Below are 96,451 nucleotides of genomic sequence, written 5' to 3' on the forward strand. Positions count from 1 at the left end.
CGGGAGGTGTTCGAGGGCGCCCTGCACGACCCGGACGCGCTGGCCGGACTGCTGGGCGACTTCGACGAGGAGGTCGACGGCGACGCCGAGGAGCTGGGGTACGCGGCCGACGAGGCGTACGAGCAGCTCACCGGCACGGTGGCGGCCGACCTCGGCATCCCGCCCGCGCCCGCGGAACCGGCGGGCACCCCGGTCGACCTGGAGAACGAGGCGCTGCTCGCCGAGCTCTACCCGAGGCTCTGGGAGCGTTTCAAGGGCTGAGGGGCGGAGGTGGTGGGGGTGTGTGCCGTGGCGGGCGTGCGCGACGTGGCGGGCGTGCGCGTGGCTCGCGGTGTCACCGCGGTGGGTGCCCGGCCCTGGAGGCGGGCCGCGGTCTCCCTGATCTCGGGCAGCCGGGCGGTGAGTGCGGCGCCGGGGCAGCTGGTCATGAAGCCGTCGTTGTGACCGGCGACGGCGGGCAGGGCGACGGCGGTGCCCGCGCGGAAGCGGCTGTGCCCGTTGCTGGAGACCAGCCGCACCCGCTCGCGCGGATCGATGTCGGCCAGGCCCAGTTTCCAGGCGGCGAGGGCCGCGATGGCATCGGTCATGGCGCGCGGCACCGGCACGCCCGCGGTGAAGGTGCCGATCGCGGCGATCCCGGCGGTGCGGTGGTTGAAGCCCTGTGCGTGGGCGCCGACGACGGCCCGGTCGGTGCCGCCCGCCCGGCCCTCGTAGATGGTGCCGCAGCGGTCGACGAGGAAGTTGTAGCCGATGTCGTCCCACTTCCGGGCGCCGGTCTGCCCGGCGTAGAGGCGGCGGATGATCTCGGGGGTGTCCGCGCACCTGTAGCCGTTGGGCGAGTCGGTGTGGTGCACGAAGACGGCGATCACCTTGTCGTCGTAGCGCGGCGGCGGCTGGGTGTGCCCGGCGGCGGTGCCGGTCAGCCAGGCGGAGCGCGGCACGATCAGGGGCCGGCCGGCGAGGTGGGTGCTCCTGGTCCCGGGCGCGGCGGAGTTCAGGTCGAGGGCCGCGGGCCGGTCCAGCGGGATCCGGGCGGGCCGCTGCACGCCGTGCGCGCACAGGGCGAGCGCGAGTACGGCCATCAGGCCGGGCAGGGAGCCCAGCAGCACCAGCAGCGGGCCGGGGAGCCGCCCCGGCCGGGGTGACCGGGACCGCCGGAGCAGCCGTGCCGGCCGCGGCAGCCGAGCGGTGAGCGAGCCGCGGGTCCCCCTGGCTCTTCGGACGACGGACATGGTCCCACTCTCGGACCGATCACCCCTGCCCGCGATGTGCGCTGTGCCACCTGGCGGAACCAACGTCCCGGTCCGGGACGTTTCTGCGGTTACAGGCACACGTGGCCGGTTCGCCGTCGGCGCCCGATCATGTACCTGTGACCCCTCAACGGACCCGACCCGCCCGTGCGAGGGGTCCGAAGAGAAAGGCGGCTCCGTGGACCTGCTCGATCTGCTCCTGGTGCTGGTGATCCTCCTGTACGCCGCGTCCGGATACCGGCGCGGCCTGGTGGCGGGCTGTGTCTCGCTGGCCGGGTTCGTCGGCGGCGCGGTCGTCGGCGTGTGGGCGCTGCCGTGGGTGACCGGCCAGGTGGCACGCGGGACCGCGACGGCCACGGTGCTCGCGGTGCTGACCGTGCTGGTGCCGGCCGCGGTGGGCCATGAGCTGGCGGGCCGGCTCGCGCTACGGCTGCGCGGGGGCCTGGACAAGGGCCCGCTGCGCGTGGTGGACGGCGTCGGGGGCGCCGCGGCCAACGCGGCCGCGGTGCTGATCGTCGCCTGGGTGGCGGCGAGCGTGCTCAGCGCGGCCCCGTCGCCCGCGCTGACCACGGCGATCCGGGACTCCTCGCTGCTCGGCGCCGTGCAGCGGACGATGCCGGAGACCACGCCCGCCTGGTTCTCCCGGGCCACCTCCGCGCTCACCGACGCGGGGTTCCCGCAGGTCTTCAACCCGTTCGAGAACGAGTCGACGGCGCAGGTGCCGCGCCCCACCGGGGACAGCGTCACGGCGGCCGCGACGAACGCCGCCAAGGCGAGCACGGTCAAGATCGAGGGAGTCTCGGGCAGCGAGGGCCGGGAGGGCAGCGGGTTCGTGTTCGCACCGGGGCGGGTGATGACCAACGCGCATGTGGTGGCGGGCATCACCCGGCCGAGCGTGCGGGTGGGCGGGGTCGGCCCGGTGTACCCGGCCCGGGTGGTGCTCTTCGACCCGGACCGGGACGTGGCGGTGCTGTACGTGCCGGGGCTCGACGCGCCGGTGCTGCGCTTCGACACCGCCGCCTCGCGCGGGGACTCGGCAGTGGTGGCGGGCTACCCGCAGGACGGCAGCCTGAACCTCCAGGCGGCGACCGTGGGGAACCTCGTGCGGGCGACCGGGCAGAACATCTACAGCGACGGCGCGGTCACCCGGGAGATCTACTCGATCCGCTCGACGGTCCGGCCGGGCAACTCCGGCGGGCCGCTGCTGACGCCGGACGGCCGGGTGTTCGGAGTGGTGTTCGCCCGCTCCACCTCGGACGCCGAGACGGGGTACGTGCTGACGGCGTCCGAGGTGGCGGCGGACGCCCGGCGGGCGGCCACGGCGACGGCGGCGGTGGACACGGGCGCGCTGGTGGGCTGAGCTCGCCCACGCGCGGGGCGGCCCGGTCACAGGGCGCGGCCCATGGAGATGTCGTCGACGTAGCCGCCGTCGAGGAGGAACTCGCCCGGCAGGACGCCCTCCACGGCGAAGCCCTCGGTCTCGTAGAGCCTCCTGGCCGGAGTGTTGTGGCCGAGCACGCGCAGGTTCAGCCGGCGCGCGCCGCGCGCACGGGCCTCGGCCACGGCGGCCCGGATCAGCGCCCGGCCCAGGCCCCGGCCGCGGGCCTCCTCGGCGACCACGAAGCCCTGGATCGTGAGGACGTGCGCGTGGGCGGGGAGCGGGATCATCTGGGCGAGGCGGACGTAGCCGGCGATGTGCCCGTCCAGTTCGGCGACGAGGAAGTCACCGGGGCGGTGGCGCTCGTCGAAGAGCGGCGGGTACGGCGGCTCGGGGCGGGGCGTCACCGCGTGCAGGGTGGACCAGGTGACCCGATCGAGGTGAGCGAGGGGCTCCTCGTCGGCGGGCGTCGCGGGGCGTATGCGCGGCTCGGGCATGGTGGTCACCCTAAGTCGGCGGGTCCCGGGGGCCCATGGGGTTTTTCTGCGCACGCTCCGGGCGCGCGCGGGCGCTTCACGGTGGCGCGCGAGGGCGGCGTGCGGCGTGCGGAACGGATGTGACCGAATGCGACCTCCATGCGACCGTGCCCTGTCGATGCGCGACTCCTTATGACCGATCGCGGCGCTGATACTCGACGCGAACTCGGGTATCCCTGAAGCCGGTTGGGGGCACAACGTCTCCACCGACCGCTCAGCGCAACCACAGGAGGGGCCTCGTGCTTGAGCCCGCGAACCAGGTGGACGTCGTCATCGTGGGGGCCGGAATCGCCGGACTCTCGGCGGCCCACCGGCTCACCAGCGCAGGAGTAACGACCGCAGTCCTGGAGGCCGCCTCCTGTGTCGGCGGCCGCATGGCGACGGAGAAGGTCGACGGTTTCCGGCTCGACCGTGTCGGACAGCTGCTGTCCACCGCGTATCCCGAACTCCGGCTGACGCCGGGGCTGGACTCCCTGGCCCTGCGGCCCTTCGCCCCGGGTGTGCTGCTGCACCGCGACGGGCGCACCCATCGGGCGGGCGCGCCGGCGAGCGGAGGAAGCGCGAGGGGCGCACTCCATGCGGTGCGCGCCCTGGCGAGCGCCCCCAGGGGCGCGGCGGCGCCGCCCGGGAGGGGCGGTGGCGCACCGGTGGGCGGCGCGATGGACCAGGCGCGGCTGGGCGCGGCGCTGAACCGGATCGCCGCGACTCCGGTCGCACGGCTCCTCGCCCGTCCGGAACTGCCCGCCGCCCAGGCCCTCGCGGCCCGGGGGGTGCCGGCCCGCACGGTCGAGGGGTTCCTGCGGCCGCTGCTCGCCGCGTTGCTGTGCGACCCGGAGCTGACGACGTCCAGCCGGTGTGCGGACCTCGCGCTGCGGGCGTTCGCGAGCGGACGGCTGTGCGTGCCGGAGGGCGGCGCGGACATGCTGCCCGAGCTGCTGGCGCGGACGCTGCCGCCGGGGACCGTGCACACCGGGGTGCGGGCCACGTCCGTGTCCACGACTTCGGTGATCACGGCGGAGCACGGGGAGATCCGCTGCCGTGCGCTGCTGCTGGCGACCGACGCGCGCGCGGCGGCGGAGCTGCTGCCGGGGCTCAGGGTGCCGGAGTTCCATCCGGTGACGGTGGTCCACCACACGACGGACGAACCGGCGGCCGCGTTCTCCACCGGTGCGTCGCTGCTGCTGGACGCGGACCGGGGCGGACCGGTGGCGCACACGTCGGTGCTCAGCAACGTGGACCCGAGCCGGGCGCCCGGCGGACGGGTGCTGATCTCCTCCACGGTCCTCGGCACCCCGCCCGAGGGTGTGGACACCGCGGTCCGTATCCACCTCTCCCGCCTGTACGGCATGTCCACGCGCCGCTGGGAGACGCTGGCCGTGCATCACACCCCCGAGGCGGTCCCGGTCATGCGCCCCCCGCACGACCTCCGCCGCCCGGTGCGCCTCCTGGCCGGCCTCTACGTCTGTGGCGACCACCGTGGCACCAGCACCCTCCAGGGCGCCCTCCACTCCGCCCACCGCGCCGCCAGGTCCGTCCTGTCGGACCTGGGCGTCACGGACTGCCTCCGCACCGCCGACCCGGCCCCGACGATGCCGAAGGCCGCCTGACGCCTCCGGCGGTGCCGGCCTCCGCGACTCGGAGTCCGGCACCGCCGCGTCCCCTCCGCCGGACCGTCCCCGCCGGACCGTCCCCGCCGAGCCGGCCGGGGCCGGTGTCAGTTCAGGGCCGCCACCTTCTCGTGGTAGGTCCTCGCCGGGGCCGCGTCCTTGTAGGGCTCCAGGCGGCGTTCGAAGTCGCGGATGTACTCGACGGCCCGGACGCTGCGCATGTCCGCGGCCTGGGTCGCGGCCTCCGTGGCCAGCGCGCACGCCTGGTCGAGTTCGCCGAGGCCGAGGCGGGCCGTGGCGAGGACGACCCGGCAGAAGAGCCGGCTGCGGGCGTACGCGGGGGCGCGCAACTGGAGCGAGCGCTCCGCGTGTTGCGCGGCCGCCCGGAACTGCTGGAGGTCCCGGTGGCAGTGCCCCAGCTCGTCCGCGAGCTGCGCCTCGTCGAAGAACCGTGCCCAGTAAGGCACTTCGTCCCCCGGCCGGGCCACCTCCAGCGCCCGCTCGGCCCGCACCAGCGCGGCCGTGCACGCCCGCACCTCCCCCAGCACCCCGTGCGCCCGCGCCTCCGCCGCGTGCAGCAGCGACTGCACGGCCGGCGGTCCCCCGGTGCCGATCCCCTGCTGGGCGACCCGCGCGAGCTGCACCGCCTCCCTGCCGTGCCCGAGATACACCGCCTGCCTGCTCATCGTGACCAGCACGAAGGAGCCGTACGGCCGGTCCCCGGCCGCCTGCGCGAGCCGCAGGGCCTGCACGAAGTACCGCTGGGCCAGCCCGTGCGCGGCGATGTCGTACGAGGTCCAGCCCGCGAGCCGGGTCAGGTCCGCGGCCGCCGAGAACAGCCGGCGCCCGGTCTGCTCGTCGTAACTGCCGCGCAGCATCGGCTCGCACTCGTGCTCCAGGTACCGCACCAGCGCCTGCCGCGCGTGCCCGCCGCCGAACCGGTCGTCCAGGGTGCGGAACAGCTCGCCCACCGAGCGCAGCGCGGCGATGTCGCCCCCGCCGACCCGGTGCCCGGGGATCCGCTCCAGGGGTACCCGGGGCCGGGGCCGCCCGACCGGTGTCCGCAGCACGCCCGGACGCCCCTGCGCGGGCACCCGGGGCGCCGGCTCCCGGGCCACCCGGTCGTCGGGCTTGCCGATCAGCCAGTCCCGGCTGGGCACGACGAGGCCCGCCGGGGTGAACGCGATCTTGCGCAGCTCGGCATGGCTGCCGGAGTCCTTGCGCCACAGGCCGCCGACGATGTCCACGGCCTCCTCCGGGGTGGCCGCGAACTCCAGCCCGGCGTAGACCGGCGCGCACGCGTCGAGGCCGAGGTCCTGGGCGGAGAGCCGGCGCCCGAGCCGGCGGGTGAACACCTCCGCGATCAGCGCGGGCGTCGTACCTCTCGGCTGCTGGCCGCGCAGCCAGCGGGTGACGGATGTCTTGTCGTATCTGAGGTCCAGCCCGTGTTCCAGGCCGAGCTGGTCGACGCGCCGGGCCAGACCCGCGTTGGAGAACCCCGCCTCTGCGATGAGCGCGGCGAGCTGGCGGTTGGGGGTGCGCTGCGCGGGTCGGTCCGTCATCTGTGGTGCGGTCTCCTGCCTCCGGGCGTCGTTACGTGCCGGGATTGCCTGTGAGCAGCCCTTTTGGCCTCATGAACGGCGTGAATGTAGCGGAGAGTGAGCAGCCGGTCGGATACTTCAGCTTTCATTCATCCGATCGTGTGAGGATTGCCCGCAGGGCTGACGCCCCGCGGACGGACGTACAGTGGCGTGGGCGCGTTATGTGCCTGACATCGCTAGGGAGGCGCTTGCCGTGAGTGAATTGCGGTTCGTCCGTATGGGGTTCGGCGCGGAGGCCGTCGACTACCAGGAGGCATGGGACGAGCAGCGCCGGGTGCACGCCGCCCGGTTCGCCGACGAGATCCCGGACACCCTGCTGCTCCTGGAGCACCCCCCGGTCTACACGGCGGGCCGGCGCACGGAGGACAGCGAGCGGCCGCTGGACGGCACGCCGGTGATCGACGTGGACCGCGGCGGCAAGATCACCTGGCACGGCCCGGGGCAGCTGGTGGGGTACCCGATCCAGAAGCTCCCGCGCCCGGTGGACGTGGTGGCGCACGTACGGCGCCTGGAGGAGGCCCTGATCCGCACGTGCGCGGAGTTCGGCCTGGAGACCACCCGCGTCGAGGGGCGCAGCGGTGTGTGGGTGCTCGGCGACCCCGTGGAGCAGCGGCCGGCGATCGGCGGCCTCTCCCTCGACTTCGACCCCCGGCTGACCGACGAGGAGTTCGACCCCCGTCTCAACGGCCCCGAGTACGCACCCTCCAACGCCGGCCAGCGCCGCGAGGACCGCAAGATCGCCCAGATCGGCATCCGGGTCGCCAAGGGCGTCACCATGCACGGCTTCTCGTTCAACGTCTGCCCCGACATGAAGTGGTTCGACCGCATCATCCCCTGCGGCATCCGCGACGCGGGCGTGGCCTCCCTCGCGGGCGAGCTGGGCCGGGACGTCACGATGGAGGAGGTGGTGCCGGTGGCCGAGAAGCACCTCCGGGAGGTCCTGGAGAACGCCGCCCCGAGGCCGCGGCCGATCGAGAAGGCGTCGGCCTGAGCATCCCCCGGACGGGAATGCGCCCTGCGGTCGTGAGGTTGGTCTCGTCGCCAGGGCATGCAGAGCACGGGCGTACCCTGGGGGACGCCGAAGAATCAAAGCTGAGGGAGCCGGTCGTGTCCGCAGTCGCACCCGACGGACGCAAATTGCTGCGCCTGGAGGTCCGCAACAGCCAGACCCCCATCGAGCGCAAGCCCGAGTGGATCAAGACCCGGGCGAAAATGGGCCCCGAGTACACCAAGATGCAGAACCTCGTGAAGAGCGAGGGCCTGCACACGGTCTGCCAGGAAGCCGGCTGCCCGAACATCTACGAGTGCTGGGAGGACCGCGAGGCCACCTTCCTCATCGGCGGCGACCAGTGCACCCGTCGCTGCGACTTCTGCCAGATCGACACGGGCAAGCCCGAGGCCCTGGACCGCGACGAGCCCCGCCGGGTGGGCGAGTCCGTGGTCACCATGGACCTCAACTACGCCACCATCACCGGCGTGGCCCGCGACGACCTGGCGGACGGCGGTGCCTGGCTGTACGCCGAGACCGTGCGCCAGATCCACCAGCAGACCGCGCAGCGCGCGAGCGGCCGTACGAAGGTCGAACTGCTCGCCCCGGACTTCAACGCGGTCCCCGAGCAGCTGGCCGAGGTCTTCGAGTCCCGCCCCGAGGTCTTCGCGCACAACGTCGAGACCGTGCCCCGGATCTTCAAGCGGATCCGCCCCGGCTTCCGCTACGAGCGGTCCCTGAAGGTCATCACGGACGCCCGCGACTTCGGCCTGGTCACCAAGTCCAACCTGATCCTCGGCATGGGCGAGACCCGTGAGGAGGTCAGCGAGGCGCTCCGGCAGCTGCACGAGGCCGGCTGCGAGCTGATCACCATCACCCAGTACCTGCGCCCCTCCGTGCGCCACCACCCCGTCGAGCGCTGGGTGAAGCCGCAGGAGTTCGTGGAGCTGAAGGAGGAGGCCGAGGAGCTCGGCTTCTCCGGTGTGATGTCCGGCCCGCTGGTGCGCTCCTCGTACCGCGCCGGCCGCCTGTACCGGATGGCGATCGAGAAGCGCGGGAGCTACGTCGCCGGCCAGGCGGTGTGAGCCCCTGCCGCCCCCGCGTGTGTGAATTCGCGCACGAGTGATTACCGGCCAGTAACGGCCGGTTCGGCGCGGTCCTGGCCGTCCTCCCTGATGGGGGCGCCCGTCAGGGCCGCGTCGGTGCTCCCGGGCCCCGCATCAGGGTTTCATCGGTGTTTGACCGCTCGGACACGCCCTGGTAACACCGATCAGTGACCCTGGAATCACGCCTCGTACACCACCCGCTCGCAGGGGGTATCTCGACCATGCAGGCCCCGCCGGTACGTGCCACCGCCATCCCCTCCTTCACCGACGCCCTCCGCGCCGTCGAGTCGCTGCTGATGAGCGGCGGCCAGCGCACCGCCCGCCGCAACGCCTGGACCTCGGTCCTGGAGGACCGCCGCCGGGCCAAGGACCGGGTGGAGGCGCAGCGCTTCTACGACCGGTCCGTGGACGGCTCGTAGCGTCGGCGCCCCCGCGGGCTCTGCCGTCGTCCGCGCTCCCGGGGCCACGTAGACTGCGTGCCATGGCGAGGAAGGAAACCGCGGCGGACGCCGCGAATGCCGGGCGACTGAAGCAGATCGCCCTGACGTACAAGATGACCCGCAAGGTCGACACCAAGATCGGCCTTGTGCTCGCGGCGGTCGGCCTCGGCACGCTCGCGGTGTTCCTCGTGATCGGCTTCTTGCTGGGCCACCCGGTGTACCTGGGCATCTTCGGTCTGCTGGTCGGCCTGCTGGGGGCGGCGGTCGTGTTCGGCCGCCGGGCCGAGCGGGCCGCCTTCGGTCAGATGGAGGGCCAGCCGGGCGCCGCGGCGGCGGTGCTGGACAACGTCGGCCGGGGCTGGACCACCACCCCCGCGGTGGCGATGAACCGCAGCCAGGACGTGGTGCACCGCGCGGTCGGCAAGGCCGGCATCGTGCTGGTCGCCGAGGGCAACCCGAACCGGGTCAAGAGCCTGCTGGCCGCCGAGAAGAAGAAGATGAACCGCATCGTCGCCGATGTGCCGGTGCACGACGTCATCGTGGGCAACGGCGAGGGCCAGGTCGAGCTGAAGAAGCTGCGCACCACCATGCTGAAGTTCCCGCGCGTGCTGACCGGCCCCCAGGTGACCGCCACCAACGACCGGCTGCGCGCGCTCGGCGACCTGATGAGCAACATGCCGGTGCCGAAGGGTCCGATGCCCAAGGGCATGCGGATGCCGAAGGGCGGCAAGAGCGGGCGCTAGTCCCGCGACCGAGTACGACGAGATGGGGGCGCCCGGTGTGACACCGGGCGCCCCCATCGTCGTACCGTTCGCCCCGGCGAGGGCTCAGACGCGGACCTCGACCGTCTTCGCCAGCCGGTCGTGCAGGCCGCGGCCGTCGCGGTCCCAGACCAGGGCCGGGATGGCGAGGCACAGCAGGGCGGTGCGCACCAGGGAGCGCAGCGGGTTGACGGTGCCGGTCTCCAGGGCCACGACCCGGATGCCGAACAGGCGCTTGCCCGGGGTGAAGCCGATGGTGCCGACCAGCACGGCGCTCATGACGAAGAAGACGCCGAGCGCCCAGTTGCCGGTGCTGCCCTGGTCGTAGCCATGCGTGATCAAGCTGTATGCGATCAGCAGGCACAGGGCCCAGTCGACCGCGATGGCCCCGAGCCGCCTGCCCGGCCGGGCCAGGGAGTTGGGTCCCTCCGCCGGAAGACCCAGCTGCTCGCCCCGGTGACCGAAGTCCGCGCCGGCGTCTTCCATGGCGGCGCGAGGGCCGGAGAGCCACGATCCGATTGCCTGCCTGTTGTCCACCCGACCACGGTACTGCGTCCCCATATGACCGGGGGACGCCGGGGTGTCCCGGGGCTACGGTGGAGGAGTGCCCGGTTAACTTCTGCGAAACAATCGGGTCACGCCGGAGAAATCACCCGTCCCTAGGGTCATGACGAGCGTGTGCCACCGCACTGGCCGCACGAACGATCTACCGCCCCGGCGAGGACGGTCGGGAGTAGGAGGAGCTGGATGTTCCAGAACGCCGACGAGGCCAAGAAGTTCATCGCGGACGAGGACGTCAAGTTCATCGACGTCCGGTTCTGCGACCTGCCGGGCATCATGCAGCACTTCACCGTGCCCGCCGAGGCGTTCGACCCGGACGAGGAGCTGGCCTTCGACGGATCTTCGATCCGCGGCTTCCAGGCCATCCACGAGTCCGACATGGCGCTGCGGGCGGACCTGTCCACGGCTCGTGTCGACCCGTTCCGCCGGGACAAGACGGTCAACATCAACTTCTTCATCCACGACCCGATCACGGGCGAGCAGTACTCCCGCGACCCGCGCAACGTGGCCCGCAAGGCGGAGGCATACCTCGCCTCGACCGGCATCGCGGACACCGCGTTCTTCGGCCCCGAGGCCGAGTTCTACGTGTTCGACTCGGTGCGCTTCCAGACCAGCGCGAACGAGTCCTTCTACCACATCGACTCCGAGGCGGGCGCCTGGAACACCGGTGCGGTGGAGGACAACCGCGGCTACAAGGTCCGCTACAAGGGCGGCTACTTCCCGGTCGCGCCGGTGGACCACTTCGCCGACCTGCGCGCCGAGATCTCCCTGGAGCTGGAGAAGTCCGGCCTGAAGGTGGAGCGCCAGCACCACGAGGTGGGCACGGCCGGCCAGGCGGAGATCAACTACAAGTTCAACACGCTGCTCGCCGCCGCCGACGACCTCCAGCTCTTCAAGTACATCGTGAAGAACGTGGCCTGGCGCAACGGCAAGACCGCGACCTTCATGCCGAAGCCGATCTTCGGTGACAACGGCTCGGGCATGCACGTGCACCAGTCGCTGTGGAGCAACGGCGACCCGCTGTTCTACGACGAGGCCGGGTACGCGGGCCTCTCGGACACCGCCCGCTACTACATCGGCGGCATCCTCAAGCACGCCCCGTCGCTGCTGGCCTTCACCAACCCGACGGTGAACTCGTACCACCGCCTGGTGCCGGGCTTCGAGGCGCCGATCAACCTGGTGTACTCGCAGCGCAACCGCTCCGCCGCGATGCGTATCCCGATCACCGGCTCCAACCCGAAGGCCAAGCGCGTCGAGTTCCGCGCGCCCGACTCCTCCGGCAACCCGTACCTCGCCTTCTCGGCCCTGCTCCTCGCGGGCCTGGACGGCATCAAGAACAAGATCGAGCCGGCCGAGCCGATCGACAAGGACCTCTACGAGCTGGCTCCCGAGGAGCACGCGAACGTCGCCCAGGTCCCGACCTCCCTCGGCGCCGTGCTCGACCGCCTGGAGGCCGACCACGAGTTCCTGCTCCAGGGCGACGTCTTCACGTCCGACCTGATCGAGACCTGGATCGACCTGAAGCGCACCCAGGAGATCGCCCCGCTGCAGCTGCGGCCGCACCCGCACGAGTTCGAGCTGTACTTCGACGTGTGATCCGCCCGTCACGCGGGGCCCGTCACGTGACGGGCCCCGCGTGAGCCGCACGCACCGGGGCCGCCTCCCGAGAGGGAGGCGGCCCCGGACGTGTGTCACGACCCTGGTGCGTCAGGGCACCACGACCACCACCACGGGCGAGTTGTAGCCGTAGCCGAAGCCGTTGTTGAAGCCGAAGAAGCCGCCTCGGTTGAAGCCGCGGTTGAAGTTGTTGAAGCCGAAGCAGTTACGGCCGTAGCAGCCACGGTTGGTGGCGACGTGGGTCTGGGTGGTCGCCGACGCGGAGCCGGCGGTGGCGACGGTGGCCCCGCCCGCCAGCAGAACGCCGACGGCGGACACCGCGGCGAGACGCCTCGCACGCTGTGCATTCATCGAACTGCCCTCCTTCCATTCCCCCGGCGCCGTTTCGGGCACCGGAAGATGGCCGCACCCGCGCCTTGGGCGGGACACGGTCGTGGGTGATGCCGCCTGGATTCAGGAAGCAGGGCTGACGTTCCCCTGGTCGACGGGGATGGCGCACGTCCGGCGCACCCTGCGGCGCGGCTCTGCTGAAAATGCTAGCGGCCGGATCAGCACCCGGCATCCGGACGCGAATCAGGCGTAAACGGGCTGCTCAGAGCACCTGTGCAACCTTTCGTACCGCTCAGGCTTCCTATTTCCGGGGGCTCCACGGGATCATGCCCCCGCAGCTGTCCGGACGAGAGAGGTTGAACGGGGAATGTCTGAACGGGACGACTGGGAGCCGGAGTTCGATCACCGCTGGGCGAACTCGGCTCCGCACAAGGAGCCATCCGCCCGCGCCCGGATGCTCGCCGCCCGCTGGAAGGAGAACCCTCCGGACCCGGTCCCCTTCCGCGCCGACCCGGAGCCCGCGGGGCCCCGCCGCTCGTCCTGGGTGTCCACCGCGGTGGTCCTCGGCTGCGTGGCCGCGGTGATCGTGCTCCTGGGGTACGCTCGGATACGGAACGGCTACTGACCGGTCACCCGGAGTCACCGGGGCCGCCGGCCGGCGAGCGGGGTCTGTCGGCCCCCTCGCCATACCGTGCCGCAGGTGCACACTGGACAGCGGGACGAAGGTGCCCGACTGCGGGGTGATGCAAGATGCAGAGCCGCTTTAGGAGCGACCGGCGACTGACCGTGCGGATGACGGTCACGATGTTTCTGCTCGGACTGCTGTACGTGGCGTTCATCGCCGCGCTGCTCGTACTGCTGAAGTCCTGGCTGCTGGTCGTGGTCCTGGTGGGCGCGATGTTCGTGGCCCAGTTCTGGTTCTCCGACCGGATCGCGATGTTCGCCATGCACGGGCGGGTCGTGGAGCGCGAGGAGTATCCCGAACTGCACGCGGTGGTGGACCGGCTGTGCGCGATCGCGGACATGCCGAAACCGACGGTCGCCGTGTCCGAGATGGACATGCCGAACGCGTTCGCGACCGGACGCAACCCCGATCACGCCGTGGTCTGCGTGACCACCGGGCTGCTGCGCCGGCTGGAGCCCGGCGAGCTGGAGGGCGTGCTCGCGCACGAGCTGTCGCACGTGGCGCACAAGGACGTCGCCGTGATCACCATCGCCTCCTTCCTCGGCGTGGTCGCGGGCCTGCTGGTGCGCTTCGCCTTCTACTCGCAGATCTTCGGCGGGGGGCGCAGGGACCAGAACACCGCCGTCGTCTTCGCGGGCGTGATGGGCGTCTCGGCGGCCGTGTACGCGATCAGCTTCCTGCTGATCCGGGCGCTGTCGCGGTACCGGGAGCTGGCCGCCGACCGCGCCGCCGCGCAGCTGACCGGGCGCCCCTCGGCGCTGGCCTCGGCGCTCACCAAGGTCACCGGGGACATCGCCCGGATCCCGACCAAGGACCTGCGCACCGCCCAGGCGTTCAACGCCTTCTACTTCACCCCGGCGACCGGCAAGGAGCCCGGCATCGAGCGGTTCTTCTCCACCCATCCGACGCTCCAGCAGCGGCTGGACCAGCTGGGCCGGATCTCGGCGGAGCTGGGCGAGACGACCGCACCGCCGGAGGAGGCCGACCGGGCATGAGTGGAGCGGCATCCTGGACATCACGGCAGAAGGCGGGCTGAGCGTTGGGGTTGCTGGACATCCTGCTGGGGCGTACCAAGCCCGTCGCCCCCGATCTCGACCGGCTCTTCGCGCTGCCCTCGGCCGCCATCACGCTCCAGGCCGCGATGGGCTTCGCGCCGACCGGCCGGGGCGCGGTGTGCTTCGCGACCGTGGAGGGCGCGGCCTTCGAGCAGACCCACCGGGAGGTGCAGGCGCTGCTGGACGCGGACGCGGAGCGTGCCGGGTCGCCGGTGGAACTGCGCCGGGACGACTACGGCTACTCGTGGCTGGTCTCCCGCCGCTCCCCCGACCAGCTGCCGCAGCTGGTCAACGATCTGCACGCGGTGAACAGCTCCCTGGAGATCAACGGCTTCGGCCCGCAGCTGCTGTGCTCGCTGGCCGGCTTCGCCGACGACTCGGGGCGCGCGCTCGCGCTCGTGTACCTCTACAAGCGGGGCACCTTCTACCCCTTCGCCCCGCTGGCCCAGGGCGGTGAGCGCCGGGACAACGCGCTGGAGCTCCAGGTGAGGTCCGTGCTCGCCGGCGACCTGCGGATCGAGCAGGACCTGTCCCGCTGGTTCCCGGTGTGGGGCGCCCCCGGTCTGTGATCCTTCCGGCGGGGCGGAGCCGCCGCACAGCGGGGCGGCGGCGCGCTCCGCCGGGTCGGGCCCGCGGCGCCGGGCGGTCCCGCGGGCGAAGTGCCCGGCGCCGCGGCGGATCAGCGGCTGTAGCGCATGAGCGCCCGCACCATGCGGCAGGTGGTGTCGGACGGCGGGCGCATGCCGATCGTCTCGGCGGTGCCCCGGATGGTGTCGTCGCGCGCCTGGTCCGGCAGGTAGACGCCGGAGTCGAGCAGGGCGATGGCCAGGCGCATGGCCTTCAGGCGCCGGTTGTGCGAGACGTACCACTCCCGGGGCCGGCCGGCCGGCAGGGGCCGCTTCGTGGTGGGCTCGTACGGCGAGTCGAAGAGCACGGGGTGCTTGGCGGTGGACTGGGTCGGCGACGGCTTCGGCTTGAGAGCGGCAGCGGGCACGGGCATCCTCCAGACGCGATCAGGGCACCGGCCGGCGAGCCCGGCGGCACCCTCGAACACTGCTTCTATTCTACGGCGGACCACTGACAAAAGGCCCTGGCCACAAGGGCTTTCGGGGCTCCCGGGACAGGGGTGGTGAACGGGTTCTCGCGTACCGTGTGCGCCATGGAGATCTGGATCAATCCGGCCTGTTCGAAGTGCCGCGGCGCGCTCGGCCTGCTCGACTCCGAGGGGGTCGGGTACACCGTGCGCCGCTATCTGGAGGACGTGCCGAGCGAGGACGAGATCAGGGCCGTGCTCGGGCGCCTCGGCCTGGAGCCGTGGGACATCACCCGGACCCAGGAGGCGGCCGCCGGGGAACTGGGGCTCAAGGACGGGGCACGGGACGAGGGTTCGCGGGAGCGGTGGATCCGGGCACTGGCCGAGCACCCGGAGCTGATCCAGCGGCCCATCATCACGGCGGACGACGGCACGGCGCTGGTCGCCCGGACGGAGGAGGCGGTTCGGGAGGCGATCGCGCGCGGGTCGACGTCGGGGTGACGGGGCGTCGTACGGCCGTCCGTCGAACCACGGGACGTCGTACGACCGTCCGCTGAACGTTTCGTACGGCAGCCCACGGCGGCTCAGCCCGACAGGAAGCTCGCCAGCCGGGAGGTCAGTTCCTCCGGCGCCGCCTGGGGCAGCGCGTGGTGGGAGACTCCCGGCAGCACGGCGGTCGTGACACGCGGCAGCAGTGCCTCGGCTCCTGCCACGACCCGGCCCGGGTCGTGCACCTTGCCGGCCCCGGCCGCGAGCAGCAGCACCGGCGTCGCGAGCGCGCGCAGCGCCCGCGGCGCCGGGCGCGGGCGGGTCACCGGCTTCGTGGCCGGGAATCCGGCACCGGCTTCCTGGAGCCGCAGCCACTCGGGGGTCCGGGCCGCCGCTCCCCCGGTCTCCCATTCCAGGAAGGCGCGGACCCGGCCCGGCGTGGGCCGCAGCAGCATCGGCAGGGCGTGCAGCAGATAACTCGGCCGGTACCCGGCGAAACACCCGGTCGGGTCCAGCAGGAACAGGCGGCGGACCCGGGCGGGGGCGTGCAGGGTGTACGACAGCGCGATCCAGGCGCCGTACGAGTGCCCGCCCATGTCGGCGCTGCCGATGCCGAGGCCGTCCAGGAGCGCGTCCAGCCAGCCGGTCAGACCGGCGAGCGTCCGGGGGTGCCGGCCGGGGGCGGGGGTGCTCAGGCCGGGGGCGCCGACGATGTCGGGGGCGTGGACCCGGTGGGTGCGGGCGAAGTCCGCGGCCTGGGCGTACCAGGAGACGGAGGTGGCTCCGCCGCCGCCCGGCAGCAGGAGCAGCGGGGGCGCGTCGCGCGGGCCGCAGGTGTTGACGCGGGTCTCGCCGCGGGGTGTGGGTACGGTGAGTGCCTCGCGGTCGCCGGGCCACTTCGCGAGGAGCCCGTCGTAGGCGCTCCGAAAGGCGTCGCTGTCGTAACCGGTCACCGGACGGCCCCCACTGTCTCGTCGGTCGGCATCACCCTACCGGCCGGATCCCCTGCGTGATCCGGGACACAAACCCCCAGGTAACACGGGGTTCACATACGGGCAATGGTCGGGAAACGGCCTGTTGGCAGTCTTCCGCGCAGATCGAGAGACGGCGCGCGGCGCCGCGCCGGCACCCGCGAGTGCGTCCGAACCACCCCGAAGGATGTGTCCCCCCGTGACCTTCAAGGCCGAGTACATCTGGATCGACGGCACCACGCCGACGGCCAAGCTCCGTTCCAAGACGAAGATCATCGCGGGCACTCCGGCCGGTCTCGACGCGCTTCCGCTGTGGGGCTTCGACGGCTCCTCCACCAACCAGGCCGAGGGCCACGCCTCGGACCGCGTGCTCAGGCCGGTCTTCACCTGCCCGGACCCGATCCGCGGCGGCGACGACGTGCTGGTGCTGTGCGAGGTCCTGAACACGGACATGACGCCGCACGCCTCCAACACCCGCGCCGAACTGGCCGAGGTGGCGGAGCGGTTCGCGGCTCAGGAGCCGGTCTTCGGCATCGAGCAGGAGTACACCTTCTTCGACGGCACCCGCCCGCTGGGCTTCCCCGAGGGCGGCTTCCCGGCCCCCCAGGGCGGCTACTACTGCGGTGTCGGCGCCGACGAGATCTTCGGCCGTGACGTCGTCGAGGCGCACCTCGACAACTGCCTGAAGGCCGGTCTCGGCATCTCCGGCATCAACGCCGAGGTCATGCCGGGCCAGTGGGAGTTCCAGGTCGGCCCGCTCGCCCCGCTGGAGGTCTCCGACCAGCTGTGGGTGGCCCGCTGGCTGCTGTACCGCACCGCCGAGGACTTCAGGATCTCCGCGACTCTCGACCCCAAGCCGGTCAAGGGCGACTGGAACGGCGCGGGCGCGCACACCAACTTCTCCACCAAGGCGATGCGCGAGGGCTACGACGCGATCATCACCGCCTGCGAGTCGCTGGGCGAGGGCTCCAAGCCGCTGGACCACGTCAAGAACTACGGCGCCGGCATCGACGAGCGGCTGACCGGTCTGCACGAGACCGCCCCGTGGGACGAGTTCTCCTACGGCGTCTCCGACCGCGGCGCCTCGGTGCGCATCCCGTGGCAGGTCGAGGTGGACGGCAAGGGCTACATCGAGGACCGCCGTCCGAACGCCAACGTCGACCCCTACCTGGTGACCCGTCTGATGGTGGACACCTGCTGCACGGCGCTGGAGAAGGCCGGTCAGGTCTGACCCGCCCCCGAGACCCTGACAGGGGCGCCCGCCGTTCGCGGCGGGCGCCCCTGCCGTATGCCGGGTGCGCCCCGGGACACCCCGGCCGGCCCTCGCGCACCCCCGTCCGTCCGTATGGCGAGACCGCGATCCGGCCGTCTGCGCGCCCACAACCCGCTGCTCAGGGGCCTGAATCCGGCTCCCGCCGCCACCACGGCACAGAGTTCTCGCCAATGCCGGCTCCAACCCGTGAGAGGACTCTCGTGCCCGGTGTGAGCCTCTGCTTCAATGGGCGCATGGCCAGCTTCCAGAAGATCACCGCGACGGGTCGCCACGACCTCGAGCCCTTCTGGCCCTCCCGCCAGCACCACGACTTCGACCGGGTGTGTCGTCGCGCGACGTCCGCGCGGGCCCTGTGAAGCCGTAACCCGGCCTCCGGCCAGCGCGGAACGACGTGCGTCCCGGCGCGCCCCGACCACGAGTCGCGGCCGCCGCCCCTCCCGGCGAACCTCTCGCGCGAAAGAGCTGACCTCCCATGGCGACCACCCGTTCCGTCTCCCCCGTCTCCGCCGCCTCCCCGGCCCCGTCCACGGCTCCCCCGAACGCCCCCGCCCGGCAGCGGCTGCGCGCCGTCGACCGGGACGAGGCGGTGGACGTCGCGGACTTCCTGCCGCCGGGCGCCACCTGGCTGCCGGCCCCGCAGCACACCCTGCCCGTCCTGCCCGGCCGCCCGCCGATGGTCGGCTATCTGGTGCTCGTCCCCGCCGACCAGCACCCGCCGTTCCCGCCGTTCGCGGGGCCGGACCAGCAGGGGCGGACGGGGCCCGCGGGCGGGGCCGGGCAGCCGCTCCCGCCCGCGAACCGGGCGGGAGCGGCGGACCCGGCCGTCCAGGCGGACCACGCCGGCCTGGCGACCGCTCCGGGCCCGGCGGCCCCCGGGCCGCTGGTGCGGATCGACTCCGGGCGCCGCACCGCCTGCGTCGACGGCCGCGAACTCGATCTGACCTACCTGGAGTTCGAACTGCTCGCGCACCTGGTGACGCATCCGCACCGGGTGCACACCCGCGACCAGCTGGTCACCACGGTGTGGGGGTACGGCCATGTCGGCGACGGCCGCACGGTCGACGTGCACATCGCCCGGCTGCGCCGCAAACTGGGCGCCGAGCACCGCCGGACCATCCAGACCGTGCGCCGGGTCGGCTACAAGTACGTCCCTCCGAACGGGCGTTGACCCCCAATTCCGCCCTCGGCGCAGACCCGTCCCGTCCGGCCGCCGACCGGGCAGACTGCCCGGCATGAGACTTCTGGTGCTGGGCGGAACGGAGTTCGTGGGGCGGGCCGTGGCCGAGGCGGCCCTCGGGCGCGGCTGGGAGGTGACCGTCTTCAACCGGGGACGGCACCAGTCCCCGCCCGGGGCGACGGTGCTGCGCGGTGACCGCACCGCGCCGGACGGCCTCGGCGCGCTCGCCCGGGGCGACTGGGACGCGGTGGTGGACACCTGGTCGGCGGCGCCCCGCGCGGTGCGGGAGGCGGCACGGCTGCTGCGGGGCCGCGCCGGCCGGTACGCGTACGTCTCCAGCCGCTCGGTGTACGCCTGGCCCTGGCCGCCCGGCGCCGGCGAGGACGCCCCGCTGGTCGAGGGCGCGGCGGCGGACGCCGGGCAGCGCGAGTACGCCCTGGACAAGCGGGGCGGCGAGCTGGCCGCGCTGGAGTCGTTCGGCACGGACGGCTCGCTGCTGGTGCGGGCCGGGCTGATCCTCGGGCCGTACGAGAACGTGGGCCGGCTGCCCTGGTGGCTGACCCGGATCGCCCGCGGAGGTCCCGTCCTCGCCCCCGGCCCGCGCGAGCTGCCGCTCCAGTACATCGACGCCCGCGACCTCGCGAACTGGCTTCTCGACGCCCTGGAGCGGGCGTCGAGCGGCCCGTACGACCTGGTGAGCCCGTCCGGACACACCACCATGGGCGCGTTCCTCGACGCCTGCCTCGCCGCCACCGGGGCGGACGCAGAGCTGTGCTGGGCCGACCCGCGGACGGTGCTGGACGCCGGGATCGAGCCGTGGACCGAGCTGCCGGTGTGGGTGCCGCCGGGCGGCGAGACGCACGACGCCGTCCACCGGTCCGACGTGTCACGGGCGCTCGCCACCGGCCTGACGTGCCGCCCGGTGGAGGAGACCGTCGCGGACACCTGGCGCTGGCTGACCGGGATCGGCGGCACCCCGCCCCAGCGGCCCGGCCGACGCGCCCCGGGAGTCGCCCCGGAGGTGGAGGCGAAGGCGCTGGCCGCGCTGCGCGACGGCGTCCCCGGAGCCGGTGGTGTACCTGGCACCACCCCCGAGGAGGGGGCCTCGGGCCAGTGACCCCCGCCGGCGGGTCGGGGAGACTCACCGTATGAACAGCGAAGACATGCGCGGCCGGGCCCGCCGGGCCCTGCTGGCCGCCGTACAGGGGCTGATGCTGGCCCTGATCACGATGCCCTTCGGCATGGCGTTCCTGGTGCTGACCCTGCTGTCCCTCGCCTTCATCCCGCTCGGCATCGGACTGCTCACGACTCCCCTGGTGCTGACCGGAGTCCGGGCGCTGGCGGACGTGCGCCGCAGGCTGGCGGCCGAGTGGTGCGGGGTGCGGATCCGGGCGGTGTACCGGCAGGTCCCGCGCGGCACCAACCCGTGGACACGCACCTTCACGATGCTGGGCGACCCCCAGACCTGGCGGGACGTGCGCTGGCTGCCGGTGGACTTCACGGCGGGCTTCGTCAGCGCCCTGCTCCCGGCGCTGCTGCTGTTCTACCCGGTCGAGGGGCTGATGCTGCCCTTCGGGCTGTGGCGGGCGTACACCGGGGGCGGCACCTACTGGTACGCGTTCGTCCCGGTCACCGGGGAGGCCACCGCCGTCGGCGCGGGCCTGCTCGCCCTCGTGATCCTGCGCGTCGCCCTGCGGTTCACCCCGAACCTGCTGACCGCGCACTTCCGGCTGGTGCGGGCGGTCCTGGACAACGGCGAGGGCGAACTCGTCGAGCGGGTGCGGGTGCTGACCGAGACGCGGCGGGACGCGGTGGACACCTCCGCCGCGGAACTGCGCCGCATCGAGCGGGACCTGCACGACGGCGCCCAGGCCCGTCTCGTCGCCATGGGCATGGACCTCGGCACCGTCGAGATGCTGCTCGACAAGGACCCGGCGCAGGCCCGGCAGCTGCTCGCGCGGGCCCGGCGCAACTCCGTGGACGCCCTGGAGGAGCTGCGCGACCTGGTGCGCGGCATCCATCCGCCGGTGCTCGCAGAACGCGGACTCGGCGACGCCGTGCGGGCGTTGGCGCTGCGGCTGCCGCTGCCCGCCGAGGTCGCGGTGGAGCTGCCGGGCCGCGTCGACGCGCCGGTCGAGTCGGCCGCCTACTTCGCGGTCGGCGAGGTGCTCACCAACGCGGCCAAGCACGCGGGCGCCGACCGGATCTGGGTGGATCTGCACCACACCGACGGCCTGCTGCGGATCACCGTCACCGACAACGGCGGGGGCGGCGCCCGCGTCGGGGCCGGCTCCGGGCTCGCCGGGATCGAGAAGCGGCTCGGTACATTCGACGGCGTCCTGGCCGTCAGCTCTCCCGCGGGCGGCCCCACCATGGTGACCATGGAGATCCCGTGCGTGTTGTCCTAGCCGAAGACCTCTTCCTGCTGCGCGACGGACTGGTCCGGCTGCTCGAAGCGTACGGCTTCGAGATCGCGGCGGCCGTCGAGTCCGGGCCCGAACTGACGCGGGCGCTGGCCGAGTCGAAACCGGACGTGGCGGTGGTCGACGTGCGGCTGCCGCCCACGCACACCGACGAGGGCCTCCAGTGCGCCCTGGCCGCCCGGCGGGCGCGTCCGGGGCTGCCGGTGCTGGTCCTCTCCCAGCACGTGGAGCAGTTGTACGCGCGGGAGCTGCTCGCGGACGGCGACGGCGGGATCGGGTACCTGCTCAAGGACCGGGTGTTCGACGCGGAGCAGTTCGTGGACGCCGTGCGGCGGGTCGCGGCGGGAGGCACGGCGATGGACCCGCAGGTCATCTCGCAGCTGCTGGCCCGCGGCTCGGCCGACGACCGGCCGCTCGGCAGGCTCACCCCGCGCGAGCGCGAGGTGCTGGAGCTGATGGCGCAGGGCCGGTCGAACGCGGGGATCGCCGCCCAACTGGTCGTCACCGAGCGGGCGGTGGCCAAGCACACCTCCAACATCTTCGGCAAGCTCGGCCTGGAGGTGTCGGACGACGACAACCGGCGGGTGCTCGCGGTGCTGGCGTACCTCGACAGCGGCCACCGGTGAGCTGCCCCGAACGCGGTGACTCCGGGGGCACTTGTGTGCGAGGGTGACACCGTGAACCAGGACTGGGAAGACCGTGTGGACGCCGCTTGGGCCGCCTTCGCCCGCGACGAGTTTCCCGAGGAGCGCGCGGCGGAGTTCCGCGCGCTGATCGACGGCCTCGTCGCCGAACTGCCCGACGGCAGTCCGCGGGTCCCCTTCGAGCGGGCCTGCGCCTTCGACTCGACCGGGCACTCGGACCGGGCCGTGCCGCTGTACCGGGAGGCGCTGGCGCGCGGCCTCGACGGCTACCGGGGGCGGCGGACCCGGATCCAGCTGGCGAGTTCCCTGCGCAACATCGGAGAGGCGGAGGAGGGCGTCAAGCTTCTCACCCCCGAACTGGAGGGGCCGAGCGACGAGTTGGACGACGCGGTGCGCGCGTGTCTCGCGCTGTGCCTGTCCAGCCTCGGCCGCGACCGCGAGGGCCTGTCCCTGGTGATCGAGGCGCTGGCCGCCCATATGCCGCGCTACCAGCGGTCGATGGCCAACTACGCGCGCGCACTGGTCGGTCCGGGAGCGTGAACCGGTCGCGTCGCCGGCACGCACGCGACGCTTGACGGTGACCAACCAAGGGCTCGCTCGTTTTCCCGGACGTGCAGTCACAGGATGTAGCCCACCGTCACGCACCCGCCCCCGCACCGGCCGACGCCGAGCGGGCCGAGGCCACGCTCGTCGAGCACTACCCACGGCTGGTCCGGCTCGCCTTCCTGGTGCTGCCGCCGGGCCTCGGCCGAGGGCGCCGGGTGCTGACCGCACACGCCCTCACCCAGCGCGCCCTGCCCCGGAGCCGCAAGCAGGCCGACCTGATCCCGGCCCAGCACTCGGGACGTACCCAGGCCCGCCGGGATCCCGCGGACCCGGCGGCGCGGGAGAGCGACCCGGGCTACGCCTATCTGCGCGAGCGGGTGCTGCGCGCCGCCCTCGCCGCCGCCCGCCCGCACCGGGGCCTGCCCCCGCTGCTCCCCCGCGTCTGGGGCCTGCGCCTGCTCCCGCGCTCCGGCGGCGCCGACGAACTCGCCCTGGACCAGCGGCTGTCGAAGCTGTCCGCGCCGGCCCGCGCCGCCTATGTGCTGCGCGGCCTGGACCGGCTGCCCGACCAGGACATCCGCGAGATCCTCGACGCGGCCGGGGTGGACGACCCGGGCGGCGCCCTCGCCATGGCGAACAGCGTGCCCGCCCAGCCCGGCCTGCTCTCCTCCCCCGAGTTCGACCCCTGTGCCCTGCAGGCCCGGCCCACCGATCTGCTGCGCCGCCGCCAGCACACCAGGGCCGCCCTCGGCGCCGCGGCCGCCCTCGCGGTGTGCGGGGCGCTGCTCGTGATGCCGCACTCCGGCCGGGGCCCGGACGGCGCCGCCGCTCCCGTCTACGCCGAGAACCCGGCCGCCCAGGCCGCCCTCGACCCGGCCGGGCTGACCCGGGTCCCCCCCACCGCCTGGCGCTCCGCGGCCCGCACCGACTTCTCGGCCTGGCCCGCGCGCGGCCCGCTCACCGGCGACAAGGAGCTGCTGCGCCGCGCCCTCGCGGTCTGGGCCCGCCCCGGGCAGAACGTCCGGGTCTCGGCCACCCCCGGCACCCAGACCGGCGGCCCCGCGGGCCCGCCCCAACTGCTGTACGCGGGGCAGGTCGACGCCGCCCGGGTGGTGATCCTCTACGACGGTCTGCGCATCGCCCGCTACGCGGAACCGGCCGACGGCACCCAGGGCGCCGCCCTGGACTTCGCCCGGGTGGACGGCGCGACCGGCGCCGAGGCGAGCGCCCTGGTGCTCGGCCGCGCCGACGGCAACGTGCAGTACCTGCTGGCCCCCTGGGTGAAGAAGGCGGCCACCCGGGACCTGCTGAAGCCCGCCTCGGCGCCCACCCCGCTCACGGTCACCGGCGGTGTCACCGCTCCGTTGACCAGCCCCGCCCTGGCGACCGGCAGCTGCACCTCGTGGACCGTGCTGCAGGTCTCCGGCGGCCTGGGCACCCAGCTCGCCACGGACCTCGGCGAGCTGGTCCCGGCCCACCTCACCGCGGGCCGCCCCGGCGCGCCCGGCGAGGCCGCGACCCCTGCGGGGCTCCAGGCGTGGGCGCCGTTCGCCTGCTCACTGGCCACCGAGCGCTCCTCGGGCGTGCGCAGCGTCAACGCCTGGGACTACGCGGAGCAGCCGCTGCCCGACGGCAGCGGAGCCGGCCAGTGGGCCTGCACCCGTGCCGAGACCTGGCGCGGCGACGGCACGGCGGCACTGGCCCAGTTCCGCACCCCCGGCTCGCGCTACGGCGCCGTCACGGCGAAGGGCACCGACACCACGGCGTGCGGTCCGCGCGATCCGCATGTGCTGGCCGGGGCGCTGTGGAAGTCCCGGGGCGGGCACTGGTACCTGCTGGCCGCGGGCTCCCCGGACACGGTGGCGATCCACGCGAGCGGCGGGATCACCGCGTCGGCGCCGGGCTCGCTGCTGATCTCGAAGGCCGCCAAGGGGGCGCAGGCGCAGCTGAAGGGCACCCTGGCGGGTGGCCGGGTGATCGACGGGCTGCACTGACGCCCGCAGGGGGGCGCTGCTGACATCACCGTAAACAACCCGTGCCAGAACCCTTCTCAGGGCGTCTACCCGTCAGTACATTGACGCCATGTCTAATACGCAGGCCCGGCCGGTGGAGTCCGAGCGCATCGCGCTCAAGGCCCGCAACGTGTCCTTCTCCTGGGAGGACACACCGCTGCACTGGGTGCCCGGGGATCCGTTCACCACGCACACCATCAATGTGCTGCACCTGCTGCTGCCGGCCGGCGAGCGCTGGTTCGTGCACGTGTACGAGCAGGCACTGCCGCTGATCGAGGACGACCGGCTGCGCGAGGACGTCATCGGGTTCATCGGGCAGGAGGCCATGCACTCCCAGTCCCATGACGAGGTGCTGCCGCACCTGCGCGAGCAGGGCCTGGACCCGACGCCGTACACCGCGCAGGTCGACTGGTTCTTCGAGAAGCTGCTCGGCGACCGCACCCTGCCGCCGGGTCGGGCGCGCCGCTGGTGGCTGCTCGAACGGGTGGCGCTCATCGCGGCCATCGAGCACTACACCGCGTTCCTCGGCGACTGGGTGCTCGGCGCGGCCGAGCTGGACCGGCGCGGCGCCGACCCCACCATGCTGGACCTGCTGCGCTGGCACGGCGCGGAGGAGGTCGAGCACCGCTCGGTCGCCTTCGACCTGTTCACGCATCTGGACGGCAGCTACCGGCGCCGGGCCCGCACCTGGGCGAGCGCGTTCTCGGCCCTGCTCTTCCTGTGGCAGCGCGGGGTCCGCTTCTTCATGGCGAACGACCCGACACTGACCGGCGCCAAGGCGTCCTTCAAGGACTTCTACGACCGCGGCCGGGCGGGCGTCCTGCCCGGCACCGGTGCCATGCTGCGCTCCATCCCCCGCTATCTCGGCCGGGACTACCACCCCTCGCACGAGTTCTCCACCGCCCAGGCCGTCGCCTATCTGTCCGCCTCCCCGGCCGCGCTCGCCGCGCGGCGGGCGGAGCGCTCCCCGAAGGGTGCCGCCTGATGCCCAAGCCGCTCACGGTCGCCCTGTTCGCGGGCGCCGCCCTGCTCACCCGGAGCGCGCTGCGCCGCCGTGTCCAGGTCTCGCCGCTGTGGCCGATGCCCGCCCTGGAGACGCCGGTCTCCGGCCGGCCGCGCTCCCGGACCCTGCGGCTGCTGCTCACCGCGCACGAGACGATCGCCGACGGCGTCGTACAACTGCGCCTGGAGGGTGCGGAGTTGCCACGCTGGACGCCGGGCGCGCATCTGGATCTGGTGCTGCCCTCGGGGCTGGTGCGGCAGTACTCGCTGTGCGGGGACCCCGAGGACACCTCCTCGTACACGGTCGCCACCCGGCTGGTCGAGGACGGGCGGGGCGGTTCGCGGGAGGTGCACGAGCGGCTGGCCGAGGGCATGGAGCTGGAGGTGCGCGGGCCGCGCAACCGGTTCCCGCTCGCCGAGGCGCGGTCGTACGTCTTCGTCGCCGGCGGGATCGGCATCACCCCGGTGCTGCCGATGCTGCGCGCGCTGCCGGAGGGCGCCGCGTGGCGGCTGCTGTACTGCGGACGCACGCGGGCCTCGATGCCCTTTCTGGACGAGGTGCGCGAGCTGGCCGGGGACCGGCTGACCCTCGTCGCGCGGGACGAGGACGGGCGGCCGGACCTGGACGCCCTGTTCGCGTCGGTGGCCCCGGGCACGGCGGTGTACTGCTGCGGTCCCGAGGGGCTGATGGAGGCGGTCGCGGAGCGGGTGCCGGAGGGGGCCGCGCTGCATCTGGAACGGTTCGCGCCGGGCGCCCCGGCGGACGGGGACGCCGCGTTCGAGGTGGAACTGCGGCGCAGCGGGCGCACGGTGGAGGTGCCGGCCGACTCCACGGTGCTGGCCGCCGTGCGCCGGGAGCTGCCGGGCACCGTCCACTCCTGTGAACAGGGCTTCTGCGGGACCTGCCGGCAGCGGGTGCTGGAGGGCGAGGTGGAGCACCGGGACGAGCTGCTCACGGACGCGGAGCGTGCCGACTCGATGCTGATCTGTGTGTCCCGGGCTCGGGGTGAACGCCTCGTGCTCGATCTGTGACGCAATGATGTGAACACCGGTTCGGGTCCGGACCGTTGGCGGCCGGATCCGCTCGGTAAGGTGTTCGTATGAGTACCGGGGTGCGCCGCAGGATGGGTGTCGAGGAGCGACGGCAGCAGCTGATCGGTGTCGCTCTCGACCTGTTCAGCCGCCGCTCGCCCGACGAGGTCTCCATCGACGACATAGCGGCGGCCGCGGGCATCTCGCGGCCGCTGGTGTACCACTACTTCCCGGGCAAACTCAGCCTGTACGAGGCCGCGTTGCGGCGCGCCTCGGAAGAGCTGAAGGCCCGCTTCACCGAGCCGCACGAAGGGCCGCTGGGCGACCGGCTGCTGCACGTGATGCACCGCTTCTTCGCCCATGTGGACGAGTACGGCCCCGGTTTCTCGGCCCTGATGCGCGGCGGCCCGGCCGTGTCCGCGACCGGCTCCCGGGAGAAGGAGCACGTCTCGACCACCAACGCGCTGATCGACGACGTACGGCAGTCCGCGTACGAGCAGATGCTGGCCCATCTCGGGATCGCCGAGGCGCCCCCGCGTCTGGAACTGGTCATCCGCTCCTGGATCTCGCTCGCCGAGTCCACCGCGCTGATCTGGCTGGACGGCCGCCGTATCCCGCGCGAGGAGCTGGAGCTCCAGCTGGTGCACGACTTCGCCGCCCTGGTCGCGGTGAGCGCGACCCGGGACGAGGGGATGGCGGACGTGCTGCGCGCCATTCTCAAGGACGAACCGGCCGACGGCCCCTTCGCGGAGCTCGTCGGCCGGCTCGCCTCCCTGGCCTCGTAAGGAGGCTAGGACCGGGTGAACACCGCAACGGTCCTGGCCGGCACCGTGAAGGTGCCCGTGGCCGCCGTGTAACCGGAGGTCTTCACCACCGGGTCCGCGCCGGACGCCTGCACCGGGTGCAGCCGGTACGCGGTCCCGGCCAGCGCGGAGACCGTCTGCTGCTGCGCCCGCGGGGTGGCGTTGAAGACGACGACCAGGTGACCGAGGGCCATGGTGATCACGCCCGGGGTCTCGTCCTTGCCGGACAGCGGGAAGGACAGCTCGCTCTGCACCTGGCCCGCCGTGCCGAGCGAGAACGCCCTCTCGGTCGTGCGGATCTTCAGCAGGTCCCGGTAGGCGGCCGAGGTGCCTTCGATCTGCGGGCAGCCGACCTTGATCGAGGTCAGCAGCGGGGCGGCGTACGGCCACTTGTCCTGGTTGTCGGCCGCCATGGGCAGGCCCCGGCCGAAGCCGTTGCCGTCGGCGCAGTTCCAGTGGATGGCGTTGAACCAGTCGCCGCTGTCGAAGGAGTTGCGGTCCAGCGACTTCGAGCGCAGCAGATCGGTGCCCGCCTGCGACAGCGACGGGCCCTGCGAGAGGGTGGCCGTGGCCATCGCCAGGACCTGCATCCGGGCCCGGTCGCCGGCGGACGTGCCCTTGGGCAGCTTGTACGCGAGCGCGTCGAACAGGGACTCGTTGTCGTGCGCGTCCACATAGGCGAGGGCGTCGCCGGGCGCGTCCGCGTATCCGGCGGGCGAGCCGTTGTAGTCGACCTCGGCGCCGGTGACCTCCTTGCCGCCGGTGTCCGTGAAGCGGTACCCGGCGAGGTTGCCGGACAGCCCGACCTTGATCAGGTCCTGGTAGTGCAGCAGCCGGGCCTTCTGCTCGGCCGGGGTGCCGTTCGCGGACGACCCGTTGGGGTCGGTGTACAGACCGGAGGCGAAGCCCTGGACGCCGGGGTCGGAGTCGAAGGGGCTGCCGCCGCGCACCGCGTCGCGGGCCCGGTCGGAGAAGGTGGCGATGCCGGTGCCGGCCATGTTCGCCTGTGTGGCCTGCACGAAGCGGGCGTTGTCGGCGACCTCGCCGAAGTTCCAGCCCTCGCCGTACAGGATGATCTTCTTGCCGTCGACACCGTCCTTCTTCAGGGTGAGCGCGTCGAGGGCCTTCCTGACCGCGAGGATGTTGGCCTTCGGATGGTGGCCCATGAGGTCGAAGCGGAACCCGTCGACCTTGTACTCCTTGGCCCAGGTGACGATCGAGTCCACGACCAGCTTGCCCATCATCGCGTTCTCGGGCGCGGTGTTGGCGCAGCAGGTGGAATTGGCCACCGAGCCGTCGGCGAGCAGCCGCTGGTAGTAGCCGGGCACGATCTTGTCCAGGACGGAGGTGTCCGCCTGCCCGCTCGCCGAGGTGTGGTTGTAGACGACGTCCATCACGACCCGCAGGCCGTCCTCGTTGATCCCCTGCACCATCTGCCGGAACTGCCTGGTCCGCGCGGTGCCGTCCGGGTCGGTGGCGTAGGAGCCCTCGGGGACGGTGAAGTGGTACGGGTCGTACCCCCAGTTGTAGGCGTCCTTCGCGGCGCTCTTCGCCACGCACGCCTGCTGCTGGTCGGAGTCGGCCGGGTAGGCGGCGAGGTCGCAGTCGGGGCGCTGCTGGTCGGCCTTCCTCTCGGGCACGGTGGCGAAGTCGAAGGCGGGCAGCAGATGCACGTACGACGTCCCGGACCTCGCCAGCTCCTTCAGGTGCCGGCTGCCGTCGCTGTTCCTGTCGGTGAAGGCGAGGTAGGTGCCCTGGTCCTTCGCCGGGACGGTCTTGTCCGCGACCGAGAAGTCCCGGACGTGCAGCTCCTGGATCTGCGCGTCCCGCAGCGGAACGGCCTTGGGCTTGCGCAGGGTGGACCAGCCGCTCGGGGCGAGCGACCTGTCGTCCAGGTCGGCGACGACGCTGCGCCCGGAGTCCGCGGTGAGGGCGACCGAGTAGGGGTCGGTGACCTTGTTGGTGACCAGCTGCCGGACGCTGGGCGCCCACACCTTGACCACGTACCGGTAGCTCTTGCCCTTCCAGGAAGCGGGCCCGGTGACCGACCAGACGCCGGTGGTGTCGTCGCGGTGCATGGGCCTGATCGCGCCGTCGATCTCCAGGGAGACGCTCTGGGCGGTGGGGGCCCACACGGAGAGGGTGGGCCTGCCGCGGTGGAAGACGGGGCCGAGCCGCGCCTTGGCGGCGGCCGGGTAGAGGTCGTCCAGGACGCCCGCGGTCTGCACACCGGTCGCGGCCGGCACGGCGCCGTTCGCGGTGCGCTGGGAGGCGATCAGCTGACCGGTGAGCGCCTCGCGCACCCGGCCGCGGTCACGCGGGTCCACGGACCAGGCCGTGTAGTCCTTCAGATAGGGGAACTTCGCCTTCTGGGCCTCCGTGAGGGTGGTCTTCTCCAGTCGCAGCCAGCGCTCGTCGTCGCTGGTCAGGACCCCGTCCTTGGCGGCGATGGAGCCGTCGTGGGAGTAGACCAGCTGGGTGGAGGCGGCGCCGTCGGCGCCGTCCCAGGCGACGGTGTCCTTGTCGATCCAGACCGCCTTGGAGGTGGTCAGGTCGAGGGCGGCGGCGCTGCCCGCGGGCTGCGGCAGCAGGTGCTTCTCCTGGCCGTTCAACAGCCACACCTCGTAGCCGTCGGACTTGAGGTCCAGGGACTGGTCGGCGGCGAGGTCCTTCTCGTCGCCCTTGTGGATGATGTAGCTGAGGCTGGTGGCACCCGCGGCGAGCGGGACCTCGAAGACCGCGCCATAGGCATCGGTCTTCACCGGCTTCAGCGGGGCCGACCAGTCGGTGGGGTCCGCGGCACCGGTCCAGACGTGCAGGCCCCAGCCGTCGTAGTCGCCGTCGGCGCGGTGGTAGTGGATCACCGCCTTGGTGGTGTCCGGCGCGGGGTACGACGACGGCCGCTGGGTCTGGACGTCGGCCTTGCCCTGCTGGACCCAGACCTCACCGGTCCTGGTGACGTCCACGCTCCGGTCGGAGTCCACGTCCTTGGTGCCGTTCTTGTCCACGACCAGGAAGCCCACGTTCGAGGCCCCCGGTTCGACCTTGACGTAGGCGAAGGCGCCCCAGGCGTCCCGGCCGGTGAAGGGGTGCCCGGCCGGCCAGGTGGTGGCCTCGCCGTCGGCGATGTCGCCCCAGGCGTACAGGCCCCAGTCGCCGTAGTCGCCGTCGGGGCGCTGGTAGTGGACGATCACGTAGTCGCGCGAGGAGGCGGTGGGCGGGGCGGGCGCGGGTACGGCGCCGGCGGTGCTGCGTGCCGTGGCGCTCGCGGTGTGCCCGGCGCTGTCGATCACGACCGCCTTGTAGCGCAGCGCGGTACCGGCCGGGACCTTGTCGCCGAGGGTCTGGGTGACCTGGTAGGGCGCGTGGTCGGCGGAGCCGAGGACCTGCCACCTGGCGTTGCCGATCTGGGCGGCGAAGACCACCCGGTTCAGCTGCCCGCCGGCGACGTCGGCGCCGAGGGTCACGGTGCCGGTGGCGCCGGCGGCCGGGGCGTCCAGGGTGAGCGTCGGCCTGGTGGCCGGCTTGTCGAGGGCGCCGGACGCCTTGTAGACGACGGCGGACTCGGCCGGGACGGTGACGTCGACCTTGCGCCCGCCGTCGGAACTGACGCTGTCCGTCGCGCCGTAGACGCCCCGGTACGACATCCCCGCCGAACCGGTCTCGAAAGTGGCCGACCTGGCCTCGCTCGCGTTGTTGAACGCGACGATGTACTCCTGGCCGCTCTTGGCGTCGGTGCGGGTGAACGCGTAGACCCCGGCGCCGTCGGCCACGTACCGCTCGCTCTGCACACCGTCGGTCAGGGCCGGGTTGGCCTTGCGCAGGGCGGAGAGAGCGGCGATCTGCCGGTACAGCGGCGCGCCCGTGTCGTAGGAGTCCTCGGCGTGGGTGCGGTCGGTGCCGATCTCGTCGTCGGCGAGGTAGGCCGGCACCTTGGAGGCGAACATGGTCTGGCGGGCCGCCTTGTCGCCGCCGGCCCCGGTGAAGCCCTGTTCGTCGCCGTAGTAGACGACCGGGTTGCCGCGGCTGAGGAACATCACCTCGTTGGCCAGCTCGTCCTTCCTCAGCAGCTCGGCGTCCGAGGCGTTCGGGTTGTCCTGCTTGAGGAAGTACCCGATGCGGCCCATGTCGTGGTTGCCGAGGAAGGTGACCTGCTCGTATGCGTTGGCCCGGTCGGTCGTGTACTTGTAGTCGTCACCGAGGACGCTCGCCAGCTTGCCGGCGCTCGCGCCCTGGGAGGCGTAGCCGCGGGCCGCTCCCTGGAAGGGGAAGTCGAGGGTGGCGTCGAGGCGGCCCCGGGTGACGTACGGGGCGGTGACCGAGGTGTCGGTGTCGTACGTCTCGCCGAACATGAAGAAGTTCTTCCGGCCGTGCGCCGCCGCGTAACGGTCGAGTGCGGTGGCCCACTGGGTCCAGAAGTCCAGGTCGACGTTCTTGGCGGTGTCGATGCGGAACCCGTCGACGGCGAAGTCCTTCACCCACCGCTCGTAGATCCGCTCCATGCCGTGCACGACCTCGGGACGCTCGGTCCACAGGTCGTCCAGGCCGTCGAAGTCGCCGTAGGTGCCGGACTCGCCGGCGAAGGTGGAGTCGCCCCGGTTGTGGTACATCGTCGGGTCGTTGAGCCAGGCCGGGACCTTGGACTCGTCGGTGACCCGCGGGGTGTACGGGAAGGAGGCGTCGGAGACGGCCGGGAACCCCTTGCCGCCGTCCGCGTAGTCGGCGTCGTCGAAGGGCTTGCCGTCCTTGGTGAGGTAGGGGTAGGCGCCCTTCGAACGGTAGTCGGAGGAGCCCTCCTTGTTCGTCACCACGTCCGCGGTGTGGTTGGTGATGACGTCGAAGAAGACCTTCATGCCCTTGGCGTGCGCCTCGGAGATGAGGTTCCTCAGGTCCTGGTTGGTACCGAAGTGCGGGTCGACCTGGGTGAAGTCGGTGATCCAGTAACCGTGGTACCCCGCCGAGGCGTTGGCGCCCGTGCCCTGCACCGGGATGTTCTTGAAGATCGGCGCCAGCCACAGGGCGGTGGTGCCGAGCCCCTTGATGTAGTCCAGCTTCCGGGTGACGCCCTTGAGGTCGCCGCCCTGGAAGAAGCCCTCGTCGGTGGGGTCGTATCCGGTCGTCATGCGCGAACCGGTGAGCCCGCCCCTGTCGTTGGACCTGTCGCCGTTGGCGAAGCGGTCCGGCATGACGAAGTAGAACTGCTCATGGGTGTCGCCGTGCCGGGCCGGCTGGGCCGCGAGGGCCGAGTCGGACGGGGGCGGGGGCGGTGTGGCGGCCTGCGCCGCGCGCGCGGCCAGTGGCTGCACGAGGGCGGCCGTGAGCGCGGCGACGGCGAGGGCCGCGGCTCTCCTGCGGTGGGTGGTGCGACGCCGCGTGGGCGTCGGCCATCTCGGTATCACAGGCATGAACTCCTTGCGATGGCGGCTCTGTCGGGTCCGACCCCACGCCGCGGCTCGGCTTCGGGGCCGGGCGCCCGCGTGACCGTATCCAACGCGAAAGGGTTGCAGCAAGAGTCATGAAACGGTCGGCAAGGAATTTCAAATACCTTGGCCCGCGCCACCCTTCGGGGTGGCGCGGGCCGGCTCCCGGTTCAGCAGGAGGACTTGCCGGCGTAGATCGCCAGCGCGGTGTTCGGGGCCACCGAGGCCGTGAACCAGCCGCTGCCGTTGACCGTCACCGTGGTGTTGTTCTGCACGTTGCAGTAGGTGCCGGCGGGCAGCGAGGTCTGGAAGGAGCGATCGGCCGTCGCGCCCTCGTGGTTGATGACCACATAGCCCTTGTCGCCGCGGCCGAAGGCGATCAGGTTGTCGCCGTCGTCCCACCAGTTGGAGACCGCCTGGCCGTGCGTGGTGTTGCGGAAGGCGACCATGGACTTGATCTCCGGCCAGGCGTGCTGGCACTTCCAGCCGTCCTGCCAGCAGGCGTTGACCTGGCCGTTGTCGGGCGGGCCCGCGTCGGCGTCGCTCCACTCGTAGCCGGAGTTGATGTCCGGGGAGCCGTAGGGCCAGGCCAGCATGAAGACGTTGGCCAGCGTGTAGTTGGCGCCGTCCTTGTAGTTCAGGGTGGCGCCGTTGCGCTCGGTGTCGTGGTTGTCCACGAAGACGCCGGCCACGTTGCCGGGCAGGTAGCCCCAGCCCTCGCCGAAGTTGTTCAGGTAGGCGAGCTTCTCGCTGTTGAAGACACGCTTGAGGTCGTAGGCGTAGCGGAACTCCTGGACGTCCCCGTTGCCCGTGTACTCGGTGGGCTGGACGGCCTCGCCCGCGCCGTAGATGACCTCCTGCTTCCAGTAGACGCCCGGGTCGGTCAGCCGGCTCTTGATGTTCGCCAGGTCCGCGGCGGCGATGTGCTTGGCCGCGTCGATGCGGAAGCCGTCGGCGCCGAGGGAGAGCAGGTCGTTCATGTACCCGGCGATGGTCGCGCGGACGTGCTCCGCGCCGGTGTCCAGGTCGGCCAGGCCCACGAGTTCGCAGTTCTGGACGTTCGAGCGGTCCTGGTAGTTGTCGATCGGCGTCCGGCAGGTGTGGAAGTCGGAGTCCGAGTACAGGCCCGGGTAGTCGTACTTGGTGTACTGCGTGCCGCCGGTGCCGGTGCCGCTGCCGGAGGTCATGTGGTTGATGACCGTGTCCACCACGACCTTCACGCCGGCGGCGTGACACGTGGAGATCATGTTCTTGAAGGTGGTCCGGTCTCCGAGCCGACCCGCGATCTTGTACGACACGGGCTGGTACGAGGTCCACCACTGGGAGCCCTGTATGTGCTCCTCGGGCGGCGAGACCTGCACATAGCCGTAGCCCGCGGGGCCCAGCGTGCTGGTGCACTCACGCGCCACCGAGGCGTAGTTCCACTCGAACAGGACGGCGGTGACGTCCTTGGCACCGGGCGCGGAGGCGTCGGCTGTCGTCGGGGTCATGACAAGGGCGGCGGCCGCGAGGGCGACCGCTCCGGAGAGCGTCTTGCGTACCATGTGGGGTTCCTTCGTCGCTGAAGGTGCTTTCTGCAAAGTTTCAGAAACCTTGCTGTGACGCAGATGTTAAAGGCCCGCTGCCGGAAAAGGCAGCGGGCCGTAGGGAAGTTGATGCAAGAAATTTCACACGGGGTGTCAGACCGCCGCGGTCCACCACACCGTGGTGTCGGCGGGCACCTTCGCCTCGCCGCCGGTCTCGGCCACCTCACCGCTCGCCAGCAGCACCCGGCCGTACGCCGGGGTCGTCACCGACTCGCCCGTGGTGTTGGCGACGCACACGAACTCGCCCCGGCGGAAGGCCAGGACGCCCTCGGGGGCGCGCAGCCACTCCAGCGCGTCCCCGGCGCCCAGGTCGGGCTGGGCGCGGCGGGCGGCGAGGGCGGCGCGGTACAGCTCCAGGGTGGAGCCCGCCGTCCCGGTCTGCGCCTGGACGCTCAGCTCGCCCCAGTTCTCCGGCTGCGGGAGCCAGCTGCCGCCGTCGCCGAAGCCGTACGACGATCCCGTGCGGGTCCACGGGATCGGCACCCGGCAGCCGTCGCGGAAGCCGTCCTGGCCCTCGCCGCGGAAGTACGCCGGGTCCTGGCGCACCTCGTCGGGCAGGTCCACGACGTCCGGGAGACCGAGCTCCTCGCCCTGGTAGAGGTAGGCCGAGCCGGGCAGCGCCAGCATCAGCAGGGTCGCGGCGCGGGCCCGGCGCAGGCCGAGTTCGCGGTCGCCGGCCGTGCGGATCTGGGTGCCGAGCCCCGCCGGGTTGGCGAAGCGGGTGGCGTGCCGGGTGACGTCGTGGTTGGACAGCACCCAGGTGGCCGGGGCGCCGACCGGGCGCATCGCCTCCAGGGTGACGTCGATGACCGCGCGCAGCTCCGCCGCGTCCCAGGCCGTCGACAGGTACTGGAAGTTGAACGCCTGGTGCAGCTCGTCCGGGCGGACGTAGTTGGCGGTGCGCTCGACGGTCGGGGTCCACGCCTCGGCCACGAAGATCCGCTCCGGGGGTCCCCCCGGCCGAAGGCTCGGGGCGTACTCGTCGAGGATGGTCCGCCACTGCCGGTAGATGGCGTGCACGCCGTCCTGGTCGAAGAACGGCATGACATCGTTGCCCAGCAGTTTCAGCTGTTCGGCCGAGCCGAGGTCGGGCAGGCCCTCGGCCTTGACCAGGCCGTGCGCCACGTCGATGCGGAAGCCGTCCACGCCCATGTCCAGCCAGAAGCGCAGGATGGAGCGGAACTCGTCGCCGACCGCCGGGTGCTCCCAGTTGAGGTCGGGCTGCTCGGGGGCGAAGAGGTGCAGGTACCACTCGCCGGGCGTGCCGTCGGGCTCGGTGACGCGGGTCCAGGCCGGGCCGCCGAAGATGGACTCCCAGTCGTTGGGCGGCAGTTCGCCGTCCGTGCCCTTGCCGGGGCGGAAGTGGTAGCGCTCCCGCAGCGGGGATCCGGGGCCCTCGGCGAGGGCGCGCTTGAACCACTCGTGCTGGTCGGAGGAGTGGTTGGGCACCAGGTCCACGATGATGCGCAGGCCGTGCTCGTGGGCTTCGCGGATCAGCGCGTCGGCGTCCAGCAGGGTGCCGAACATCGGGTCGACGGCACGGTAGTCGGCGACGTCGTAGCCGGCGTCGGCCTGCGGGGAGGCGTAGAAGGGGCTGAGCCACACCGCGTCGACGCCGAGGTCGCGCAGGTACGGCAGGCGGGAGCGTACGCCCGCCAGGTCACCCATGCCGTCGCCGTTGCCGTCGGCGAAGCTGCGCGGGTAGACCTGGTAGATGACCGCCTCCCGCCACCAGTCGCGGCGGTGGCCGGCGATGGTGGCGGTGGCGGAGTCGGTGGCCGGGGCGGCGATGTGCTGCTGGCTCATGGCTTCCTTGGTGGTGACGGAATTCGGGTCATGGCGCGTGGGGTCACGGACGCGTATGGCCCGTGTGGTACGGCGGCGGAGGCGGGCCGGGGGAACGGCGTGCGAGGCGGCCGCGGTGTCAGCGGGGTCGGATGGACACCGCGGCCGCCTACCCGCGCGTCGGGCGCGCGGGAGCCTCTTGTGCGTCGGGGGCGTCAGCCCTTGGTGCCGCCGGAGGTGAGACCGGTGACGAGGTTCTTCTGCACCAGGTAGAAGAACAGCGAGACGGGTATCGCGATCAGCACCGCGGTGGCGGCCATGTAGTTCCACTCGGCGTCGTGCTCGCTGACGAAGGTCTGGAGGCCGACGGAGAAGGTGTACTTGGAGTCGTCCAGCATGAAGGTGGTCGCGAAGGCCACCTCGGCGACGGCGGTGATGAAGTTGTAGAACGCGGCGACGGCCAGACCCGGCCGGGCCAGCGGCAGGATCAGCCGGAAGAAGGTGCCGAACGGCGTGAGTCCGTCCACCCGGCCCGCCTCGTCGATCTCGATCGGGATCGTGTCGAAGTAGCCCTTGAGCAGCCAGGCGCTGTACGGCACCGCGGTGGTGCAGTTGACGAGGATCAGCGCCCAGTAGGAGTCGATGAGGCCCAGGTCGCTGAAGATCTGGTACATCGGCACGATCAGGACGGCGATCGGGAACGCCTGGGTGAGCAGCAGGATCCACATCAGCTGCTTGTGGCCGGGGAAGCGCATCCGGGAGACGGCGTAGCCGGTGGTCGCGGCGAGCAGCACACCGACGACGGTGGTGCCGAGGGCCACGATCATCGTGGACTTGAACCAGCTGAAGAACTCCGTGTGCCGGAGCACGTAGCCGTAGTTGGCGAAGCTCATCTTCCCGGCGATGGCGCCCGGGTGCAGGTAGTCGTTCTTGTCCGGGCCGAGCGAGAGGTAGACCAGCCAGGCCACCGGGGCGACCGCGATCATGCTCGCGGCCATGAGGCCCGCGTGCAGCAGGACGGTGCCGAGGGGTCCGCGCTCGCCCGGCTGGCGGGCGCGCCCGGCGGGCTTCACGGCGGGGGCCGGCGCGCCGGCCTGCTTCTCGAGGGTGGTGGTGCTCATGGCGGCGGCTCCTGCGGCGTCAGACGGCGAGCTGGTCATTGCGCTTCAGCCAGCGGAAGTAGAAGGAGGTGAAGACGGTGACGATCGACAGCAGCAGTACGCCGTAGGCGGCGGACTGGGCGAAGTCGCGCGGCTGCTGGCCGAAGCCCAGGTAGTAGGCCCAGGTGACGAGGATCTGGGCGTCCGGGGCGCTGGTCGGGCCGAACAGCAGGAAGATGATGGCGAACTGGTTGAAGGTCCAGATGACGCCGAGCAGGACCACCGTGGAGCTGACCGAGCGCAGTCCGGGCAGGGTGACGTGCCGGAACCGCTGCCAGGAGTTGGCGCCGTCCATCTTCGCCGCCTCGTACAGGGTGGTGTCGATGGACTGGAGACCGCCGAGCAGCGAGAGCATCATGAACGGCACACCGCACCAGGTGTTGACCATGATGGCGGCGAAGCGCTGCCAGAAGGTGTCCTCCAGCCACTGCGGCTGCGGCAGGTGCAGCGCGTGCAGGATCTGGTTGATCGCGCCGGAGTCGGCGAGCATGATCCGCCAGGAGAAGACGGTGACGAAGGTGGGCACGGCCCACGGCAGGACGAGCAGCACCCGGTAGACGGTGCGGCCGCGCAGCTTCTGGTTCAGCATCAGCGCGAGGCCGAGGCCGAAGGTGTAGTGCAGGGTCACACAGGCGACCGTCCATACGATCGTCCAGATCACATGGGACCAGAAGCGGTCGTAGGACAGCGGGCCGAACAGGATGTTCTTGTAGTTGTCCAGACCGACGAACTTGTAGGTCGCGGCGATGTGGTTGACGCCGATGGTGCGCGCCGAGTTGAGGCTGTTGGCGTCGGTGAGCGTGATGTAGAAACCGCGCACGAGCGGGTAGCCGACGAGCACGGCGAGCACGATGACCACCGGGGCGATCATCGCGTAGGCGTACCAGTACTTCTGGAGGCTGTTCTTCATGCGCTGCCCCAGCCCTGGCCGAGGCACGCGGTCACCGCGGCTCTTGCCGGTCGCGCGGTCGATGGCGACTGTCATGGTTCGACACCTTCAAATGGTTCAAGGATGGCCGGGCACAGAGCGGTGGCCGCCGGCTGCCTCCTCGTGGGTGAGGCAGCCGGCGGCCGTCCGGGCTTACTTGCCGAAGTCGGGGACCAGCTTGCCGATGGCGGCACCGGCGTTGCTCAGGCCCTGGTCCAGCGACTCCTTGCCACTGGCGATCTTCGGCAGCTCGGTGTCGAGCGGCGCCCACAGCGAGCCGTACTCGGGCAGCGACGGCCGGGGCTGGGCGGCGGACAGCACGCGCTGGAAGCCGGCGGTGCCGGGGTCGGCCGTCACCTCGGCCGTGTAGGCGTCCGAGCGCGTCGGCAGGGTGGCGTTCTTCAGGGCGATGGTCTCCTGGGAGGAGGCCGAGGTCATGAAGTTGACGAACTTCAGGGCCGCCGCCTGGTGCGCCTTGTCGGAGCCGGCGTAGACCGCGAGGTTGTGGCCGCCGGTCGGGGCCTCCGCCTTGCCGGTGGAGCCGGCCGGGACGACCGCGACGCCCAGGTTGGTCTTGTCCTTGAAGGCGCTGCCCTTGTAGATGTTCGTGTTCTCCCAGGGGCCCTGGATGATCGCGGCGACCTTGCCGTTGGAGAACGCGTCCATGATGTGGGCGTAGGCGTCCGCGGTGGTGTCGGCCTTGTGCAGGCCCTTGCCGGAGAACAGGCTCAGCCAGGTGGCGTACGCCTTCTTGGCGGCCGGCGTGTCGATGGTGACCTTCTTGGCGGCGACGTCGACGGTGTCGGTGCCCTCGCCGTACAGGAACGGCTGGCCGTAGTAGCCCGCGGTGGAGCCCCAGTAGCCGTCCTGGCCGGTCTTGTCCTTGATCTTGGCCGCGTCGCTCTTCAGCTCGTCCCAGGTCTTGGGCGGCGTGCTGATGCCGGCCTTCTTGAACAGGTCCTTGTTGTAGACCAGGGCCAGGGTGTCGGTGACCAGCGGCACGCCGTAGGTCTTGCCCTGGTACTGCGCCTGCTTGATCAGGTTCGGCTCGAACTTGGCCTTGTCGGCGAGGGCCTCGGTGCCGTCCAGCGGCAGGAAGTAGCCCTTCTTGGCGAAGGCGGGGGTCCAGCCGACCTCGGAGCGCAGCACGTCCGGGGCGCCGGAGGCACCCGCGGCGGTGTCGAACTTGTTCTGCGCCTGGTCGAAGGGGACGTTGACGTACTTGACCTTGATGTTCTTGTTCGCAGCTTCGAACTTCTGAACGAGGGCCTTGTAGGTCGGTGCCTCATTCGTGGCGTTGGAGGTGTCCCACCAGGTGATGGTGACCGGCCCGTCCGACTTGCTGTCGCTGCTCCCGCCGCCACAGGCCGTCGCCGCGAGGGCGAGGGACGCCACCAGCGCGGAGGCCGCTATGCCACGCCGCATGAGTTCTCCTTGAGGGTTAAGCCCGAGTGATGCCGACTGCGCCGATGGGGGTGCCCCCGCTTGAGCGAAGCCGAGAGCGGGGGAGGCCGCCGGGCGTCTGGGAACGTAACAGCGATGTAAGCGTTGCGAAAGACCTTGCAGAAAAAAAGTGCAAGGGAACACGATGGTTACCCTGTCGTTACCGCTCAGCGGTCCGCAGGAACTTGTGCAAGACTCTGCAAGCTCTTGCCACGAACGAACTCAAAGGGAGCGCAATGAGGCAGCAACCCGCAGGAGGTCGTACGACCGCGCGCACCCGGCGCCCGAGCGGTGTGCAAGGCGAGAGACGACCGGTACAGTCCAGTGGCGTGACCACACGGCTTGCCGACATCGCAGCGCAGGCGGGGGTGAGCGAAGCGACCGTCAGCCGGGTCCTCAACGGGAAGCCGGGCGTCGCCGCCACCACCCGCCAGTCCGTGCTCGCCGCACTCGACGTGCTCGGCTACGAACGGCCGGTACGGCTGCGTCAGCGCAGCGAGGGTCTGGTCGGGCTCATCACGCCGGAGCTGGAGAACCCGATATTCCCTGCCCTGGCGCAGGTCATCGGCCAGGCGCTGACCCGCCAGGGCTACACCCCGGTGCTCGCCACCCAGACCCCGGGCGGCTCCACCGAGGACGAGCTGACCGAGATGCTGGTGGACCGCGGTGTCGCGGGCATCATCTACGTCTCCGGACTGCACGCCGACACCACCGCCGACATGCAGCGCTACGAGCGGCTGCGGGCGCAGGGGGTGCCCTTCGTGCTGGTGGACGGGTTCTCGCCGCAGGTGCAGGCGCCGTTCATCTCCCCCGACGACCGCGCCGCGATGACGCTCGCGGTCACCCACCTCGTCTCGCTCGGCCACACCCGGATCGGGCTCGCGCTCGGCCCGAAGCGGTTCGTGCCCGTGCAGCGCAAGATCGAGGGCTTCCTGCGGGCGATGCAGGACCAGTTGGGGCTCGGCGCCGAGATGGTGGAGACCGAGCTGGTGCAGCACTCGCTGTACACCCTGGAGGGCGGTCAGGCGGCCGCGACGGCGCTGATCGAGCGGGACTGCACCGCGGTGGTCTGCGCCAGCGACATGATGGCCCTCGGCGCCATACGGGCCGCCCGGCAGCGCGGCCTGGAGGTCCCGCGGGACGTGTCCGTGGTCGGTTTCGACGACTCCCCGCTGATCGCGTTCACCGACCCGCCGCTCACCACGGTCCGCAAGCCGGTCCCGGCGATGGGGCAGGCCGCGGTGCGCACGCTCCTGGAGGAGATCGGCGGTACGCCCGCGCCGCACAGCGAGTTCGTGTTCATGCCGGAGCTGGTGGTGCGCGGGTCCACGGCCTCGGCGCCGCACCTGCTGCGCACGTCGTAGAACTCCTGCGCACGTCGTAGGACTCTGCCTGTGCCGCAGAAGATGCGGGGCGGACCCGGCCTTGGGATGATCGGGCTCCGGTGCCTTTTCTGGCAGACTTGATGCCTATGAGTGACTCTACCGTGACGCAGTGGGAAGGTCGCGAAGAGGCGGCCGGTCCGCGGGCCGACACGGGCAGGGACGGCAGAGGCGTGCGAGGGTCGCTGCGCCGGCTGCGGCGGCCGCGCGGTCCCCGGCTCCGGTTCGAGATCCTTCTGATCGCGGTGAGTTACTGGCTGTACTCGCTGATCCGCAACGCGGTGCCCGAGCAGAAGGGCGAGGCGCTGCGCAACGCGGACTGGATCTGGCGCACGGAGCAGGCGCTCGGCATCGATGTGGAGCGGTCCGTCAATCACGCCGTGAACGCGGTGACTTGGCTGATCATCGGCATGAACTACTACTACGCCACACTGCACTTCATCATGACGCTCGGCGTCCTGGTGTGGCTGTACCGGTGGCATCCGGGGCGGTACGCGGCCGCGCGCCTCGCGCTCTTCGCCACCACGGGGGGCGCGTTGGCGGGGTACTACCTGTTCCCGCTCGCCCCGCCCCGCCTGATGCGGGGCGGGCGCTTCGTGGACACGGTGATGGTGCACCACACCTGGGGCTCGATGGCCTCCGGGGACCTCAAGCACATGTCCAACCAGTACGCGGCGATGCCGTCCATGCACATCGGCTGGTCGCTGTGGTGCGGGCTGACGATCTTCGCGCTGGCGTCGGCGCCGTGGGCGCGGGTGCTGGGTCTGCTGTATCCGGTGGCGACGCTGGTGGTCATCGTCTCCACGGCCAATCACTTCTGGCTGGACGCGGTGGGGGGCGTCCTCTGCCTCTCCTTCGGGTTCACGGTGGCGAGGGTCTGGTACGGGACCGGGCCCTACGCGTTGCCCCGGGGGACCCGCGAGGGCGCGGGCCCGCGGCCCGGCTACGCGTCGTCGTCGTAGAAGAGTTCCTCCATGACCGTGCGTGCCTTGCGCGTCGTACGGCCGTACGCGTCCAGCATGTCGCCGGCGTGCCCCTCGCCGTAGCCCAGGTAGCGGCCCACCGCGGCCAGCTCGCGGGGCTGGGTCGGGAAGGTGTCGCCCGCCCGGCCGCGCACCAGCATCACCGCGTTGCGGACCCGGGTGGCCAGCACCCACGCCTCGTCCAGGGTCGCCGTCTCCTCCTCGCCCAGCAGACCCGCCTCCCGCGCGGCCGCCAGCGCGGCCCGGGTGCGGGTCGTGCGCAGTCCGGGGATCTCGTGGGCGTGCCGGAGCTGGAGCAGCTGGACGGTCCACTCCACGTCCGAGAGGCCGCCGGGGCCCAGCTTGGTGTGCAGCCGGGGGTCGGCGCCGCGGGGCAGCCGTTCCGACTCCATGCGGGCCTTGAGCCGGCGGATCTCGCGCACGGAGTCCTCCGTCAGGCCGCGCGCCGGGTAGCGCAGCGGGTCGATCAGCTCGACGAAACGGCGGCCGAGGTCGGCGTCGCCCGCGAACGGCTCCGCCCGCAGCAGCGCCTGGGACTCCCAGACCAGCGACCAGCGGCGGTAGTACGCCGCGTACGACTTCAGCGTGCGCACCAGCGGGCCCGACTTGCCCTCCGGGCGCAGGCCGGCGTCGATCAGCAGCGGCGGGTCGGCGCTGGGCAGCTGGAGCAGCCTGCGCATCTCGGCGACGACCTTGTTCGCGGCCGCGGTGGCCTCCTGCTCGTCCACGCCGTCCTGCGGTTCGTGCACGAACAGGACGTCCGCGTCGGAGCCGTAGCCCAGTTCGTGGCCGCCGAAACGGCCCATGCCGATGATCGCGAACCGGGTGGGCAGCGTGTCGCCCCAGCCGGCCCGCACCACCGCGCGCAGCGTGCCCGCGAGGGTGGCCGCCGTGAGGTCGGAGACGGCGCCGCCGACGAGGTCGACCAGGGCGCCCTGGTCGGCCTGCACGGGGGTGGCCTCGGTGCCGTAGGAGGCGACGATGTCGGTGGCGGCGGTGCGGAAGAGTTCGCGGCGGCGGACGCCGCGGGCGGCGGTGACGCCCTGCTCGCCGTTCTCCGCCCGGCCGACGGCGGCCAGGATCTCCTGTTCGAGGGCCGCGCGGCCGCGGGGGGTGAGGCCGGCGCTCGCGCCGTCGCCGTCGCCGAGGAGGGCGACGGCCTCGGGGGCGCGCATGAGGAGGTCGGGGGCGAGCCGGCCCGCCGACAGGACGCGGGCCAGGTTCTCGGCGGCGGCGCCCTCGTCGCGGAGCAGGCGCAGGTACCAGGGGGTCTTGCCGAGGGCGTCGGAGACCTTGCGGAAGTTCAGCAGACCGGCGTCCGGGTCGGCGGAGTCGGCGAACCAGCCCAGCAGGACGGGGAGCAGGGTGCGCTGGATCGCGGCCTTGCGGGTGACGCCCGAGGCGAGGGCCTCCAGGTGGCGCAGCGCGGCGGCGGGGTCGGCGTAGCCGAGGGCCACCAGGCGCTCCCGGGCGGCCTCCGGCCTGAGGCGGGCCTCGCCGGGGGCGAGCTGGGCGACGGCGTCCAGGAGCGGGCGGTAGAACAGCTTCTCGTGCAGCCGCCGTACGACGCCGGCGTGCCGTTTCCACTCGCGGTTCAGCTCGCTCACGGGGTTGGCGCGCAGGCCGAGCGAGCGGCCCAGGCGGCGGAGGTCCTCCTCGGCGGTGGGGACGAGGTGGGTGCGGCGCAGGCGGTACAGCTGGATGCGGTGTTCCATCGCCCGCAGGAAGCGGTACGCCTCGTCCAGGCGGGCGGCGTCCTCCCGGCCCACGTAGCCGCCGGCGGCGAGGGCCTTGAGGGCGTGGAGGGTGGTGCCGCTGCGCAGGGTGGGGTCGGTGCGGCCGTGGACCAACTGGAGGAGCTGTACGGCGAACTCGACGTCCCGCAGGCCGCCGGGGCCGAGCTTCAGTTCACGGTCGACCTCGGTCGGGGGGATGTTGTCGACCACGCGGCGGCGCATCTTCTGCACGTCCGCGACGAAGTTGTCGCGGTCGGCCGCCTGCCACACCAGGGGGTGCAGCGCGTCCAGGTACGCGCGGCCGAGGTCCTCGTCGCCGGCGACCGGGCAGGCCTTGAGCAGGGCCTGGAACTCCCATGTCTTCGCCCAGCGTTGGTAGTAGGCGACGTGGGAGGAGAGGGTGCGGACGAGGGGGCCGTTGCGGCCCTCGGGGCGGAGGTTGGCGTCGACCGGCCAGATGGAACCCTCGACGGTGGTCTCGGAGCAGATCCGCATCAGGTGCGAGGCGAGGTTGGTGGCCGCGCGCAGGGCCTTGGTCTCGTCGGTGCCCTCGGCGGCTTCCGCCACGAAGATCACGTCCACGTCGGAGACGTAGTTCAGTTCGTGGCCGCCGCACTTGCCCATGCCGATCACCGAGAGGCGGCAGGCGGCGGCGTCCTCGGGGGCGGCGGCCTGGGCCATGGCGAGGGCGGCGCGGAGGGTGGCGGTGGCGAGGTCGGCCAGCTCGGCGGCGGTCTCGGCGACGTCGGTGGTGCCGCAGACGTCGCGGGCGGCGATGGAGAGGAGGCAGCGGCGGTAGGCGACGCGGAGGGCGACGGGGCCGGTGGCGCCGTCCAGGCCGCGTTCGAACTCCGCGACGCCGGGGTGGAGGTCGTGGGGTTCGTACGTGACCAGGGCCTGCCAGTCGGTGGGGTGGCGGGCGAGGTGGTCGGCGAGGGCGGCGGAGGCGCCCAGGACGCCCAGGAGGCGGTCCCGCAGGGGTTTGGCCGCGATGAGGGTGTCGAGGAGTTCGCGGTGGGAGTTCGGGGCGGGCTGGGCTTCCAGGAGGCGGACGAGGCCGTGCAGGGCGAGGTCGGGGTCGGCGGTGGCGCCCAGGGCTTCGAGGAGGAAGGGGTCGTCGCGGACCGGGGCGAGTTCGGTGGTGTCGAGGAGGCGTTCGGCGGCGGTGGCGTCGGTGAAGCCGTGCCGGAGCAGGCGCGTGAAGGTGCTGCTTCTGCGGCCCGGCGTCATCTGTGGGGCTCCCCTCGGGGTCACTCTGGTCCTGGAGGGAGCGTAGTCGCCTGCGGCCGGCCGTGCCGGGTCGGGTCGGGGAGGTACGGGACGGGGAGGGGCAGGGTGGGGCCCTGGCGTGCCCGAGGGGAAGGCGGATGCCTGCGGCGGCCGCTGGTGCGCCGTGGTGGCTCGGGTCGCGCCCGAGGGGAGGTGGTGAGTCGGTGCCCCGGCGGGTGGTGTCCGTCCTCGGGCCGGCGGAGAGTTGACCGAGTGGTTCGACGAGTCGATGCCGACCGCTGCGGGCGGACACCACCCGCCGTGTCCCCACCCCGCCGCGGGCGACCGCGGGCCCGGACCGGGCGGGCTCCGGCCACCCGGCGAATTCGCTCATCCTTCATTCCCGGGGCGGAAGGAGGGCCGGCTGGCGTGTGCATGCTCAGGGGTGCGTCAGCGCCGCGTCAGCGCCGCTCCCCCGGCTCGGAGGTCGATGTGTCGTCACGTGGTTCCCGTACCGCCGCGCTCTCGCCGTGCCGGCCGCCGCCTTCGGCGGGATGGGGACGGGTGGATCGTCCGCGCGGGCCGCGGGGGTGTGCCCAGTCCGGATCATGTGGTGGTCGTGGTGGTCGTGGTGGTCGAGAACCACGCCGACAGCCAGGTCATCGGGTCCCCCAGCGCGCCGTACATCGACTCGCTGAAGGCCGGCGGTGCCTACCTGTCGCAGTCGTACGCCGCCACGCATCCCAGCCGGCCGAACCACTTCGCCCTGTTCTCACGATTCGAGGAGCGGCAACCGGATTCCCACCCTGCTGTACGGGCAGCCGGTGGTCGCGGGATCGTCCAGTTCCGTCACGTACAACCACTACGACGCGCTGCGCACCCTGGAGGGCAGCCAGGGGCTGAGCGCGCACGCGGGGAACGCCGCCTCCGCGAAGGACATCAGCGGGATCTGGGCGGGCTGAGGGGGTTCTCGGCTCCGGCGCGCTGGGTCGGGAACTCCCCCACACCGCGCAGGAGTCCGAAGAGTTCCGTGGACGAGCCGGCCACTCCGCTGCCGCCCGCGTCCGTGATCTCCCCGCGCAGGGCGAGGGCGCGGGCGGTGGCGTAGACGAAGACCGGGATCGTGTCGCCCTGGGCCCGCAGCTCCCGGATCAGGTCGAGGCCGGCGGCGCGGTTGGTGCGGGTCCCCTCCCGGCGGCTCATGTCCGAGATGACGGCGTCGAAGGTGCGGTGGGGGCGGGCGAGGGCACGCAGGGCCTCGTCCGTCGACCTCGCCAGGACGACGTCGACGCCCAGGGCCCGGAGTTGGGCCACCTCGGTGGCGTTGTTCTCCGGGCGGTCGTCCACCCAGAGCACGGAGTCCAGGATGCGCGAGACCGCCGGTGCGCGCGCGGAGGCCAGCCGGCCCTGGAGGTCGGCCGTGGTCCGGATCAGGCTCTCCGAGACCTCCTGCACCGACAGCTCGGCCTCGCCCACCTTGATCGTGAAGCCCCGGGAGCGGGCTATCTCCTTGATCAGGGGGAACAGGCGCCAGAGCACGACACCCGTCATGAGCGGCCAGGCCAAGCCGGTGAGAGCCTTGATCAGTTCCGTCGCGTCCCGCACGAAGCTCCCCCGAGGTCGAATAGGCGTGTGTCCGATTCTCGCAGGGGGGAGCGGCGGGGCCGGTCGTTTTCGGGCGGCCCCGGTGGCGGGGGACGGTCACAGCACCGGCAGGTTCTTCCGCAGCTCGAACGCGGTGACCTCGGAACGGTACTCCTCCCACTCCGACTTCTTGTTGCGCAGGAAGAAGTCGAAGACGTGTTCGCCCAGGGTCTCGGCGACCAGGTCGCTGCGTTCCATCAGGGTCAGGGCCTCGCCCAGGTTCTGCGGGAGGGGTTCGATGCCCATCGCGCGGCGCTCGGCGTCCGAGAGGGCCCAGACGTCGTCCTCGGCGCCCGGCGGGAGTTCGTAGCCCTCCTCGATGCCCTTGAGGCCCGCGGCGAGGAGGACGGCGTAGGCCAGGTAGGGGTTGGCGCCGGTGTCCAGGGAGCGGACCTCGACACGGGCCGAGCCCGTCTTGCCGGGCTTGTACATCGGGACGCGGACCAGGGCGCTGCGGTTGTTGTGGCCCCAGCAGATGTACGACGGCGCCTCGCCGCCCGCGCCCGCCGTGCGCTCGGAGCCGCCCCAGATGCGCTTGTAGGAGTTGACCCACTGGTTGGTGACGGCGGCGGCCTCCGCGGCGTGCTTGAGCAGGCCGGCGATGAAGGAGCGGCCCACCTTGGAGAGCTGGTACTCCGCGCCGGACTCGTAGAACGCGTTGCGGTCGCCCTCGAAGAGGGAGAGGTGGGTGTGCATGCCGCTGCCCGGGTGCTCGGAGAACGGCTTGGGCATGAACGTGGCCTGCACGCCCTGTTCGAGCGCGACCTGCTTCATGACCAGGCGGAAGGTCATGATGTTGTCCGCCGTCGAGAGGGCGTCGGCGTAGCGCAGGTCGATCTCCTGCTGGCCCGGGGCGCCCTCGTGGTGGGAGAACTCCACCGAGATGCCCATCGACTCCAGCATCGTGATCGCCTGGCGGCGGAAGTCCATGCCCACGCTGGTCGGCGTGTGGTCGAAGTAGCCCGAGTTGTCGGCCGGCGTCGGGCGGGAGCCGTCCAGCGGGCGGTCCTTCAGCAGGAAGAACTCGATCTCCGGGTGGGTGTAGAAGGTGAAGCCCAGGTCGGAGGTGCGGGCCAGGGCGCGCTTGAGGACGTAGCGGGGGTCCGCGAAGGACGGGGAGCCGTCCGGCATCAGGATGTCGCAGAACATCCTGGCCGTGCCGGGGGTCTCCGCGCGCCACGGCAGCATCTGGAAGGTGGACGGGTCCGGCTTGGCGATCATGTCGGACTCGTAGACGCGGGCGAAGCCCTCGATGGCGGAGCCGTCGAAGCCGATGCCCTCGTCGAAGGCCTGCTCCAGCTCGGCGGGGGCCACGGCGACGGACTTGAGGAAGCCCAGCACGTCCGTGAACCACAGGCGTACGAACCGGATGTCGCGCTCCTCCAAGGTACGGAGCACGAACTCCTGCTGCTTGTCCATCTTCCGATTCCCCATCCTTGCTGGTCAGGAGCATCCCACCACAACACCGTTTCATCCGTGTTGCGGACCTTGATCGCCCCGACGTCCACCTTCTGAACGCCTCTCTTACGGCAGGTGTACTGCCCTGCCGCCCATCTTGCCTGTCGGCGGCGGCATCCGTAACGGCCGGGCGGGGTGGGGACGTGAGGCAGGACACCTCTCTTAAATTTGCATCTCAGATGCAAGTTTAAATAGCGTTCGATCAGCCGAGACCGCGAGGAGTCCGCGATGCTGTCCGAGAAGTCCGCCGCCACCGTCCGTGCCACCCTCCCTGCCGTGGGGGCCGCCATCGAGCAGATCACCGAGCGCTTCTACGCCCGGCTCTTCGACGCCCACCCGGAACTGCTGCGGGACCTGTTCAACCGGGGCAACCATGCCTCCGGCGCCCAGAAGTCGGCCCTCGCGGGCTCCGTCGCGGCCTTCGCCGGGTACCTGGTCGAGCACCCGGACCAGCGGCCGGACGCGATGCTGAGCCGCATCGCCCACAAACACGCCTCGCTGGGCGTCGTACCGGAGCAGTACCCGGTCGTGCACGAGCACCTCTTCGCCGCCATCGCGGAGATCCTCGGCGAGGCCGTCACCCCCGAGGTCGCCGCCGCCTGGACCGAGGTCTACTGGCTGATGGCCAACGCCCTCATCGCCGTCGAGAAACGCCTCTACGAGGAGAGCGGCGGCCCCGGGCTCCGGGACTGGGAGGTCGTGGGGCGCGAGGAGGAGACCGCCGACGTCGTCTCCTTCCTGGTGCGGCCGACCGACGGGTCCCCCGTGCGCGACTTCCGCGCCGGCCAGTACGTCTCCGTGGGAGTGGGGCTGGCCGACGGGGCGCGGCAGATACGCCAGTACAGCCTGTCCGGGGCGCCCGGCGGGGACGTACGGCGGTTCAGCGTCAAGCGGGTGCACGGCGGTACGACCCCCGACGGCGAGGTCTCGAACCGGTTGCACACGCACGTACGGGTGGGTGACGTCCTCCAGTTGTCGGAGCCGTACGGCGACCTCGTGCTCGGCGATACCGCCGGGCGGCCGCTGCTGCTCGCCTCCGCGGGCATCGGCGTGACCCCGATGGTCGCCATGCTGGCCGCGCTCGCGGCCGACGGTCACGACGGGCCGGTCACCGTCGTGCACGGCGACCGCTCCCCCGCGGACCACGCCCTGCGCGGCGAGCACCGGGCGTACGCGGACAAGCTCGCGGACTCGGCCGTCGCCTTCTTCTACGAGCGGGGCGCCGGACCCGGCGACCGCGCCGGCCTGGTCGACCTGTCCGGGATCGGCATCGCGCCCGGCACCCGCGCCTACCTCTGCGGGCCGCTGCCGTTCATGCGCGCTCTGCGCGGCCGGCTGATCGCGAGGGGCGTGGCGCCCGCCGACATCCACTACGAGGTCTTCGGACCCGACCTGTGGCACGCCGCCTGACGCCCTGAGCGGCGAAGAGGGTCCCCGGCGAGGGGAGGAGGCCGCGGGTTCGGGAGAGGGGGCTCGGGCTTCAGGGTAGCGGGGCGTCGGAGGGGCGGGTCGAGATGCCCAGCAGCACCGGCCCGGTGGGGTCCGCGACGATCTGGTCCAGGGTGACCGGGTCCAGGGAGGCGTGGAACGCCTCCTGGGCCCGGCGCAGGGCGCCGCGCAGCCGGCAGTCCGAGCGCAGCGGGCAGGGGGTGGCGCCCTCGCACTCCACCACCTCGTCGTCGCCCTCGAAGGTGCGCACGATCGCGCCGACGGAGGCCGTGCGGCCCTGTTCGGTGAGCGCCAGGCCGCCGCCGCGGCCGCGGCGGGCGTCGACCAGGCCCAGGTGCTGGAGTTCGGCGACGACCTTCGCGGCGTGCGTGTAGGGCACGCCCATGTCCTCGGCCACCGTGCGGGTCGCGGGCGTGTCGCCGGTGGAGACGGCGAGGCGCATCAGGATGCGCAGGGCGAGGTCGGTGGAGCGCAGCAGCCTCATGGCGCGAGCGTAAATAATACGCATCCCAGGTGCAAATTTAACTCTTCCGTCGCGCTCCCTCCACAGCGGCCCCCGCTCCCCCATTACGATCAGCGGGCCCCACACCCCCTGTCCGCCCTCTCCCCCCAGAAGGACGTCGCCTCATGGGTTCCACCGACAACAGCAGCGGCGCGGCGCGCAAGGCGCGCATCGAGGAGATGCGGCGCGCCGAGCGTTCTCGCGCGCGCCGCAACCGGACGGTCGTCATCGCCGCGTCCGCGGTCGCCGTCGCCGGGCTCGTCGTGGGCGGTGTCGTCCTCATGGACTCCGGGTCCGGCCGGAAGGACACGGCCGCGAGCGGCGACAACGGCAAGGACACCGGCGATGTGAACAGCGAGAGCTCCGGGGACTCGGGGCACTTCACGACCGGGAAGGACGGCGTGCGCACCTGGCAGGGCACGCTGTCGCGGAACCACGTGACGACCCCGGTGTCGTATCCGATGCATCCGCCGGTGGGCGGCAACCACAACCCGGTGTGGGCGGACTGCAACGGCGAGGTCTACACACGGCAGTTGCACGACGAGAACGCGGTGCACTCGCTGGAGCACGGGGCGGTGTGGGTGACGTACACACTCAAGGCGGCGAAGACCGATGTCGAGGCGCTCGCGGCGAAGGTGAAGAAGACGCCGTACTCGCTGATGAGCCCGTACGAGAACCAGGCAGCGCCGCTGATGCTGTCGGCGTGGGGCCGCCAGGTGAGCGTGAAGAGCGCGAGCGATCCCGAAGTGGACAAGTTCTTCGCGGACTTCGTGCAGGGGCCGCAGACGCCCGAGCCGGGCGCCTCGTGCACCAGCGGAGCGATGAAGTGAGCCGGCGCGCCGCCGGCTGGGCGGCGGGCGCCGCGACGGCGGTGCTCGTCACGGCCGGCGCCGTCACGTACGCGGTCGCCGACCCGGGCTCCGGCGCCGGCGAGGCGGCGCGCGGGACACCGGCCGCGGACTCGGCGGACGCGGGGTTCGCGCGGGACATGGCCGTGCACCACCAGCAGGCCGTCGAGATGTCGTACATCGTCCGCGACCACACGAAGAACGAGGACGTGCGGCGGCTCGCCTACGACATCGCGCAGACGCAGGCCAACCAGCGCGGGATGCTGCTGGGTTGGCTGGATCTGTGGGGGCTGCCGAAGGTGTCCGCGGACCCGCCGATGACCTGGATGGGCATGGGCGGCACGGTCGAGGCCGAGGACGGCTCGCTCATGCCGGGGATGGCCACCGATACGCAGATGAGGAAACTCGCGACCCTGAACGGGAAGCAGGCCGAGATCTTCTACCTCCAGCTGATGACGAATCACCACAAGGGCGGCATCCACATGGCCGCGGGCTGCGTCGCCAAGTGCACGGTGGGCGTGGAGAAACGGCTGGCCCAGGGCATGGTGGACGCGCAGCGGTCGGAGCTCCGGGTGATGGCCGGGATGCTGGAGGAGCGCGGAGCCGAACCGCTTCCTTGAACAGGGAACAACTCGCTCCGTAATACAGCCGTAAGGAAAAACCGCCCAAATCCCCCTAGCTGATGGTTACTTGAGCTTCTCTTTCCGTTCCATTTACCTGGCATGAACGGTTCATCAGCCAGAGTTGCCCCCATCGTGTGATCCATTCGCCGGCTGTTGACCGCCGCCGGCCGGCGCGGAGCCGCGTGTACCTACCTACTACGTGCATGCGCAACGCATCGCAGGGGGTTCTATGAGATCCAATAGCGCCAAGACGCGCGCCGTGAGCCTGGCAGCCGCGCTGCCGATGATCGCCGGTGCGCTGGCGCTGGGCATACCCGCGGCCCACGCCGCGGACAGTCCCGCCCGTAACGCTCTGAAGGGCACCAAGCCGCTGTGGGCCACGGCCAAGGCGGACAAGGGCGCCACCAACAACGGCGCCCAGGTGAAGGCCCGGGTCTACCTGGCCGGCCGGGACGCGGCGGGCCTCGCGGCCTACGCCAAGGCCGTGTCCGACCCCAGCTCGCCGCACTACGGCAAGTACCTGTCGGCCAAGAAGGCCCAGGCCCGCTTCGGTGCCACCAAGGCCCAGGTCGCCGCCGTCAAGTCCTGGCTGACGTCGGCTGGTCTGAAGGTCACCGAGGTCACGCAGCACTACGTCGCCGTCTCCGGTGACGTCTCCTCGGCCGAGAAGGCGTTCGGCACCCAGCTGCACAACTACGCCAAGGGCTCGAAGACTTACCGCGCCCCGACGCAGGCGGCCTCCGTCCCGGCCGGCCTCAAGAGCACCGTCCTGACCGTCACCGGTCTGGACAGCGCCCCGCACAAGGCCGACCACGACGACGCGCTGCCGCCCCCGGACGCGGTGTTCAAGAACGCCGGCCCGTTCTCCTCGTACTACGGCTCGAAGACCGCGAGCACGCTGCCGGACGCGTACGGCACGAAGCTGCCGTACGCCGTCAAGGGCTACACCGGCAAGCAGCTGCGCTCGGTCTACGGCGCCGGCAAGTACACCGGCAAGGGTGTCCGCGTCGCCATCACCGACGCCTACGCCTCGCCGACCATCGCCTACGACGCCGGCAAGTACGCCATGCGCCACGGTGACAAGGCGTGGAAGACCAGCCAGCTCCACCAGGTGCTGCCGGCCGACTACACCAAGACCAAGGAGTGCGGCGCCGCCGGCTGGTATGGCGAGGAGACCCTCGACGTCGAGGCCGTGCACGCGGTCGCGCCGGACGCCGACGTCACCTACGTCGGTGCGGCGTCCTGCTACGACGACGACCTGCTCGACTCGCTGAGCAAGGTGGTCGACAACCACCTGGCCGACATCGTCTCGAACTCGTGGGGCGACATCGAGGCGAACCAGACGCCGGACCTCGCGGCCGCCTACGACCAGGTCTTCCAGCTGGGCGCGGTGCAGGGCATCGGCTTCTACTTCTCCTCCGGTGACGACGGCGACCAGGTCGCCAACACCGGCACCAAGCAGGTCGACACCCCGGCCAACTCCGCCTGGGTGACCGCCGTCGGCGGCACCTCCCTCGCGGTCGGCAAGCACAACAAGTACATGTGGGAGACCGGCTGGGGCACCGAGAAGTCCAGCCTGTCGGCCGACGGCAAGAGCTGGACCAACTTCCCCGGCGCCTTCACCTCGGGCGCGGGCGGCGGCACCAGCAGCACGGTCGCCGAGCCGTACTACCAGAAGGGCGTCGTCCCGGACTCGCTCGCCAAGGCGAACAACGCCTCCGGCAACCGCGTCGTCCCGGACATCGCGGCCATCGCCGACCCGAACACCGGGTTCCTGATGGGCCAGACCCAGACCTTCCCCGACGGGTCGCAGCGGTACAGCGAGTACCGCATCGGCGGCACCTCGCTGGCCGCGCCGACCATCGCGGCGGTCCAGGCCCTCGCCGAGCAGGCGCGCGGCGGCAAGGCGATCGGTTTCGCCAACCCGTCGATCTACGCGAAGTTCGGCAAGAAGGGCGTCTACCACGACGTCACGGACAACCCCACGGGCCACGGCCTCGGTGTCGTCCGCGTCGACTACGCCAACGGCGTCAACGCCAGCGGCGGCCTGCTCTACTCCGTCCGCTCCCTGGGCAAGGACAGCTCGCTGTCCGCGACCAAGGGCTACGACGACGTGACGGGCGTGGGCTCTCCGGCGAACGGCTACGTCAAGTCGTACGCGAAGAGCCACAAGAAGCACTGAACACTCCGCTGAGCTGAGCCGAGCTCGACGGAGGGGGCGCGGGGTCCGGGTGGACCTCGCGCCCCCTTTGCGTTTCCCGGCGAGGGGGGAAGGGCGGCGGCGCGAACCCGTCCGTGCGGGCGGTCTCGCTCGCCGTCGCCCGGCGTACGGCCCCCGGGCCGCCCCGGTCGGAGTACGCGAGCCGGCAGAGACGGCCGCCGCGTCCAGGAGGTCCAGCGCTCTGCGAGGCCGCCCAAGTCGCGGGGCGAGGCAGGGCGGTGGAGCGTGGTGGCGGCGTTCCGGCCTGTTCGGCGGAGATCCGTGCCCGGTCCGGTAGCGGCCCGGGGACATGGCCCGGGTACCGGCCCGTTACGGCGGCAGGGAGCTGATCAGCGCCGGCGCGGCGACGGGCCGCGGCGACCAGCGGCGCGCCGGGCTCGTCGGGCAGGCCGGCCGGGCCCGCCTCATCGGTCTCCGAGCGCCGGTGGCCCGGCCCGCGACCGTCCGCGCCGCCGGCTTCGGGCCGGCGGCGCGGGTCCGTCCGGAGCCGAGGCCCCCCCGGTGGCGTCAGCCGACGGTCAGGCGGAACGGTCCGGCCAGCACACCGTAGCCGTCGTCGGCCAGGTAGTAGACGTCGTAGCTGCCCGCGCCGTTCAGCTTGCCGGTGGAGAAGGTGGCCGCACCGCTCTGGTTCGGGGTGTAGGCCCAGGTGAGCGAGGACCGCGCGCCCGGCTTCACCCCCGCCGGGTAGATCCCGATCCAGTTCTTGGCGCTGACCTGCGCCGTGGACGGCAGCGAGTAGCGGAAAGTCACGTTGCCGCCGTCGCTCACCGCGTCGAGGTCGCCGGTCAGTGTCGGGGAGGTCGCCGTGGAGGGCGCGAACGCGTCGTTCAGCGGGGTCGCGTAGGTGTCGTTCGCGGTCAGGCCCGGCAGGCCGAGGGCCCCCTCGATGGTGCGGGCGATGCCGTAGTGGTCGTAGTGGCTGGGACTGGTGGTGCCGGCCGGCACGGTGCCCTGCGAGCCGACCGCGATGGTGGCGACGTGGTCGTAGCCCTCGCTCTCGCTCTCGTCCCAGGTGAGCAGGATCAGCGAACGCTGCTGGGTCCAGGCGGGGGAGGACATGACCGGCGCGAGCGTCTGCCGCAGCCAGCCGTCCTGCGTCTTCAGGCTGGTGGCGTTGCCGTTGCCGGAGGACTCGCCGTCGTAGTAGTCGTCCGCGGCGATCCAGGAGAAGTCCGGCGTGGTCGCGGCCGACTTCAGGTCGGTGGTCAGCTGCGAGGTGTCGAACAGGTGCGCCGCGCAGCGGGCCGCGTTGCCGCTGATGTCGGTGTAGTTGATGAACGGCGCGTCGTCGGGCTCGTAGTAGCTGTCGGTGGCGCTCTTGCCCGCGTTGCAGGGGGCGCCCATGCCCTGCTCGTAGGCCTTCCAGGTCTTGCCGGCGGCCTCGATCGTGTCGCCGAGGTTGCGCTCGGGTGAGTTGATGTTCGGCCAGTAGGTGGCGCCCTGCGTGTAGGTGTCGCCGCCCGCGACGGCCAGGTAGTTCTCGTCGCTCGGGTGGTAGACCGCGTGGGCGTCCGTCATCGTCGCGCCCTTGGCCATCAGGCTGTGGACGAACGGCGTGTCCGCCGGGTCGTTCATGACCTCGGAGTAGTCCGTGTTCTCCATCATCACGGTGAACACGTGGTCGTAGCCCGGCACCTTCGAGACCGGCGGGGCCGGCGGCGCCGGAGCGGCGACCGGGGTGTCCAGGGTCAGCGACAGGTTGTCCAGGTAGCCGGTCTCGCTGGAGGTGTCGAGGAACTGCGCCTCGACCTGGATGTGCCGGGTGCCGGCCGGCACCGAGCCGGTGGCGTCGCGCGCGAGGAACTTGGTCAGCAGGCCGCGGTCGGTGGCGGTGGCCGTCGGCAGCTCGGCGGCGCCGACGGGGTTCCCGTGCGCGTCCTGGAAGTGCAGGCTCACGGCGACGTGGCCGCCGTGGACGGTCCAGCCGCCGAGCCAGCCGGACAGGTCGTAGTGCACGCCGCCGCCGTCGATCGCGGAGGCCGCGGACGAGACGTCGACGGTCTGGCTCATCGAGCCGTCCCCGAAGTTGCCCGGCGCGAAGAATGCCTTGCCGGGCGTGTTGCCGTCGCTCGGATAACCGAAGGACGCGACCGACCGGCACATCACATTGATGCCGCCGGACTGGACGGTCCAGCCGGGCACCGTGGTGGCCGCGCTCCAGTCGCCGGTGCAGAAGCCGCCGGCCTCCGCGTCACCGTTGACGATCAGGTTTCCGCTGCTCACCGCCGCCCGCGCGGGGGCCGGGGTGGCGACGATCAGGGTGCCGAGCAGGGCGAACATCCCGCCCAGGGCGCTCCGGCGCATACGCATGGTGTACCTCGTCCAGTCGTGAGGATGGCGCCCATTCGATGTCATGGACAGGACATAGGTACAGGCTGTTGCTGTCGACGGGAAGAATGAAGACCAAACTTGATCAGACAAGTTCGATGAATTCGAGCAGACTTGATCAGACAAGTCGCAGGTCGGGGATCATCACGCACGGCCGGGCGTTCTTACGGAGCCTGCGCGACGGAACCCGAGGGGCCTCGCCTGAGGGTGGATAGGGTCGTGTCCTTCCTCCTCCCCCGACCCGGAAGGGCAGCCGCATGGCCGAGATCGTGATCGCGCAGACCACCGTCGACGACGAGGAGCACGCGAAGACCCTCGCCCGGGGCGCGGTGGAGCACCGCCTGGCGGCCTGCGCCCACATCGACCCGCCGGTCACCGCGGTGTACCGGTGGCAGGGGGCGATCGAGGCCGCGCGGGAGTGGCGGATCTCGTACAAGACGACCACGGACCGGCTGCCGGAGCTGGCGTCCTGGGTCGCCGAGCGGCACGGTTACGAGGTTCCCGAGTGGATCACGCTGCCCGTCGGGGGCTCCGGGGCGTACCTGGGGTGGGTGGCCGAGGAGACCTCTCCGCACCCGGCAGGGTGACGCGTCACGTCGCGGACGTGCCCCGGCCCTGGACCAGCGCGGCGGCGGGCGTGCACTTCGCCCGGTCCGGTCGTCCTCGCCGGTCCGTCGGCGGTCCCCGAGGCCCGGTGCCGGTGCCCGCCCCGGACTGGGGCGGGCACCGGCACCGGCCCGGCGGGCGGCCCGCCGACCGCGCGGGCGGCCTCAGCGGATGTGGACCGTGGCCACGTCGGAGGCGTGCAGGCGCACGGGGCGGCGGTCGTGCTTGTTCCTCAGGCCGTAGAGCACGGCACGCAGCTGCAGGTCGCCGCGGTGGGCGGCGGAGCCGTGGGTGGTGATACGGGCGTCGCCCTCGACCGGAGTGGTGCAGTTCTCCTGGTGCCAGGTCTGCTTGCCGGTGCGCTCCTCCAGGCACAGCTGGTGCAGGTAGCCGGCGATGTCGTCGTCGCCGTCCGCCTTGATGGTGAACGTCTTGCCGACGTGCGCCGTACGCGGCACCGTGACCGCCACGTCCCCCTTGGCGAACGCCGGCACGGCGGCCAGCGTCACCGAGGCCAGACCGAGCGCCCCGATCACGACCGCACGGACGCCCCGCGCCTTCTTCGTACCGTTCATATGCTTCCCTCCCCCGGGTCCCCCTGGTCGGGAGAGACCCGTTTCCTTCCGAAAGCGCCTGATTGCGCCTCACCGGTTCTTGAGATGGGCGGGGTGGTGAGGCGGGTTGGGCCTCGTACGGCGGCTTTACGAAATCATGCCGAACCCCCCGAGGGGTGCCCGCCGGGGACGGAGGAGCGGGACCCGGGCGACCGGCGGCCCCAGGGGCGCGGCGCGCCCGCAGCGGTCACGGGCCGAGGCGGATGAGCAGGAGCGCGATGTCGTCGTGGCTCCGGGCGGAGTGTCCGGCGTGCTGAAGAAGGCTCTCGGCGATGCGGTCGAGGTCGCTGGTCCGGATCCGCGCGAGGTGCCGGGCGAGGGCATCGGTGCTGACGTCGATGTCCGTACCGGGGACCTCCACGAGCCCGTCGGTGTACAGCACGAGCACGGCGCCGGGCGGGAGCGGGATCTCGGTGGTGCGGTAGTCGGCGTCGGGTTCGATGCCCAGCAGCAGTCCGGGGGGCAGGCCAAGGACCTCGGTGTGTCCGTCGGGGTGGCGGAGCAGGGGTGGGGGGTGCCCGGCGCTGGCGAGACGGGCGCGCCGGCGGGCGAGGTCGAGCTGGGCGATCAGGCAGCTGGTGAACAGTCCGGCGTCGAGGTCGGCGAGGAGGCGGTTGGTGCGGGCGAGGAGGTCGCCGGGCAGGGCCCCGGCGGTGGCGTGGGCGTGGACGGCGGTGCGGACCTGTCCCATCAGGGCGGCCGCGGCGGTGTTGTGGCCCTGGACGTCGCCGATCGCCGCCGTGACGGCGGTGGGCGCGTGGATGAGGTCGTAGAAGTCACCTCCGATCTCGATGCCGTGGCCGGCGGACTGGTAGCGGGCGGCGACGTCCAGGCCGGGGATCCGGGGCAGTGCGGGCGGAAGCAGACCGGTCTGGAGGGTGTGGGCGAGGGCGTGCTGGGCGTCGTAGAGGCGGGCGCGGTCCAGGGCTTGGGCGATCAGCCCGGCGAGTGAGGCGAGGAGGGCCCGCTCGGCCGGGCGGAAGGGGTGGGGCTGGTCGTAGGAGAGGAGGAGGGACCCGATGCTGCGGCCGGAGGCGGTCAGCGGCAGGAAGGCCCAGGCGTTCCTGGAGCCGTAGCGGAGCGCGTCGGGATAGGCGTGGCGGAATTCGGCGGCGTCGCCGAAGAAGACGGGGTCGCCCGTGGCCAGTACGTGCGCGGTCGGGGTGCGCGAGGTCAGGGGCGTGCCGTCGAAGCGGTCGATGAACTCGCCGCTGTAGCCGCGGTGGCCGATGACGCGCAGGTGGCCTTCCTCGGCGATCATGAAGACCAGGCCCTGGGGGCCGAAGGCGGGCACGATCTGGTCGGCGATCACGTCGATCACGTCGTGGACGCTGGCGGCCTCCGCGAGGGCGGCCGCCAGGTGCGTGAGGTGGTACAGCCCCATGGCGCCGACCGATTCGCCGGACGCCGGAGCCCGCGTGGCGGCCGTCCGCAGCGGGGCGGGGCTGATGTGGACGCTGATGCCGCTGTCGTCGGGGTAGAGCTGGAAGAGCAGCGGCTCGTCCGGGGGGCGCACGGCGGTGAACGAGGCGGGCATGCGGGTGAGCACGGCCGCGCGGTAGCTCTCCTCGCAGACCGGCGCGTCCAGCCACGGCAGCACCTCCCAGGGGCGACGGCCCGCCAGTGAGACGGCGTCGGAGCCCACGAGACCGGCCCCCGCGGAGTTGATGAAGGTGAGGCGGCCTTCGAGGTCCAGTGCGCAGCAGCCCAGGGGAAGGCGCTCGGCGAAACCGAGCGCCGCCACGGCCCGGGTGGAGTCCGTCTCCTCGGGCGATGCCGAGAGGTACCAGGGTTCCCTGGGCGGAAGCAGCGGATCGCCCCGGGTGGCGGCCCGCTCCAGGAGGAGTGCCGTACGCCGGCAGCACGCGGTGACGGCCGCGCGCTGGTACGAGCCCAGGTGCGGGGAGAGTCCGACGGGCCAGAGCAGCGCGAGGCCGCCCCACGCCCGGTTGCCGCTGACGAAGGGGGCCGCGGCGAGCGCGAAGTCGTACGGCAGGGTGAGGCCGAGCTGCGGGTAGCGGCGGGCCACCTCTTCCTGGTTCTCCAGCCAGATCAGCCGCCGTTGCCGCATGGCGTCCGTGACCGGGGTCGCGGAGTCCAGCGCGGAGCGGGCCCAGGGAGCGGCGATCTGCCGGGACGCGCCGCAGAGCAGGGTGAGCCACAACAGCCGGTCCCCGGGCGGCGACAGGTAGAGCAGGCCGACCGACGCGCCGGTCTCGCGCATCACCTCGGTCATGAGGGCTTCCAGATCTTCCCAGCCGGAGCCGGGGGGCGGCGACTGCACGGCTCCCTACCTGGTCCGCAGGGCGGGCGCGGTGACCGTGCGGGCGCGGCAGGGGTGACCGCCCGCCGCGCTCGCGCCGGCCCGCGGGCCCCCGCCGTACGCCGGCCGGGCCGCGGCCGCGTTCTGATGGCACCCGAGCAGAGAGTCACACCTGTTTCCACCCATATGTCAACATTACGCACGAGCGTGACGGCGGCGGCCTTCAGACACGGCGTCCGCGCATCGGCACGGACGGCCCCCTCCGCCTCCTCGTCGTCGTGCGACCGGGGCGGGCCGGGTCGCACGACGACGGACACCGGTTCCGGCTGTCCGAACGCGGCGTCACGCGGGACACCGGCCCCGTGGGTACGACGGCCATGACGGCCGCCCGTGCGCAACGGAGCCGCCGGCGAACGCCGTTGGACACCTCGGGGACGGAACTCCGGTGCGGGTGGGAGTCGTTGGCCCGGACGGTCCCGGCCGTACCCGCGCCGAGGTGGCCCGGCCCCGGACAGCGCCGGGCCGGCCGTGTCCGCGCTCCCCTCGCCGGCCGCCTCGCGCTCGCCCCGCCGGCCACTTCGCGCCCGCCCCGCCGCATCAGGCGGGCGAGGTCACGGCCGGCGGGTTCCCGGGACGGAACGGAGACCGGCTTCCCCGCCATGGCTCACCTCGTGATCGGCACGGTGGCCGCATCCCCGCACACGGTCAGGGCGCTCACGGGGATCAGGGCCGCAGCGCCTCGGACCCCTCCGGCAGACGGGAGGTGACGACACGGCCCACCGAGGGGACCACGCGGCGCCGGTCCACGGTGTACGCCGCGCCCGCCACGCCCAGCCCCAGCACCGCGAGGGCCGCGCCCGCGAGCGCCGGGGACGTCGTGCCGTAGCCCGCCGCCAGGGCGGCACCGCCCACCCAGGCGCCGCCCGCGTTGGCCAGGTTGAAGGCGGCCTGGTTGGCGGAGGAGGCCAGGGAGGGGGCCGCCTGGGCCTTCTCCATCACCATCAGCTGGAGGGGCGAGCCGGTGACGAACGCCGCCGCGCCCAGCAGCATGACCGCCGGCGCCGCGCTCCACTCCGCCCGCATCAGCAGGGGGAACAGGGCCAGGACCGCCGCGAGGGAGGTGAGGCCGCCGAACAGGGTGCCGCGCAGGGAGTGGTCGGCCAGGCGGCCGCCGAGGAGATTGCCCGCCGTCGCGCCGACGCCGAACAGCGCCAGGAGGAGGGTGACGCTCGCCTCCGTGTAGCCGGCCGCGTCCGTCAGCATCGGCGTCACGTAGCTGTACGCCGCGAACAGGGCGCCGAAACCGGCCACCGTCGTACCGAGCGCCAGCCAGACCGGCAGGGAGCGCAGAGCGGCCACTTCGCCGCGCAGGCCGGCCGAGGAGGCGTGCGTGTGGTCGTGCGGGATCAGGAGGGCCAGGCAGGCGATGGCCGCGAGGCCGATCGCGCTCACGCCCAGGAACGTCGCCCGCCACCCCAGGTGCTGGCCCATCAGCGTCGCCGCCGGGACGCCCGCGATGTTGGCGACCGTCAGGCCGAGGAACATCAGGGAGACCGAGCGCGCCTTGCGCTCCGGCGGGACCATGCCGGTGGCCACCACCGCGCCCACTCCGAAGAACGCCCCGTGCGGCAGCCCGCTGAGGAAGCGCGCGGCGAGCAGGGAGCCGTTGCCGGGGGCGAACGCGGACAGCGCGTTGCCCACGACGAACAGGACCATGAGGGCGATCAGGACCGTGCGCCGGGACATCCGGGCCGTGACGGCGGCCAGCAGCGGGGCGCCGATGACGACGCCCAGCGCGTACGCCGAGACCAGGTGCCCGGCGGAGGGTATGGAGATGTGCAGGTCGGACGCGACGTCGGGGAGCAGCCCCATCATCACGAACTCGGTCGTTCCGATACCGAAGGCGCCGACGGCCAGCGCGAGCAGGGCCAGGGGCATGGAAGGGCCTGTGCCTTTCGAGAGCGTAGGGGAGAGCGTCGTACCGCTGGGGTCCGTACGACCGGACCCCAAAGTTCAATTGCGGAACAAAGTATCCCAGCGGCTCTGTTCCGGCGGGTTACGAGGGCGTGTCCAGGTTCACACGGGCCGCCACCGGCAGGTGGTCACTGCCCGTGCGCGGCAGGGTCCAGCTGCTCTCCGGCTCGACGCCCTTGACCATGATCTGGTCGATCCGCGCCATCGGGAACGCCGCCGGCCAGCTGAACCCGAAGCCGCTGCCCGCCGCGCCCTGGGTGGAGCGCAGCTGGGAGGTGACGGCGTTGAGCGAGCGGTCGTTCATCGTGCCGTTGAGGTCGCCGAGGAGGACGACCCGGCTCAGGGTCTCGTCGGCCACGGCCTCGCCGAGCGCGTCGGCGCTGGTGTCCCGCTGCCGGGCGGTGAAGCCCGCCTTCAGCTTCACCCGCACCGAGGGCATGTGGGCGACGTACACCGCGACGGGCCCCTCGGGCGTGGTCACGGTCGCCCGCATCGCACGCTTCCAGCCGAGCTTGATGTCGACGGCCCGTACGCCGGTCATCGGGTACTTGCTCCACAGCCCGACCGTGCCCTCGACCGCGTGGTACTTGTACGTCGGCGCGAGCGCCTGCTCGTAGACCGGCACCTTGGCCGCGGGGATCTCCTCCAGCGCGAGGATGTCGGCGCCGGAGCCGGCCACGGCGCGGGCGGTGCCGACCGGGTCGGGGTTGTCGGCGTTGACGTTGTGCGTGGCCACCATCAGCTCGCCGCCGCCGCTCGACTTGTCGGTGAGCAGGCCCCCGAAGAGGTTGAGCCAGACGATCGCCGGCAGGAGTACGGCGATGAGCGTGATCGCCGACCTGCGCCACACGCCGAGCAGCAGCAGGAGGGGGACGAACACACCCAGCCAGGGCAGGAACGTCTCGGTGAGGCTGCCGAGGTTGCCCACGCTGTTGGGCAGGTACGCGTGCAGCAGCATCACCAGCGCGAGCAGCAGCGCGAGGGCGGCGAGAACGGCGCCCCGGCGCCAGATGCCGGGGTCGTTGCGCCAGGGGGCGAGGATCCGGTGCAGCAGGCGCCGGAACCGGGATCCTGGCCGCTCGGGCCCCGAGCCGTCGTCCGCCGTCTCCGTCATGTATGCCTGCTGCGCCATGCCGCCTGCCTCACTGCCCGCCGTGCACACCGTTCGCCCCCGTGTTCAGACCCTAGGGGATGATCGGCTCCGTTCTCGCCGTCCCATGACGGCCGTACGGAAGACGATGACGAACGGGTGGCGCGGGGAGTTCCGGTCAGCGGTGCGATGCGCGTGGTCTGTGACAGAACATGCACATCAGCGCTACAGGACTGTGGAGCTGACGGGCCGTAGGCCCGCCAGGGTGATGTCCACGATCTGCTCCGCCAGGCCCTCGGGCAGGTCCGCGTCGGGGCGCATGACCGTGCGCACCAGCATCGCGCCCACGAACATGTCGTTGGCCAGGTCGAGGTCGATGTCGGGGCGCAGTTCGCCGTCGCGCTGGCCGCGCCGCAGCACGTCGAGCATGAGGACGCGCCGGGGGGCGACGACGCCCGCGTGGTACGCGGCCCAGATGCGGGGGCTGGACTTCATCTGCACGTACACGTTGTGCAGGATCGCCGACGAGCGGCTGACCAGGCCGCGTTGGCGCAGGGACTCCAGGATGACGATCAGGTCGTCGCGCATGGAGGTGCCGGGGAGTTCGGGGTCGGGGGGTTCGGCGGCGCGCAGGACGTCGACGAACAGCTCTTCCTTGCCGCTCCAGCGGCGGTAGATGGTGGCCTTCCCGACCCCGGCGGTGCGGGCGATGCGCTCGATGGAGAGTTCGGCGAGGGGCACGCCGTCCTCCAGGAGTTGCATCACGCCCTCCAGGATGGCCTGTTCCACGGCCTCGCTGCGGGGCCGGCCCCGAGCGGGTCCGGCCGGGCAGGACCGGTTGTCGGCAAGGCTCACGTCAATCCGTCCTCTCACTGTGCTGCGGGAATTGTCCCGCAGCCGCCTCCTTCCCCCGTGGAGTCGCCGTGGAGCCGTTCATGGCCGCCGGGCCGGCCGTCCGGCCGGTCCCGCGGTTCCATGACCTCAGTCCATGGCGGCGACCAGTTCCCCTTCCTCGTTCTCCTGCTCGTCCGCCTGCGGCCTGCCCGGCAGGTACAGGGCCGTGATCACGGCGCCGATCAGCGCCACGCCCGCACCCCAGAAGGCGGTCACGTGCATGGCGTGCAGGAAGGCGTCGTCGGCCGGGCCGACCAGGAGCTTGCCCTGGGGGCCGAGCTTCTGCGCGATGCCGAGGGTGGCCTCGATGGAGTCGCCGGCCTTGTCGCGCAGCCCGGCGGGCAGTACGGCGAGCTTGTCCTCGATGCCGTTGCGGTAGGCGGTGGCGAGCACCGAGCCGAGCACGGCGATGCCGAGGGCGCCGCCGACCTGGCGGAAGGTGTTGCTCAGCGCGGAGGCGGAACCGGCCTTCTCGCGGGGCAGTGCCTGCATGATGACGACGGAGGTCGGCGTCATGATGTGCGCCATGCCGGTACCCATCAGGAAGAAGACGACCTCCAGCAGCCAGATCGGCGTGTCGGCGTCGAAGGTGGCGAAGGTCGCCAGGGTGCCGGCGATCACCACCAGGCCGGCGGTCGTCGTGGCCTTGTTGCCGATCCGCTGGACCACCAGGCGGGCCCGCGGCGCGAAGATCATCTGCGCGGCGGCCAGCGGCAGCATCAGCAGGCCGGACTGGAGCGGCGAGTAGCCCCGCACGCTCTGGGTGTAGAAGACCGAGAAGAAGGTGACGCCCATCAGCGCGAAGAAGACCAGCGCGATGGCGGCCATGGCGCTGGAGAACACCTTGTTCTTGAAGTAGCTCACGTCCAGCGACGGGTGGTCGCTGCGCTTCTCGAACACCACGAACGCGGCGAGCACGACGACGCCCGCGCCGATCGTGGCGAGCACGGTCGGGTCGGTGAAGTCGGCCAGCTGGCCGCCCTTGATGATGCCGTAGACCAGCAGGACCAGGCCGACGACGGACAGGACCACGCCGATCGGGTCCAGACGGCCCGGCCTGGGGTCGCGGGAGTCGGGGACGAGCCAGACCATCAGCACGAGCGCGATGATCACGATCGGCACGTTGACGAAGAAGACCGAGCCCCACCAGAAGTGGTCGAGGAGGGCGCCGCCGGTGATCGGGCCGATGGCGATGGCGAGGCCGACGCCGCCGGCCCAGATGCCGATGGCCTTCGGCTGCTCCTCGCGCTCGAACACGTTCATCAGGACGGCCAGCGTGGCCGGCATGACGAACGCGGCACCGAGGGCCATCAGCGCGCGGAAGGCGATCAGCTGGCCCGGGGAGCCGGACTCGGCGGCGAGGGCGGAGCCGATGCCGAAGACGGCGATGCCGCCCAGCAGCACCTTCTTGCGGCCGAGGCGGTCCCCGATCAGACCGGCGGTGAACAGCAGGCCGGCGAAGACGAGGGTGTACGCGTTGATCGCCCACTCGATCTGGCTCTGAGTGGCGCCCAGGCCGATGGGGGCCGGGGTGGAGATGGTCTTGATGGCGACGTTCAGGATCGAGTTGTCGAGCACCACGATGAGCAGGCTCAGCATCAACACGCCGAGGATGGCCCAACGGCGGCGGTGCACCGCCTCCGGTATGCGAGAGGCAGGGACGGAAGTTGTCATGTGTTCGAGCGTAGAAGGATTCCGATACGGAACCGTCTCGTATCGGAATTTCTTTACCTAGAGCTTGCTTTTTTGGGGGCTTGGCGTTACCCGAAGTGGAGCGGTGGGTTCGATGACGAGGAGGATCACGGGGACCCCCTGGCCCTGGTTGGCACGAGGTGCCACCATGGAGGGGATCCGGGGACGCCGTCAGGGCGCCTCGAGATGACTTGAAGGAGCCGTTGCCATGACGCAGCTTTCGGCTGCCCGGAACAAGCCCGCCGACGGCAGCAAGACGCTGTACGGGGGGAAGGGCACACGCCGCATCACGGTCCGCGACATCACCCTCGCCAAGGAACGCGGCGAGAAGTGGCCCATGCTCACCGCCTACGACGCGATGACCGCGTCCGTCTTCGACGAGGCCGGCATCCCGGTCCTGCTCGTCGGTGACTCGGCGGGCAACTGCCACCTCGGCTACGACACGACGGTGCCGGTCACCCTCGACGAGATGACGATGCTCTCGTCGGCCGTCGTCCGCGGGACCAGCCGCTCCCTGATCGTCGCCGACCTGCCCTTCGGGACGTACCAGGAGGGCGCGACTCAGGCGCTGCGCTCGGCCACCCGGCTGGTGAAGGAGGCCGGGGTCGGGGCGGTCAAGCTGGAGGGCGGCCAGCGCTCGCACGAGCAGATCCGGCTGCTGGTCGAGGCCGGCATCCCGGTCATGGCCCACATCGGGCTGACCCCGCAGTCCGTCAACGCGATGGGCTACCGCGTACAGGGACGCGGCGAGGAGGCGGCCGCGCGGATGCTCCAGGACGCCAAGGCCGTCCAGGACGCGGGCGCCTTCGCCGTCGTCCTCGAACTGGTCCCGGCCGAGCTCGCCGCCGAGGTGACGCGCTCGCTCCAGATCCCCACGGTCGGCATCGGCGCGGGTCCGGACACCGACGCCCAGGTCCTGGTCTGGACGGACATGCTGGGTCTGACCCCCGGACGCGTCCCCAAGTTCGTCAAGAAGTACGCCGACCTGCGCGACGTGATGGGCTCCGCGGCGAAGTCATTCGCACAGGACGTGGTCGGCAGCGTCTTCCCGGCGGAGGAGCACTCCGTCCACTGACCCCTGGACCACCACGGCACCACCCGGCAGCCCCGCTGATCTTCCCCCGTCGGCGGGGCTGCCCCCTTGCGTCCACGGCCCCGGGTCAGCGGCTCTCCGCGACCGCGACGCGACCCGAGCCGAGGGAGGTCCGGCTCCTGACCTGGGCGCCGAGCGCGTGGGCGACGGTGCGGAGGTCGTCGTCGGAGATCACGTGGAGGCTGTACTCCGTGAGCAGGGCGGCCATCCGGTCCGGTCTCCACAGGGAGAGCCAGGGTTCGCCCGCGGTGACCGCGTTGCCGAGGAGGCGGCTCAGCAGCCGGCCCGCGGCCGCCTTCGGGGACGGGGTCTGGTAGTTGACGACCAGGGTGCTGCCGGGGGCCGTCCGGGCGGTGAGGGCGGTCAGGGTCGCGCGGACCTGGTCGCGGGTCAGATAGGGGACGACGCCCTCCCACAGCCAGGTCGTCGGCGCCGAGGGGTCGTGTCCGGCGGCGTCCAGTGCCGCGCCGAGATCGTCGACGGCGAAGTCGACCGGTGCGAACCGTACGGAGCGGGCCAGGGGCGGCAGCTCGCGCCCGCCGTCCGCGGCCTCGGCGAGGCGGGCGCGTTTGTCCCGCTGGGAGGCGGGGTGGTCGACCTCCCAGACATCCGTCCGGGCCAGCTCCGGCAGCCGCCAGGCGCGGGTGTCCAGGCCGGCGCCGAGGATCACCAGCTGGCCGGCCGCGCGGGCGCGCAGTGCCTCGTCGATCGCGACCGTCCGCGGGCCCACCACCTCGGCGCACGCCCGCACACTCTCGTACGCCGTGCGCGCCTGCCAGCCCTGCGGCGGCGTGCCCGCGCGCACCTCGTCCACCCGTGTGCGCTCCTCGGCGCGCAGCAGCCGCACCGCCACCGGGTCGGCGAACCGGCCCACCGCCGTCCTGCCGTCGGCGGCCGCCCGCCCCTGGCAGACCAGCACCGCCGTACGGCTCGCCGCGCGCTCGTTCTCGCTCATGGGGCCGATTCAACACCACCCTGCGCGGCCCGGAGGGGGGTTGTCGGGGCGCTGTCGGGGCGCTGTCGGTGGTTTGTCGGTGGGGCCTGGCACTGTCAAGGGCATGACGCGAATCGATGAGAACCCCGGCGGCGGACGCAACGCCGTGACTGTGCGGGGGCTGGTCAAGCACTACGGCGAGACCAAGGCGCTGGACGGCGTCGACCTGGACGTGCGCGAGGGCACCGTGATGGGCGTGCTCGGGCCGAACGGCGCCGGCAAGACCACGCTGGTGCGGATCCTGTCGACCCTGATCACCCCGGACGCCGGGCAGGCGACGGTGGCCGGTCACGACGTCGTACGACAGCCCCGCCAGCTGCGGAGGGTGATAGGCCTGACCGGCCAGTACGCCTCCGTGGACGAGAAGCTCCCGGGCTGGGAGAACCTGTACATGATCGGCCGGCTGCTGGACCTGTCCCGCAAGGACGCCCGCGCCCGCGCCGACGAACTGCTGGAGCGGTTCTCCCTGACGGAGGCCGCCAAGCGCCCCGCGAGCACGTACTCCGGCGGCATGCGGCGCCGGCTGGACCTCGCCGCCTCGATGATCGGCCGCCCGGCCGTGCTGTACCTGGACGAGCCGACGACCGGCCTCGACCCCCGTACCCGCAACGAGGTGTGGGACGAGGTCCAGACGATGGTCACCGAGGGCGTGACCGTGCTGCTCACCACCCAGTACATGGAGGAGGCCGAGCAGCTCGCCTCGGAGCTGACCGTGGTGGACCGCGGCAAGGTGATCGCGACCGGTGGCATCGAGGAGCTGAAGGCGCGGGTCGGCGGCCGCACCCTGCGCGTGCGCCCGGTGGACCCGCTGGAGCTGCGCCCGCTCGCCTCCATGCTGGACGAGCTGGGCATCACCGGCCTCGCGGCCACCACCGTGGACAGCGAGACCGGCACCCTGCTCGTGCCGGTCCTCAGCGACGAGCAGCTGACCGCCGTGGTCGGCGCGGTCACCGCGCGCGGTATCACCCTCTCCTCCATCACCACCGAACTGCCCAGCCTGGACGAGGTGTTCCTCTCCCTCACCGGCCACCGCGCCGGCGACACCCAGGACGCCGAGCCCGCCGACGCCCGCCAGGAGGTCGCCGCATGAGCGCCGTCACCACCACTTCCGCCGACGACGTCCGCATCCCGCTGCGCGGGCACCTGCGGCACACCGGCGCGCTCATCCGGCGCAATCTGCTGTGGATCCGGCAGGACCCGGAGTCGATGTTCGACGCGCTGCTGATGCCGATCGTCTTCACGCTCCTGTTCGTGTACGTCTTCGGCGGCTCGATCGGGCAGGCGCTCGGCGGCGGCCAGGAGAGGTACGTGCAGTACGTCATCCCGGGCATGCTCGCGATGATGAGCATGACCCTGTCCCAGGGCGTCGGCACCGGCTTCAGCCAGGACTTCAACAGCGGTGTGATGGACCGGTTCCGGTCGCTGCCGATCGGGCGCGGCTCGGTGCTGTTCGCGAAGATCGCGGTGGAGCTGGGCCGGATGCTGTTCGCGACCGCCATCCTGATGGTCGTCGCCGTGCTGGTCGGTTTCCACATCACCAGCTGGCCCGGTCTGCTGGCCACGGTGGGCCTGTCGGCGCTGTTCGCCTCCTCGATCATGTGGGTGTTCCTCACCCTCGGCGTGATCCTGAAGAGCGCGCAGTCCGTGCAGGGCGTGGGCTTCCTGGTGCTGTTCCCGCTCCAGTTCGGCTCCTCGATCTTCGCGCCGACCTCGTCGATGCCGGGCTGGCTCCAGGCCTTCACCGACTACAACCCGCTGTCCACGTTGGCGGACGCGGCCCGGGGCCTGATGATCGGCGGCCCGGTGGCGCACGATCTGTGGGTGACCGTGGGCTGGTCTGTGGCGATCACCGCGGTGATGGCGCCGGTCGCGATCCACAAGTTCCGTACCAAGAGCTGACGTTCACGAGCCGCCGGCGTTCACGACGAGCCGGCGTTCACGACGAGCCGGCGTTCACGACGAGCCGGCGTTCACGACGAGCCGGTGTGCGCGAAGGACCGGTGTGCACGAAGGACCGGCGCTCGCGCCGGTCTCACACCAGGGCGGTGGCCTCCACGAGGGAGAGGCCACCGCCTTCGGCGTACGCCCTCTCGTACGACTCCTCGTCCAGCGCCTCGCGGATCCGGGCCTCGGTGAGGTCGCGGGCCCGGCGCTCCATGCCGGAGGAGACGTGCCCGGCGGGCAGCAGCCGGTCGGCGGCGGCCAGCGCGCGGGCGGCGTCGGCGGCACGGGCGCCGGAGCCGACACGGGCGAGCGCCATGGCCCCCACGGTGAGCGCGGTGGAGGACAGCTGGGGGATGACGGCCTCGGCGAGCGGGTCGGTGGTGAGCCCGAGCGCGGTGCGTACCTTTTCGAGCGACTCCTCGTCATGGCCGTCCAGCGCGTCCACCCAGGCCTCCTGACAGAGCAGCAGCGCGTCGAAGACGACGAAGTTCGCGATCCTGAACTCCTCGCGCAGCAGCTGGAGTTGCTCCCGGGCCTCGGGGGTGCGCCCGTGCAGGCCCAGCCAGCAGGCCAGGAACAGCCGGGCCGCGGGCATCGCCTCGCCGTGCGCGGCGTCCTGGCTCTCGACGACCTCCCACAGTATCCGCTCGCCCTCCTCCACTTCGCCCGACTCCATGAGGACGCCCCCGAGCCGGGCGCCGAGCACGGCCACCTGGGCTCGGGCGCCGAGGCGTTCGGCGTGCTCGATGGCGGCGCGGTAGTCGGCGGCGGCCGCGCCGTACAGGCCCTTGCGCTCATAGGACTCGCCGCGGGCGGACAGCGCCTCGGCGGTGCCCCAGTCGTCGCCGAGGCGGCGGTAGATGGCGAGTGCCTCGTCGGCGTCGCGGGTGGCGTCCCCGGCCCAGGCGGTGCGGTTGGCGAGGAAGTTGGCACGCATCTGGAGGGCGCCGGCCAGCTCCCACTCGAAGCCGGGGGTGTCGCGGCAGGTCTCCACGTTGGCGTCGGCGATCGTACGTATCCGCTCCGCCCCGCCCGTGAGCATCACCGCGAAGAACCACACCACTCCGGGCGACCGGCAGGTCTGCGGCATCCCCTCCTCGTAGACCTCGGCGACGGCGCGCAGTTTGGCCTGGGCGGCGGGGGTCTGCCAGGCGTCCAGCTCGGTGTCCATGCAGGCGAGATGAGCGAGGTGGACGCCGCGCCGGGCCTCCAGGAGGACCTCGCCGGCATAAGGCGGCGGGGTGGCGTTGCAGCGCTGCCACACCGGTTCGGCGCGGCGCACCGGTCCGGCGAACGGGTCCGGGCCGAGCGCCATGACCTCGCGGCACCAGGTGCGGGCCTCGAGGCGCTGGTCCCGCATCTGCCAGAACCATACGAGGGACAGCACCAGGCACAGCCCCTCCTGCTCGTCCCGCGCGGCGACGGCGTGCCTGAGGGCGGTGCGCACGTTCTCGTACTCCGTCTGGAAGCGCTCGATGGCGGCGCGCTGCCCGGGGCCGCGCAGCAACGCGTCGGTGTCGCGGGCGAGTTCGCGGTAGTACGTCAGATGGGCGCGCTCGGCCTCGGCGCGGTGGCCGGTCTCCGCGAGCCGCTCGGCGGCGTACTCGCCGACGGTCTCCAGGAGCCGGTAGCGCATTGGGCCGTCGGCCGAAGGGGCGGCCACCACCAGGGACTTGTCGACCAGGGAGCCGAGGGCTTCCAGCGCGACGGACCCGCACACGGCCTCGGCGGCGAGCAGGTCGCAGCCGCCCGCGAAGACGGACAGCCGGGCCAGCACGTCGCGTTCGTCGGCGTCCAGCAGGTCCCAGGACCAGTCCACGACGGCGCGCAGGGTCTGCTGGCGGGGCAGGACGGTACGGCTGCCGGAGGTGAGCAGCCGGAACCGGTCGTCGAGGCGGTCCGCGATCTGCCGGGGTGTCAGCATCCGCAGCCGGGCCGCCGCCAGTTCGATGGCGAGGGGCAGTCCGTCGAGGCGGCGGCAGATCTCGGCGCACGCCTCCGGGTCGTCCGCGACGCGGAACCCCGGCCGCGCCGCCGCGCCGCGCTCGGCGAGCAGCCGCAGCGCGACGGGTTCGGGCAGCGGCTCCACCGGACGCACCGACTCCCCCGGCACGCCGAGGGGTTCGCGGCTGGTGGCGAGGACGGTCAGCTCGGGGCAGCGGGCCAGCAGCCGCTCGGCGAGCCGGGCGGCGGCCTCGATGACGTGCTCGCAGTTGTCGAGCACGATCAGCATCCGGCGCCGGGCGCAGTGCTCCACCAGCCGGTCCAGCGGGTCGTGCCCGTCGACCACCGCGCGCATCCCCTCGGCACCGGCGCCGTGCAGCACGGTCTCCCGGGCGCCGATCGCGGTGAGCACAGCCTGGGGTACGGCGTCAGGGTCGTCCACGGGCGCGAGTTCGGCGAGCCAGACCCCGTCGCGCACGGAGTGCCGTACCGCCTCGGCGGCCTCCTGGGACAGCCGGGTCTTGCCCGCGCCGCCGGGTCCGAGCAGGGTGACGAGCCGGGCGGCTCCCAGGTCGGCGCCCAGGGCCGCGAGGTCGGCCTCGCGGCCGACGAAGGAGGTGAGGCGGGCGGGGAGGTTGCCCTGGGCGGGCCCGTCGGGGGCGTGGGCCCGGCCGGACGCGTGGGACCGGCCGTCGGGGGTGGGCCGGTCGGGGTGGACACCCTGGACGACATCGCCGGGCCGGCCGCCGGCCATGGCGCCCGCGCCGTCCCGCACGCCCAGCAACTCCGCGTGCAGGGCGCGCAGTTCGGCTCCCGGGTCGGAGCCCAGCCGGTCTGCGAGGAGTCGTCGTACGTCCTCGTACCCGGCGAGTGCCTGGGCCGGGCGGCCGAGGTCGCGCAGGGCGCGCAGCCTCAGCGCCTGGAGGGGTTCGTCCAGCGGGTGGGCGTCGCACAGGGCGGTCAGTTCGGGGAGGGCGCCCTCCGCCTGGCCGAGGGCGAGGGCCGCGGTGTGCCGGGCGCGCCGCGCGTCCAGGCGCCGGGTCTCCCAGCGGGCGGCCTCGGCGGTGCGGTCGGGCAGGTCGGCGAGGGCCTCGCCGTGCCACAGCGCGAGGGCGTCGTCCAGCAGACCGGCGGCCTTGGCGGGGTCGCCGTCGGCGAGGGCGGCGAGGCCGTCGCCGGTCAGCCGGTCGAAGCGGGTGAGGTCGATGTCGTCGGCGCCGGCGGCGAGCCGGTACCCGCCGTCGGCGGAGGCCACGGCGTCCGCGCCGAGCGCGCGCCGCAGCCGGCCCACGAGCGCCTGGAGCGCACCGGCGGCGTCGGCGGGTGGTTCCCCGCCCCACACCTCGTCCACCAGCACCGCCACGGGCACGGTCCGCCCGGCTCGCAGCGCCAGCACGCTGAGCAGCGCGCGCAGTCGCGCTCCGCCGACGGGCACGGCCGTACCGTCGGGGCGGAGCGCCTGAGTGGGACCGAGAAGGCGATAGCGCACGGGGTCCATTGTCTCCGGAGGCTCGGGAAGCGGTCACGGGGTGGTCACCGGACGCGGCGGGCGCTCCCGGTGAAGCCCCGGGGTGACGGGGACGCCCACGGTACGACGGATCCGGCGCGGGCCGTCCGCGGCGCCGCGGGCCCTCCCCCGGACCGCCTCGGGCCGCCGTCGGCGGACTACATTGTCAGGGACCCGGCGACGGGTCCGAGGACGGCCGGGCGGCCGGAGTCCGGTGACCGCGGACGCCGTCCGGACGACCGCCGGCGCCGCCCGGACGGCCGTGGCCGCGGACCTGCCGAACGGACTCGATCGCCCGAACACACTCTTCCGTGGCATTCAGTCACTCTCCAGGAACCGGGCGGCGCGTGCGAGACGTTTTCCGCGTGTCGGCCGGGGCCGCCCCGCGAACCGATCCACCCGCCCGCCCAGCACAGGAGCCGCTCATGACCACCGCCACCACCCGACGTCCCGGCGACCGGAGGATCAGCCCGGTGTTCGTCGGGATCCTGGCCGTCGCGGCGGTGGCCGGCTGGGCCACCTGGACCGGGTACGCGGCGCGGCCGGGCGTCGCGGTGTTCCTGTTCGTGACCGCGGCCTGGGTCGTCTCCCTGTGCCTGCACGAGTACGCGCACGCGCGCACCGCCCTGCACAGCGGCGACATCACCATCGGCGCGAAGGGCTATCTCACGCTGAACCCGCTGAAGTACACGCACGCGCTGCTGAGCATCGTGCTGCCGGTGCTGTTCGTGATCATGGGCGGGATCGGCCTGCCGGGCGGCGCGGTGTTCATCGAGCGGGGCCGGATCCGGGGCCGCTGGCGGCTGAGCCTGATCTCGGCGGCGGGCCCGCTGACGAACGCGCTGTTCGCGGCGGTGTGCACGGCGCCGTTCTGGCTGCACGCGCTCGACGGGGTACCGATGGTGTTCCGCTTCGCGCTGGCGTTCCTCGCGCTGCTCCAGGTGACGGCGGCGCTGCTGAACCTGCTGCCGGTGCCGGGCCTGGACGGGTACGGAGTGCTGGAGCCGTGGCTGCCGTACGGGGTGCGGCGGCAGGTGGAGGCGTTCCCGATGTTCGGGCTGCTGATCGTGTTCGCGCTGCTGTGGATCCCGTCGCTGAACATCGCGTTCTTCGAGCTGATCCACACCATCCTGCGCGGGCTCGGGGTGGACTCGGCCTACTCGGACTGCGGGTACTGGCTCTACCGCTTCTGGAGCGGGGCTCCGGAGGTGTGCGCGGTCAGTTCGTGACCGCCCCGTCCCGCAGGGCGGCCCGGTCCCGCGCGGCGGCGCGGGCGCGCTTGACGTAGTACCAGGTCATGTTGGACGACAGGCCCGCCAGCAGCACCCAGACGATCCCCAGCCAGCTGCCCTGCACGAAGGAGACGACGGCCGCGGCCAGGGAGAGGACGCAGACGACGAGGGTGCAGAGGGCGATGCGGGGCATGACGGGTGGCTCCTGTCGGGGGACACTGCTACGGCGAACAGTGTCCCCCATGGCCATGGCCGGCTCATAGGAAGGTCGGCCCCGGCCTGCCGGACGAACGGCTCACACGTCGGTGAGCCGGAGCCCCGCGTGCGCCTTGTATCGGCGGTTGACCGAGATCAGGTTGGCGACGAGCGACTCGACCTGATGGGCGTTGCGCAGCCGGCCCGCGAAGATACCGCGCATACCGGGGATGCGCCCGGCGAGCGCCTGCACGATCTCCACGTCGGCGCGCTCCTCGCCGAGCACCATGACGTCGGTGTCGATCCGCTCGATCGCGGGGTCCTGGAGCAGGACGGCCGACAGATGGTGGAAGGCGGCGGCGACCCGGGAGTCGGGGAGCAGGGCCGCGGCCTGCTCGGCGGCGCTGCCCTCCTCGGGCTTGAGCGCGTAGGCGCCCTTCTTGTCGAAGCCGAGCGGGTTGACGCAGTCCACGACGAGCTTGCCGGCCAGGTCGGCGGCGAGCGACTTCAGCGTGTCGCCGTGTCCGTCCCACGGTACGGCGACGATCACGATGTCACTGCGGCGCGCGGCCTCGGCGTTGTCGGCGCCCTCGATCCCGTGGCCGAGTTCGTCCGCGGCGGCCTGGGCGCGGTCGGCGGCCCGGGACCCGATGATCACCTTCTGCCCGGCCCTGGCGAGCCGGTAGGCCAGGCCCTTGCCCTGCGGCCCGGTCCCGCCGAGCACGCCGACGACGTACCCGGAGACGTCGGGCAGGTCCCAGGGGTCCTTGGCGGGGGCCTTCTGTGCGCTGTCGGTAGAGGTCATGGGGTGACTCTACGTCGCCGGGTGCGGACCGCGGCCGGGAAGAGCGGGTCGCGGCCGGGGACGGGCGGGCGGCGAAAACCGGTTGCCCACGCGGCGCCCTCGTCCGAGCATGCCCAGAGTGATCTCAGCGCTGCTTCCCGATCTTGCTCCCTGGCGGGCCTCCGTCGATTTCCGGCGTCTGTGGAAGGCTGGGCTGATCAGCAACTTCGGCAGTTTTCTGACGCTGGTCGCGCTGCCGGTCCAGCTCAAGGACCTGACGGAGTCCACGGCGGCCGTGGGGGCGATCGGTGCGGTGGAGCTGCTGCCGCTGATCGTGTGCGGGCTGTACGGCGGGGCGCTGGCCGACGCGCTCGACAAGCGGCGCCTGATCCTGTGGACGGAGGCCGGGCAGGGGCTGCTCAGCGCGCTGCTGCTGCTCAACTCGCTGCTGCCGGGCCCCGCCATCTGGCCGCTGTACGCCGTCGCCGCGCTCTCCTCCGCGCTCGGCGCGGTGCAGCGCCCGGCGCTGGACTCGCTGTGGCCGAGGATCGTCGCCCATGACGACATGCCCGCCGCGGCCTCGCTGAACTCGCTGCGCTGGACCGTGGGCGGCGTCGCGGGCCCGGCGCTCGCGGGTGTGGTGGTGGCCTGTGCGGGCCTGGGCTGGGCGTACGCCGCCGATGTGCTGACCTTCGCCGTCTCGCTGGCGTACATCGTGCGGATCGCGGCCTCCCCCGCCGCCCACGAGGCCGCGAAGCCGTCGCTGCGGGCGATCGCGGAGGGCGCCCGGTACGCGTGGAGCCGCAAGGAGCTCCTCGGCACCTACGTCGTGGACCTCGCGGCGATGTCCCTGGCGATGCCGCTCGCGGTGCTGCCGTTCCTCGCCGACGAACTGCACGCCGACTGGGCGCTCGGGCTGATGTACGCGAGCATCCCGGCGGGGGCCCTGCTGGTGAGCCTGACCAGCGGCTGGGCCTCGCGGGTGCACCGGCACGGCCTGATGGTGGCGCTCGCGGCGGCCGGCTGGGGCCTGTCGATCGCGGCGGTGGGAGTGACGCGCGACGTCTGGCTGGTGCTGCTCCTGCTCACCGTCGGCGGCGGGTTCGACATGGTCAGCGGCATCTTCCGGTCCGCCATGTGGAACCAGACGATCCCCGACGAGCTGCGCGGCCGGCTCGCCGGGATCGAACTGCTGTCCTACTCGGTGGGTCCCCAGCTGGGCCAGGTCCGCGCGGGCGGCCTCGCCGCGTGGACGGGCCTGCGCACGTCCGTCGCGTGCGGCGGCCTGGCCTGCGCGGGCGCGGTGGGCCTGCTCGCGCTGTGCCTGCCGGGCCTCATGACGTACGACGCGCGGACGAACGAGCACGCGGTACGGATGCGGGAGCGCCGCGCCGAGGCCGCTCCCGCGAAGGCGTGATCACTCCCCCTCGGCGTCCCCGGAGTCCTTCTTGGAGCCGTCGCGCCACCGCGGGTCGTTCTCCCACTCCAGATTCCGTTCGGCCGCCAGCTCCATGGCGTGCTGTGCCTCTTGCGGGGAGGCGTACGGCCCGAACCGGTCCTTGCCCGGACAGTCCGGCCCCTCCTCGACCTTCTTGTGCTCCAGGCAGTAGTACCACTCACCCGGCTTGCCCACGGTTCGCTTCTTGAACAGGGCCATGGACTGCTCCTCTCACCGACCAACGACATGTTCCCCCATGTCCGCTGGATAGACTCGCTGGTATGTCTGGCCAGTCGCTGCTCGTACCGGGGGAACAGTCCCCCATCCGCTCCGTCCCGGGGAACATCCGCCGCCCCGAGTACGTCGGCAAGCCCGCGCCGACCCCGTACACCGGGCCCGAGGTGCAGAGCCCGGAGACCGTCGAGGCGATGCGGGTCGCCGGGCGGATCGCCGCGCGGGCGATGGAGGAGGCCGCGAAGATCATCGCGCCCGGGGTCACCACGGACCAGTTGGACAAGGTGGCCCATGAGTACATGTGCGACCACGGCGCCTACCCGTCCACGCTCGGCTACCGCGGCTTCCCCAAGTCGCTGTGCACCTCGGTCAACGAGGTCATCTGCCACGGCATCCCGGACTCGACGGTCCTGCGGGACGGCGACATCGTCAACCTGGACGTGACCGCGTACATCGGCGGGGTGCACGGCGACAACAACGCCACGTACCCGGTCGGGGACGTGGACGAGGAGTCGCGGCTGCTGGTGGAACGCACCCGCGAGGCCCTCGACCGGGCGATCAAGGCGGTCAAGCCGGGCCGGCAGATCAACATCATCGGCCGGGTCATCGAGTCCTACGCCAAGCGGTTCGGCTACGGCGTGGTGCGGGACTTCACCGGGCACGGCATCAACTCGTCGTTCCACTCCGGGCTGATCATCCCGCACTACGACAGCCCGCACGCCACCACGGTGATGCAGCCGGGCATGACCTTCACCATCGAGCCGATGCTGACGCTGGGCACGCACGAGTACGACATGTGGGAGGACGGCTGGACGGTCGTGACGAAGGACCGCCGGCGCACCGCCCAGTTCGAGCACACGCTGGTGGTCACGGACGACGGCGCGGACATCCTGACCCTGCCCTGACAGCCGCCGCCACCGCCCGCCCGCTCGGCCGCACCCGAGGAGAACCCGCCCCTGCGAGGGCGGGTTCTCTCTTGTACGATTTTACCGACACGCTGTCGGGAAAGTTACCGACACGGAGTGGGTAAACCATTGACTTAGGTAAGCCTTACCTTAGAGGATGTGCCCCATGGACTCTTTCTCGTGCCTCATCCGCACCGCGTCCCACGAACAGCACACGGAGGCGGAGACCTCGACGTTCATGAGCGATCTGCTCGGCGGCCGGCTCGGCGTGGACGCCTACGCCCGCTACACCGAACAGCTGTGGTTCGTCTACGAGGCACTGGAGAGCGCGGCCGAGCGGCTGGCCGGGGACCCGGTGGCGGGTCCGTTCATCCGGCCGGAACTGCTGCGGCTGGCCGCCCTGGAGGAGGACCTGGCGCATCTGCGGGGCCCGGACTGGCGGGCGGGCCTGAGCGCCCTGCCCGCGACCCGGGCGTACGCCGACCGGGTGCGCGAGTGCGCCGCCCGGTGGCCCGGTGGTTACGTCGCCCACCACTACACCCGCTACCTGGGCGACCTGTCGGGCGGTCAGATCATCCGCGACCGGGCGGAGAAGACCTGGGGCTTCGCCAGGAAGGGCGCCGGGGTGCGCTTCTACGTCTTCGAGGAGATCCCCAACCCGGCCGCCTTCAAGCGCGAGTACCGCGAACTGCTGGACGGGATACGGGCGGACGACCTGGAGAAGCAGCGCGTCACGGCCGAGTGCAAGCGGGCGTTCGCCCTGAACACGGCCGTCTTCCGGGACCTGGGCGGGGAGTTCCCGCTCTCGGCCTGACCGCTCTCGCCCTGACCACGCCCGGCCTGACCACGCCCGGCCGGATCAGCGCTCCAGGAACACCCGGCCGCCCAGTTCCACCCAGCCCGCCGGCTGCGGCGCGGTGAGCAGTTGGGACCCCCTGCCCTGGGTGATGTTGAGGGCACGGTCCAGCCGGCCGGTGAGCTGGAGCGCGGCGGCGCCCGTGGCCTCGTCCTCCTCGATGCCGTCACCACGGCCGGGGAAGCCCCGGGCCCGGACCCGCCCGGCCGCCTCGTCCTCCCAGGCCCACGCGTACAACCAGTCGCCGGGCGGGGGCACTTGGAGCGCGTCGACCTCCGCGGGGGTCGCGTACCGGCGCAGGGTGCGCGGCGCGGCCCACTCGGGGCGGGCCTCGATCCAGCAGAACTCGCCGTCCTGGCGGGCGCCCACCGTCCCGGCCGGAACCACGAGTTCGGGCACGTCCAGCAGCCAGGCGGCGCCGACGCACGGGTATCCGGCGAACCGCAGCCGGGTGGAGGGCGTGTAGATGTCGATCACACCGCGCTCGGGGTCGTCCACGAACACGGTCTCGCTGAAGCCCAGCTTGGCGGCGAGCGCCTGCCGGTCGGCGGGCTCGGGCAGCGTGGAGCCGTCGCGGACGACGCCGAGTTCGTTGCCGTAGCCGCCGTGCGGTGCGCAGAAGACGCGCAGTACGTCGTAGTCGGTCACCCGGGAATTGAAACACCGCGCGCACCACGAGCGCGTCCCGCGCGGCAGGGCGCGCTTCCCCACCTGGGCGACCTGAGATCCGGATCACGCACCCCGAGGGCATGAGAAGAGTAAACGTCAGGTAAGTTAGGGCAGCCTCACCAAACCGGATCGTCAGGGAGTCCGCATGCGTGCCGTCCGTCCGACCGTCATCGCCGCCGTCACCGCGGCCGCACTGACCGCCCTCTCGGCCTGCACCGCCAAGAGCGAGGCGAAGAACGGCGAGGCCATCGAGGTCACCGCCGCGGACTCGACCTGCCACACCTCCGCCACGTCGGTCCCGGCCGGCCAGGTCACCCTGAAGATAGCGAACAAGGGCTCCAAGGCCACCGAGGTGGAGATCCTCTTCCCCGACGACCGGATCGTCTCCGAGAAGGAGAACATCGGGCCGGGCACCAAGTACACGCTGACCGCCGAGGTGAAGGCCGGGTCGTACGAGATAGCCTGCCGCCCCGGCATGAAGGGCCACGGCGTCCGGCAGAAACTCACCGTGACCGGTGGCTCGGCGGCGGCCGCGCACGACCCGAAGCTGGACAAGGCGGTCGCCGAGTACCGGCAGTACGCGCAGGACCAGGCCGACGCCACCGTGCCGCTCGCGCGGAAGTTCGCCGACGCGATCAAGGCGGGCGACCTCGACGCGGCCAAGAAGGCGTACGCCCCCTCGCGTCTCGGCTGGGAGCGCACCGAGCCGGTCGCGGAGTCCTTCGGCGACATCGACCCGAAGACCGACACCCGCGCCGACGGCCTGGAGAAGGGCCAGAAGTGGACCGGCTGGCACCGGCTGGAGAAGGCCCTGTGGGCCGACGAGAAGATCGGCGCCGAGGAGAAGACCCTCGCCGACCAGCTGGTGAGCGACCTGAAGGACTGGCAGCGGCGGGTCGGCAAGGCCGAGATCACCCCGACGTCCATGGCCAACGGCGCCAAGGAGCTGCTGGACGAGGTCGCCACCGGCAAGGTCACCGGCGAGGAGGACCGCTACTCGCACACCGACCTGGCCGACTTCGAGGGCAACGTCGAAGGCGCGCGGAAGTCGTACGAGCTGCTCGAGCCGGTCGCCGCCAAGAACGACCCGGCGCTCACCAAGGAGCTGGACAAGCAGTTCACCGCGCTGGACAAGGTGCTGGACGGCTACCGCTCGGACACGACGTCGTACGGCTTCGTCTCCTACGACAAGGTCACCGAGGCCCGGCGCAAGGAGCTGTCGGACGCGGTGAACGCGCTCGCCGAGCCGCTGTCGAAGCTCGCCGCCGCGGTCGTCAAGTAAGGGCCGGGGCGATGACCGAAATCGAGGAGAGCCGTCCCTCGCGCCGCGCGCTGATCGGCTGGGGCGGGGCCGGGATCGCGCTCGGGGCCGTGGCGGCCGGGGGCGCGGTGGCGCTGACGGACGCCGGGTCGGGCACGCCGGACGCGGCCGGGTCCGGGCCCGGGGGCGCGGTGGAGTTCCACGGCGCCCACCAGGCGGGCATCGCGACGCCCGTGCAGGACCGGCTGCACTTCGCCGCGTTCGACGTGAAGACCGACGACCGCGAGGAGTTCGTCCGGCTGCTGAAGGACTGGACGGCCGCGGCCCGGCGGATGACCGCGGGCGAGCCGGTCGGCGAGGGCGCCTACGGCGGGCTCCCCGAGGCCCCGCCGGACGACACCGGCGAGGCGCTGGGCCTCACCCCGTGCCGGCTGACCCTGACCATCGGCTTCGGCCCCTCCCTGTTCGACAGGTTCGGGCTGCGCGACAGGCGGCCCGAAGCCCTCGTCGACCTGCCCGAGTTCCCCGGGGACAACCTGGAGAAGACCCGCACCGGCGGGGACCTGTGCGTCCAGGCCTGCGCGGACGACCCCCAGGTCGCCGTGCACGCCGTCCGCAACCTCGCCCGCATCGGCTTCGGCAAGGTCGCCGTGCGCTGGTCCCAGCTCGGCTTCGGCAAGACCTCGTCGACCACCCCGGACGCGCAGACCCCGCGCAACCTGTTCGGCTTCAAGGACGGCACCCGCAACATCGCGGGCACCGAGACCGACCGGCTGAGGAAGTTCGTGTGGGTCGGCGACGGGGACGGGCCCGACTGGATGAGCGGCGGCTCTTACCTCGTCGCCCGGCGCATCCGCATGAACATCGAGACCTGGGACCGTACGTCGCTCCAGGAGCAGGAGGACGTGTTCGGGCGGGACAAGCGCGAGGGCGCGCCGGTCGGCAAGGCGGGCGAGCACGACGCGCCGTTCCTGAAGGCGATGAAGCCCACCGCGCACGTACGGCTCGCGCACCCGGACGCCAACGGCGGGATCACCGTCCTGCGCCGCGGCTACTCCTTCACCGACGGCACCGACGGGCTCGGCCGGCTGGACGCGGGCCTGTTCTTCCTGGCCTACCAGCGTGACGTGCGCCACGGCTTCATCCCGCTCCAGCGCAAGCTGTCGGCGCACGACGCGCTGAACGAGTACGTCCAGCACGTTGGTTCCGCGGTCTTCGCGGTCCCGCCGGGCGTCCGGGACGCCGATGACTGGTGGGGCCGTTCACTGTTCTCGAAGGAGGCGTAGCCGTGTTCTCCAACTACCTGATCGGTCTGCGGGAGGGGCTGGAGGCGTCGCTCGTCGTCTGCATCCTGATCGCGTACCTGGTCAAGACCGGTCGCCGGGACGCCCTGCGGCCCGTCTGGACCGGCATCGCCGTCGCGATCGCGCTGGCGCTGGGCTTCGGCTGCGCGCTCGAATTCGGCTCCCAGGAGATGACGTTCCAGGCGCAGGAGGCGCTCGGCGGTTCGCTGTCGATCCTCGCGGTGGGCCTGGTGACCTGGATGGTGTTCTGGATGCGGCGCACCGCCCGGCACCTGAGGTCCGAGCTGCACGGCAAGCTGGACGCGGCGCTCGCGATGGGCACCGGCGCGCTGGTCGCCACGGCGTTCCTCGCGGTCGGCCGGGAGGGCCTGGAGACCGCCCTGTTCGTGTGGGCCTCGGTGCACGCGGCGGGCGACGGCACCCCGCGCCCGCTCATCGGCGTCGCCCTCGGCCTCGCCACGGCGGTGGTGCTGGGCTGGCTGTTCTACCGGGGCGCGCTGCGCATCAACCTGGCGAAGTTCTTCACCTGGACCGGCGGCATGCTGGTCGTGGTCGCGGCGGGCGTGCTGGCGTACGGCTTCCACGACCTCCAGGAGGCCGGCTGGATCCCCGGCCTCACCCACCTGGCCTTCGACATCAGCGACACCGTCGAGCCGGACAGCTGGTACGGCACGCTCCTGAAGGGTGTGTTCAACTTCCAGCCGGACCCGACGGTCGTCCAGGTCACGGTCTGGGCCCTGTACTTGGTCCCGGTGCTCACGGTGTTCCTCGCCCCGGTAGGGTTCGCCTCCGGGAAGGGGAAGGTGAAGGAGCCCGATGACCAGGGAACGCAGCCCTCGACGGCTTCGCCGGCGTGACCGGAACACACTGATGGCGGCCGCGCTGGCCGCCTTGTCCTGCACGGCGAGCGGGTGTGTGGTGGTGCACGGGGAGCGCGAGGTGATGCCCGGCGCGACCGTCGCTCAGGCCACGAAGGCGGTGGCCGCTTTCACCGACGCGTACAACAAGGCCGACAAGGCGTACGACAGTTCGCTCGACGCGCCCTACGTCACCGGGCCGCTCGCCGACATCGACGCCGCCCGGCTGAAGGCGGGGCACGCCGGCAGCCCGTCCGGCAACGCGAGTCACGTGCCGCTGAAGCTGTCGGACGTGCGGATCACGATTCCGAAGAAGGCGGGCTGGCCCCGCTGGTTCCTCGCGGACGCCAAGGGCAACAAGGCCGGGAACTACCGCTGGCTGCTGGTGTTCACGCGGGCGGACCTGGGTGAGCGGTGGCGGGTGGCGTATCTGACGCTGGCCGCGCCGGGCGCGGTGCCGGAGTTCAAGAAGGACGGGAACGGGTGGGGCGAGGCGGTGCCGGCGTCCTCGACGGAACTTGCCGTGGCCCCCGCCGACTTGAGCCGCTCGTACGTGAACTACCTGCAGAAGGGCGGCAAGTCGTTCGCCGACGGGCCGAACACGAGCCAGTTGCGGGCCTATCGCCGAAGTCAGGCCCGCAAGCCGGGCCTGGTGCGCCAGTACATCGACCAGCCGCTGACCCATGGCGACTACGCCCCGCTGGCGCTGCGCACGGCGGACGGCGGTGCGCTGGTCTTCTTCACCACGCACCACTACGAGAAGGAGACCGCCGCCGCGAACAGCTCGGTGCCGGCGCCCAGCAAGGCCGTACAGGCCCTCACCACGGGCGAGATCCACCAGTCCCTCACGCTGGAGTCGGTCGCCGGCCAGGCCGCGCTGGACCCGGCGGGCAAGGGGGCGGTGTCGATCGTGGCGAAGGTGAACGGCGTGACCGGGGCGAAGGGCGAGTAGCCCCTCCGGTGGGCCTCTGGGCGCCGGGGTCAGTGGCGCAGGGGCCAGGGCCGGTCGAGGCCGGGGGCGGCCTCCTCGCTGACGTGCCGGGCGCAGGCGTCGGTGAGGGGTTCCAGCAGGGTCAGGGGCTCGGGCAACGGGTGCTCCGGGCCGCGCAGCCAGCGGACCCGCTGGTCCTCACCGGGAAGACGCGCCGGGGGCACGAGGACGTAGGAACCCCGGCAGTGCCAGCGCAGGCCGGGGTGCTCGGCCATCGTCTCGGGGTGGCAGTCCAGCTCGCAGGGCCACCATTCGTCCTCGTCCTCGGGGGTGCCCCGGGTGAGGGTGAAGAACAGCATCCGGCCGTCGTCGCTCTCGGCGACCGGCCCCACCTCGACACCCTGTGCCAGCAGCCGCTCCAGCGCCTCCTGGCCGGCCCGCGCCGGCACGTCCAGGACGTCGTGGACCATGCCGGTCGCGGTGATGAAGTTGGCCTGCGGCTGGTGCCGGGCCCAGCGCTCGATCTGGGGGCGGTCGATCGTGGACTGCGTCTGCCAGGCGAACGACACGGGGTGCCGGGCCGGGGTGGGACAGCCCACGCGGTCGCAGGAACACCGGTAGCCGGGCGCCGGATGGGCGGCGGGGGCGAGCGGCAGTCCCGCTTCGGCGGCGGCGAGCAGCAGGGCCTCACGGCCGCCGTCGTCGGCGACGCCCTCCTTGGGGCGGCGTCCACGCAGCCACTGGGAGAGTTTGCCCTGCCGGCCGCTCCGGCCGCCGAACGTCCCGCTCATCAATCCCCTCGCCTCGCTGGTGTGCGGACAGCATGCCTCATGGTCCCACCTTCGTGCGCTTCGGGGGGCGGCAGGTGGATACGGGGGGAATCGGGCGAGACGTACCTCACACCGTCGGCTCCGGGGGCCAGGCGGAGCCCCAGTCCGTGTCGCGGGCCGCCTTGTACAGGTCGCCGTGGCGTTTGGTGATCGTCGTACGGCACAGTTCCTCGTCCGGTCCGCACAGGTCCAGGAGGACCTGACCCTTGCGGATCTGGGGGCGGCGTACGACGCGGGCGGGGGCGGGCTCGGCGGGCAGGCGGGTGGCGGCGACGTAGGAGAACTTCTCGTCCTCGTAGGCCAGGGTCCCGCCCTTGACCCGGCGGTGCAGGGAGGAGCGGGGGACGCGGGCGGAGAAGTGGCACCAGTCGGTGCCCGGCACGATCGGGCAGGCGGCGCTGTGCGGGCAGGGCGCGGCGACCTCGAACCCGGCGCGGATCAGCCGGTCGCGGGCCTCGATGACCCGGGCGTACCCGGCTGGCGTGCCGGCCTCCACGATCACCACGGCCCGCGCGGTGGCCGCGGCGGTGTCGACGAGCGCGGTGCGGTCGGACTCCTCCAGCTCGTTGAGGACGTAGGACACGGTGAGCAGGTCGGCGGGTTCCAGGGCGAGCGCGGAGCCGATGCGGGCGCGCTGCCAGCGGGCGTCGGCCAGGGCCGGGTTGGCGGCGGCCAGTTCCCGGCCGAGGGCGAGCGCGGGCTCGGCCCAGTCGAGGACGGTCACGGGGCGGGTACCGCCCCAGGTGTCGGTGACCGCCCAGGTCGCGGCGCCGGTGCCGCCGCCGATGTCCACATGGCTGCCGGGGACCCAGCCGGGGACGGCGTCGGCGAACGCCGCGAGGGCCGAGCGCACGGCCTCGAAGGTGGCCGGCATCCGGTAGGCGGCGTAGGCGGCGACGTCGGCGCGGTCGCGGAGGATCGGCGCGTGGGTCGGGGTGTCGCCGCGGTAGGCGGCGATGAGCCGTTCGACGGCGCCGGCGGCCTGGCTGGGAGGGAGTCCGTCGAGCATCTCGGCGAGGCTCCGGCGGAGGATCTCGGCCGGTGGTACGGGGGCGGTCACCTGGAGATTCTATGGCGCGCGGCGAGGGCGGCGGACCGTCCGGAACCCGGCTCCCGGACGGGTACCGCCCGCCCCCTCACACCACCGCCCGCGCCAGCCACGTCCCGATCGCGGCCCTCGGCGCGCTGTCCGCCGGCCTCCGGCGCGGATGCACGGTGTTCGCCAGGAGCACCACGAACGTGTCCGTCGCCCGGTCGAGGACCAGGGACGTGCCCGTGAAGCCGGTGTGGCCGGCGGCGCCGTGGCCGCAGAGGGCGCCCATGAACCAGGGCTGGTCGAGGGCGAAGCCGAGGCCGGGCGGGCGCAGGAGGAGGTCGGTGAAGTCGGGGGCGAGGACGCGGGCGGGGCCGTAGGAGCCGCCGGCGAGCAGGGTGCGACAGAAGACGGCGAGGTCGCGGGCGGTGGAGAAGAGACCGGCGTGCCCCGCGATGCCGCCGAGGGCCCAGGCGTTCTCGTCGTGCACGACGCCCCGCAGCATCCCCCGGTCGGCCTTGGCCCACGGCCGCCACTGGTCCTCGGTGGCCGCGGCCCCCGGGCAGGGCCCGAACCCGGTGGCGGTCATGCCGAGCGGCCGGGTGATGCCGTTGCGCACGAGGACGTCGAGGGTGCGGCCGGTGACCCGCTCCAGGACGAACTGGAGGAGCAGCATGTTCAGGTCCGAGTAGCGGTGGGTGCCGGGCGGGCTCGACGGCGCCTCGGCGCGCAGCATCGTCAGGCGGGCGGTGCGGTCCGGGCAGTCGTACAGCGGGAGTTCGGGGCGCAGCCCCGAGGTGTGGGTGAGCAACTGCCGCACCGTGACCCGGTGTTCGGACAGGGTCCGGAACTCCGGCAGGTAGTGGTCCACTTGGACGTCCATGCCCAGGGTGCCGCGCTCGATCTGCTGCACCGCCGCGACCGAGGTGAACAGCTTGGTCAGGGAGGCCAGGTCGAAGGGGGTGTCGACGGTGACCGGCACCCGGTCCTCGGGCGGCAGTTCGACGCCGGCGTCGGTGTGGGGGTCGTAGGAGGAGTAACGGACCGCCCAGCCCGCCGCCTCGGCCACGGCGATCACGGGTCCGCGCCCGGCCAGCACGACCGCGCCGGCCGCCCAGGGGCGCGGTCCTGCGGTGAGGGCGTGCACCTCGCCGACCAGGTGCCCGAGCGCGTCGGGGGCCAGCCCGGCCCGCCGCGGTGTGTCGGCGCGCAGTCTCGGTGCGCTCAGTTCTCGTCTCCTTCCGACCCCGCGCGGGTGTTCTCCCGCGTGTTCCAGGGACGGCACATTCCCACGAAGCAGGCCCCCGCGACCAGTGCGGCCGCCAGTTGGACGACGGCCATCGGGACCGCGGTGTGCTCCCCGGCGATCCCGACGAGCGGCGAGGCGACCGCGCCGACGAGGAAGGAGGAGGTGCCGAGCAGCGCGGACGCGGAGCCGGCGGCGTGCTTGGTGCGCAGCAGGGCGAGGGTCTGGGCGTTGGGCATGGTCAGGCCCATCGCGGACATCAGGACGAACAGCGCGGCGGCGATGGGCGCGAGGCCCACCGCGCCGAAGACTCCGGTGGACATCAGCAGCAGCGCGGTCGCGGCGAGCGTGATCACCGCGAGCCCGGCCGCCAGCACCTTGTCCAGGCTGACCCGGCCGACCAGCACCTTGCCGTTGATCTGCCCGGCGACCACGAGGCCGACCGAGTTGAGGCCGAACAGCAGGCTGAAGGTCTGCGGGGAGGCGCCGTAGATCTCCTGGACGACGAAGGGGGAGGCGGATATGTAGGCGAACAGCGCGGCGAAGGCGAAGCCGCCGGCCAGCATGTATCCGGTGAAGGGGAGGTCGGCGAGGAGCGTGCGCATCGAGCGCAGCGCGTGGCCCACTCCCCCGCCGTGCCGGCCCGCCGGCGGCAGGGTCTCCGGCAGTCGCAGCCAGACCAGCGCGCCGAGCAGCGCCCCGATCACGGTGAGCACCAGGAACACCCCGCGCCAGTCGGTCACCCGCAGGATCTGCCCGCCGATCAGCGGCGCCACGACGGGCGCGACCCCGGAGATCAGCATCAGGGTGGAGAAGAAGCGGGCCATGGCGACACCGTCGTAGAGGTCGCGTACGACGGCCCGCGCGATGACGATGCCGGCCGCGCCCGCGAGGCCCTGGACCAGCCGGAAGGCGACCAGTGTCCCGACGTTCGGGGCCAGGGCGCACAGGGCGGTCGCGAGGAGGTTCACGGCGAGGCCGGCCAGCAGCGGCCGGCGCCGTCCCCAGCGGTCGCTCATCGGTCCGACGACCAGCTGCCCGAGGGCCATGCCCAGCAGGCACGCGGTGAGGGTGAGCTGGACGGTGGCGGCGGGCGCGTGCAGGGACCGGGTGACCTCCGGGAGGGACGGGAGGTACATGTCCATGGCGAGCGGGGGCGTCGCGGTGAGGCCGCCGAGGACGAGGGTGACGAGGAGGCCGGTGCGGCGGGCGGCGGGGGGTGCGGTGGTGTGGTCCGTGTCGTCCGTCCGCGGTGCCGGTGCCGCCGCGTGCTCGGGCATGGGTCCCCTCCCTGGGTCGAGGCGTCCGGGCCGGGACGCCTTGCTTGAAACTTCCACTGAAACGTGACTCCTATGTTCCCAGTTCGGACGGACCGCCGAGGAACACGGCAGGGGAACGTACGTACGACGAAGCGGGCGCCTACTCTCCGTGCCATGACTGACACCCAATCGAAGATCGCGGTGGTGACCGGCGCCGGTTCCGGGATCGGCCGGGCGGTCGCCGTGGAGCTGCTGCGCACCGGCTGGTCGGTGGCGCTGGCCGGACGACACGTCGAGACACTGGCGCAGACGGCGGCGCTCGCGCCCGGGGCGCCCTCGATCGCCGTACGCACCGACGTGGCGCGGCCCGAGGACGTGGCGGCGCTGTTCGCGGCCACCGTGGACCGGTTCGGCCGGCTGGACCTGCTGTTCAACAACGCGGGCACGTTCGGGCCCGGCGGGGTCCCGGTCGAGGAACTCCCCTACGACGCCTGGCGGCACGTGGTGGACACCAACCTCAACGGGGCGTTCCTGTGCGCGCAGACGGCGTACCGGACGATGAAGGAGCAGAGCCCGCGAGGCGGCCGGATCATCAACAACGGCTCGATCTCCGCGCACGCGCCCCGCCCGCACTCGGTCGCCTACACCGCGACCAAGCACGCGCTGACCGGCCTCACCAAGTCCCTCTCCCTGGACGGGCGTCCGTACCGGATCGCGGTCGGGCAGATCGACATCGGCAACGCGGCCACCGAGATGACGCGGCGGATGAGCACCGGCGTGCTCCAGGCGAACGGCGAGACGGCACCCGAGCCGATGATGGACGTGGCCGAAGTGGCGCGCACTGTACGGCACATGGCGGAGCTGCCGCTGGAGGCGAATGTGCAGTTCGCGACGGTGCTGGCGACGGCGATGCCGTACATCGGGCGCGGCTGACCCCCAACTCCCCCCGTAGGTACGCACATACGTGCCACCGGAATTCCAACACCTCGGGTATTGCGACCGGTTGGGGCTCTGTGCTCAACTCTTCTCCACAAGAGCTTCACACTTGGGGCAGACGTATTCCGAGACCATCGCGAGGGGGGATACGGCGGTCGTCCCACCGCGCCGGCCATCAGACCGGCGGCGGGACGACCGCCGTACGACGTCAGCGCCGGTGCCGGCCGCCGCCCGGCTGGTCCGTCGGAGCCGGGGGCTCCAGCGGGTCCGGCTCCGCCGCGCGCGGCGCGGGGGCCCTGCGGGTGCCGGCCGCCTCCCGGGCTTCGAGGACCCGGCGGCGGCGCCGCAGCAGGAAGCCGCCCGCCGTCGCGAGCAGGACCGCCGTACCCGCCGCGCCCTCCACGAGACGCCCGGCGGAGGGGCCCTTGGCCGATGTGCCCGCCGCGCCGGCCGCGCCCTGCCCGCCCGCGTGCGCGGGCGCCGGGGACGCGGTCGCGCCGCCCTCGCTGAGCGGCTCGACCAGCGCGCCCACCGGCTGGGCCGTACGGCCGTGGGTGAAGCCCCAGTCGAGGAGGGCGGCGGTCTGCTCGTAGACGGCGTTGCTGCCGGTGGCCGGGTGCATGACCGTCACCAGCAGGGTGCGCCCGTCGCGGGTGGCGGCACCGGTGAAGGTGTTGCCTGCGTGGCTGGTGTAACCATTCTTCACGCCGATCAGGCCGTCGTACGTCTTCAGGCCCCACGCCCCGGTCAGCAGGCGGTCGGTGTTCTGGATCTGGAAGGTCTTCTTGCCGCCCGCCGGGAAGTTCGCGGTGCGGGTGCCGCAGTAGCCCCGGAAGTCGGGGTCCTTCAGCCCGTGCCGGGCGAAGAGCGTGAGGTCGTACGCCGAGGACAGCTGGCCCGGGTGGTCGAAGCCGTCGGGGCTGACCACATGCGTGTCGAGGGCCTGGAGGTCCCGCGCCCTGGCCTGCATCTCGGCGACGGTCCTGGCGATGCCGCCGTTCATGTGCGCGAGGACGTGCACGGCGTCGTTGCCGGAGCGCAGGAAGACGCCCTGCCACAGCTGCTCGACGGTATAGGTGATGCCCGCCTTGATCCCGACCAGGCTGGAGCCGGCCGGGACGTCGGAGATGTCGGAGTCCTTGACCGTGTACTTCTCGGCGCGGTCGAACTTCTTCAGCACCGTGTCCGCGAACAGCATCTTCAGCGTGGACGCGGGCGCGAGGCGCTGGTGGGCGTTGAAGGAGGCGAGCACCTCACCGGTCGTACCGTCGGCGACCAGCCAGGCGCGGGCGGTGAGCCGCTTGGTGGGCACCGCGCCGGCACCCTGCACCTGGAGCCCGCGGCGGGCCAGCCGGCCGCCGCCGATGGCGGTGGCCGGGGACGCCGCGAAGGCCGGGGCGGCCGCGGACAGCGGGAGGGCGGCGGACATGGGAAGGGCGGCGGCCGTCAGCCCGAGGACGGCACGCCGGCTGAGCCGGGAGGATTCGCGCACCCCGGGACGGTACACCGCGCCGAGCAGCGGATTCGGCACCGAAGGGCGGTGACGGCCAGGGAATTTGCCACGTTATGAAAATCTGACCGGATAACGTGACGTGGCCGACGTGAGCAGCTTCACGCCTGACCGGTCTCGAAGCGCGCGATCCGTCCGTCCTCGTCGACGGTGAAGCTCCACCGGGTGTTCATCTCGCCCCACGTGTCGTTGCGGTAGCGGGCGACCAGGGCGCGACCGCCACGGGACTCGTTGTCGACGTCGATATGACCGTGGGACGAGAAGATCTCCCGGTCGATCCAGTCGGCGAGATCGCGGTCGGAGCCGTCGTCGGACATGGTCGCGTCCGGCGCGAGCAGCGCCAGGAAGCCCTCGCGGTCATGGGCGTTGACGGCGTTGACGAAGGCCCGGACGGCCGGATCGCTGAGTTTGGCTGGCTGAATCGTCATGGCGTCAGGCTCACACCGGGGCCCTGGCACCGCCACCGGAGCGCGGGGCGAGATTCGTCCGATGGTGCGACCGGAGTGACGGTGGTAACACGGGGAGGAGTTCTGCCGTACGGGCATTTCCCCGTCTTCGTCTCTGTCGCCTCGGCCTGGGAGCCACCATGACCTGTTACGACCGGCGTGATCTGGGCCTGCTGCTGCTCCGGCTGGGCACCGGCGGGGTACTGGCGGCACACGGTGCGCAGAAGCTGTTCGGCTGGTTCGGCGGCCACGGCCTGGAGGGCACCGGCCAGTTCATGGAGTCCGTCGGCTACGCCCCCGGCAAGGCGAGCGCCACGGCGGCGGGCCTCGCGGAGACCGGCGGCGGCACCCTGCTCGCCCTGGGTCTGGCCACCCCGGCGGCGGGAGCGGCGGCCGCGGGCGCGATGGCGGGCGCGGCGGCGGTCCACGCCCCCAACGGCTTCTTCGCCCAGGCGGGCGGCTACGAGTACGCGGCCACCCTGGGCCTCGCCACGGTGGGTCTCGCGATCACCGGCCCCGGCCGCCTCTCCCTCGACCACGCCCTCGGCCACGTCCTCAACCGCGGCTGGATGGTACCGGCCGCCCTCGCGGCGACGGCGGCGGGCACGGCGGTGGTGGTGGGGGCACGGACGCGACGGGTCCGGGCGAAGACGGAGGGCAAGCAGGAGGCGCTGTTCGATGAGGTCGAGCAGTCCTAGGAGGAGTGGATCTCCATCGTCCACGACGTGCCGGGCGGCCGCGCATGGCAGGCTGCCCCGCATGACCGACCAGCACTCGACCCCCCTCCCCCTCTGGCCCGCCATCGACGAACTCTTCTCCCGCCTGGAGGCCACCCGGACGGCCCAGCCCGGCCGGGAGGCCCTGCTGCTGCGCATCCTCAAGCTGTCGGAGGAGGCCGGCGAGGTCGCGGAGGCGGTGATCGGCGCGACCGGCCAGAACCCGCGCAAGGGCGTCACCCACACCTGGGAGGACGTCCAGGCGGAACTGTGCGACGTGGTCATCACCGCCCTGGTGGCCCTGCGGACCCTGACCCCGGAGGCGGGGGATGTGTTCGAACGGCATCTGAAGCGGGTGCGGGAGCGGCCGCTGAAGCCGTCGGTGTAGCTCGCGAACGGTTCAGTCGTCCTCGAAACGCCAGAGCACCAGGACGTTCTCGTCCGACACCCCGATGAGGCAGATGTCGATGGTGGGGCCGGCGAGGACATTGGCGTGGAACGACGAGGCCAGGAAATCGGCCTCCGCACCGTCCTCCGCGTGCCCGTGGTTGGTGAAGAAGCGCGCGCTGTCCCCCACGGCTCCCAGGACTTCTCGCAGACAGGCGTCGCGTTCCGCGTTCGGCACGCGAAGGGAGGGATGGGGGCCGTACAGAAGAGATCCGACCGAGATCAGCCCGGCCAGCTCCAGAGCCTGGGTGGGGAAGATCTCCAGGAGGCTGTCCCGCAATTCCCCGGAATCAACCTGCCGGAGTGCGGGACTTCCCTGGATCGTGTTCATCACAGTGTCGTGCCAGTCCGATTCCCCGCGGGCGGCGAGCGCGGCGAAGCAGGAGCGTCCGTCGAAGCACCCTCGCGCGCAGACCGGCAATTCTGCCCTGCTTTCCGTCATAACTCCTCCCCGCGCCGCTCGCTTGCCACGGCCAAGGTGTGAATGATCCGGGCCGGCGGGGCCGAGCCAATGGGGTCGTCCACGTAAGGCTCCAGTAATCCACAGATACCGAATCCGTCACGCGATCACCCTGATTCCAGCCCGTCAAGGTGCAGGAACTGCTCGACTCAGCTCTCACCGACCAGCACGGCCAGTTGTCCGGCGACGACCGCCAGCCAGCCGCTGGGTGAGTAGGGGGCGGGGGGATCGACCTCCATGCCGAGTTCCGCGACGGCGAGGGCGTGGTCGGACTCGTCCAGGTCCAGCGCGAGCAGTTCCTGCAGCTCTCCGACGAGGCGGGCCACGAGCTGCCGGTCGGTGGAGTTCCGGTAGTCCTCGACGGCGGCATGATGGTCGTCGAACTCGTCCGGCATGTCCTGGGAGAACCATCCCCCGAGGAACTGTCCCAGCTCCGGGAAGCGGGCGTGCCACTCCCAGTGGGTGGCGGGGACCGCGGGCGGCGGCACCTCTCCCGTCTCGATGCTGTGCCTGATGTGGTCGGCGAGGCAGCGCAGCCAGGCCTGGATCTCGCCCTGGGCCAGGCCGACATCGGGGATGGCGTAGAACTCGCCGAGCCGCAGCCGGAGCCGTCCCGGCGGACTGTCGGCGTACTCCCGCAACTGCCGCTCGGCGGCGGCGAGGGCCCACGGCCGGCTGTGCCAGGTGTGCCGGAGGTAGGCGGTCAGAGCCGGGCCGGGCCGCTCCGGGGTGTCGTCCGCGGGCTGCCCGAGGTAAGCGCGCATGACCTGGTCGAGCTCGCCGTAGCGGCGGTCGTGTTCGAGGGGGCTCAGGGGCACGGTGGTCAGCCTCTACGGGTCTACGGGTCTACAGATGGATCGGGAACGTGGACTGCACGGTGAAGCCGTGCGGGCGTGTGGGGTCCCGCCTGAGGACCACCCGGGCGGCCCGCACCTCGACGGGCTCCCGGCCCGCCAGCATCATCGCCTGCAACAACACCCGCCCGACCGGCTCCTCCCGCGCGGGCCAGGCCGCCTCGATACTCAACCGCGCCCGCGTGGACTGCGCGAGCCAGCGGTGGATGAGCTGCTCATTGGCGGTGACGACCTGCTGGGTGGCCCATTGGGCGGTGTCGCGGTCGGGGTAGGTGGCGGATCGGGTACGCATGATGGATTTCAGTCCTCGAAGAAGGTCCAGAAGACTCCGACCTCAGAATCGGAAACGACGACGAGGCCGCAGTCTGTGGTGAACTCGGACAGGCAATTCCACTCGGTTTCAGGATTCATGAGATTGGCGTTCGGATCATTCCGAGCCTCGGCCGCATTCGTATAACATCTGACATCCTGACCGAAGCGGGAGAGAATTCTATTGGCACAGGCCATAAGTCGTTCTTCGCGGTCTGCGAAATCCGGAATGTTGGCCGACTGATAGAACTCCCCTTGCAAGGCGACCAGCAGCTGTGCGGCGGATTCCCTCCCCACCGGGTACAGGAGACTGTCGAATTCTTCGAGGCGCAGATCGGCGAACGGCTTCTCGTCGGTCATCGCGGTGGCGCTGCTCGGCGGGGGGATGATCAGGGCACTCCAGCCACGCGGATCCTTGGCCTTGAGCATCATGACCGCCTGCACGTCTCGGCGCCAGTCGTCCTGTGTCCGCGGACCCACCGCCGCGAAGGCGAAAGCCCCTCCGAATAATTCCAGCAGGCCGGCCTGCCAGGCAGCGGAATCGAGCACCCTGTCCCCTTTCGTGGCTACGGCTGAACCGTGTCGCTGGGCATCGAAGTGAGTACGACATACGGCTTCAGCCGACACCCCCTCCCGGATGTCCGCTCCGGGACGTCCAGAGTGGTGAGTGAGATTCCTTCAGATGATCGACGCAGTACCGGGCGAGCAGTGGGAAGAAGTCGAGGAAGTCCTCGCTGCCCGCCCCGCCTCCCATCACCTCACAGAAGAACGCGTCCATCTGCTCCTCGGTATGGAAAAGAGCGAGAGCCTGGGCGCACTCGGCCACGACACTCGGCAGCTGCCACGGGCACCTCGGGTGCATCTCCTCGATGAACAGGAGGATTCCCTCCTCAACGGTGGAGTCCTGCATGTCGTCGCTGATCGCCACGCCGTCCTGACCCCAGTAGATCGGCAGAATCTGAGCGAAACGCGGGAAACGCAGAAGCAACTCATCCGTACCCAGCGGAAAATCTCCGGAGGACCGCCAATCACCGCTCTCCAGATGCCCGGCGATCTCCCGGAGAACCTGAGGCGTGCGGTCTTCGGTCTCCGCGCGAGGAATCCGGCCCAGCGCTTCGTCGTCGGGACGAACCTCGAACAGATCGGCGGCCACGCGGAGTTCGGCGGCAATCTCCCGCAGGTTCCGGCCGCCGTCCTGCTCGGCGGTCCGCATTCCACGGATGAGGGGAAACAGCCGCGTCCGCCATTGAGCGGAGTCATCGGGAATCCTTGCGTCCCACCCGTCATACGGAGCCAAGAGTACGCGAGCCCCCTGAAGGCTCCAGTAATCCACAGATCTCGAGTTCGTCACGCGATCATCCTACTTCTTGCACATTTTTCGGCATTGAGGTCATCACGGTGAAGGGAGGATCAAGGTCTCCGTTGTAGATGAGTCGCGTCTCGACCCCCTTCACCGACCTCGCCCTGTCCGCCGGGAAAGGATCGCTCTTCAGCTCCGCCTTGCTGATGCTCCGGCCACTGTCTCCGTACGGAGTGCTGGGGACGCTGATGTCCAGGCGTTGCTGCTTCTCGGGATCATTTTCCTTGTGCTTGGCGATCCATTCGCTGATCTCCTTGGAGTTCTGATCGATGTTGTACTGCGTCATCTTCTGCGCGGAATCCAGGTCGGAGAAGGTCGACGCCTCCCCGACCTGGGGCTGGCCATAAGGCCAGTCCGTACCCGGGCGAGGCGGTTTCTTGAGCTCGTCCCGCAGACGTTGCGCCAACTGCTCATCGGTCAGGCCGACATGCTTGGTGACGGTGTGCGAGTTCTCCATCCACTCCGTCGAGGCCAGATCGACCTTGTACACCCCGTGGTTCGCGTCACCCGGCGTGCTCCATTTGTGCTCGTTCTTGAAGTCGTTGAGCGAGCGCGCCCCGAACGCCTCGGCCCGCGCCTCTTCCGCCACGTAGGTCGGAGCGCTCAGCGCCGCCTCGTTCAGCTCGGGAACGAGTGCCCGAAGCTTCTCCGCCCCCTCGTGGAACGCCTTGTTGTAGTCGTCCACCGCCTTGTCCGCCCCGGACTTGTCCATGTGCGAGCGGAAGACCATGACGATCTTGCCGAACGTGGCGACAGCGGCCACCCTGGTGAACTCTTCCCAGCTGAAGCCGTCGGGCATCAGGTCCTTGACCGTGGCCTTGGCCGCCTCGGTGGCGAGGTGCTCGGTGGTCTTGCGGCACTTCTCCGCGGCGGTCGCCACATCATGGAATGCCGTCTTCATGTCGTCGCCGGTCTTCTTCAGGACCTCGATGATGGGCCGACGGGCGGACGGCGCCATCGATGGATTGGTACGCCAGTCCCGGCCACCGGTGTCCTTGGGACCCATGAAGCCGCCGTCCGGCTGCCAGCTTCGCCCCCAGGCGGTGGTCCCCCAGATCGACTGGCAGAAGGCGTTCATGGCGGCCTGCCACTCACTGTTGCCGCTGTCGGTCAGATAAGCCACGCAGCCGGTGAACGACTCGGCGGACTTCTGCGCGGATTTTCCCGCGGCTTCCCAGACGTTTCCGATACTGCGCAGATCGTCGGTCTCGGCTCCCGGAGTGATCTCGGCCGTCTTGCCCAGCCTCAGGCCCTCCTCGATGGCAGGCTTGATCAAGCCGGCCAGGAAGTCCGGGACATCGCCGATCGCACCCACGAAGGGGATGTCCGAGCCATCGCCCGTCCCCGTCCACTTGATCTCGGCGACCGGACCGTAGGACACATTGCCAACGCCGATCGGAGGGTCCCTGCGCGGTGGTGGCCCGTAGACACCGCGGGACGCCCAGTCGGCCGCCATGTAGTTGTTCGCGGTGAGGGTCAGCCCAACAGCGACCCCACCGATGCTGGCCACGGCTTTCGCCCAGACCTCCAGGAACAGCTTGGCGACCTCGCCGTACGCCTGCGCGAAGTCGTCGGGGCCTGACCCCTTTCCAGCCGCTTGCCGGTGATTCACCTCCTCGACCAGGTGCGTGGCGGCCTTGTGGAAGGTGAATTGTTCGTCGCGGACGAGCGCGGACGTGTAGTAGACGTGACCGGGTTCGATATGGAAACCCTTGCCGCTGAGGTTGAAAGGGTGG

Annotated in this window: 86 protein-coding genes and 1 pseudogene (1 of these 87 only partly in view); 45 read left to right on the forward strand and 42 right to left on the reverse strand. The window is 71.9% G+C overall.

Annotation, left to right across the window (positions count from 1 at the left end; all coding sequences use genetic code 11):
- Positions 1-261 carry the 3' portion of a DUF4240 domain-containing protein gene (locus VT52_RS01340; protein ID WP_046421244.1) on the forward strand. The gene continues 258 nt to the left of window position 1, outside the view, so only the last 261 of its 519 coding nucleotides appear in the window; its start codon lies beyond the left edge, outside the window; its stop codon occupies positions 259-261.
- Here VT52_RS01340 and VT52_RS01345 read toward each other — a convergent pair.
- Positions 228-1,232: a peptidoglycan recognition protein family protein gene (locus VT52_RS01345; protein ID WP_107481214.1), complete on the reverse strand. Its 1,005-nt coding sequence runs from the start codon at positions 1,230-1,232 to the stop codon at positions 228-230. The two genes, VT52_RS01340 and VT52_RS01345, sit on opposite strands and share 34 nt — an antisense overlap.
- Before the next feature lie 196 nt (positions 1,233-1,428).
- On the opposite strand from VT52_RS01345, the gene VT52_RS01350 reads away from it, so the two are divergent.
- Positions 1,429-2,610, forward strand: coding sequence for a MarP family serine protease (locus VT52_RS01350; protein ID WP_046421242.1), 1,182 nt, complete (start codon positions 1,429-1,431; stop codon positions 2,608-2,610).
- A 26-nt stretch (positions 2,611-2,636) separates the two neighbouring features.
- Here VT52_RS01350 and VT52_RS01355 read toward each other — a convergent pair whose 3' ends face one another.
- Positions 2,637-3,125, reverse strand: coding sequence for a GNAT family N-acetyltransferase (locus VT52_RS01355; RefSeq protein ID WP_206306408.1), 489 nt, complete (start codon positions 3,123-3,125; stop codon positions 2,637-2,639).
- Positions 3,126-3,403: 278 nt separating this feature from the next.
- Here VT52_RS01355 and VT52_RS01360 point away from each other — a divergent pair, with 278 nt between their 5' ends.
- Complete coding sequence (locus VT52_RS01360) at positions 3,404-4,771, forward strand: NAD(P)/FAD-dependent oxidoreductase (protein WP_046421240.1); 1,368 nt, start codon at positions 3,404-3,406, stop codon at positions 4,769-4,771.
- A 107-nt stretch (positions 4,772-4,878) separates the two neighbouring features.
- Here VT52_RS01360 and VT52_RS01365 read toward each other — a convergent pair whose 3' ends face one another.
- Positions 4,879-6,333 carry an NsdA family TPR-like regulatory protein gene (locus tag VT52_RS01365; RefSeq protein ID WP_046421238.1) on the reverse strand — a complete coding sequence of 485 codons (1,455 nt, stop codon included), beginning with the start codon at positions 6,331-6,333 and terminating at the stop codon, positions 4,879-4,881.
- A 232-nt stretch (positions 6,334-6,565) separates the two neighbouring features.
- Here VT52_RS01365 and lipB point away from each other — a divergent pair, with 232 nt between their 5' ends.
- The 4 genes from lipB (at position 6,566) to VT52_RS01385 (ending at position 9,649) form a co-directional block, all read left to right on the forward strand.
- Positions 6,566-7,363 carry a lipoyl(octanoyl) transferase LipB gene (gene lipB / locus VT52_RS01370; RefSeq protein ID WP_046421237.1) on the forward strand — a complete coding sequence of 266 codons (798 nt, stop codon included), beginning with the start codon at positions 6,566-6,568 and terminating at the stop codon, positions 7,361-7,363.
- A gap of 116 nt (positions 7,364-7,479) precedes the next feature.
- On the forward strand, positions 7,480-8,445 hold the full coding sequence (gene lipA, locus VT52_RS01375; protein WP_046421235.1) for a lipoyl synthase: 966 nt from the start codon (positions 7,480-7,482) through the stop codon (positions 8,443-8,445).
- 242 nt (positions 8,446-8,687) lie between these two features.
- Positions 8,688-8,885 (forward strand): SCO2195 family GlnR-regulated protein, encoded by a 198-nt coding sequence (locus tag VT52_RS01380; RefSeq protein WP_046421234.1) that lies wholly within the window; start codon positions 8,688-8,690, stop codon positions 8,883-8,885.
- A 62-nt stretch (positions 8,886-8,947) separates the two neighbouring features.
- The gene (locus VT52_RS01385; protein ID WP_046421233.1) at positions 8,948-9,649 is read left to right on the forward strand and encodes a DUF4191 domain-containing protein; all 702 of its coding nucleotides are present in this window, start codon (positions 8,948-8,950) and stop codon (positions 9,647-9,649) included.
- Between the two features lie 84 nt (positions 9,650-9,733).
- Here the strand turns inward: VT52_RS01385 and VT52_RS01390 are convergent, their stop codons facing one another.
- Positions 9,734-10,204, reverse strand: a complete 471-nt coding sequence (locus VT52_RS01390; protein WP_046421231.1) for an RDD family protein — start codon at positions 10,202-10,204, stop codon at positions 9,734-9,736.
- A 210-nt stretch (positions 10,205-10,414) separates the two neighbouring features.
- Between VT52_RS01390 and glnA the strand changes: the two genes are divergently transcribed.
- Positions 10,415-11,824 (forward strand): type I glutamate--ammonia ligase, encoded by a 1,410-nt coding sequence (gene glnA / locus VT52_RS01395; protein ID WP_046421230.1) that lies wholly within the window; start codon positions 10,415-10,417, stop codon positions 11,822-11,824.
- A gap of 111 nt (positions 11,825-11,935) precedes the next feature.
- Here the strand turns inward: glnA and VT52_RS01400 are convergent, their stop codons facing one another.
- Positions 11,936-12,196: a hypothetical protein gene (locus tag VT52_RS01400; protein ID WP_046421229.1), complete on the reverse strand. Its 261-nt coding sequence runs from the start codon at positions 12,194-12,196 to the stop codon at positions 11,936-11,938.
- A 346-nt stretch (positions 12,197-12,542) separates the two neighbouring features.
- Here VT52_RS01400 and VT52_RS01405 point away from each other — a divergent pair, with 346 nt between their 5' ends.
- From VT52_RS01405 to pspAB, 3 genes are all read left to right on the forward strand, one after another.
- Positions 12,543-12,800, forward strand: a complete 258-nt coding sequence (locus VT52_RS01405; RefSeq protein ID WP_046421227.1) for an SCO2583/SCO2584 N-terminal domain-containing protein — start codon at positions 12,543-12,545, stop codon at positions 12,798-12,800.
- 125 nt (positions 12,801-12,925) lie between these two features.
- Entirely contained in the window at positions 12,926-13,855 is a 930-nt protein-coding gene (gene htpX / locus VT52_RS01410) for a zinc metalloprotease HtpX (protein ID WP_079174774.1), read from the forward strand.
- A 44-nt stretch (positions 13,856-13,899) separates the two neighbouring features.
- Positions 13,900-14,484, forward strand: a complete 585-nt coding sequence (gene pspAB / locus VT52_RS01415; RefSeq protein WP_046421225.1) for a PspA-associated protein PspAB — start codon at positions 13,900-13,902, stop codon at positions 14,482-14,484.
- Between the two features lie 110 nt (positions 14,485-14,594).
- Here pspAB and VT52_RS01420 read toward each other — a convergent pair whose 3' ends face one another.
- On the reverse strand, positions 14,595-14,909 hold the full coding sequence (locus VT52_RS01420; RefSeq protein ID WP_046421224.1) for a hypothetical protein: 315 nt from the start codon (positions 14,907-14,909) through the stop codon (positions 14,595-14,597).
- A 165-nt stretch (positions 14,910-15,074) separates the two neighbouring features.
- Here VT52_RS01420 and VT52_RS01425 point away from each other — a divergent pair, with 165 nt between their 5' ends.
- Positions 15,075-15,449, forward strand: a complete 375-nt coding sequence (locus VT52_RS01425) for an arsenate reductase family protein (protein WP_046421361.1) — start codon at positions 15,075-15,077, stop codon at positions 15,447-15,449.
- A gap of 83 nt (positions 15,450-15,532) precedes the next feature.
- On the opposite strand, the gene VT52_RS01430 is transcribed toward VT52_RS01425, so the two are convergent.
- The gene (locus tag VT52_RS01430; RefSeq protein ID WP_046421222.1) at positions 15,533-16,390 is read right to left on the reverse strand and encodes an alpha/beta fold hydrolase; all 858 of its coding nucleotides are present in this window, start codon (positions 16,388-16,390) and stop codon (positions 15,533-15,535) included.
- 217 nt (positions 16,391-16,607) lie between these two features.
- On the opposite strand from VT52_RS01430, the gene glnII reads away from it, so the two are divergent.
- The 11 genes from glnII to VT52_RS01480 all read left to right on the forward strand — a co-directional run bounded on the left by glnII (position 16,608) and on the right by VT52_RS01480 (position 27,302).
- A complete protein-coding gene (glnII, locus tag VT52_RS01435; protein ID WP_046421221.1) occupies positions 16,608-17,639 on the forward strand; it encodes a glutamine synthetase in 1,032 nt (343 codons plus the stop codon).
- 275 nt (positions 17,640-17,914) lie between these two features.
- Positions 17,915-18,037 carry a hypothetical protein gene (locus VT52_RS39345; protein ID WP_276207935.1) on the forward strand — a complete coding sequence of 41 codons (123 nt, stop codon included), beginning with the start codon at positions 17,915-17,917 and terminating at the stop codon, positions 18,035-18,037.
- A 116-nt stretch (positions 18,038-18,153) separates the two neighbouring features.
- Positions 18,154-18,849, forward strand: a complete 696-nt coding sequence (locus VT52_RS01440) for a winged helix-turn-helix domain-containing protein (protein ID WP_046421219.1) — start codon at positions 18,154-18,156, stop codon at positions 18,847-18,849.
- 64 nt (positions 18,850-18,913) lie between these two features.
- Positions 18,914-19,975, forward strand: coding sequence for an NAD-dependent epimerase/dehydratase family protein (locus tag VT52_RS01445; protein WP_206306409.1), 1,062 nt, complete (start codon positions 18,914-18,916; stop codon positions 19,973-19,975).
- A gap of 31 nt (positions 19,976-20,006) precedes the next feature.
- Positions 20,007-21,266: a sensor histidine kinase gene (locus VT52_RS01450; protein WP_046421217.1), complete on the forward strand. Its 1,260-nt coding sequence runs from the start codon at positions 20,007-20,009 to the stop codon at positions 21,264-21,266.
- Positions 21,251-21,907 carry a LuxR C-terminal-related transcriptional regulator gene (locus tag VT52_RS01455; protein ID WP_046421215.1) on the forward strand — a complete coding sequence of 219 codons (657 nt, stop codon included), beginning with the start codon at positions 21,251-21,253 and terminating at the stop codon, positions 21,905-21,907. The genes VT52_RS01450 and VT52_RS01455 overlap by 16 nt, the downstream gene beginning before the upstream one ends.
- Positions 21,908-21,958: 51 nt before the next feature.
- Complete coding sequence (locus tag VT52_RS01460) at positions 21,959-22,465, forward strand: tetratricopeptide repeat protein (RefSeq protein ID WP_240509619.1); 507 nt, start codon at positions 21,959-21,961, stop codon at positions 22,463-22,465.
- A gap of 71 nt (positions 22,466-22,536) precedes the next feature.
- The gene (locus VT52_RS01465; RefSeq protein WP_046421212.1) at positions 22,537-24,465 is read left to right on the forward strand and encodes a hypothetical protein; all 1,929 of its coding nucleotides are present in this window, start codon (positions 22,537-22,539) and stop codon (positions 24,463-24,465) included.
- 88 nt (positions 24,466-24,553) lie between these two features.
- Entirely contained in the window at positions 24,554-25,468 is a 915-nt protein-coding gene (locus tag VT52_RS01470) for a metal-dependent hydrolase (protein ID WP_046421211.1), read from the forward strand.
- Positions 25,468-26,517, forward strand: a complete 1,050-nt coding sequence (locus VT52_RS01475) for a PDR/VanB family oxidoreductase (protein ID WP_046421210.1) — start codon at positions 25,468-25,470, stop codon at positions 26,515-26,517. The genes VT52_RS01470 and VT52_RS01475 overlap by 1 nt, the downstream gene beginning before the upstream one ends.
- A gap of 68 nt (positions 26,518-26,585) precedes the next feature.
- Positions 26,586-27,302 carry a TetR/AcrR family transcriptional regulator gene (locus VT52_RS01480; protein ID WP_206306410.1) on the forward strand — a complete coding sequence of 239 codons (717 nt, stop codon included), beginning with the start codon at positions 26,586-26,588 and terminating at the stop codon, positions 27,300-27,302.
- Between the two features lie 5 nt (positions 27,303-27,307).
- On the opposite strand, the gene pulA is transcribed toward VT52_RS01480, so the two are convergent.
- The 6 genes from pulA to VT52_RS01510 all read right to left on the reverse strand — a co-directional run bounded on the left by pulA (position 27,308) and on the right by VT52_RS01510 (position 39,624).
- The gene (pulA, locus tag VT52_RS01485; protein ID WP_046421207.1) at positions 27,308-32,719 is read right to left on the reverse strand and encodes a pullulanase-type alpha-1,6-glucosidase; all 5,412 of its coding nucleotides are present in this window, start codon (positions 32,717-32,719) and stop codon (positions 27,308-27,310) included.
- A gap of 191 nt (positions 32,720-32,910) precedes the next feature.
- On the reverse strand, positions 32,911-34,284 hold the full coding sequence (locus VT52_RS01490; protein WP_206306411.1) for an alpha-amylase: 1,374 nt from the start codon (positions 34,282-34,284) through the stop codon (positions 32,911-32,913).
- 135 nt (positions 34,285-34,419) lie between these two features.
- Positions 34,420-36,132, reverse strand: coding sequence for a glycoside hydrolase family 13 protein (locus VT52_RS01495; protein WP_046421206.1), 1,713 nt, complete (start codon positions 36,130-36,132; stop codon positions 34,420-34,422).
- A gap of 194 nt (positions 36,133-36,326) precedes the next feature.
- A complete protein-coding gene (locus tag VT52_RS01500) occupies positions 36,327-37,232 on the reverse strand; it encodes a sugar ABC transporter permease (protein WP_046421204.1) in 906 nt (301 codons plus the stop codon).
- A gap of 19 nt (positions 37,233-37,251) precedes the next feature.
- Positions 37,252-38,256: a carbohydrate ABC transporter permease gene (locus VT52_RS01505; protein WP_046421203.1), complete on the reverse strand. Its 1,005-nt coding sequence runs from the start codon at positions 38,254-38,256 to the stop codon at positions 37,252-37,254.
- A 96-nt stretch (positions 38,257-38,352) separates the two neighbouring features.
- Positions 38,353-39,624 (reverse strand): extracellular solute-binding protein, encoded by a 1,272-nt coding sequence (locus tag VT52_RS01510; protein ID WP_046421202.1) that lies wholly within the window; start codon positions 39,622-39,624, stop codon positions 38,353-38,355.
- Positions 39,625-39,971: 347 nt separating this feature from the next.
- Here VT52_RS01510 and VT52_RS01515 point away from each other — a divergent pair, with 347 nt between their 5' ends.
- On the forward strand, positions 39,972-41,006 hold the full coding sequence (locus VT52_RS01515) for a LacI family DNA-binding transcriptional regulator (protein WP_046421200.1): 1,035 nt from the start codon (positions 39,972-39,974) through the stop codon (positions 41,004-41,006).
- Between the two features lie 107 nt (positions 41,007-41,113).
- The gene (locus VT52_RS01520) at positions 41,114-41,986 is read left to right on the forward strand and encodes a phosphatase PAP2 family protein (protein ID WP_046421199.1); all 873 of its coding nucleotides are present in this window, start codon (positions 41,114-41,116) and stop codon (positions 41,984-41,986) included.
- On the opposite strand, the gene VT52_RS01525 is transcribed toward VT52_RS01520, so the two are convergent.
- Positions 41,968-44,973 carry a bifunctional [glutamine synthetase] adenylyltransferase/[glutamine synthetase]-adenylyl-L-tyrosine phosphorylase gene (locus tag VT52_RS01525; protein ID WP_046421198.1) on the reverse strand — a complete coding sequence of 1,002 codons (3,006 nt, stop codon included), beginning with the start codon at positions 44,971-44,973 and terminating at the stop codon, positions 41,968-41,970. The two genes, VT52_RS01520 and VT52_RS01525, sit on opposite strands and share 19 nt — an antisense overlap.
- A 533-nt stretch (positions 44,974-45,506) precedes the next feature.
- Here VT52_RS01525 and VT52_RS35175 point away from each other — a divergent pair.
- Positions 45,507-45,914 (forward strand): annotated as a pseudogene (locus tag VT52_RS35175) (hypothetical protein).
- Here VT52_RS35175 and VT52_RS01530 read toward each other — a convergent pair.
- On the reverse strand, positions 45,892-46,557 hold the full coding sequence (locus VT52_RS01530; protein ID WP_053055505.1) for a response regulator: 666 nt from the start codon (positions 46,555-46,557) through the stop codon (positions 45,892-45,894). The pseudogene VT52_RS35175 and the gene VT52_RS01530 overlap by 23 nt on opposite strands.
- A gap of 96 nt (positions 46,558-46,653) precedes the next feature.
- Positions 46,654-48,015 carry a glutamine synthetase family protein gene (locus VT52_RS01535; protein ID WP_046421197.1) on the reverse strand — a complete coding sequence of 454 codons (1,362 nt, stop codon included), beginning with the start codon at positions 48,013-48,015 and terminating at the stop codon, positions 46,654-46,656.
- Positions 48,016-48,282: 267 nt separating this feature from the next.
- Between VT52_RS01535 and VT52_RS01540 the strand changes: the two genes are divergently transcribed.
- Positions 48,283-49,464: a globin domain-containing protein gene (locus tag VT52_RS01540; protein WP_046421196.1), complete on the forward strand. Its 1,182-nt coding sequence runs from the start codon at positions 48,283-48,285 to the stop codon at positions 49,462-49,464.
- Positions 49,465-49,534: 70 nt separating this feature from the next.
- Here the strand turns inward: VT52_RS01540 and VT52_RS01545 are convergent, their stop codons facing one another.
- On the reverse strand, positions 49,535-49,987 hold the full coding sequence (locus VT52_RS01545) for an RrF2 family transcriptional regulator (protein ID WP_046421194.1): 453 nt from the start codon (positions 49,985-49,987) through the stop codon (positions 49,535-49,537).
- A gap of 143 nt (positions 49,988-50,130) precedes the next feature.
- On the opposite strand from VT52_RS01545, the gene VT52_RS01550 reads away from it, so the two are divergent.
- From VT52_RS01550 to VT52_RS01560, 3 genes are all read left to right on the forward strand, one after another.
- Positions 50,131-50,835 (forward strand): DUF3105 domain-containing protein, encoded by a 705-nt coding sequence (locus VT52_RS01550; RefSeq protein WP_046421193.1) that lies wholly within the window; start codon positions 50,131-50,133, stop codon positions 50,833-50,835.
- Entirely contained in the window at positions 50,832-51,473 is a 642-nt protein-coding gene (locus tag VT52_RS01555; RefSeq protein WP_046421191.1) for a DUF305 domain-containing protein, read from the forward strand. Before VT52_RS01550 ends, VT52_RS01555 begins: the two co-directional genes overlap by 4 nt.
- Before the next feature lie 232 nt (positions 51,474-51,705).
- Complete coding sequence (locus tag VT52_RS01560; RefSeq protein ID WP_046421190.1) at positions 51,706-53,658, forward strand: S53 family peptidase; 1,953 nt, start codon at positions 51,706-51,708, stop codon at positions 53,656-53,658.
- A gap of 546 nt (positions 53,659-54,204) precedes the next feature.
- Here the strand turns inward: VT52_RS01560 and VT52_RS01570 are convergent.
- Positions 54,205-56,004, reverse strand: a complete 1,800-nt coding sequence (locus VT52_RS01570; RefSeq protein ID WP_046421188.1) for an alkaline phosphatase family protein — start codon at positions 56,002-56,004, stop codon at positions 54,205-54,207.
- 281 nt (positions 56,005-56,285) lie between these two features.
- Between VT52_RS01570 and cutA the strand changes: the two genes are divergently transcribed.
- On the forward strand, positions 56,286-56,615 hold the full coding sequence (cutA, locus tag VT52_RS01575; protein ID WP_046421186.1) for a divalent-cation tolerance protein CutA: 330 nt from the start codon (positions 56,286-56,288) through the stop codon (positions 56,613-56,615).
- Between the two features lie 183 nt (positions 56,616-56,798).
- Here the strand turns inward: cutA and VT52_RS01580 are convergent, their stop codons facing one another.
- The 6 genes from VT52_RS01580 to VT52_RS01605 form a co-directional block, all read right to left on the reverse strand.
- The gene (locus tag VT52_RS01580; protein ID WP_046421185.1) at positions 56,799-57,209 is read right to left on the reverse strand and encodes a hypothetical protein; all 411 of its coding nucleotides are present in this window, start codon (positions 57,207-57,209) and stop codon (positions 56,799-56,801) included.
- Between the two features lie 226 nt (positions 57,210-57,435).
- The gene (locus tag VT52_RS01585; protein WP_046421184.1) at positions 57,436-59,532 is read right to left on the reverse strand and encodes a SpoIIE family protein phosphatase; all 2,097 of its coding nucleotides are present in this window, start codon (positions 59,530-59,532) and stop codon (positions 57,436-57,438) included.
- A gap of 702 nt (positions 59,533-60,234) precedes the next feature.
- A complete protein-coding gene (locus VT52_RS01590) occupies positions 60,235-61,449 on the reverse strand; it encodes an MFS transporter (protein WP_046421182.1) in 1,215 nt (404 codons plus the stop codon).
- 118 nt (positions 61,450-61,567) lie between these two features.
- Positions 61,568-62,617, reverse strand: a complete 1,050-nt coding sequence (locus VT52_RS01595; protein ID WP_046421181.1) for an endonuclease/exonuclease/phosphatase family protein — start codon at positions 62,615-62,617, stop codon at positions 61,568-61,570.
- Positions 62,618-62,800: 183 nt separating this feature from the next.
- The gene (locus tag VT52_RS01600; RefSeq protein WP_206306413.1) at positions 62,801-63,430 is read right to left on the reverse strand and encodes a TetR/AcrR family transcriptional regulator; all 630 of its coding nucleotides are present in this window, start codon (positions 63,428-63,430) and stop codon (positions 62,801-62,803) included.
- Positions 63,431-63,556: 126 nt separating this feature from the next.
- Positions 63,557-65,143 carry an MFS transporter gene (locus VT52_RS01605; RefSeq protein ID WP_206306414.1) on the reverse strand — a complete coding sequence of 529 codons (1,587 nt, stop codon included), beginning with the start codon at positions 65,141-65,143 and terminating at the stop codon, positions 63,557-63,559.
- A gap of 226 nt (positions 65,144-65,369) precedes the next feature.
- Between VT52_RS01605 and panB the strand changes: the two genes are divergently transcribed.
- Positions 65,370-66,236, forward strand: coding sequence for a 3-methyl-2-oxobutanoate hydroxymethyltransferase (panB, locus tag VT52_RS01610; RefSeq protein WP_046421177.1), 867 nt, complete (start codon positions 65,370-65,372; stop codon positions 66,234-66,236).
- An 85-nt stretch (positions 66,237-66,321) separates the two neighbouring features.
- Here the strand turns inward: panB and VT52_RS01615 are convergent, their stop codons facing one another.
- Positions 66,322-67,209 (reverse strand): class I SAM-dependent methyltransferase, encoded by an 888-nt coding sequence (locus tag VT52_RS01615; protein ID WP_046421176.1) that lies wholly within the window; start codon positions 67,207-67,209, stop codon positions 66,322-66,324.
- A gap of 103 nt (positions 67,210-67,312) precedes the next feature.
- On the opposite strand from VT52_RS01615, the gene VT52_RS01620 reads away from it, so the two are divergent.
- Positions 67,313-68,338, forward strand: a complete 1,026-nt coding sequence (locus tag VT52_RS01620; protein WP_046421174.1) for an ATP-binding cassette domain-containing protein — start codon at positions 67,313-67,315, stop codon at positions 68,336-68,338.
- Positions 68,335-69,147 carry an ABC transporter permease gene (locus VT52_RS01625; protein WP_046421173.1) on the forward strand — a complete coding sequence of 271 codons (813 nt, stop codon included), beginning with the start codon at positions 68,335-68,337 and terminating at the stop codon, positions 69,145-69,147. The genes VT52_RS01620 and VT52_RS01625 overlap by 4 nt, the downstream gene beginning before the upstream one ends.
- 133 nt (positions 69,148-69,280) lie before the next feature.
- On the opposite strand, the gene VT52_RS01630 is transcribed toward VT52_RS01625, so the two are convergent.
- A complete protein-coding gene (locus tag VT52_RS01630; RefSeq protein ID WP_046421172.1) occupies positions 69,281-72,634 on the reverse strand; it encodes an AfsR/SARP family transcriptional regulator in 3,354 nt (1,117 codons plus the stop codon).
- 434 nt (positions 72,635-73,068) lie between these two features.
- On the opposite strand from VT52_RS01630, the gene VT52_RS01635 reads away from it, so the two are divergent.
- Entirely contained in the window at positions 73,069-73,872 is an 804-nt protein-coding gene (locus tag VT52_RS01635) for a site-2 protease family protein (RefSeq protein ID WP_046421170.1), read from the forward strand.
- On the opposite strand, the gene VT52_RS01640 is transcribed toward VT52_RS01635, so the two are convergent.
- Together VT52_RS01640 and npdG are read right to left on the reverse strand one after the other, a co-directional pair.
- Complete coding sequence (locus tag VT52_RS01640; RefSeq protein WP_046421169.1) at positions 73,862-74,068, reverse strand: hypothetical protein; 207 nt, start codon at positions 74,066-74,068, stop codon at positions 73,862-73,864. The genes VT52_RS01635 and VT52_RS01640 overlap by 11 nt on opposite strands.
- Positions 74,069-74,170: 102 nt before the next feature.
- The gene (gene npdG / locus VT52_RS01645; protein WP_046421168.1) at positions 74,171-74,875 is read right to left on the reverse strand and encodes an NADPH-dependent F420 reductase; all 705 of its coding nucleotides are present in this window, start codon (positions 74,873-74,875) and stop codon (positions 74,171-74,173) included.
- A gap of 109 nt (positions 74,876-74,984) precedes the next feature.
- Here npdG and VT52_RS01650 point away from each other — a divergent pair, with 109 nt between their 5' ends.
- Positions 74,985-76,271 (forward strand): MFS transporter, encoded by a 1,287-nt coding sequence (locus VT52_RS01650; RefSeq protein ID WP_079174776.1) that lies wholly within the window; start codon positions 74,985-74,987, stop codon positions 76,269-76,271.
- Here VT52_RS01650 and VT52_RS01655 read toward each other — a convergent pair whose 3' ends face one another.
- Positions 76,272-76,511 carry a hypothetical protein gene (locus tag VT52_RS01655; RefSeq protein ID WP_046421166.1) on the reverse strand — a complete coding sequence of 80 codons (240 nt, stop codon included), beginning with the start codon at positions 76,509-76,511 and terminating at the stop codon, positions 76,272-76,274. It abuts the gene before it with no gap.
- 62 nt (positions 76,512-76,573) lie between these two features.
- Here VT52_RS01655 and map point away from each other — a divergent pair, with 62 nt between their 5' ends.
- Positions 76,574-77,431 carry a type I methionyl aminopeptidase gene (gene map / locus VT52_RS01660; protein WP_046421165.1) on the forward strand — a complete coding sequence of 286 codons (858 nt, stop codon included), beginning with the start codon at positions 76,574-76,576 and terminating at the stop codon, positions 77,429-77,431.
- Between the two features lie 166 nt (positions 77,432-77,597).
- Positions 77,598-78,245, forward strand: a complete 648-nt coding sequence (locus tag VT52_RS01665; protein ID WP_046421163.1) for a biliverdin-producing heme oxygenase — start codon at positions 77,598-77,600, stop codon at positions 78,243-78,245.
- 45 nt (positions 78,246-78,290) lie between these two features.
- On the opposite strand, the gene VT52_RS01670 is transcribed toward VT52_RS01665, so the two are convergent.
- Positions 78,291-78,935, reverse strand: a complete 645-nt coding sequence (locus tag VT52_RS01670; RefSeq protein ID WP_046421162.1) for a PhzF family phenazine biosynthesis protein — start codon at positions 78,933-78,935, stop codon at positions 78,291-78,293.
- A gap of 166 nt (positions 78,936-79,101) precedes the next feature.
- Between VT52_RS01670 and efeO the strand changes: the two genes are divergently transcribed.
- Genes efeO through VT52_RS01690 form a run of 4 tightly spaced genes read left to right on the forward strand, consistent with a single transcriptional unit; the run spans position 79,102 to position 83,330 of the window.
- Positions 79,102-80,238: an iron uptake system protein EfeO gene (gene efeO, locus VT52_RS01675; protein WP_046421161.1), complete on the forward strand. Its 1,137-nt coding sequence runs from the start codon at positions 79,102-79,104 to the stop codon at positions 80,236-80,238.
- Between the two features lie 11 nt (positions 80,239-80,249).
- The gene (gene efeB / locus VT52_RS01680; RefSeq protein ID WP_046421159.1) at positions 80,250-81,503 is read left to right on the forward strand and encodes an iron uptake transporter deferrochelatase/peroxidase subunit; all 1,254 of its coding nucleotides are present in this window, start codon (positions 80,250-80,252) and stop codon (positions 81,501-81,503) included.
- A gap of 2 nt (positions 81,504-81,505) precedes the next feature.
- A complete protein-coding gene (efeU, locus tag VT52_RS01685) occupies positions 81,506-82,378 on the forward strand; it encodes an iron uptake transporter permease EfeU (protein ID WP_046421158.1) in 873 nt (290 codons plus the stop codon).
- Positions 82,338-83,330 (forward strand): SCO2278 family lipoprotein, encoded by a 993-nt coding sequence (locus VT52_RS01690; RefSeq protein ID WP_046421156.1) that lies wholly within the window; start codon positions 82,338-82,340, stop codon positions 83,328-83,330. The genes efeU and VT52_RS01690 overlap by 41 nt, the downstream gene beginning before the upstream one ends.
- A gap of 29 nt (positions 83,331-83,359) precedes the next feature.
- On the opposite strand, the gene VT52_RS01695 is transcribed toward VT52_RS01690, so the two are convergent.
- The 4 genes from VT52_RS01695 to VT52_RS01710 form a co-directional block, all read right to left on the reverse strand.
- Positions 83,360-84,100, reverse strand: coding sequence for a bifunctional DNA primase/polymerase (locus VT52_RS01695; protein ID WP_046421355.1), 741 nt, complete (start codon positions 84,098-84,100; stop codon positions 83,360-83,362).
- Positions 84,101-84,206: 106 nt separating this feature from the next.
- On the reverse strand, positions 84,207-85,199 hold the full coding sequence (locus VT52_RS01700) for a small ribosomal subunit Rsm22 family protein (protein ID WP_079174777.1): 993 nt from the start codon (positions 85,197-85,199) through the stop codon (positions 84,207-84,209).
- 76 nt (positions 85,200-85,275) lie between these two features.
- Positions 85,276-86,457 carry a serine hydrolase domain-containing protein gene (locus VT52_RS01705; protein WP_107481216.1) on the reverse strand — a complete coding sequence of 394 codons (1,182 nt, stop codon included), beginning with the start codon at positions 86,455-86,457 and terminating at the stop codon, positions 85,276-85,278.
- Positions 86,397-87,698: a multidrug effflux MFS transporter gene (locus VT52_RS01710; protein ID WP_046421154.1), complete on the reverse strand. Its 1,302-nt coding sequence runs from the start codon at positions 87,696-87,698 to the stop codon at positions 86,397-86,399. The genes VT52_RS01705 and VT52_RS01710 overlap by 61 nt, the downstream gene beginning before the upstream one ends.
- 153 nt (positions 87,699-87,851) lie before the next feature.
- Here VT52_RS01710 and VT52_RS01715 point away from each other — a divergent pair, with 153 nt between their 5' ends.
- On the forward strand, positions 87,852-88,610 hold the full coding sequence (locus VT52_RS01715) for an SDR family oxidoreductase (protein WP_046421152.1): 759 nt from the start codon (positions 87,852-87,854) through the stop codon (positions 88,608-88,610).
- Positions 88,611-88,821: 211 nt separating this feature from the next.
- On the opposite strand, the gene VT52_RS01720 is transcribed toward VT52_RS01715, so the two are convergent.
- Together VT52_RS01720 and VT52_RS01725 are read right to left on the reverse strand one after the other, a co-directional pair.
- Complete coding sequence (locus VT52_RS01720; RefSeq protein ID WP_240509620.1) at positions 88,822-90,105, reverse strand: D-alanyl-D-alanine carboxypeptidase family protein; 1,284 nt, start codon at positions 90,103-90,105, stop codon at positions 88,822-88,824.
- Between the two features lie 119 nt (positions 90,106-90,224).
- Positions 90,225-90,551, reverse strand: coding sequence for a nuclear transport factor 2 family protein (locus VT52_RS01725; RefSeq protein ID WP_046421151.1), 327 nt, complete (start codon positions 90,549-90,551; stop codon positions 90,225-90,227).
- Between the two features lie 158 nt (positions 90,552-90,709).
- Between VT52_RS01725 and VT52_RS01730 the strand changes: the two genes are divergently transcribed.
- Positions 90,710-91,267, forward strand: coding sequence for a DoxX family protein (locus VT52_RS01730; protein WP_046421150.1), 558 nt, complete (start codon positions 90,710-90,712; stop codon positions 91,265-91,267).
- 61 nt (positions 91,268-91,328) lie between these two features.
- Positions 91,329-91,673 (forward strand): MazG-like family protein, encoded by a 345-nt coding sequence (locus tag VT52_RS01735; RefSeq protein ID WP_046421148.1) that lies wholly within the window; start codon positions 91,329-91,331, stop codon positions 91,671-91,673.
- 12 nt (positions 91,674-91,685) lie between these two features.
- Here the strand turns inward: VT52_RS01735 and VT52_RS01740 are convergent, their stop codons facing one another.
- The 6 genes from VT52_RS01740 to VT52_RS37745 all read right to left on the reverse strand — a co-directional run.
- A complete protein-coding gene (locus tag VT52_RS01740) occupies positions 91,686-92,012 on the reverse strand; it encodes a hypothetical protein (RefSeq protein ID WP_071387341.1) in 327 nt (108 codons plus the stop codon).
- Between the two features lie 329 nt (positions 92,013-92,341).
- Positions 92,342-93,010: a contact-dependent growth inhibition system immunity protein gene (locus tag VT52_RS01745; RefSeq protein WP_046421146.1), complete on the reverse strand. Its 669-nt coding sequence runs from the start codon at positions 93,008-93,010 to the stop codon at positions 92,342-92,344.
- Positions 93,011-93,038: 28 nt separating this feature from the next.
- A complete protein-coding gene (locus tag VT52_RS01750; RefSeq protein WP_046421144.1) occupies positions 93,039-93,338 on the reverse strand; it encodes an RNase A-like domain-containing protein in 300 nt (99 codons plus the stop codon).
- Positions 93,339-93,346: 8 nt separating this feature from the next.
- Positions 93,347-93,904: a hypothetical protein gene (locus VT52_RS01755; protein WP_046421143.1), complete on the reverse strand. Its 558-nt coding sequence runs from the start codon at positions 93,902-93,904 to the stop codon at positions 93,347-93,349.
- Positions 93,905-93,971: 67 nt separating this feature from the next.
- Entirely contained in the window at positions 93,972-94,568 is a 597-nt protein-coding gene (locus VT52_RS01760; protein ID WP_046421142.1) for a hypothetical protein, read from the reverse strand.
- A gap of 142 nt (positions 94,569-94,710) precedes the next feature.
- Positions 94,711-96,451, reverse strand: a 1,741-nt coding sequence (locus VT52_RS37745; protein ID WP_071387343.1) for an RNase A-like domain-containing protein, incomplete at its 5' end; no start/stop codon positions are given.

The organism is Streptomyces malaysiense (assembly GCF_000980885.2).
Lineage (GTDB): Bacteria > Actinomycetota > Actinomycetes > Streptomycetales > Streptomycetaceae > Streptomyces > Streptomyces malaysiense.

Coding starts and splice junctions, on each gene's coding strand:
- VT52_RS01345 (WP_107481214.1), bottom strand. CDS start 1,232: ATGTCCGTCGTCCGAAGAGCCAGGGGGACCCGCGGCTCGCTCACCGCT.
- VT52_RS01355 (WP_206306408.1), bottom strand. CDS start 3,125: ATGCCCGAGCCGCGCATACGCCCCGCGACGCCCGCCGACGAGGAGCCC.
- VT52_RS01365 (WP_046421238.1), bottom strand. CDS start 6,333: ATGACGGACCGACCCGCGCAGCGCACCCCCAACCGCCAGCTCGCCGCG.
- VT52_RS01380 (WP_046421234.1), top strand. CDS start 8,688: ATGCAGGCCCCGCCGGTACGTGCCACCGCCATCCCCTCCTTCACCGAC.
- VT52_RS01385 (WP_046421233.1), top strand. CDS start 8,948: ATGGCGAGGAAGGAAACCGCGGCGGACGCCGCGAATGCCGGGCGACTG.
- glnA (WP_046421230.1), top strand. CDS start 10,415: ATGTTCCAGAACGCCGACGAGGCCAAGAAGTTCATCGCGGACGAGGAC.
- VT52_RS01400 (WP_046421229.1), bottom strand. CDS start 12,196: ATGAATGCACAGCGTGCGAGGCGTCTCGCCGCGGTGTCCGCCGTCGGC.
- VT52_RS01405 (WP_046421227.1), top strand. CDS start 12,543: ATGTCTGAACGGGACGACTGGGAGCCGGAGTTCGATCACCGCTGGGCG.
- htpX (WP_079174774.1), top strand. CDS start 12,926: ATGCAGAGCCGCTTTAGGAGCGACCGGCGACTGACCGTGCGGATGACG.
- VT52_RS01425 (WP_046421361.1), top strand. CDS start 15,075: ATGGAGATCTGGATCAATCCGGCCTGTTCGAAGTGCCGCGGCGCGCTC.
- VT52_RS39345 (WP_276207935.1), top strand. CDS start 17,915: ATGGCCAGCTTCCAGAAGATCACCGCGACGGGTCGCCACGACCTCGAG.
- VT52_RS01440 (WP_046421219.1), top strand. CDS start 18,154: ATGGCGACCACCCGTTCCGTCTCCCCCGTCTCCGCCGCCTCCCCGGCC.
- VT52_RS01445 (WP_206306409.1), top strand. CDS start 18,914: ATGAGACTTCTGGTGCTGGGCGGAACGGAGTTCGTGGGGCGGGCCGTG.
- VT52_RS01450 (WP_046421217.1), top strand. CDS start 20,007: ATGAACAGCGAAGACATGCGCGGCCGGGCCCGCCGGGCCCTGCTGGCC.
- VT52_RS01470 (WP_046421211.1), top strand. CDS start 24,554: ATGTCTAATACGCAGGCCCGGCCGGTGGAGTCCGAGCGCATCGCGCTC.
- VT52_RS01475 (WP_046421210.1), top strand. CDS start 25,468: ATGCCCAAGCCGCTCACGGTCGCCCTGTTCGCGGGCGCCGCCCTGCTC.
- VT52_RS01480 (WP_206306410.1), top strand. CDS start 26,586: ATGAGTACCGGGGTGCGCCGCAGGATGGGTGTCGAGGAGCGACGGCAG.
- VT52_RS01490 (WP_206306411.1), bottom strand. CDS start 34,284: ATGGTACGCAAGACGCTCTCCGGAGCGGTCGCCCTCGCGGCCGCCGCC.
- VT52_RS01495 (WP_046421206.1), bottom strand. CDS start 36,132: ATGAGCCAGCAGCACATCGCCGCCCCGGCCACCGACTCCGCCACCGCC.
- VT52_RS01500 (WP_046421204.1), bottom strand. CDS start 37,232: ATGAGCACCACCACCCTCGAGAAGCAGGCCGGCGCGCCGGCCCCCGCC.
- VT52_RS01505 (WP_046421203.1), bottom strand. CDS start 38,256: ATGACAGTCGCCATCGACCGCGCGACCGGCAAGAGCCGCGGTGACCGC.
- VT52_RS01510 (WP_046421202.1), bottom strand. CDS start 39,624: ATGCGGCGTGGCATAGCGGCCTCCGCGCTGGTGGCGTCCCTCGCCCTC.
- VT52_RS01520 (WP_046421199.1), top strand. CDS start 41,114: ATGAGTGACTCTACCGTGACGCAGTGGGAAGGTCGCGAAGAGGCGGCC.
- VT52_RS01525 (WP_046421198.1), bottom strand. CDS start 44,973: ATGACGCCGGGCCGCAGAAGCAGCACCTTCACGCGCCTGCTCCGGCAC.
- VT52_RS01535 (WP_046421197.1), bottom strand. CDS start 48,015: ATGGACAAGCAGCAGGAGTTCGTGCTCCGTACCTTGGAGGAGCGCGAC.
- VT52_RS01540 (WP_046421196.1), top strand. CDS start 48,283: ATGCTGTCCGAGAAGTCCGCCGCCACCGTCCGTGCCACCCTCCCTGCC.
- VT52_RS01545 (WP_046421194.1), bottom strand. CDS start 49,987: ATGAGGCTGCTGCGCTCCACCGACCTCGCCCTGCGCATCCTGATGCGC.
- VT52_RS01550 (WP_046421193.1), top strand. CDS start 50,131: ATGGGTTCCACCGACAACAGCAGCGGCGCGGCGCGCAAGGCGCGCATC.
- VT52_RS01560 (WP_046421190.1), top strand. CDS start 51,706: ATGAGATCCAATAGCGCCAAGACGCGCGCCGTGAGCCTGGCAGCCGCG.
- VT52_RS01570 (WP_046421188.1), bottom strand. CDS start 56,004: ATGCGCCGGAGCGCCCTGGGCGGGATGTTCGCCCTGCTCGGCACCCTG.
- cutA (WP_046421186.1), top strand. CDS start 56,286: ATGGCCGAGATCGTGATCGCGCAGACCACCGTCGACGACGAGGAGCAC.
- VT52_RS01580 (WP_046421185.1), bottom strand. CDS start 57,209: ATGAACGGTACGAAGAAGGCGCGGGGCGTCCGTGCGGTCGTGATCGGG.
- VT52_RS01590 (WP_046421182.1), bottom strand. CDS start 61,449: ATGCCCCTGGCCCTGCTCGCGCTGGCCGTCGGCGCCTTCGGTATCGGA.
- VT52_RS01595 (WP_046421181.1), bottom strand. CDS start 62,617: ATGGCGCAGCAGGCATACATGACGGAGACGGCGGACGACGGCTCGGGG.
- VT52_RS01605 (WP_206306414.1), bottom strand. CDS start 65,143: ATGACAACTTCCGTCCCTGCCTCTCGCATACCGGAGGCGGTGCACCGC.
- panB (WP_046421177.1), top strand. CDS start 65,370: ATGACGCAGCTTTCGGCTGCCCGGAACAAGCCCGCCGACGGCAGCAAG.
- VT52_RS01615 (WP_046421176.1), bottom strand. CDS start 67,209: ATGAGCGAGAACGAGCGCGCGGCGAGCCGTACGGCGGTGCTGGTCTGC.
- VT52_RS01620 (WP_046421174.1), top strand. CDS start 67,313: ATGACGCGAATCGATGAGAACCCCGGCGGCGGACGCAACGCCGTGACT.
- VT52_RS01625 (WP_046421173.1), top strand. CDS start 68,335: ATGAGCGCCGTCACCACCACTTCCGCCGACGACGTCCGCATCCCGCTG.
- VT52_RS01630 (WP_046421172.1), bottom strand. CDS start 72,634: ATGGACCCCGTGCGCTATCGCCTTCTCGGTCCCACTCAGGCGCTCCGC.
- VT52_RS01635 (WP_046421170.1), top strand. CDS start 73,069: ATGACCACCGCCACCACCCGACGTCCCGGCGACCGGAGGATCAGCCCG.
- VT52_RS01640 (WP_046421169.1), bottom strand. CDS start 74,068: ATGCCCCGCATCGCCCTCTGCACCCTCGTCGTCTGCGTCCTCTCCCTG.
- npdG (WP_046421168.1), bottom strand. CDS start 74,875: ATGACCTCTACCGACAGCGCACAGAAGGCCCCCGCCAAGGACCCCTGG.
- VT52_RS01650 (WP_079174776.1), top strand. CDS start 74,985: ATGCCCAGAGTGATCTCAGCGCTGCTTCCCGATCTTGCTCCCTGGCGG.
- VT52_RS01655 (WP_046421166.1), bottom strand. CDS start 76,511: ATGGCCCTGTTCAAGAAGCGAACCGTGGGCAAGCCGGGTGAGTGGTAC.
- map (WP_046421165.1), top strand. CDS start 76,574: ATGTCTGGCCAGTCGCTGCTCGTACCGGGGGAACAGTCCCCCATCCGC.
- VT52_RS01665 (WP_046421163.1), top strand. CDS start 77,598: ATGGACTCTTTCTCGTGCCTCATCCGCACCGCGTCCCACGAACAGCAC.
- efeO (WP_046421161.1), top strand. CDS start 79,102: ATGCGTGCCGTCCGTCCGACCGTCATCGCCGCCGTCACCGCGGCCGCA.
- efeB (WP_046421159.1), top strand. CDS start 80,250: ATGACCGAAATCGAGGAGAGCCGTCCCTCGCGCCGCGCGCTGATCGGC.
- VT52_RS01690 (WP_046421156.1), top strand. CDS start 82,338: ATGACCAGGGAACGCAGCCCTCGACGGCTTCGCCGGCGTGACCGGAAC.
- VT52_RS01695 (WP_046421355.1), bottom strand. CDS start 84,100: ATGAGCGGGACGTTCGGCGGCCGGAGCGGCCGGCAGGGCAAACTCTCC.
- VT52_RS01710 (WP_046421154.1), bottom strand. CDS start 87,698: ATGCCCGAGCACGCGGCGGCACCGGCACCGCGGACGGACGACACGGAC.
- VT52_RS01715 (WP_046421152.1), top strand. CDS start 87,852: ATGACTGACACCCAATCGAAGATCGCGGTGGTGACCGGCGCCGGTTCC.
- VT52_RS01725 (WP_046421151.1), bottom strand. CDS start 90,551: ATGACGATTCAGCCAGCCAAACTCAGCGATCCGGCCGTCCGGGCCTTC.
- VT52_RS01730 (WP_046421150.1), top strand. CDS start 90,710: ATGACCTGTTACGACCGGCGTGATCTGGGCCTGCTGCTGCTCCGGCTG.
- VT52_RS01735 (WP_046421148.1), top strand. CDS start 91,329: ATGACCGACCAGCACTCGACCCCCCTCCCCCTCTGGCCCGCCATCGAC.
- VT52_RS01750 (WP_046421144.1), bottom strand. CDS start 93,338: ATGCGTACCCGATCCGCCACCTACCCCGACCGCGACACCGCCCAATGG.
- VT52_RS01760 (WP_046421142.1), bottom strand. CDS start 94,568: ATGCGGACCGCCGAGCAGGACGGCGGCCGGAACCTGCGGGAGATTGCC.